We start from the raw sequence: 115,343 nt of genomic DNA, 5'->3' as shown, positions 1-115,343 counted from the left end.
GTAGAGTGTAAAAATCCCGCAAAAGCGGGATTTAGTATTTATGATTTTAAATTAAGTCTTAAGCTTAGCTCTTCAAGCTGCAAATCGTCTATGCGTGAAGGTGCATCTATCATAACATCGCGACCTGAATTATTTTTAGGGAAAGCAATAAAATCTCGAATAGTTTCTTGTCCGCCTAAAATTGCTACTAAACGGTCTAAACCAAAAGCTAATCCACCGTGTGGAGGTGCTCCGTATTCGAAAGCATTCATTAAGAATCCGAATTGTTCTTTGGCTTCTTCTTTAGTGAATCCTAAATAATCGAACATTAAAGCTTGTGTTTTCTTATCGTGAATTCTTATAGATCCACCTCCGATTTCGTTTCCGTTTAAAACTAAATCGTAAGCATTGGCTTTAACTTCGCCTGGATTAGTTGATAGTAATTCTAACTGACCAGGTTTAGGAGATGTAAATGGATGGTGCATTGCGTGGTAACGTTTAGTGTCTTCATCCCATTCTAAAAGCGGGAAGTCCATAACCCATAACGGAGCAAATACTTTAGGATCTCTTAATCCTAAACGTTCTGCAAATTCCATACGTAAAGCACTTAATTGTGCGCGAACCTTATTTTTAGGTCCAGAAAGTACGCAAATTAAATCGCCAGCTTTAGCATTTGTTGCTTCTGCCCATTTTGCTAAGTCGTCTTGATCGTAAAATTTATCTACTGAAGATTTAAAAGAACCATCGTCATTACAACGCGAATAAATCATTCCTAAAGCACCAACTTGCGGACGCTTAACCCACTCTATTAATTTGTCGATTTCTTTACGAGTGTAACTGTTTCCGCCAGGAACAGCAATACCTACAACTAATTCTGCATCGTTAAAAACTTTAAAGTCTTTGTGTTGAGTAATGGCATTTAATTCGCCAAATTCCATACCAAAACGGATGTCTGGTTTATCGTTTCCGTATAAACGCATAGCATCGTCGTAAAGCATTCTTGGAAATTCTTTAATCTCGACACCATTTACTTCTTTAAGTAAGTGACGTGTTAATGCTTCAAACACATTTAAAATATCTTCTTGTTCTACAAACGCCATTTCACAGTCAATTTGTGTGAACTCCGGCTGTCTGTCGGCACGTAAATCTTCATCTCTGAAACATTTTACAATCTGAAAGTATTTATCCATACCACCAACCATAAGCAATTGCTTAAAAGTTTGAGGCGATTGCGGTAGTGCGTAAAACTGTCCTGCGTTCATTCTTGAAGGCACAACAAAATCACGAGCACCCTCGGGAGTAGACTTAATTAAATATGGTGTTTCCACTTCAATAAAGTCTTGATTAGAAAGGAAATTTCTAACTTCTTGAGTGACTTTATGACGGAAAATTAAGTTGTTTTTTACTGGATTACGACGAATATCTAAGTAACGATATTTCATACGTAATTCTTCTCCACCATCTGTTTTGTCTTCAATAGTAAATGGAGGCGTTAAAGAAGTGTTCAAAATAGTTAATTCTGAAACTAAAATCTCGATATCTCCAGTAGGAATATTTGGGTTTTTAGAATCACGTTCTATAACCGTTCCTTTAACTTGTATTACGAACTCACGACCCAATTTCTGAGCCTGTTCTAACATGGCTTTAGGTGTGCGTTCTTCATCAAAAATAAGTTGAGTAATACCGTAACGGTCGCGTAAATCTACCCAAACCATAAATCCTTTGTCACGTACTTTTTGTACCCAGCCAGAAAGTGTTACTTCATTATTTATATGAGACGATCTTAGTTCGCCACAATTGTTACTTCTATACATATCTAAATTTTTGATGTGCAAATTTAATGAAGTTAAATGATTATAAACTAAAAAATCCGAAGCATTCTACTTCGGATTTTTTAGTTTATAACGTATTGCGTTTTAGTTATATAGAAACAGAGGTGATTCGTTTTTCTGACAACCACATTTTAAATCGTGTCACCAAGTAGAAAAATACTGGTACAACAATTAAAGTTAAGAACGTCGCGATTAATAATCCGTAGATTACAGTCCAGGCTAATGGTCCCCAGAATACAACATTGTCTCCACCCATATATATGTTAGGATTAAAATCGCTAACTAGTGTAAAGAAGTTAATGTTCAGTCCAATTGCCAAAGGTATTAAACCTAAAATTGTTGTAATAGCAGTTAGTAAAACTGGACGTAAACGTGCCTTACCTGCACGAACAATACATTCGTATAAATCATCATGTTCCAAATAGTCATCTTCACCTAAATCTAATTCATTTTTCTTTCTGTCAATAAGCAGTTGTGCATAGTCTAGAAGCACTACACCATTGTTTACAACAATACCTGCAAGAGATATAATTCCCATCATAGTCATCATAATAACAAATGGGTCTCCAGTAATTACTAATCCTCCAAAAACTCCAATAAAACTTAAGAAAATGGCTAACATAATTATTCCTGGTTTAGATACTGAGTTGAATTGGAAAATCAATATAAAAAAGATAAGTGCTAACCCCGTAAAGAAGGCTCCCATTAAGAAGGCCATTTGTTTATTTTGTTCTTCAATCTGACCAGTGTAATCGATTTTTACATCGCTAGGTACTCCTTCGAAAGTTTTCATTTCTCTCTGGACTTGATTTACAATGGCAGCGGCATCTGTAAATCCTGGAGATAAAGCAGAATACACAGTAACGACACGCTTTGTATCGTTGTGTTTAATAGCATTATAACCTGAAGTGTTGTTTTGTTTTGCAACAGCAGATACTGGGATTTCTTTAATTTTCCCCGTATTATCTCTAAATGTAATTTTTTGATTGAAAATTGCACTTGTATTATATCTGTTGGCTTCGTTAAAGCGTACATATATGTCGTAATCGTCGCCATCTTCTTTAAAAACACCTGCTTTACTTCCGAAAATAGAATTACGTAACTGCGTTCCTACTTGGCTAGCGCTTACACCTAGTTCTCCTGCTTTAGCTCGGTCAACCTCTACCAACATAGTTGGTTTTCCTTTATTAACATCAATTTTTAATTCGTCGATTCCTGCGATGTTTTTTTCATTGATAAAGTCACGCATATTTTCAGCTAAACCAATAAGTTGTTCGTAATCGTTTCCTTCTATTTCAATATTAATAGGAGAACCAGCTGGTGGTCCATTTTGATCTTTCTCCACAGAGATTAAAATTCCAGGATAAATTCCAACTAATGCTTTTTGTACTTTCTGACGAAGCAATTCACTATCTGCCCCACGTCTGTATTTGTACTCACGCATGGAAGCGGTAATTTTGGCTTTATGAGGCATTTCTGCAGCAGAACCTCCATCTGTTTGTGGGTTTCCTGCACCTTCTCCAACTTGCGATACTGCACTTTCTACTAAAAAGTTATAATCTCCATCTTTATACATGTCATCATCAATAACTGTATAAACTTTCTCCTCGATTTCTTTAGTTATCGCATTCGTTTTTTCGATATCTGTACCTTCAGGATATTCTATATAAACAATAATCTGATTGGGTTTGTTGTCTGGGAAAAATTCAACTTTAGTACGCTGTGAAGCTAAAGAAGCTCCGAAGGCCATAAATGCGACTATTAATAGCACAAAAGTAGTAATGGTAATAAATGCTGGCCATTTTTTACTTAGCGCACGACGTAATTCACGTTCGTATAGGTTTTCAAATTTTACCAATATTTTGGTTTGGAACGTGTTTGCCATTTTCCGCAAAAACAATCTGTAAATCCATAGCATCGCAGAAGTGAAAAGCATTAATCCACCTAATCCTCTATAGTCTCCTCCAAATATTAAAATAAGTATACCTATTGCTGAAACTATACCGGTTACCGTAATAATATTCTTTAAAGGCATATCTACGTCTTCAATAGTCATGAATTTTGAAACCAATACCGAGTTAAAGAAAATGGCAACAATTAAAGATGAGCCCAATACGGTTGACAATGTTATCGGGAGAAGAATCATAAATTTACCCATTACACCTGGCCAAAGTCCTAGCGGAATAAAGGCTGCAACTGTAGTCGCTGTAGAAATAATAATAGGATAAGCGATTTCGCCAATACCAACTTTTGCAGCTTTCTTTCGGCTCATGCCTTCCTCATCCATTAAACGATATACGTTTTCTACAACCACAATACCGTTATCTACTAGCATTCCTAGTCCCATAATAAGACCAAACAACACCATCGTGTTTAAAGTATAACCTAAGAAGTCTAGTATCATTAAAGACATAAACATAGACATCGGGATGGCGAAACCTACAAAGAGGGCATTTTTAAATCCTAAGAAGAACATTAAGACTGTAATTACAAGGATAACACCAAAAATAATGTTGTTTACCAAATCGTCTACCGCACCAATAGTTACAGAAGATTGGTCGTTTGTAATGCTTACAGTTAAATCTTGTGGAAATACATTTTCTTTGGTGTCTTTTACAATTTGCTGAATTTGCACTGCAGCATCAACCATGTTTTTTCCTGCACGTTTTTTAACATCTAACATCACTACACGGTGTCCAAATTCGCGCGCATAGGTTGTTCTGTCTTTTTCTTTAAATGTAACACTAGCGACATCCTTTAAATAAATAGGATTGTTATTGTCTGATTTTATTACGAAATTGTTTAATTCATTTGGATCTTCAACTTCCCCTAAAATTCTTATGGTACGTCGTTGACCGCTAGATATTAAATTTCCGGCAGACATGGTTACGTTTCCACCACGAACAGCGTTTATAACATCGTCGAAACTTACTTGAGCAGCCATCATTTTATAGATGTCTACTGCAATTTCTACTTCTTTCTCTTGTGCTCCACGAATATCTACTTGCTTAATTTCTTGAAGGTCTTCAATTTCATCTTGAAGGTATTCTCCAAAGTCTTTTAATTTATCGACAGGATAATCTCCAGATATATTAATATTCAGAATTGGCATTTCTTCCGATAAGTTCAAATCGAAAGCATTAGGTTCTACTTTTGCATCGTTAAAAGTTGGCCAGTCTTCACTTGACGTTTCCGAATCTATTTCGTCTTTAACTTTTTGTTTGGCAGCTTCTACGTCAATATTTTCATCGAATTCTACAATAATCATAGAGTAGTCTTCTTGAGATGTAGATGTAATTTCAACTACATTACTTATAGTTTTTAATTTATCCTCTAAAGGGTCTGTAATTAACTTTTCTATGTCTTCGGCTGTGTTTCCGGGGTATATAGAGCTTACATATATTTTAGTCTCTACAACCTCAGGGAAACTCTCACGTGGCATATGGTAATACGCGGTAACTCCTAAATAGAAAATTACAGCCATAATTACATATATCGTAGTTTTGTTATTAATTGCCCACGACGACATTCCGAATTCTTTGTCGGTATTCTTTTTGTGTTTTGTCATGATTGTAAATTAATATTTAATAACTTTTACTGTTTGCCCGTCTCTAACACTACGAGCGCCTTCATTTATTATTTCTGAATTAGCTTCTATACCACTTAAAACTTCTATAATATCGCCTTGCGTTTTACCTGTTTTAATGATAACACGTTCTGCAACAGCTTCGTTTTCCTCGTTTTTGTTCTTAACGATATAAATGTATTGCTCGCCATTTGCGTTTTCAGAAATGATACTTAACGGAATTAATACCGCATTTTCGCTTGTATAATCGTTAATTTTAAGTTTAGCAGTTAAGTTTGGTTTAATATTTCCGTCTTTATTGGGAACTGCAATTTCAACTTTGAACGTTCTGTTAGCTGGATTAATAAAATTACTAGCCTGACGGACTTTTGTATCTACAGAAGTACCTAAAACAGGAAATTCAACTTTTACGGCTTTACCTTCAACAACATCTGTAATGTAGTTTTCTGGAACTTCAGTTTCGATGTACATGTCTTTCAGGTTTACAATTCTAATTAATTGCGATTGTCCTGGCATTACTACACTTCCTTGATCTGTAATAATATCGTCGATTACACCTGTAAATGGAGCCACTACGGTTGTTTTTGCTAATTGCGATTTTAACTGATTTACAGATTGTTCTTGAGCTTCGTAACTAGATTTAGCTTGAAGAAATTGAATCTCACTTCCAATTTTTTGATCCCAAAGACGTTTCTGACGTTCGAAAGTTGTTTCGGCTAAAGCCAATTGTATTTCCATTTGAGCGACTTGTTGTTCTAGTCCGCCATCGTCTATTCTCGCTAAGGCCTGACCTTTTGTAACACGTTGTCCTTCCTTTACAAAAACGTCTTTTAATATTCCAGACATTTCTGGATAGATTACAATATTTTGTTTGGTTTGTACACTACCTTGTAATTCTAAATAATGTATAAAATTTTCTGAAGCTGCTTTAACAGTCGTTACTAAAGGTAATTTTTTGGTATCGTCTAGAGATTCAATTTTTTCGTCAATAATCTTAATTTGATCAGCTAATGCGATTTGTTGTGTTTCTAATTCCGTACGTTTTGCGCGAATATTTTCTAGATTACCTTCGGCTAAAATGTCTTCTACAGATTGTTCTTTTCCTCCACAGGAAATTAAAAGGAAAGCGAAAGCAGCGATTGTATATATGTGTTTCATTATTGTTATGTTTAGTAGTTTACGGTATTTAAGATAGAATCTAATTCTGCTTTTTTGTTGATGATATCTAGCATAGCTTGCAGATATTCTTGCTGTGCAGAGTATAATTGAGTTTGTGCTTGTCGTAAATCGAAACTAGTAGCTATACCTTCAAAGAATTTAGTTTCATTTTTACTTTCAATACGTTCAGCTAATTCTAAATTTAATTTTTTATTTGAATAATCTTCAATCGCATATTGATATTCGCTTTTAGCTGTAGCAATCTGAAACTTTAATTGTTGTTCTGTATCAATTAAGACTTCATTTGCTTTTTCTAAATCAATTCTAGCTTGTTGTGTTGCTGCCGAACGGCCTAAAGAACTAAAAATAGGGATATTTAAACTCACGCCAAACATGGAATTCCCATACCATTTTTGATTGTTATTAAAGAAACCGAAGTTTTCTCCAAAAGCACTATAACCACCATTAACAAAAGCATTAAGTGTTGGCATACCTTTACTCATCGCTAATTTCACAAATAAATCCTTGCTTTCTACGTCGTTTTCTGCAATTAGATAATCTATAGTGTTTTCTACATTATCGTTTGCCGCTAAAGCTTCTAGAGATGTGTATTGTAAACTTAATATTTCAAGTGTGTCTGTTAGCGTTGTATCTGTATTTAAATCTATACCCAATGTGATATTCAACATTTGGTACGATAAGATGTTCATACGTTTAACTTTATTTAAGTTACTAATTAGGCTAGAAAGGGTTATTTTAATTTGTTCTACACTTTCTTCTTCTTCTAATCCGTTTTCAAATGTTTTTTGAATTTCATTTAAATTCGATTCAAGAATGGCTTTATTGCTTTCTAAAATTTTTAAGCTTTCTTCGGTAATTAAAACGTTTCCGTAGGCGTTAATTACAGCTTTTCTAACTTCGAGATCTGTTTTGATTTTAGAGTTTTCAGAAATTTCTAAATAAACTCTTGTTGCTTGTAAACCCACTAAATAAGAACCATCGAATAATAGCTGATTTAAAGTCGCCGTTGCACCAATATTTTGTTGCGGACTAAATTCTACAGGGATAAATGTGCCAGGATCTCCGCCTACGATTTCTCCAGGGAGTAACGATACTTGTTGTTTAATCCAGTTTTGGTAATCTACAGCTGCGCTAATTTGTGGTAAACCTGTAGCGGTTGTTTCCCATTTTTTTTCTTCTGCAATTTCTATATCTCGAGCAGCATTTAGTACTGTTCTGTTATGTAATAAGGCATAATCTATAGCCTCTTGCAAGCTAAATGCAACTGGAGCTTCTTGAGCGAAGGCCGATACACTTAGACATAAACTAAATAGTATTATTAGTTTGTTTCTCATTATTTAATTTCGTTTTTTTTGTTTAAAAAATCAAGACCAAGAGGTGTGCAGATTCCTCTTAAATGGTATTCTAAGTAATTGTCCAACAATTGTTGCATTGAAAATTGATTGTCAGGAAAAACTTCTTCGTCTTTAAGAGCTCCAATCGAGCTAAAATAAATTCTTGAAATAAAATCTACATTTAAAGATTTTCTATAAAGTCCATCTGTAATTCCTCGATTTAAGTTGTCGCTAACACACTCTTGCATTGCTTCAAATTGTTTTTGTTTTAAAATGGAATAAATACGGGGGTAATATTTTTTTAATTGAAATACGGATGATTTTTTTTCATTTCTTAAGTAGTTAGTAATGAACTCTTTAATTTTAAAAAGTTCTTCTATGGGATTGGCTTCTATTGTAAATATGGCATCTATAGATTCCGAAATACAATCGTATTTATATATAGCTGTTGCTTCTACTAATTTAGTTTTCGTTTCAAAATATTGGTAAATGGTTTTTTTAGAAATACCCATCTCCTGCGCAATATCATCCATAGTCACACTTTTAAATCCTAGATTTAAAAAGAGTTCCGACGATTTTATAATAATCTTATTTTTCATGAGTGTTTAATTCGGTGCAAATATAGAGAAGGAAACTTATAAAACAAATAAAGTTTCCTAAGTTTAAAGGTTTGTTAATATTGAATAAACTCTATATGATATTTACGATTATTCTTTTATTTTTGTCTCATGCAAAACATATTATACTATCAAGAGGCTTTTGTATCCTACTTGAAGCAATTTAAAACAGATAACGAACCGCAATCTTTATACGAACCCATTTCTTATATTTTAAATTTAGGAGGTAAACGTCTAAGACCTGTTTTAACTTTAATGTCGGCCGAAATTTTTAATGCAGATTATAAAACAGCTTTAAATGCATCTTTGAGTATTGAAGTCTTTCATAACTTCTCGTTGATTCATGACGATATTATGGATGATGCACCTTTACGACGTGGAAATGAGACCGTTCACGAAAAATGGGATATTAATACAGGTATTTTATCGGGAGATGCGATGTTAATAATGGCCTATCAATTATTCGAAAATTACGAACCCGAAACCTTTAGAGATTTAGCAAAACTGTTTAGTAAAACAGCTTTAGAAGTTTGTGAAGGACAGCAATACGACGTAGATTTTGAGAATCGTGACGACGTTACCATCCCGGAGTATTTAAAAATGATTGAATATAAAACAGCTGTTTTAGTTGGAGCTGCTATGCAAATGGGAGCGATTGTTGCGCAAGCTTCGAAAGCAGAACAAGAAGGTATTTATAACTTTGGAAAGAATTTAGGTGTCGCATTTCAACTACAAGACGATTATTTAGATGCTTTTGGAGATCCGAAAACCTTTGGAAAACAAGTGGGTGGAGATATTATCGAGAATAAAAAAACCTTCTTATATTTAAAAGCCTTAGAGTTTTCTGAAGAAGAACAACAACGCGAACTTCAAGATTTATTTAGTATAAGTCCAACCGATAGTAGCGATAAGGTGCAATCTGTTAAGCAGTTGTTTTTAAGTAGTGGTGCTGCAGATGCAACAACCAAAGAAATTGAAAGTTATACGAATCAAGCTTTTTCTGTCTTAGATACTCTTGATATAAGTCAAGATAAAAAGAATTTATTAAGACAATTTGGTGAAAATCTAATGACCAGAAAGGTATAAACTATAGTAAATTTGAAGACCCCAGAAACAATACAAGACCTATTAAACACCTCTTTACAATACGAATTGTATGGTAATCTGGTGTTTCAGCTAAACAAAGATTTCCGATTTGCGAATGTTGATTTTGATGTTGAATCTTCAATATTACCGGACGAATTAAAACTTCAGCTTCATGAAACGGTATTTGGATTGATACAAAATGCATTCGCCGATTATCTGAATGTACTTTATATTATTGATGTATCTGAAAAACAGATTAGAGCATTAGACGGTAGTGATACTTTAATATTGTCTGAACAAGTCTCTTTTTTGATTTTAAAACGGGAATGGCAAAAAGTATGGTTTAAACACCAATATAAATAAGATGCTTTATAATTTAAGTCTACTAAACATGTTATCGAGAATCTTTTAAAGACTTTTCGATAACATGTTTTCTTTTTTAAATGCCGTATTAAGGAGTAATTGGTTTTAAATTAAAATATTTTAAAAACGTATCCCAATAGCCAATATAGTATTACAAACACAACGACAGTACCAATGCAACCACATTTACCACCTCCTATTTTTTTAGCTCCCCAAGCAGCTCCGAAAATTCTTAATAATTTTTCCATTTTATTTTTTTGAGAAAAGTAAAACAATTTACAATAATAAATTGTCACAATCGATTAAAAATATACCCTTATAAATGGTCCCCAAGGGGAAGCGTAAATACTTTTATCGTCGTTATAAAGTATATCGTAACGCATTCCGAATGTTACATTTTTAGAGGTGTAACCTAGACCTATATATAGTGCTGGAATCCAATATTTTTCATCTGGATATAAAACTTTATCATTTTCGTAATTTTTATTTACATGTAATTGCTGAAATTCGGCAGATACTTGTAAAAATGGAATGGGATTGTATAAAGTGGTAAAAGTTCCTCCTATAATAGTAGATTGATAAAAGTTTTTCTGAGTATTATAAGTAAAATTTAATCCTACTCCCAAAGCAAACTGTGGATTAATTTGATAGAGTGCCATAGGCTCCAAAGTTCCGCTAAAAAATTCATTACCAAAACTTAGCCCAATAGATCCTCCAAATTTAATATTTTCAGAAATACTTGAACTTTGTGCAGAAATATTCTTAAAACATAAAGAAAAAACGACAATTAAGAATGTGTTTTTAATATAATATGCACTTGTTTTTATCATAGTTCAAATAAATATTAGTTAAATTAGCTTATAAATATAAGAAAACCACACCTAAGTTTAGTAAAAGTTGTATTTTTGATGAAATTTTGTCAAAGCGAGAATATCTCAAATAATATAATGGATAAATATTCCTTTTTAAACGCAGCACACACAGCATATTTTGCTGAATTATACGATCAATACATAGAAAACCCGGACTCTGTAGAACCTAGTTGGAGAGCTTTTTTTCAAGGTTATGATTTTGGAAGCGAAAACGATTGCGTTGACGCCGAGCCTATGGAGAATTTCTCCTGCGATCATGTTTCAGAAAATCTAACAAAAGAGTTTCAAGTTGTTCAATTGATAGCGGGTTACCGTACTAGAGGGCATTTGTTTACTAAAACAAATCCTGTTCGCGATCGTAGAACCTATTCGCCAACATTGGCTTTAGAGAATTTCGGATTATCTAAAAGTGATTTAGGCACCGTATTCTCTGCAGGAGAAATGCTTGGTATAGGTTCTAACACTCTTCAAGAAATTATCAATCATTTAGAAAAAATATATTGTGACTCTATAGGTATAGAATACATGTATGTTAGAAATCCAGAACGTAAGAACTGGATTCAAAGTAAATTAAACATAAATGATAATCAGCCTAACTTCGATGCTAAACAAAAGAAGCATATTCTTAAAAAACTGAACGAAGCGGTGTCTTTTGAAAGTTTTTTACATACTAAATACGTAGGTCAGAAACGATTTTCGTTAGAAGGTGGAGAATCTTTAATTCCTGCACTAGATGCAGTAATTGAAAAAGCAGCAGATTATGGTGTAAAAGAATTTGTAATGGGAATGGCTCACCGTGGTCGTTTAAGTACACTTACAAATATCTTCGGAAAATCGGCCAAAGACATCTTTAGTGAATTTGATGGAAAAGATTACGCAGAAGAAATTTTTGATGGTGATGTAAAATACCACTTAGGTTGGACGAGTAATCGTGAAACCGATAACGGAAAAAAAATAAACTTAAACATTGCTCCAAATCCATCGCACTTAGAAACGGTTGGCGCTATTGTAGAAGGTATAGTACGTGCTAAACAAGATGATAAGTATGCCGAAGACCCATCGCAAGTTCTACCTATTATAGTTCATGGAGATGCTGCTATTGCAGGTCAAGGAATCGTATACGAAATTGTGCAAATGGCACAACTAGATGGTTATAAAACCAACGGAACGCTTCATATAGTTGTTAACAACCAAATTGGTTTTACAACTAATTATTTAGATGCACGTTCTAGTACATATTGTACAGATGTTGCTAAAGTCACTTTGTCTCCGGTATTACACGTTAATGCAGATGACGTTGAAGCTGTTGTACATGCCATGCTTTTTGCCTTAGATTTTAGGATGCATTTTAAACGCGATGTATTTATTGACTTATTAGGATATAGAAAATACGGTCATAACGAAGGTGACGAACCTCGTTTTACACAACCTAAATTATATAAAGCAATTGCTAAGCATAAAAATCCTAGAGATATTTATGCTGAAAAATTAATTAGTGAAGGCATAATCGATAAAGGTTATGTAAAGGAACTTGAAGAAGCTTATAAAGCAAGTTTAGAAGAAAAATTAGAAGATTCTCGTAAAGAAGAAAAAACAGTGATCACACCATTTATGAAAGATGAATGGGAAGATTTTGTTCGCGTTACCGAACAGGATATGATGAAACCTGTAGATACGACTTTCCCAAAAGAAAAGTTAGCTCAAATAACAGACGTGATTTCTAATTTACCTTCAGATAAAAAGTTTATTCGTAAGATTGAACGTTTAGTGCAGTCTAGAAAAACTATGTTCGACGAGAATAGGTTAGATTGGGCAATGGCAGAACATTTAGCATATGGAACACTTTTAGAAGAAGGTTTCGATATTAGAATGTCTGGACAAGATGTAGAGCGTGGTACATTCTCTCACCGTCATGCTGTTATTAAAGTAGAAGATAGTGAAGAAGAGGTTGTGTTATTAAATAATTTAAGTGATAAGCAAGGAAGATTCTTTATTTATAACTCTTTATTATCTGAATATGGTGTTGTAGGTTTCGATTATGGTTATGCTATGGCGAGTCCGAAAACATTAACTATTTGGGAAGCACAGTTTGGAGATTTTAGTAACGGAGCTCAAATAATGTTAGACCAATATATTTCTGCAGCCGAAGATAAATGGAAACTTCAAAACGGATTGGTAATGTTATTACCACACGGTTACGAAGGTCAAGGAGCAGAGCACTCATCTGCTCGTATGGAACGTTATTTACAATTATGTGCTAAAGACAATATGTTTGTGGCCGATTGTACAACGCCTGCTAACATTTATCATTTGTTACGTAAACAAATGAAATCTAATTTCAGAAAACCTTTAATTATTTTCACTCCTAAGAGTTTATTACGTCATCCAAAAGTAGTATCGTCAGTAGATGAGTTTGCAAATGGAAGTTTCCAATTGTTAATCGACGATGTAACTGCCGAAGTTGAAAAAGTAAAATCTCTCGTTTTTGTTTCAGGTAAATTTTATTACGATTTATTAGAAGTTAAAGAAGAACAAGGTAGAGATGATGTTGCTTTAGTGAGATTAGAACAACTATTTCCTTTACCAGCAACAGCGATAAGAGAAACAATTGAAAAATATAGTAATGCAACAGAGGTAGTTTGGGCACAAGAAGAGCCAAGAAACATGGGGGCTTATGCACACATGTTAATGCATTTAGAAGAATCAAAATCATTCAGATTTGCTTCTAGACGTCCTTATGGAGCACCTGCTGCGGGTAGTTCAACACGATCTAAACGCCGTCATAAAGAAGTAATCGACTATGTTTTCGATAATACAAAAAACAACCAACGATAATTTTAAATAAGATTAAACTAAAATATTGAACGATGATTTTAGAAATGAAAGTACCTTCTCCTGGTGAGTCTATCACAGAAGTTGAAATAGCAACATGGTTAGTACAAGATGGTGATTATGTAGAAAAAGATCAAGCAATTGCTGAGGTTGATAGTGATAAAGCAACACTAGAACTTCCTGCTGAAGAAAGCGGAATCATAACGCTTAAAGCAGAAGAAGGAGATGCTGTTGCTGTTGGTGAAGTTGTATGTTTAATAGATACAAGTGCAGCAAGACCAGAAGGTGATGCTCCAGCAAAAGAAGATAAAAAAGAGGAAGCTCCTGCTCCAAAAGCAGAAGCGCCAAAAGTTGCTCCGGCAGCAGAGAAAACTTATGCATCTGGTACAGCTAGCCCTGCTGCTAAAAAGATTTTAGCAGAAAAAGGTATGGATGCTGCTAGTATAGCAGGTACAGGTAAAGCTGGTCGAGTAACAAAAGATGATGCTGTTCAGGCTAAACCATCTATGGGAACTCCAACAGGAGGAAGTAGAGGGGAGTCTCGTTCTAAACTATCTATGTTACGTCGTAAAGTTGCAGAACGTTTAGTAGCTGTTAAGAATGAAACAGCCATGCTAACTACTTTTAATGAGGTAGATATGTCTCCAATATTTGCTTTAAGAAACGAACATAAAGAAGTTTTTAAAGCGAAGCATGGTGTAGGATTAGGATTTATGAGTTTCTTTACTTTAGCTGTAGTTAGAGCTTTAGAAATGTATCCTTCTGTTAATTCTATGATGGACGGTAAAGAAATGCTTTCTTACGATTTCTGCGATATTAGTATTGCGGTTTCTGGCCCTAAAGGACTAATGGTTCCTGTAATTAGAAATGCAGAAAACTTAAGTTTTAGAGGTGTTGAAGCTGAGGTAAAACGTTTAGCTTTACGTGCAAGAGATGGTCAAATTACTGTTGATGAAATGACAGGTGGTACTTTTACTATTACTAACGGAGGTGTCTTTGGAAGTATGTTATCGACTCCTATTATTAACCCACCTCAAAGTGGAATTTTAGGAATGCACAATATTGTTGAGCGCCCTGTTGCTATAAATGGTCAAGTTGTTATTAGACCAATTATGTACGTGGCTTTATCTTACGATCATAGAATTATTGATGGTAAAGAAAGTGTAGGATTCTTAGTTGCTGTAAAAGAAGCATTAGAAAACCCACAAGAATTTTTAATGAAAAATGATGTTAAGAAAGCTTTAGAATTATAAAGCGATCTAAATTATTAGTTATAAATAAAAGGACAATCGTAAGATTGTCCTTTTATTATTTAAACTATTGTGTAAATAACACAACAAGATTTAAACCAATAATAATAGAGGCTGATATTATTAAGCCTACAATAAGATGATGTTGATGGGATTGAGTTTGAATTTGATCTTCCATAATACTTGAATTGGCAGTTTTAGAGCGAGTTAAACAATCTAATTTTCATTTTATTAAATAATGTTGACAGTAGTCTGTAATAAAATGAACAGTTTAAATTAAAAACTCTGCACCATTACAATGCAGAGTTCTCTAAATAATTCTCCCTAAGAACTAATTAATAGCACTGTAAAGATATTAGAAATCAGTGTAGTATGAAATACGTGATTATACGTATATTTAGAGAATTTCCTTATTATTTGTTGCCCAAAGGAATAAAGCATTGTGTTTTCCTTGAAGTTTTAACTTATTAACAATGTTGCTTCTATGCTTGTCTATGGTACGAGAAGATACATTTAATTGATCAGCAATTTCTGGACTAGTTTGGTTTTTTGCAATGAGCTTAATAATTTTTATTTCGGTTTTAGTCAGCTTATTTAAAACCGTTAAATCTGTATTTGTATTCGATTTTTCTAAATTGGGAATAATATCTTGACTAAAATATGGCGTATTATTTATTACGCTTTCTATGCAGTTTTCAATCTCTTCTACAGCAAATTCTTTTAAGATGTAGCCATAAATATTTAACTCCTTTGCTTTTTCGTAAACATCTTCACGCTTATCAAAAGTGATTAAAATTATTTTTGTTGGTATATTATTCTTTTTGCAATCATCAGCAATTTCTAAACCTGTTCTGTATGGCATTCTAATATCTAGAATAGCAATTTCAGGTTTTAGTTTTACAATAAGATTGTATGCTGCTTGTCCGTCTGAAGCACTTCCAATGATATTATAATTTATAGATGTTAAGAAATTTGTCATCCCTTTAAGCATTAACGGATGATCGTCTGCTATTACGATAGAACTTTTCATAGTGGGAGTCTCAGGTTTAGACTTATAAAGGTACAAAAAATCTTACATTCCAAGATCCTTTTTAAGATATAGATATTTACGGTCGTAATCTATTATACCTTTTCCTTTTTTTAAAATATCTGCACCAATAATACCGTCTACAGGAGTAGAGTTGTGGCTTACTAAGGCTGTATTTACGTGTGTCATATTAAACAAGATTAAAGTCATTTTATCTTTCTTCCATTTTCCTATTTTAATAGAATTTTTTTTAGAAAGCTGAGTTGTCATATCAGTTGCTCCTGCACCTGCAGCTTTAATTTCAGAATCTTTTACTTTTAAATTAAAACTTTCAATAGCTTCAAACCCTACACAAGAACTAGAAGCACCTGTATCTAGTATAAAAAGGCCTTTTTTTCCATTTATGGTAGCAAAAATTTCGAAATGATTGGTCTTAGTGAGTTTCAACTTAATCTTAACGTAGTTTCTTTTTAATAGAAATTCTTGAAGTGTTGTCATTTTAATAATAAATTTAAACAAAGATAGTAATGTAAAACCATTAATTTCGCAGAATGATTATTACAGACACACACACACATTTATATAGTGAAGCATTCGATATAGACAGACACGATATGGTAAATCGCGCTATTGATGCAGGAATTACTCGTTTTTTTATACCTGCCATCGATTCTACTTACACCGAAAGTATGCTGCAATTGAATCGTGATTTCCCAGACCATACATTCTTAATGTCGGGCCTACATCCTACACATGTCAAAGATAATTATAAAGAGGAGCTTCTTCATGTCGAGGCATTATTAAGTGCACATAAATATTATGCCATAGGAGAGATCGGAATCGACTTATATTGGGATAAATCTACTTTAGCTATTCAGCAGGATGCCTTCAGACAGCAGATTAAACTCGCTAAAAAACATAAACTACCTATTGTTATTCATTGTAGAGAAGCTTTCGATGAAGTTTTTGAGATTTTAGAAGAAGAAAAAAGCGACGATTTATTTGGAATTTTTCATTGCTTCACGGGAAATTTTGAACAAGCAAAACTAGCTATTTCTTATAATATGAAACTGGGAATAGGAGGTGTGGTTACTTTTAAAAACGGTAAGATCGATGCGTTTTTAAATGAAATTGACCTGAAATATATCGTTTTAGAGACCGATTCGCCATATTTAGCGCCTGTACCATTTCGTGGAAAACGTAATGAAAGTTTTTATATTTTAAGAGTTTTAGAAAAGCTTTCAGAAATTTATCAGCTTTCAGAAGAAGAAATAGCCCGTATAACGACACTAAATTCCAAAACTATTTTCGGTATTTAATATGACAAAGCCTAATCCAAACATTTTACTTATTTATACAGGAGGAACCATTGGTATGGTTAAGGATTTTGAAACAGGAGCTCTGAAAGCTTTTGATTTTAAAAATCTTTTAGATCAAATTCCGGAACTGAAACAATTAGATTGTAATATTGAAACATTTTCTTTTAAAGAACCTATAGATTCAAGTAATATGAATCCGAAGTATTGGGTAGAAATTGCTGAAATAATAGAATCCAATTATGATGCTTTCGATGGATTTGTGGTGCTTCATGGTAGCGATACCATGAGTTATACAGCTTCTGCTTTAAGTTTTATGTTAGAACATTTAGCAAAGCCAGTTGTCTTTACAGGGTCTCAATTACCTATAGGAGATTTGCGAACCGATGCCAAAGAAAATTTAATTACTTCTATTCATGTCGCTTCACTACAACGATATAATAAACCCGTAATTAAAGAAGTTACGTTGTATTTTGAGTATAAATTATATCGAGCCAACAGAACAACGAAAATAAATGCAGAACATTTTGAAGCATTTGCTTCCTTAAATTATCCTGAATTGGTCACTTCTGGAGTTCATTTAAAGGTGAATTACGATTATTTATTTAAGGTAAATACTAAAAAAAGCTTCAAAGTTCATAAGTTTTTATACGAAAATATAGCATTAATAAAGATGTTTCCTGGAATTTCTGAAGTGCTTTTACGTAGTATTTTTAGTACATCTGGGCTTAAAGGGGTTATTTTAGAAACATACGGAGCAGGAAATTGCACTACAGAAACCTGGTTTATAAATATTTTAAAAGAGGCCATATCAAATGGAATTCATATTATAAATATAACACAATGTTCAGGAGGTAGTGTACTAATGGGGCAATACCAAACGAGTGAACAGTTAAAAAAAATAGGTGTAATTTCAGGAAAAGACATCACAACAGAGGCTGCCGTGTGTAAATTAATGTATTTACTTGGACAGAATGTTTCAGCTAAAGTATTCAAAACCATCTATGAAACTTCTTTGCGTGGAGAATTGACTTAAAATTAACTGATAAAATTTTTAGATATTAAAGATTTTTCGTTATTTGCCGTACCGTTATTAAAAAACAAAATTAGAGAGAGGTGGCCGAGTGGTCGAAGGCGCACGCCTGGAAAGCGTGTATACGCCAAAAGCGTATCGAGGGTTCGAATCCCTTTCTCTCTGCAGAAAATCTGAATACATTTTTTGTTTTTTAATTGCAATTTTTTTATATCTTTAACACTTTAACTAATAAAATTAAGATCAGAACAATGAAAAGATTATTTTCTATCCTAGCCATTACACTAATGGTGGCATTCGGAACTGTTAATGCAACTACAACTAGCGCTGCTGCTGTAGCAACTACCGTAGTTTCTTCAATTCAAGACGATGCAGATGCAACTGCAACTGAAGATTTAGGTTTTCATCAAGAATTAAAAAAGCGTTTTATAGAAGGAGGCGCTGGATTCATGGGAATCGTATTATTATGTTTAATTCTAGGATTAGCGATTGCTATCGAGAGAATTATCTATTTAAATTTATCTTCAACAAACACTAAAAAATTAACTCAAAAAGTAGAAGACGCATTGCAATCAGGTGGTGTTGAAGCTGCAAAGGAAGTTTGTAGAAATACAAAAGGTCCTGTTGCCTCTATTTTCTATCAAGGTTTAGATAGAACTGATGAAGGTCTTGAGGCTGCTGAAAAAGCTGTTGTAGCTTACGGTGGTGTTCAAATGGGTTTATTAGAGAAAAACGTGTCTTGGATTTCATTATTTATCGCTTTAGCTCCAATGTTAGGGTTCATGGGTACTGTAATTGGTATGATTGCTGCCTTCGATAAGATTGAAGCGGCGGGAGATATGCAACCATCACTTGTAGCTGGGGGTATTAAAGTAGCCTTATTAACAACTGTATTCGGTTTAATCGTTGCAATTATTCTTCAAATCTTTTATAATTACATTATTGCTAAAATTGATAGTATCGTTAACGATATGGAAGATGCTTCAATTACATTAATGGACTTGTTAATCAGATACAAGAAGTAATAATTTAAAACACATTAAGAACGATGAGTTTACATAAAATATTAACAATTATTGTTGGAGTACTATCAGTTATTGGAATCATTTTCGCATTGATGATCATGACAGGTAATGATGGTATGATAGACAATATGATATATGTTACTTATGCAATGCTTCTTTTAATATTAGGTTTAGTTCTAGTATTTGTAATAAAAGGATTGTTTCAAGGAGACATTAAAAAGACCTTATTATCTGTTGGAACATTCGTAGTGATATTATTTATCGCTTACGCAATGTCTTCAGGAACAGATTTAAATTTAACACCATTTTTAGATAAAGGAATGGACGTTACAGAACAAACATCTAAGTATGTTGGTGCTGGTTTAAACGCCTTCTATATTTTAGCTATTGTTGCAATAGCATCTATGGTGTATGCAAACGTGAAAAAATTAATAAACTAAGTAATTATGGCAAAAAGATCAGCACCAGAAGTTAATGCAGGCTCTATGGCTGACATCGCTTTCTTACTTTTAATTTTTTTCTTAGTAACTACGACTATTGAAACAGATTCAGGTTTGAGCAGAAAACTTCCGCCTTTGGATGATACTGAACAAGAGGATGTTGTAATTAAAGAGAAAAATATTTTTCAATTACAGGTTAACAAAAATGATGACTTGTTCTTGATCACTGGAGGTGAAGAAAAGCAAATTGAGATTATAGACTTGCGTAAAGAAGCTATTGCTTTCTTAGATAATGGTGGAGGAACTGGCGCTGATGCTTGTAAAAATTGTCAGGGAGCTAGAAGTCCAAAATCATCTGATAACTTTGATAAAGCGATTATTTCTTTACAAAATGATAGAGCAACAAAATATGATGTGTATATCGCTGTACAAAATGAAATATTAGCTGCTTATAATCAAATTAGAGACAGAGAGTTTAGAAAAGCTTATCCAAATCTTGATATGAGTTTTGTTGAGGCAGATAAGAAGTATACAGATCCTAGAACGCCTTCTTCTGATAGAGAAAGTTTAAAGGTGAAGTTAGAAACTATTAAAGTAATGGTTCCTCAAAAATTCTCTGAAGCAGAGCCTAAAAAGTCTAATTAGATAAACACAAATATTTATGTCTAAATTTAAAAAGAAATCAGGAGGGGAATTACCTGCAATATCTACCGCATCATTACCAGATATTGTTTTTATGTTATTATTCTTTTTCATGGTGGCTACAGTAATGAGACAAAATACTTTAATGATTGAGAATAAATTACCTGCTGCAGATCAAGTTGAGAAACTTGATAAAAAGGATTTGGTAATGTATATCTACGCTGGGAAACCTAGCGATAGATTCGAAAGTCAATATGGTACAGAGTCTAGAATTCAGTTAAACGATAAGTTTGCTGACGTTTCTGAAATTGCTGCTTTTATTGCAGCAGAAAGAGCTTCTAAACGAGAAGAATTAATACCTTTCTTAACAACTGCTTTAAAAGTTGATAGTAAAGCTAACATGGGTTTAGTATCAGATATTAAGCAAGAATTACGTAAAGTTAATGCGTTAAAAATTAATTACACAACTAGAAAGGGTGATGCGATTTCCGGTTTAAAGAAATAAGTTTACTCTTAATTTTATATTAAAAAAAGGTGTTTTGATGTTTCAAAACACCTTTTTTTGTTTTATATAATCTTAATTGTTTTTTACTAAGTTTAGGTAATCAGTTTTATATGAAAAATTATTGCATTTTATTTATAATTGTATTTTTGGGTTTTTCAAACATAGTCTTTTCACAAGAAGATTCTATTGCATCCCTAAAAGTGGTCGATTCCTTGTATAAGGAGGATCAATTTTATTTGGCTATTACCTATAATATACTAACCGATTTCCCTTCTGGAATTAAACAATCAGGATTTTCTTTAGGAATTAATGGTGGTTTTATTAAAGATATGCCTTTAAATAGCAAACGGACTATTGCTATTGGTGTAGGTTTGGGATATTCTTATAATTCATACAATCAAAATCTAGGTATACTTAAAAATGATGATAACGTTGCTATGTATTATGTGCTTGATGAAGATTTAGAACTTAATTACAGTAAAAATAATTTTTATCAGCATATAGTAGAATTGCCTATAGAGTTTAGATGGCGAACTTCTACACCGTCAGATTATCGTTTTTGGCGTGTCTATACTGGGTTTAAATTGGGTTATGTGTTTTCAAGTATTACCAATTTTAGAGGCGATAATGCTAAACTGAGGTATACAGATATAGATGGTTTTAATGATATCCAATACGGACTAACACTTAGTGCGGGATATAATACCTGGAATTTTTATGTTTACTATGCCTTGAATCCAATATTTAAGAATGATGTAAAGACCGCAATTAAACAAGAAAATATAGATATGAGTGCAATAAAACTAGGACTTATTTTCTATTTGCTATAGCCAGTTTGGGATAAGAATTAGTTGCGGGATAATACCTGTTGCACATCCAATTAATAATTCTGCATTATTATGAGCTTTTAAACTTAACCTTGAAGTTGCAATTGCTCCCATTAAAAAAATAACAAGTGCAATACTTCCTAATATATTTATACTAAAATGGATGCTTAAGCCAATAAAAAACATAAATATACCTGAGATAGCTAACATGTGAATACTCGCCTTAAACTTAAGTAAATTGAGTATTAAACAGCTTAAAGTAGAAGCCAACATGCCTACAAAAAAATAATATAGTTCTATAAAATCAAAAGGAGTTAATACACGTTGGATTATGATTAAAATAATACAGCAATAAATCATTAACGGAATTATTCTTTCCTTAGAATTCTCTAATTCAAAAGTGTCAATTTTGCCTATGAATTTCAGAAGTATGTTTGCCAGTATAGGTAATACTATGGTTAGTATTGCTATTGATACTAATTTGGCTTCAATAACATGAAATGGTATAAACCGTGGAGATTTTGAAAAATAAAATAGCACTCCAATTAATGGCATAAATATGGGATGAAAAATGTAGGAGATACTTTTTAGCATGTAGTAGTTTACGATATTTTACCTTGTATATGCGTACTGTGATTTGTTAAAGCGACTTAAATATTTAAAAGTTAATAATAGTAGACAGATTAATTATAATTGCTTCCTTAATCTTGCAACTGGGACATCTAGTTGTTCCCTATATTTAGCAATCGTACGTCGCGCAATCGGATATCCTTTTTCTTTTAAAATAGACGCTAAATTTTCATCTGTTAAAGGCTTTCTTTTATCTTCATCATCTATAACTGTTCCAAGAATCATTTTAATCTCACGTGTAGAAACATCTTCGCCTTGGTCATTTTTCATAGATTCTGAGAAGAATTCCTTAATTAACTTTGTGCCATAAGGTGTGTCTACATATTTACTATTTGCGACTCTAGAAACCGTCGAAACGTCCATATTAATCTCGTCTGCAATGTCTTTTAGAATCATTGGTTTAAGATTACGTTCGTCTCCAGTTAAAAAATATTCTTCTTGGTAGTGCATAATGGCACTCATGGTTACAAATAAGGTCTGCTGGCGTTGTTTAATAGCTTCAATAAACCATTTTGCTGCATCTAATTTTTGTTTGATAAACGATACGGCATCTTTCTGAGATCTTGACTTTTCCTTGGTGTCTTTATACCCTTTCATCATGTCGTTATATTCTCTCGAAACATGTAATTCAGGAGCATTTCTTCCGTTTAAAGTCAATTCTAATTCACCATCAGTAATACGAATGGCAAAATCAGGAACCACATGTTCTACGATTCTGTTATTTCCAGAATACGAACCACCTGGCTTAGGGTTTAAACGTTCTATTTCTTCAATAGCATCTTTAAGTTGTTCTTCGCTAACATCGAATTTTTGCATTAATTTTTCGTAATGCTTTTTTGTGAATTGATCGAAAGCATCATCAATAATTTCAGTTGCTAAGACAATATCTGCAAACTTTTCTTTTCGATGTAATTGAATACTTAAGCATTCTTGCAGATTGCGTGCACCAACTCCCGCGGGATCCAATTGATGTACAATATGAAAAACTTTATTAATGGTTTCTTCTGTAGTATAAACGTTTTGTGTAAAGGCTAAATCGTCCATTATATCTGGAGTAGATCGGCGAATGTATCCGCTTTCGTCTACACTTCCAACTAAAAATTCAGCGATATCACGTTCATCGTCACTTAAACGGTAAGTGTTTAATTGCGATATTAAATGTTGTGTAAACGACGTTCCTGCAGCATAAGGCATGGTTCGTTCTTCGTCGTCGCTACTATAATTGTTTGCTTGAGTTCTATAATCGGGGATTTCGTCGTCACTTAAATATTCATCAACATTAATATCGTCTGTAGCGATTGTTTCCGAATCGTCGTTATAGTCGTCTTGTGTATTGTCAAAATCATCATCAAATTCGCTAATAGTTTCTTCCTTACCGGTATCTAAAGCTGGATTTTCTTCAAGTTCTTGCTTTAAGCGTTGTTCAAAAGCCTGCGTTGGCAACTGAATCAATTTCATTAATTGAATTTGTTGCGGAGATAATTTCTGCGATAATTTGAACTGTAAGTTTTGCTTTAGCATAAATGTTGATGCGATTTAACATAAAAATAAATAAAACAATCTACATACAAGGTGTACATAGATTGTTTTATGAGTTATTTATGAGATTAGAATTCTGCGTTCTGAGGTGTTCTTGGGAACGGAATTACGTCGCGAATGTTAGACATTCCTGTTGCGAACATAACTAGACGTTCAAACCCTAAACCAAAACCAGAGTGTACTGCACTACCATATTTTCTAAGATCTAAGTACCACCAAAGTTCTTCTTCATCTAATCCCAATACAGCCATTTTTTGTTTTAATACATCTAAACGTTCTTCACGTTGTGCACCTCCAACAATTTCTCCAATACCAGGGAATAAAATATCCATAGCACGAACGGTTTTGCCATCTTCGTTTAAACGCATGTAAAATGCTTTAATATTTGCTGGATAATCGAATAAGATTACAGGACATTTAAAGTGTTTTTCTACAAGAAAACGTTCATGTTCACTTTGTAAATCTGCACCCCATTCATCTATAATGTATTTAAATTTCTTCTTTTTGTTAGGTTTACTGTTACGTAAAATATCTATCGCTTCGGTATAACTTACACGTTTAAAATTATTTTCAGATACGAAACGTAATTTTTCAATTAGTGTCATTTCGCTGCGTTCTGCTTGAGGTTTTGCTTTATCCTCGTCTTGTAAACGATTATCTAAAAACTCTAAATCTTCAGAATTGTTTTCTAGAACGTAACTGATTACAAATTTCATGAAATCTTCAGCTAAATCCATGTTTCCAGCAAGATCCATAAACGCGACTTCAGGTTCTATCATCCAGAATTCAGATAAATGTCTAGACGTATTCGAATTTTCGGCTCTAAATGTAGGTCCGAACGTATATACTTTACCCAAAGACATCGCGTAGGTTTCTGCTTCTAACTGACCAGATACTGTAAGATTAGTTTCTTTTCCGAAGAAATCTTTAGTATAATCTACTTTACCATCTTCTGTTAGTGGTGGGTTTTTAGCATCTAGATTCGTAACTCTAAACATTTCACCAGCACCTTCTGCATCACTTCCAGTAATAATTGGCGTGTGTACGTAGAAGAATCCATTATCGTTAAAATACTTATGTATTGCAAAAGATAAAGCCGAACGTAAACGCATTACAGCACTAAATGTATTGGTTCTAGTACGTAAATGGGCATTTTCTCTTAAAAATTCGAAAGAGTGTTTTTTAGGCTGAATAGGATATGTTTCCGGATCAGAATCTCCTAGAATGCATATAGATTTTACCTGAATTTCTACAGATTGACCTTTACCTTGACTCTCGGCTAATTCACCTTTTATATGAACGGCAGCACCAGTGGTGATACGTCTTAAAGTGTCTTCGTCTGTATTTTCGAAATCAACAACACATTGAATGTTTTGTAATGATGAACCATCGTTTAAGGCAATAAATCGGTTTGCTCTAAATGTTCTAACCCAACCTTTAACTTCTACTTCGTGTAGTTTAGTGTCTTGTTTTAATAATTCTGAAATTGTAATTGGTTTCATTTTAAATAATTTTAAACATGCAAATATAATTCTTTATACACAGCATATTTTAATTGTTGATAATGTTTTCGTCTTCCTCATCATCACTTGTTCCTGGTATGATGTTTATTGCTGGTTCTCTTAATACTTCTTTGTTCGCAATATTACGTTCTAACGATAATAATAATGAAGGTAAAAGTAATAGATTTGAAAGCATAGCGAATAATAGTGTTACCGAAACTAAGCCTCCTAAAGCTACTGTACCTCCAAAACTAGAGATCATAAATACCGAAAACCCGAAGAATAAAACTGTTGATGTATAAAACATACTCACTCCAGTTTCTCGCAATGCACCATATACCGAACGTTTAATTTTCCAATTATTGGCTTGTAATTCTTGTCGGTATTTTGCTAAAAAGTGAATGGTATCATCAACCGAAATTCCAAAAGCGATACTAAATACTAATATAGTCGATGGTTTTATAGGAACGCCTAGATAGCCCATTAAACCGGCTGTAACAAGTAATGGTAATAAGTTGGGTATAAGTGAGATTAAAATCATTTTTAAAGACCTAAACATATAGGCCATAAACAATGAAATTAATAAGATGGCGAGCGATAAGGAAATAGCCAAATTCTTTACTAAATACGTTGTCCCTTTTTGAAACACTAAAGCTTTACCAGTCATGGTTACTTTGTAACGATCCTTTGGGAAAAGTTTATCTATTTTAGTTTGAAGCTTATCTTCTATGAGCTGCATTTTATCTGTACCGATATCTTTCATAAAGGTTGTAATACGTGCATAACGTCCTGTACTATCTACAAAACTTTGAAGTAATTCGGTATCGTTAGAAGAATTCTTGGCGTAAGATAAAATGAAACTACTCTCTTGAGAAGTTGGTAATTGATAATATTTAGGATTTCCGTTGTAGTAAGCTTGTTTAGAGTATTTTACCAAACTCACTACAGAGATAGGTCTGGATAATTCAGGAATATCAATAATTGCTTCTTCCAATTCATCCATACGTTTTAACGTACTCAGTTTCATAACGCCTTTTTTGCGTTCAGTATCGATCATAATTTCTAATGGCATAATACCATCAAATTCTTCTTCAAAAAAATGAATATCCTCAAAGAATGGTGCATTCTGCGGCATGTCTTCCAACAAACTACCAGAAATTTTAATCTGATAAATACCAATTATACTTACTGCTAATAATAGAACTGCAGAAATATATATTGTAATTCGTCTGTTTCTCACCATGTTTTCCATCCAATCCACAAAAGCACCAATCCAACGTTTATTTAAATGTTCTAAATGGCGTTCTTTTGGAAAAGGTAAAAAGGAATATAAAATTGGAATAATAAGTAAACACAGTATAAAAATAGCAATAATACTTAATGAAGCGACTACACCAAATTCTTTAAGTAATGTGCTTTCTGTAAGTATAAAGGTTGCGAAACCTGAGGCTGTAGTAATATTTGTCATTAGCGTTGCGTTACCAACTTTGGTAATCACACGTTGCAGCGATTTTACTTTATTACCATGAGATTTGACTTCCTGCTGATATTTATTTATCAAGAAAATACAATTAGGTATTCCTATTACAATTATTAACGGAGGAATTAAAGCTGTTAAAACTGTAATTTCATATCCTAAAAGTCCCAAAAGACCTAGTGTCCACATGACACCAATCGATACCACAATAAGCGATATAAGTGTGGCTCTAAACGATCTAAAAAAGAAGAAGAAAATTAATGAGGTTACTAATAATGCAGCACCTACAAAAAGTCCAATTTCGTCTACAATATTCTGTGCATTTAATGTCCTAACATAAGGCATCCCCGAAATATGAACATTAATATTTGTTTCTTTTTCGAAAGCTTCAACTCTAGGAATTAGTACATTCACTACAAAATCTTTCCTAACCGATGTGTTAACGACATCTTGATTCATGTAGATAGCCGTTCGGATAGTTTTAGTTTTTGTGTTGAAAAGGAAGTTATCGTAAAACGGATATTTCTCAAACAATTCGACCTGTAAGGTATCTAATTGTTGTTTAGTGGATAGAGAATCTTTTATGAAAGGCTCTAAAGTGAATTTTTTAAGGCTATCGTTTTTTATTAATTTTTGTAAATCTTTTATAGAAATTACAGCATCAACTTCCTCTGAAGATTTAAAAGAATCTGCAAGATTATTCCATGCATTAAGTTTCTCTACAGTAAAGAATGTACTGTCTTTTACACCTAAAACGATTAGATTTCCTTCTTCACCAAAAATCTTTAAAAATGCGTTATAGGTTTGATTTACTTCGTGATGGTTTGGTAGTAAATTAGCTTCGGTATAGGTAAAGCGCATGTACTTCCATTGTGTACTTAAAAAAATGGTAACAAGTACAATCGCAATTAAAATCACAATTTTATTTCGTAAAATAAGGCTTGCAATACGTTCCCAAAAGCCTGTAGTAAATTGTTTAAGCATAAGTTTATTAAAGAATAGCAAATGTAGAAAAAAGCTATGTATTACTTTAGCTTAAAGTATTATAATGTAACGTTAAATGTAAACTTTAATGCAATATTATCTTCTAGTTCTGGTAAATGATAAGGACCATAGCGATATGTAAAGCTTAGCCCGAAGCCAAATATTAATTGATCTATTTCAAATCCAGATTCATAGTATCCCTTTTCTAAAGTATTGAAGGTAATTCCTTGATGTCTCTGGATGTTTTGCATATTTCCAATTGCAAAACGCGATAACACGACTAATCTAGGTCTTGAAAAAGTAGAATAATAGAAAGGCCTGAAAAAGTGTTTAAACTGAATAATTGAGAATTTATCCGAGAAGAATTCATTAAAATACATGGTTTCAAAACTATTTAAACCGGCTACAGAAAAACGCTGCATTATTGTTGCTTTGTTAATGTTGTTGGGGTAGGCGTGATATAAATGGGTAAGAGGTGTATCTCCAATTGCTATTCCTGAAGCAATATCTATCTCGGAATGAGATTCTTTATTATGAATAAAATGATAAGTCGCTCTAAAATCTAATTTATAAAAATTGAAATCCCCATCTAACGGTCCTTTAAAACTTTGACTGTATTGTAACATAAATTTAGGGTAACCATCTTCTTGTTTTTCAAACCCTTGTGGTGTAGGTTTAAAAATATCGAATGGACTCCAATTCACAGACATTATTGCCATAGTAAGTTGGTATTTCGAATACGTACCATCGTCTGTAACAAATTGATAGTCGAATTTAGGCTCTATATAACTCGTAGAAAATTGGGTTTTAGATTTTAATTTTGGCCCTAGATCCCGTTCTAGCGAAATGGCATTAGTTATATGTTGATAAAACAAACTAATATTTAGCAAACGCGGTTCCAAAAACTCAAAGGTACGTTTGTCTGTTAAAAAATCGGTACTTGCTACTTCCTGTATGTCGTTTGTATACGATGCATTTAACCAAGTGTTATGTTTTTGGTTTAGTCGGAATCCTGTACCTAGGCTATACTTATATTGTCCGTCTTTAAACCCGTAAACTAAATAGCCATTTATTTTAAATTTTTCAGATAATTTGGTGTTGGTTGTGCCACCTAAACCTGTTCGAATTCCTTCATATTGATTGAATTTTACAAGGTATCTTAAATTTAAATTAAAGTATTTTAAAGGAATATTTCCTTTGCTAATACTGTGAATTAAATCTGCTTTTTTTTTTGCTTTTATGCTGTCTTTATTTTGGCTAATATCACTTGTTATCACTTGAGCCCTAATTGTAAAAATAGAGAACAAGAATAAAAAACTTAGACAATATTTAAGCATGTACGCGATAGTCGTAAATTAAACGGTCTCAAAGTTAAGACAATAATTGTAATAACGTACAAATTGATTTATGTGTATAAAAAAAGCGACTCTTAGGTCGCTTTAATGTTTATACTGTCATGATTTCTTTTTCCTTAATGGCAAGAACATCTTCAATTTTTTTAACGTAAATGTCGGTTAATTTTTGAATTTCTACTTCAGCGTTTTTCTTTTCATCATCAGAAACATCATCCGATTTTTTAATCTCGTTATTAGCGTCTTTTCTTGCATTTCTAACGCCAATTTTTCCGTCTTCTGCTTCAGACTTCGCTTGTTTTGCTAAATCGCGTCTACGTTCTTCGGTTAATGGTGGAACGCTAATAATAATTAAATCGCCATTATTCATAGGGTTAAACCCTAGATTGGCATTCATTATTGCTTTTTCAATTTCGTGAAGCATTTTTCTCTCCCAAGGTTGTACGCTAATGGTTCTACCATCTGGAGTATTTACGTTAGCAACTTGACTTAAAGGTGTTTGAGACCCGTAATAATCTACCATAACACTACCAAGCATTGCTGGACTTGCTTTTCCTGCTCTAATATTTGCAAATTGTTTTTCAAGATGTTTAACGGCAGAATCCATGGCTTCTTTCGTGGAATCTATAATAAATTGAATATCTTCATTCATGGTTTAAAAACTTTACTGTTATATAACTTTAAAAAATCAAATTAAGATTAAACGTTTACTTCTGTACCAATGTTTTCTCCAGAAACTACTCTCAATAAATTTCCTTTAGTATTCATATCAAAAACAACAATAGGTAATTTATTTTCCTGACTAAGAGTAAAAGCAGTGGTGTCCATAACTTTAAGACCTTTGCGTAACACATCTTCGTAAGAAATGTAATCGAATTTTACAGCGCTACTGTCTTTTTCTGGGTCTGCAGTGTAAATACCATCTACACGAGTTCCTTTTAAAATAACATCGGCCTCAATTTCTATTGCTCTTAAAACGGCAGCAGAATCTGTAGTAAAATACGGATTTCCTGTACCACCACCAAAAATTACAACACGACCTTTTTCTAGGTGACGCATTGCTTTTCTGCGGATAAAAGGCTCTGCAACTTCATTAATTTTAATAGCAGATTGTAAGCGTGTTGGTATTCCAGTATCTTCTAATGCACTCTGTAATGCTAATCCGTTTATAACGGTTGCAAGCATGCCCATATGGTCGCCTTGTACACGATCCATGCCGTTACTTGCTCCTGCAACACCTCTAAAAATATTTCCACCTCCAATTACTATAGCGACTTCAACACCAGAATCTGTTATGGTTTTTATGTCTTTAGCATATTCTGATAGGCGTTCTGGGTCGATACCGTATTGGCGTTGGCCCATTAAAGCTTCACCTGATAATTTTAAAAGGATGCGTTTAAATTTCATAGTCTGTTTTATAGAAGTTGTGCAAAATTACGTAAATTTTTTAAAATGAGTGTTGAAAATTTAGTTTCCTAAAATCTAATAGTCAACTTAGATTTTATTCAAAAAAAAAGACCATTAGTTCTAAAAGAAGTAATGGTCTTAAGTATGTTCACTGAAAAATTTCAGTATGTTTTAATATTATCCTAAAGCAACACGTGTAAATCCAGTTACAGTTACACCGTTAAAAGACTCAACATATTTAGCAACGCTAATTTTTTCGTCTTTAATGAAGTTTTGGTCTAATAGACATTGTTCTTGGTCTAAAGTTGTGTTGTCTGAAATATAACGTTCTATTTTTCCAGGAAGAATTTTATCCCAGATTTTTTCTGGTTTATTCTCAGCTTTAAGTTCTGCTTTAGCAGTTTCTTCAGCTTGAGCTAAAATTTCTGGAGACAATTGTGCCATAGAAATGTATTGAGGTACATTTTTAAGTGTTTTTCCTAAACGGCCTAATTCGATATTATCTTTTTCAATAACTGCAATTCTAGCTTCAGTTTCTGAAGCAACAAAAGCAGGATCGAAATCTTTGTAAGATAACGTTGAAGCACCCATAGATGCTACTTGCATAGCTAAATCTTTAGCTAAAACCTCTGCATTGTCTACAACAGCAGAAAGACCAACTAAAGCAGCAATTTTATTAATGTGTACGTAAGAGTTTACGTAAGGTGCTTCTAATTTAGAAAAATCTTTAATTTCTAATTTTTCACCAATAACACCAGTTTGTTCAACTAATTTATCAGCAACAGTAAGACCATCAATATCTGCAGCCAAAAGTTCTTCTTTTGAGTTTACAGTCATTGCGATATCAGCAAGTTTATTTGCTAATGCAACGAAATTTTCATTTTTACCAACAAAGTCAGTTTCACAACCTAATACTATTGATACACCTGCAGTGTTAGTATCGTTTACTTTTGCTACAGCAGCACCTTCACTAGAATCTCTATCGGCTCTGTTTGCGGCAACTTTCTGACCTTTTTTACGTAATACATCGATAGCTTTATCGAAATCTCCTTCAGCTTCAACTAACGCTTTTTTACAGTCCATCATCCCTGCACCAGTAGCTTGTCTTAGTTTGTTTACCTCTGCGGCTGTTACTTTTACCATAATTTCTAAGTAATATGAGTTAAAAAAAGTCGTTCAATTATTTTTCTGCAAAGAAAAGAACTAAACGACTTATTTATGTTATGTAATGATTATTTGTTGTTTATTCCTCTTCTTCTGTAGATGTAGCTTTTGCCTTAGCAGGAGAAGTTGGTTCAGTTTTACCTGAATCTTTAGAATCTTTATCTGCTTTACGTTCAGCTAAACCATCTGCAATAGCACCAGTTACGTGAGTTAAAACTTTATCGATAGATTTAGAAGCATCATCATTTGAAGGGATAACGAAATCAACCTGACGTGGGTCAGAGTTAGTATCTACCATTGCAAATATTGGAATGTTTAATTTTTGCGCTTCTTTAATCGCGATATGCTCACGTTTAATGTCTACTACAAATAAAGCTGCTGGTAAACGAGTCATGTCGCTAATAGAACCTAAGTTTTTTTCTAACTTAGCTCTTAAACGATCAACTTGTAAACGTTCTTTTTTAGAAAGAGTCATGAATGTACCATCTTTCTTCATTCTATCAATAGTAGCCATTTTTTTAACAGCTTTTCTAATAGTAACAAAGTTAGTTAACATTCCACCAGGCCATCTTTCAGTAATGTAAGGCATATTAATAGACCCTGCTTTTTCTGATACGATGTCTTTAGCTTGTTTTTTTGTTGCAACGAAAAGGATTTTACGTCCAGATGCAGCGATTTTTGCTAAAGCTTCACCAGCTTCCTCAATTTTTGCTGCAGTTTTATATAAATTGATAATATGGATACCGTTACGTTCCATATATACGTAAGGAGCCATGTTTGGATCCCATTTACGAGTCAAGTGACCGAAGTGTACACCTGCTTCAAGTAAGTCTTTTACTTCTACTTTTGCCATTTTGTAATAGTTTACGTTCTGTTGAATTAGCAATGTTCCTTACGCTTTAAGCATTACACTTAAGGCAATAGGCTTCATTTAGATGCTAAACTAAATCCTGTTTTTCAACTCGGACAACAATAACTAATTTAAAATTATTTAATTTTCAACACGATTAAGCATCTTAAAATAAAGCTCTCAATTGTGTTAAGGGTAATATTAACGTTTAGAGAATTGGAATTTCTTACGTGCTTTCTTCTGACCGAATTTCTTACGTTCAACCATTCTAGGATCTCTAGTTAATAAACCTTCTGGCTTAAGAATTAATCTGTTTTCTGCATCGATCTCACACATAACACGTGAAATTGCTAAACGGATCGCTTCTGCTTGACCAGTAATACCACCTCCATATACATTTACTGTAATATCAAAGTTGCCATCATTGTTAGTCATGGTTAAAGGTTGGTTTACTTTATACTGCAAAGTTGCAGTAGTAAAATAATCCGCCATGTCTTTTTTGTTCACTGTTATCTTACCTTCTCCTTGGGCAACATAAACACGAGCAACAGCCGTCTTTCTACGGCCAATTTTGTGAATTACTTCCATTATTTGAATTCGTTTAAGTTGATTGTTTTTGGCTTTTGAGCTTCATGAGCATGAGCTGTACCAGAAACAACAGTTAGATTACGGAATAAAGCGGCACCTAAAATATTTTTAGGTAACATTCCTTTTACTGATTTTTCTACTAACCTTGCTGGATCTTTTCCAAACAATTCTGTAGCAGTTAAACTTCTTTGACCACCCGGATAACCTGTGTGACGAATGTACGTTTTGTCATTCCACTTGTTTCCTGTTAAGTTGACTTTTTCTGCATTGATAACAATTACGTTATCACCGCAATCAACGTGTGGTGTGAAATTAGGTTTATGTTTACCTCTAATAAGTTTTGCAACTTTAGAAGCTAAACGACCTAAACTTTGACCTTCAGCGTCAACTAAAACCCACTCTTTATTAACAGTAGCTTTGTTGGCTGAAATCGTTTTGTAGCTTAATGTATCCACACTAATTAATTTTATTTATTAAACATTCCTCTCTTAAAAAGAGTTTGCAAATTTACGATAATCTATTTGATTACCAAATAGTATGAGGTAAATTTTGTTTGCTGAGCATCAGTTATTTAATTTTTAAATTAAATAGCGTGGAATAAAATAACTGTCGGAATGAAATTTAAAAGGCTAATTGTTTGGAATTATAAATACTTTATTTTGCTTAAATCTGTACTTATTGTGGCTAGATACCTATTTAGCTATGGATTTAAATTTTTTGTCTAAAAAGGGGACTTCTATACCCACCACAAATTGCCAACGTGTATATTTACCTTGGGTCTCTACTGCCGTGCTATAGGCTACAGGTTCAGTGTCGTCAGGAATAACGGCTTCACTAGATCCTCCGGTATACGTTAATCCTAGAATTAGATTCGCCCACTTTACTCTCCAATCTATTCCGTAACTAAGATGTAAAAGATTACTTATCTCATTGTCTGCCGTATATTCTGGGTTAGATAAATCTAAAATATTCGCTTTGGTCTTGAATCCGTTATAATCGGTAGAGAATGCTGCGTAAGTTTTTAAATTCTCTTTCAAATAAAATTCTACTCCGACCCCAAAATTTATCACAGCTTTACGGCTTTCATCAAAATCAAAAACAGTTAAATCTGTTCCTCCTGTATCTATATCTGGAATAGAAATAGGTTGATATGTGCTTAAGCCACTTACATAGTCTATGTTTAGGTGTATTTTATTTTTGTTTTTATTAAATGGAATACCTGATCCAATCGAAAATGAAAAGGGTTCCTTTCTATTTGCTTCTAATTGATCGAAATAGTAGTTGTAGAATAGATCTTTATTTGGGCCCTGTCCAGAAATAGTGTTTTTATAAGAAAATACTGCTTTATCATAAACGCCAATATATGGCAAGCCAATGTTTATTCCTATTTCTGCTTTTTTAAGATTATAATTTGCTCCAATCTTAAAAATAAGTCCGTAAGACTCTTGTGAAAATCCAACTACTTTTTGATAGAATGCGACACTGTTGTCTTCTTCAACTACTGTATGACTTATTGTATTGCCTTCGGTATAATTATAAGCAGTTCCAAAAACTGTAAATCCTACACTAAATTTATCACCTATTTTTTTTGCCCAAGTTATACCCATCCATTCATCACGGATTTTAGATTTCACATTATAGGCACCTAAATAATCTTGGCTTTTAGGAAACATATTTGCTAAGCCAGAACTTATTGAATCTGTCGAGTAGTTTAAATTCGTATCGTTGTCTAATTTAGTTAAATATGAATATGCAAATCGTGTTCCAAATAGATTAAAAGATGCACCAGCCATAGAAGGTACGCCATTAAAATCGTTGTTGGCAACTTTGGAAGATTCACCAAAAACATCCGTAAGTGATACCGAAGTAAACTGATAGGCTTTGGCGTTAATAGCAAATCCTGTAGCTTTTACTTGTGTTAAACGGGCAGGATTGTAATATGCTAATCCTAAATCTGAAACACTACCCGTAACATTCCCAGAAAGCAGAATAGAACGGTTCCCAAAATTATTAAAATTATAATTGGCTTGTTGTCCGAAACAAAGGTTTATGCATAGCATACAAAAGAATCCAGTATATAAAAAATGCTTCATAACATGTCTACAGATTTGAATAGATGTCTGCAATTTACAATATTAAGTGTTTTAACCATTAAAATACAGATTCATCTTAAAACGAATTAAAATACTAATATTCCGCTAAATAGATCATTTTTTAGGTGAATAGTTTTACTAATACCTATTGTTCTGCTATTTATGTATTGTCTTTTGTTGTTGTTTAAGTGGTTTAAAATCAGCTGGGTTTATCAAACTTTTTAGGGTTATCTACTTCTAATTACAATCAATAGTTTAAACGTTTTTGTTATTCAATATGAACAGAAATTGTGGATTAGTTTTCAGTATTATAATTTATAACTCAACAATACATATAGTCTATTAACTTTAGAATCAAATTGTTGAAAGACACCGTTGCTGAATTTATATCTAAATTCTAATGCCATGTTTTTATAGGTTAATCCGGCACCTAAAATAGGTCCTGTTTCAATTGAACTTGAATTAGGTGTAGCCTCGGTTTCTGTTATGTCTACATTGGAATAATTATGAGATTCTTTTCTTACATAGGTATCTTCCTTAATTACAAAACCATTTGAAATACCTGCGTTAAAAAAAATAGACAGCTTACCTAAATTTTGACTGTAGCGTACGAGGTTGTTTAACTCTATAAACGAATTTCCTATTTCTGTTTCGTATAAGGTGTAAATGTTTTCATTGGTGTAATCTTCGTAGGTGCTGGTATTGTTGTAAGTTATGTATAACAGGTCGTTATGGATAGACCATTTTTTGTGGTGTTGAGGGAAAATAATATCAAAAGATAAACCCGCTGTAAAATTAGTTGAGGAATCAAATTCTCCAGTTAAATATTTAAATTGTTTATCATTACTAAATTCCAAATTAGTACTTGAAATTCCTGCAACAATACCGAATTCTAAATCTACCTTTTCTTTAGTTTTTTTAAAACTAATTTCAGAGCCTATGCACTTATAGTATTTTTCGAAAACAGTAGTTAAACTTTCCTGGGTGTAAGATGCTTTGTTGATTTCTGATTGTATAGTTGGGCAGTCCTTTAGATACAAACTTAGTAGTCCTTTGTATTTGTTGTTTTCGGCAAGAGTAGTCGTTTCTTTAAGGTATCTTTTATAGGGTAAAAGCATGATTTTTCCGTCTTGTAGAATATAAAAATTAATAAGATGCTGTTCGTCCTCATAAACGTATAAACTCTCAGTTCCGTTTATCAAAGTTTTTAGAAAAACTTGCTCTTCTTTCAGTTTTATGTTCGCGACGTTCTCTAGGTTTTTAGCGTCTTGTGAATTTGTTTGAGTGTTAACTGTAGCACTTAAATAGATGTCGTTTTTAACAGTAAACCCTTGAATGTTTGAAGGGGTAAATAAAACAGGGGTTTGATCTAATTGATTTTTAAAAGTAATCTCCTTAGGATTTGTTTTCCAAGTCTTATAATCGATATATCCAGAAAGCGTATCACCTTTAGGAGAAATGACAGAACCCGTTAAAAATTGTTCTTGAGCAGATGCATTAAGAAGCGTAAAAAAAGCACATAAAAAAAAGAGGAATTTGGGGATAGATTTATTCATTGTAGGTTAAGATTTGTTAGACCTTAAAAATATGATTTTTTGATCTGACTTCAAAGTGAAATGCTACTTTAATTCGTGTAATTATAAGCTTATAACTTCTTATTTGCGTTCACTTTTCAAGTATTTGTGTCAATACAAGTAAGATCTGTTTCTGAACTTTGTACTATAAAAAAACGAAGGGATTATATGGTCGAGTTAGGTTTAGAACTCCCAATAGGTAATTCATTTCGTAACGTTTAATGCACATTAAAAATTATTAAAATGAAAGATTTAAAAAATAAGACTGTTGCTATATTGGCAACCAACGGATTTGAAGAAAGTGAATTAAAATCGCCTAAAGACGCTTTATTAGAAGCAGGAGCCAAGGTACACATCGTATCCTTAGAGTCTGGAGATATTAAAGCATGGGCAGATGGAGATTGGGGAGACAGCTATAAAGTAGATAAAACTTTAGACCAAGTATCTCATTCAGATTATAACGCGCTGGTACTTCCAGGAGGTGTTATAAACCCGGATTTATTAAGACGAGAAAGTAAGGCTGTAAGCTTTGTAAAGTCGTTTTTTGAAAACCATAAACCTGTAGCAGCTATTTGTCATGCGCCTTGGTTATTGGCTGAAGCCGATGTATTAAAAGGACGAAAAGTAACGTCTTTCCATTCTATAAAAACCGATATTATTAACGCGGGTGCAGAATGGGTAGATCAGGAAGTTGTGGTAGATCACGGTTTAGTGACAAGCCGTTCTCCAGAAGACTTGCCAGCATTTAATGCGAAGGTTATAGAAGAAATTAAGGAAGGTAAGCACGATATGCAAACCGCATAGACTTAAGAAAACTGATTTTACAAAAAGGGTTAGATGTATTAAAATCTAACCCTTTTTAATATGTAAGATTTAAAACACTCCCATAAAAACATTAAATTACAATAGGTTTTAATGCATTATGACCTCATAAAAAGAATGGTATGAAAAAGCAGCTACAAATAGCTAATGGAATTAGTTTTATATGCATGGTTTTCTTGAATTATGTCTCTAATATCGGCCTATTAAATAATACTACTATTGGCGAAGTGTCTAAAACCTATAATACACTATTTACACCAGCAGGCTATGCATTCTCAATTTGGGGAATTATCTATCTGATGGTTTTAGGTTTTATTATTTATCAAGGACGAAGTCTTTTTGTAAAAGTAAGAGACGACGATTTCATTTTAAAAACAGGCTGGTGGTTTGTGGTGTCTTGTATCGCTAATTGTTTGTGGATTGTAGCATGGATTTATGAATACACCTTACTGTCTTCAATATTCATTTTTATACTACTATTTGCTTTACTACAAATTGTGATTAAAAATAAGATGGAACTGGAAGACAAGCCTATTTCAGTCATTGTCTTTTTATGGTGGCCTTTTGTGTTTTATAGTGGTTGGATTACGGTTGCTAGTATAGCAAACGTGTCTGCAGTTTTAGTAAAATATAATTGGGATGGCTTTGGTCTGTCGCCAACATTTTGGACGCTTCTACTTATAGGTATAGCTACGGCAATAAATCTAGTAGTAACCTGGAAACGGAATATGCGAGAATTTGCCTTAGTTGGTGCTTGGGCTTTGGTTGCTATTTATGTAGCGAATAGTAATGAAAATATGGCTGTAGAATATACAGCATTAGGATCTGCTATACTTTTAGTGATTAGTAGTTTGTATCATGGGTATATAAATCGAGCAACAAATCCTTTTGTAAAACTTAAGGAATATTTTGATGGGAGGTAGGGTTTGTTATTGATTAATGAAATCTTCAAGATGTTTTTTTAATTGAATAGCTTTTTCTTTTGTCAATTGAATATTTTGTTTTGATCCATTTTTTCTATCTGAATCCGCCATTGAGTATGTTCGAATTTGAAAAAACTCATGATCGTGTATTATATCGCAAAGTACTTCGCCTTCTCTAGTATTTATCTTTCCAAATTGTTCGTTGATTATTTTGCCAATGATTGCCATAATTTTATCGTAATTAAGTTTTTAATAATACATCTAAATTTAAATTAATTGATTTGCAATTGCCTAATAATGAGGTGAATTTCACGTTGTTAATCTCGGTAGGAATATCTTTATTTTGAATTTTTGGAATTTCGACTGAATGATAGTATCTCAAAGATTCTTTTGCTAATTCGTAGTCGAATTTGACTTGGCTCATTTTATCAATATCTACTCCTAATGTTGAATAAACTAAAAGGTGTAGTTTTTCTTTTTGCCTAGGGAAGTTATTAATTTTATTGTTTATTCTACCTAATAAATCATTAATACTAAACCCACCGGCATTAATATTTGTAAAAATAGAAGCAATGATAATTTCTGTATCTTTTATAGGGTTTAGTTGACCTGAACTAAAATGATGGGTTCTCTCGTTTGTAGCAGAACTTTTTACTTCTAATCGTAATTTACCAAAACTGAAATCAAACTTTTCCTCTGGAATGCTATGCCAGCCGTTGATAAGGTTTTCTGGAAAATTAGATTGTTCGATTATAAATAATTCAGCCCAAAGGCCTTGCAATGATTTGCTAGGTGTTTCTTTAATAGCTTTAAATAGCTCAATAAATTTTCCGACCGTATGCTTTATTTTTTTATTTGTTGGATTTTGACCAAGTGATTTTATCAAAACTTGGCAAGTGCTAAGAAAAATACCCTTGACATCATCATTTTGACCAATATATGAGACAACAGAAAAGTTGTTATAAGTTAATTTTTTATCAGATTCTATTTCGCATTTAAGATTGTGGGACACTTTAATACTAAACAGGTTTTGATTTGCAATAAAAAAATCTTGGTTCTGTTCCGAAATGAATATTAAAAGACTTGGGTTATCTGCATAGTTTTTTGCTATTCTGTGGTTTTTATAGCCTGTAATAGCCTCAGCCGAATAAGAGTTTGAATTCTGATTTTTAGGCAATGGCAGTTTATCATATATTTCTTTTAAATCAATCATTAATTTTCGAGATTAATGATTGTGAAAGTCGAGCGGGAACCCATACTGCGATAGTGATTATTTTTTCGTGTTCCGTATCTCTAAAGTTAAGATTATGTACTTGAACTGTTACTGCGTCTTCAGATTTTATTTTTTCATCTCCAGGATATATGATTTCTCCAGTTCTTGGGTTTTTACCTTGAAATAACTGTTGAATTTCATCTTTTTTCAAACGTCTTGTTCTTGGATTACCTTTAGCAATTAAGTAAACAAAACTATCTTCTGGGGGAAATTCATCTGTGTATAAATCGATAACAGACTTTAAGTTTGTGTAAGTTGTTGAGTCTGTTTGTCTTGTAAATTTTAGTTTATTCAATAAGTCTTGAAATAATTCTTTTAAAGGAATTTTAGCTACAAGATGCTTTTGTTCAGGAGTTCTGTCTTTGTGCCCATCATCTTCTTTAAAAGCCAAATTATATTTTTCTTTAAAAGCTTTTATTACTTTTCTATTGCTTTCAATAATAATTTCACTATCGTGTGGAGCTCTAATTCTAACCCATTTATTGCCGAAAGTTGTCCTTGTTAAATCCTCAGAAAGCACGTTGGTTCTTGTCAACCTGAACATTTCATTTAGCACAAACCTTCTTTCCATTTCGTTCAAGTGTTGTCCAGAAAGTTTATGTTCTAATAGCTTTTTACGAATATCTTCTTCGTGATTTACGTATTCACTAAACAGATGAATATTTTCTGCATCAAGATATACACGACAATGACCTAGAAAGTCTTTTTTATAACCAAAGAAACGGGCTCGTTGTTGAATGGTGTCAGCATTACCAACTCCTTTACTTCTGGGCATATAAGTTATAGTCAACCCTTCAACCGTAAACCCTCGGTCCATAGCTTGTCCACCAACTAATATAAATGAATAATTACTATTCCAAGCAACAGAACTTCCTGATTTTGAATTTAACTGCTCTACAGCAGTACTGCTGATATTATAACCTATTGTCTCAAGTAACTCATCAAATGATTGAATACCTGGAGCGGTAGATTTTAAATCTTTGTAAGAATTCTTAAATTCTGCAATAACTTGCTCTCTACTTTCATTATCGTCTTTATATTCTAAAAAAACTTTTTCCCAAAAGTTTTTAATATGAATTACCCAATTATAATATGTTTCGTGTTCATCAACCAACCTAGATGGATGTACCATCATAGAGCGGTTTTTAGGATTCCCTTTTTTATCTCCATATAATCTTCCTGAAGTTACACTTAAAAAGAATATACGCATAGCTTCTTGTAAAGTTTCAGGAGCTTCTTCGAAAGAATTCTTCTCACTATAAATTTCGGAATAAGGTATTCGTCTAATTATAAAATGATTTTCTTGACAAAATGCACGACCACCAGTGTATTTTTTCCCTGGTGTAAGAAGTTGAATAAAGTTTGGAGATAAATTATCTAAAATATTTATAAATAATGGTGCTTGAGGTGTAGCAGTATATTGAATGAAAGTGTGATGTGGTAATATAGATTTTAGACTTCTAATTCGACTATAAATAGTACTCATCTCCTGTTCGGTATGTACACCAGACTCTTTAGCTCTTTTTGCATTGGCACTGGCTTTTGTGTTCATACTTGCCTGGTCTCCTTCATCATCAATAATCAAAGTTGGAACATTTGATAAATCAAGTTTTTTCAAAACAGACATTAAATTTCTTAAATGATTAGTTTCTTTCATTACAGTAATTAGTAATGTTTTTTTGAAACCTTCTGGTATGTTTTGTTTATTCCAATTTTGTAATTCTCTTTGAATAGTGTTTTTATCTTGAGGGTTTTTTATCGGGTCTTGTGGATTCTTGAGCATAACCCATTTTCTATGAAACCCTTGATTTATATCTAAATCATTTTGTAATCTATTAAAAGACTGATTAACTAGATTTGTTGAAATGCCTGCTAATAAGATAACTATTTGATAGCTGTTGTCTCTTGCTAAAGCCGTTAATGTTGTAAATGAAAGAGTTTTTCCACTTTGGACGTAGCCAAAAACTAAACCAGTATCGGTGTTCGTTTCATCATTAGGATTACCACATAATTTCATAATGTGATAAGTTTCTTCTTTGACCTTTTCTTTGGCATCTGCATCATCCCCAAAAATTTTATTCAATAACTTTTCTGATTCTTCACCATATTCAGGTGCCCAACTTCCATCATTTGATGAACTAGACATAATATTTATGTTTTCAGTTTTAGACATGGATTATAATTTTGATAATGAACCTAGTAAAAGGTCATTCATGTTGTTTCTTAACTCTGTTACAGGAGCTCCTGATTTTTTTACGATTATTTCGGAAAGACCTAATGCAACTACTAAACGCAAAACAGGTTCAATTACTTTGTGGTCGTCTCCTGCAAATTCAACCATAAATGGATGTGTAAGTGATAACCGTAAACCTATATTTTTATAAAACAAATCCTCATTTTGGATTAAGTGATCACCAACCTGAATTAATTCTTCAATTGTTTCATCATAAGATAATTCAACGTGGACCATATAATCTATATTAGAAATAGTCAATGGGAATTTTTTATAATAGGATTTTTCAACCTCTTCTAATATAGGCTCTTCAACTATGTTTCTTGTGGGTTTTGATGTAACGGTTTGAACATCATTCTCAATTCCTCCTTGAATTTTTTCAGTTGTATTATCAACTACTTTTTGAGATACTTTTTTATAGTTTTTGGCGCTTTCACGTACCCTGTATCTATCAGCTTGTTTTAAAATTGGTATTGAATTTTCACTTTCAAGTTCGCCTTTTAATAATTCTAAAAAAGCTTCCATATTATCGTCCCACTGAAAACCATCTTTTGTATGACTTACGTTAAAGCCTTCGAGATGTAGTTCTCCAAAAAGTCTTTTATATCTATGACTACCTAATGAACCAGATAAGGTAGGAGGTCTAAAGCCTTCATCATTATCTGCACTTCCCTCAATTACTCTTCCTCTTCGAAATAAAGCAAAGCCACTATCTTTAACAGACATTGTTTCCATAATTGCTATAAAACCTTTGGCCTTCAATTTGCCTCCATTATGGTCATTTCCAAAATCAAATTCAACTTCTTGCTTCCAGTTAATTTTTTCAGCATTTGGAGTTTCAAAATAAGCTGTATTTAAAATATTGGGAGTACTATATTCTAGTTTTTCTCCATTGATGTATAAATCTAGAATGTCTTTCTTGAAAAAGTCTCTATAAATACTCGCAAGATGTCTTTTTACTTTGCCTAGTCCTCTACGAATAGGCATTTTTTCTTCAATATCAAACAATGTAATCAAAGTATAATGAGAAATACGATTGGCTGCTTTTGTTTCTATTTGTAGTTCTTGAATTTTGTCTTCTACAATTTTTGAAATATCAAAGTTTACTTTGCGTTCAACAGTTTCGTTAAGGGCGGTTGTTTTTGCTTGCCATGTATTAGAAAACCAACAAGCTGCTGATTTCATACCCATTCCAAATTCTGATAGGCGAGTATTGTCTGGAGGTAATTCTGCTGTTCTAAATGCTCTTTGGTAATCTTTAGAGTGAATACCAGCGGCATTATCTTTAATCGTTATTTTTTTGTTATTTGTGTCGAATTCAATATCTACTCTTAATTTGAAATCCTTTCCTTCAATTTTCCTTAATTCATCTTCATTCTTTAAAAAACTATCAATTGCATTGTCGATAAATTCCGCTAACGCATAATAGGGTTTATAATTAAGGTGTTTTAAAACTGAAAGAATTGTAACACCTGGACGGATGTTTACATTATTCAATTCTTTCATAATCTAGCTCACTTGTTTTGTTAGAATTTATTTTATGTCCGTTTGTTTCTTTTATATTTTTAACAATATTTATTTCTTCTGGTTTGCCATTAATTAGTTTTTGAGCAATTAATTCTACAACATGTGCATTTACAGCATTACCAAGAGCTCCAAAACAACTACCGAGATTTTTAGGCAAAGTAATACCATTTAAAGATTGTATTCTTGCACCTTCGCTAGGTGTTATATATCTATTCTCCCAACTAATAATTGGTATTTGAGTACTTACAGTAACCAATGAAGGAAAGAAATCGGTTTTTTTTACTCTAACACCAGAACCTCTAAATTGTATTATATATTTTGATAGATCTCTTTCTCCACCTTGCACATTCCATTCAAATTTTTGCCAACTAGATACACCTAATTCCTTAATCCTTTTTACAACTGGTTCTAATTCTACTTTATACTTTTCATAGAAAGCTCTATTACTTCTAATATAATGCTTTTTCCATGTAGGAAATTGAATAGGTTTTCCAGTTTCTTTATTTAATTGATTTTTCTTTGCATAATTAGGCAAATTATTGAATTTTTCTTCTCTTGTCATTCCTTTAAGAGGAATTCCAAATTTTCCCTTTAGTCTTCCTAAAGCATTAGAAGAAGTTCTAAATGGTATTTCATCTTCAAAAGGATAAGTTGCTCCAAATTCCATACTCCAGATAGGAAAACCAGGTAAACTGTCTTGTAAAGGGATTTTACTGATAAATTCTTGCCATAATTGAATAACTGAAATTTTTTCATCTTCAAGTTGAGTTGCGTCAGTTGGATTTACATCCAAAAAATTTAATATCGAATCCGTAGAATTTGATCGATTTGGCCAAGAAAAATGTTGTAGGCCGTTTTTAGAACCAATTATAAATATCCTTTCTCTATGTTGAGGAATACCATATTGGTGTGGAGATAAAATTTGATCATCAATTATATATCCTAGCTTATTTTGAAGTTTGTCTTTAATATATTTCCATGTATTAAAATTATCATGGCTTTTTAAATTTCGGACATTTTCTAAAATAAAAAAATCTGGTTCATGATAATCAATAATCTCAACTAATTTATCAAAAAGGTTACCGTTCTTTTCATCTTCAAGCCCTAATCGATCTCCAGCTTTAGAAAATGGCTGGCAAGGAAATCCCGCACACAAGATATCAAATTCTGGAATATCAGCTATTTCAACCTTTGTAATATCACGATTAACAGGGATTTTGAAGTTTTTTTCATATAATTTAGCGAGATGCTCTTTTTTCTCACTCGCAAAAACACATTCATGTCCAAGGTTTTCAAGTGCTACATGAAATCCTCCTAATCCTGCGAATAAATCTATAAATCTCATATTCCTTGTGTAATTTTATCATTGCACCATTTTGATACTTCAGTTCTTAAACCAGCATCAACATTCTTTTCATATAAAAAATTATAAATTCTGAGTCTATCCAACAACATTCCGAAAGTTGAAGAGTGTTTATCCCATTTGTCGTTTTCTACATAATCAACCGTAGATATAGATTGTATTAAATTATCAGAATACCATTTGAAGTATTTTAGCCATCTATTCATTACTATTGCTTTTTTAGCTGTCCAATGTTTTCCAGCAGCACATTGCAAAAGAACATATAGGTTTGAACTCCTTTTATCGCCAAATGATTTATAACCAACCACATCAACACCATCATCTTTATATGTATAATGAGCAGGTAAAATTCTATCTTCAAAACATAAATTACCAATATCATCTAAGTATTCATTAAAACTTTTGCCTGCGGGAAAACCTAAAATAAAAACTTCTCCATTTAAAAAGTTTTTTAATGCATGGGCTGATATTTTTTCAAATAATCCTGTCCCGCCAGAATAATCGTTCGCTCCATTGAATGAATAATATAAGCATAAAAAATATTCTGGTATTTCATCCCAAGAAAAATTAGGAATAATTTTATTATTATCAATTTTATAAATAGGCTTTTTATACAAATTAGCTCTTGACTCTAGTATACCTATCCATTCATCAACTATAGTCTCTTCTTCCCCGCTTAAGCTACAAATCAAAGACTTACTTAGAGTTCTTTTGTTTTTAAGCAAATTTAATTCTAACCATTCAATTTCTCGACCAGTTTTAAAACCTATATATTCTGACATTATTATAGTAAGTTAGATTTTAAAACAGCAATTAACTCTTCTAATTCAGAAACTTGCTTTATAAGTTCTTCATCGTTTTTGTGTTTATAAGCAAATTGTAACGATGTTTGCATTGCTCTACTTGCATCTTTTAATTTTTTCGACAGATAATCTCGTTCTCCATTAGTTCTATCAAAAGCACCATCAATATCTTTATGCTGTAATAAAAAATCGATAGCCTCTTGCTTTTTTACAATGTTGCTTAATGTACTAGTTATTTTTCTAGAATCTGTTAAAACAGGTTGTTCATTAGTATCAACATTTCCATAAATCCATGTCAAAATATTTTTAAAATTATCATGCTTATCGGATGTAATTAGTTCTGAATCTAAATCGACTTTAGAATAAGCTTCTACTCCTAAATAGTCTCTTATAGATGAGGAATTATAAGCGACTGTTAATAAAGAAAATTTATTGATAATTGGTCGAACATTAAACTCCAAACTGTCCCTTGCTTCTAGAAATAACTTATATGTTATATACTGTTTTCTTAATTTATCTGAGCGATCACCAACAACTTTTTGAACCTGTTTTATTGAATCAGCAATTGAAAGTCCTTTTTCAAGTTCTTGTTCAATAACACTAGCTGTGTATGCGGCTTGAGCAAAAGCTTCCCATTTAAGTAATCCAGCAATATGTCTTACTCCTAAATAAGAAGAAACATCTTCTCTTTTTTCATAAATGATACAAGGAATATTTGTAATGTCATTTATTTTTGATTGATCATCTGTTTTTGGGTAAAACTTATCAATTCCTAATTTTTTTCTTAAATTTGTATCAGTTATAAGTTTTATTGCAGATGTTCTTCTATTTCCTTCAACGACTGTAAAGCTAATTTCATTATTATCAACTAATACCTTTAAAGCACTAGCTAAATCATCGGGATTTTGATATGTAGAAAAAGAGAAACTAGCAGGTATTTTATTAGGAACTACAATAATAGGTTCTTCATCAAAATAGCCGTTTTCAACCAATGACATTGCTACAACTTCAGTATCGAAATTTTCGTACAAAACTGATATTAAATCGAATTGAGTAGATTCATCAGGATTTTCCAAATACGGAACCAATCTAGGATTCTTTTTATCAACTTGAATTAAATCAATCTTAATATCTAATTGTGGTCTTCTATTACCTTTACCTGCAAAAGTCATTTGTTGTCTTTTATTTAAAACAAATATAAAGATATTATCTAATTATAGGTAAATCAAGAAACATAATGAATTTTTAATTTCTTTCAATATATCTAGCGGTTTTTCAGTACTGCATTGCGTGGGAATTAAACTTTTAAGAAGTTTTAAATCGGATTTAGTTAAAATTACACATATATACTTATAAGTGTATATGTGTAATTTTTTTATCAAAAAGAATTTATGTTTGATTCTTAAATCTTGGATGATAAAAGTGTCTATTTATTAAAATTATCCTTCAAATAGTTGATTATTCTTTAATGTGCCTCCAACCAATTATCACCAGTGTCTATTTGAACATCCAATGGCACCTCCATTACAAAGGCATTTTCCATCTCCGATTTAACTAATGTTTTAATGGTTTCTAATTCTGGTTTGTACACATCGAAAACCAATTCATCATGTACTTGTAACAACATTTTTGTTTTAAAATCGCCAGCCACTAATTTCTCATGAATATTAATCATGGCCAGCTTTATAATATCGGCAGCACTTCCTTGTATGGGTGCGTTTACGGCATTTCGTTCGGCAGCTCCTCGTACGACACCATTTCTAGAGTTGATGTCTTTTAAATAGCGACGACGTCCTAAAACGGTTTGTACATAGCCATTATCGCGAGCAAAATCTATTAATTCGCTCATGTAATTTCTTAGCTTCGGATAGGTTTTGTAATAGGTATCGATAAGGTCTTTAGATTCGCTTCTCGATAAATCGGTTTGGTTGCTTAATCCGAAAGCAGACACCCCGTAAATAATTCCGAAGTTTACAGTTTTTGCGTTGCTACGTTGTTCTCTGGTTACTTCTTCTAAAGGCACATTAAACACTTTAGCAGCGGTCGAGGCATGAATGTCTTCTCCGTTTTTAAAGGCTGCAATCATGGTTTCCTCCTGACTTAAAGCCGCGATAATACGCAGTTCAATCTGTGAGTAATCGGCAGCTAATAAGATGTAATCTTCGTTTCTAGGAATAAAGGCTTTTCTAACTTGGCGTCCGCGTTCTGTACGGATTGGAATATTCTGTAAATTCGGATTGTTACTACTTAAACGCCCCGTTGCAGCAACGGTTTGCATATAATCTGTATGCACGCGACCGGTAGACGGTTCTACTTGTAACGGCAAGGCATCTACATAGGTGCTCTTAAGTTTTGCAAGTCCGCGATAGTCTAAAATATGCTGAATAATGTCATGGTCTTTTGCCAAGTAAGACAAAATATCTTCTGAGGTTGCAAACTGCCCTGACTTTGTTTTTTTAGGCTTATCGACTAACTTGAGTTTACTAAATAATATTTCACCCAACTGTTTAGGCGAGGCGATGTTGAATTCTTCACCAGCTTCAGTAAATATTTTTTCCTGAAGTGTGGTAATATCGTTGTTTAAAGCAATGGCCAAATCATTTAAAAACGGCACATCAAGATTAATGCCTTCCAATTCCATATCGGCAAGCACGCGAAGTAAAGGCACTTCGATATCATCGAATAATTTCTGAGTATTGGCTTGGCCTAATTCGTTTTCAAAATGTTCTTTTAGTTGCAGTGTAATATCGGCATCTTCAACCGCATATTCTGTTTGTTTGTCAATGGGAACTTGTCGCATTGATAACTGATTTTTTCCTTTTTTGCCAATTAGTTCTGTAATAGAAATTGGTGTATAATTTAAATAGGTTTCTGCCAAGACTTCCATATTGTGACGCATATCTGGATTAATTAAATAATGCGCTAACATGGTGTCGAATAACTTGCCTTTAACCGTGATGTTATATTTACGAAGGACTTTAATATCGTATTTTAAATTCTGACCAATTTTCTGAATGTCTTCAGATTCAAAAAACGGACGTAATTGTTCTATTAACTCCTGAGCTTCTGTTTTGTCCTCTGGAAAGGGTACGTAAAAGCCTTTACCAACTTCCCAAGAAAATGCAATACCAACTAATTCTGCAGTCAGCGGATCTAAACCTGTCGTTTCGGTGTCAAAACATACACTGGTTTGTTTCATTAGATTTTTAAGAAACAATTTAGTTGCCATGCCTGTTTCTACACTCTGATAAAAGTGAGAAGTGTTTTCGGCGGTTTTCCTTTGGTTAGGGTCTTCTGTTACGGTTTCGCTCGAAACGACTGCCGCGCCACCTCCAAATAATGAAAATTGTCCAGCTCCAGCAGATGATGCTGTAGGAGCAACAGATTCTGTTTTTACTGCTGTATTTTCTGTAGCCGCTTCAGTTTGAACTCTAAATATTTTTTCAAAACTATCTACAAGTCGTCTAAATTCTAAATCTTGAAAAATGGCTTTTACAGCATCTATATCGGGATGCGACATTTCAAAATCTTCAGCATCAAAATCCACAGGAACATCCAGCATTATGGTTGCTAATTTCTTAGATAATAATCCAAGATCTTTTGCCGCTTCAACTTTCTCTTTCATTTTTCCTTTTAGCTCGTGTGTATTGGCTAAAAGATTTTCCATACTTCCGTATTGTGCTAAGAATTTTTTTGCTGTTTTTTCTCCTACACCCGGAAGTCCAGGAATATTGTCGGAAGCATCTCCCATCATGCCAAGAAAATCTATCACTTGCTCTGGGCGTTCAATTTCAAATTTTTTCAGAACTTCAGGAATTCCCCAAGTTTCGTATCCGCCACCAAAAACGGGGCGATACATAAAAATGTTTTCGGAAACCAATTGTGCAAAATCCTTATCTGGAGTTACCATAAAGGTTTGGTAGCCTTCTTTTTCAGCTTTTTTTGCTAAGGTTCCTATAACATCGTCTGCTTCAAAACCCTCTTTTACCATAATAGGGATATGCATGGCTTTTAAGATCTCGTAAATGTATGGGATTGCTGTTTTAATAGCTTCTGGAGTGGCATCGCGATTGGCTTTGTAAGCTTCAAACATCTCGACACGATCGGCGCTTCCGCCTTTATCGAAACATACGGCTAAATGATCTGGTCGCTCGCGTTTAATAACATCGAAAAGTGAGTTTATAAATCCTAAAATAGCTGAGGTATCTAATCCTTTAGAATTGATTCTGGGGTTTTTTATAAAAGCATAATAACCGCGGAAAATAAGGGCGTAAGCATCAACTAAAAAAAGACGTTTTTGTTCTGACATGATTTTGATTTTCAAAGAATGTCAAAACTACAAAAAAAGGCTTGTTATTCAGAATTAAAATCTAGAAGCAATGCTTTTGAAACTATATTTTAATGAAGTCTTGAAAATTGAGGATAATCGGGTTTAATTTCCAAAGAATGTAGGATGCTTTAGTCTTAAATGTGTATTTTTATTAACCCCAAAACGAACAGACAGGATTATGCAAACGAGTAGAAGAGAACTAAATAAAATTGAAAAACAAGAACGGATAATAAAAGCTTCTATAAGTCTTTTTTCTGAAAAAGGACTGGAAAACACGTCTATTAGTGATATTGTTGAGCTTAGTAATATTGGTCGTGGTACGTTTTATAATTATTTTAGTACACCCAAAGATGTGTTTTGCGAAATTCTAGACCGATTAAATTGCGAAATTAATTTTGAAGTTAAACAAGCTCAAATAGGAGTTACTAATGCTTACGATTTTTTATATGCGTCTTTTAAAGCGTATTTCGATTTGGTAAGCACCGAGAATATGATGATGTTTCATAAAAATAATCAAAATCAAATTCGGAGTATTTCTTATGGCAGCGAAAGTATTTTAAGTTTGGTGCTTAATATGCAAGAAGATTTAAAGCGTTTTACAGAAGTCACTTTTGTTGATGAAAAATATTTTAAAATGTTTAGTTTGGTTGCGATTTCTTCGGCCTCGGAATTATTTGTGTGTTTACACCATCATTATTTTGAATCGACTAAAGATGAGATGGCGCATTTTTTAGCCAAACTATTTGTAAGTGGTTTAAAAGAATACAGACCAATGAATGAAAACACGACTTTAGTAGATGAATAATTTTCAAGATATTTTCGATGCTCAAAAAGCAAATCAGTTTAATGTTGGAAATACTACGTATAAACAGCGTATTTCGAAATTAAATGCTTTAAAACAAGCGATAGAAATCGATTTTAAACAGCAGATTAGAGACGCCTTATATGCCGATTTTAAGAAGCCTTTTTTAGAAACCGATTTAACCGAAATTTATCCTGTTATTGGCGAAATTAAATATATAAAATCTGAATTAAAAGGATGGATGAGTCGCCAAAAAGTGACTACTCCATTGGCTTTATTGGGGGCGTCGTCTTGGTTTACTTACGAGCCAAAAGGTTTGTGTTTAATAATTTCTCCATGGAATTTTCCTTTAAATCTTACATTCGGACCTTTGGTTTCTGCTATTGCTGCCGGTAATACGGTGATTTTAAAACCTTCGGAATTAACACCACATATTACTCAAGTGATGAGTGAAATAATTACCAAATTGTTTCCTGAAAACGAAATTGCTTTGGTACAGGGTGAAGTTGAGGTCTCTACAGCATTACTAGAATTACCTTTTAACCATATCTTTTTTACAGGGTCGCCAAATGTTGGGAAAGTGGTTATGAAAGCGGCATCAAAACATTTAACATCGGTAACTTTAGAGTTAGGAGGGAAGTCGCCAACAATTATCGATGAATCTGCAAATTTAAAAGATGCTGCCACTAGAATCGCTTGGGGAAAGTTTGTGAATAACGGACAGACATGTATTGCCCCGGATTATATTTTAATTCAGGAACATGTAAAAGAAGAATTCTTGAAGATTTTTAAAACAGTTATAGATTCCTATTTTGGTTCGGATGCATCAAAATCTAGTGCTTATGCCAGAATAGTAAATGATAGACATTTTAAACGGCTTCAAAACCACATAGAAAATGCTAAACAGCATCATGCAAAAATAGAATTTGGAGGTCAAGTTCATGAATCTGAAAATTTTATGGCACCAACCATCGTTTCGAATTTACCTGAAGATGCCACTTTATTGCAGGAAGAAATTTTCGGTCCTATTTTGCCAATAAAAACGTATTCCGATATAAAAGAAGTGATAGATTATATCAACTCTAAAGAGAAACCCTTAGCCTTATATATTTACAGTAAAAACAAAAAGCAAACCCAGTTTGTTATCGATAATACTAGAGCGGGAAGTACCTGTATCAATACAAATGTATTGCAATACAGCAATCATCACTTGCCTTTTGGAGGTAGTAATAATAGTGGTATTGGGAAGTCGCATGGTGTTTTTGGCTTTCAGGAATTCTCTAATATGAGATCGGTTTTAAAACAACATACTAAAGGAAGTATCGAATTTTTATTTCCGCCGTATACCAATTTGAAGCAAAAACTAGTCGATTTTACTTTAAAGTGGTTTTAGTTTATTTCCATACTCACGACGCTGTATTTTGCGCTGTAATTGTCCATAATTACTTAAAATCAAATCTTTAACATTTTACTAGGACCGAATAAAATCTTAATATTTAATTTTATGCTTTAAATTAAACCTATGCTTCGTTGGATCATATTTTTTGCAGTTTATGTTTTTCTGGACTGGTATTCTTTTCAGGCTTTTAAATCGATAACAAAACACCGTTTTATTTATTGGGTGTATTGGCTTTTAAGCGCTTTGGTTGTAGGGAATTTCGTGTACGAAATGCTCCTGAATCCAAGTCATTTAAAAGTGCTTACGCATGCTAAAAGTTACGCTTTCGGATATTTATTAGTAATTCTCGTACCTAAACTAATATTGCTAATTGTACTGTTGGGTGAAGATATTTTTAGACTTCCCAGTGGCGTGTATCGCTATTATAAAAAAGACAAAAAGGATACCGGATATTTTCCAGAACGTAGAGCTTTTATAAGTAAAGTTGCCATAGGTCTGGCTGCTATTCCGTTTGCTGCTTTATTGTACGGAATGTTTAAAGGGAAATACGATTTTCGAGTTTTAAAATACACACTGAATTTTGAAGATTTACCTGACGCTTTCGATGGGTATAGAATTACTCAAATTAGCGATATTCACAGTGGAAGTTTCGATAATAGAGAGAAGATTGAATATGCTATAGATTTAATAAACGAACAAGAGTCGGATACTATTTTGTTTACTGGAGATATGGTGAATAATATGTCTTCTGAAATGATTCCTTGGATGGAAACCTTTGGCAGATTAAAAGCTAAAGATGGCAAATTTTCTATTTTAGGAAATCATGATTATGGCGATTATGTAGAATGGGATTCTGAAGCAGAAAAAGAACAAAATTTGGAAGAGTTAAAAACCATACAAAAGGAAATTGGATTCGATCTCATTTTAAATGATAATAGATATCTTGAAAAAGACGGAGATCGTATTGCCTTAATAGGTGTTGAAAACTGGGGAAGAGGGCATTTTAAAAAAGCAGGCGATTTAAAGCAAGCAGTCTCTAAAATAGATGCAAACGATTTTAAAATACTAATGAGTCATGATCCATCGCATTGGGAAGATCAAGTTATAGATGATGATTATCACTATCATTTAACTTTAAGCGGACATACACATGGGATGCAATTTGGGATTGAAATTCCGGGTTGGGTAAAATGGAGCCCAATAAAATGGAGATACAAATATTGGGCAGGCATCTATAAAGAAAAAGGGCAGTTTATAAATGTAAATCGTGGTTTTGGATTTTTAGGCTTTCCTGGACGTGTTGGAATTTGGCCAGAGATTACCGTTATAGAACTTAGAAAAGGTGCCGAAAACGCATAATTTAACAGAAATGTTATTATTAATATAGAATTGCTTATTTTTATATTACATAACTTGAGCTAACACCCTATTTTATTAGTTTTTTATAATTGTAAAAAGGAAGTTAGAGTTTCTAAAACGCACTCATAAACACTAAAATATGTCAAAATTTGGGGAATTAATAGATGTTAATATTCCAGTATTATTAAACTTCTTTACGGAGTGGAATGAACAATCTACAGCCATGCATCCTATATTGCGCGATGTGGCAGCTGCTCTTGGAGACAAAGCTAAGGTGATTAAAATTGATGTTGAAAAAAACAAAGATTTAGCCGAAGCCCTTCGAGTAAAGGGATTGCCTACATTAATTGTTTATAAAAATGGCGAGATGAAATGGCGTCACAGTGGTGAACAAGATGCGAATACCCTTATTGGCATTGTGCAACAATTTCTTTAAAAATGTAACGATTTAAAATCATAACCTTTCTTACTGAAATATTCTAAAACTTTAGGAAGTACATATTGCATGTTTTTTGATGCTTTTAAACTATCATGAAACACAATTATATGTCCGTTTTGGGTATTCTTAATTACGTTTTTTAAACAGTCTGCTTCCAATAGTTCTTTCTCCCAATCGAAAGAAATAATACTCCACATAATGATGCGATATCCACGTTGCATCAAAATTTTTGCTTGCTTATTTTTTATCTTTCCGTAAGGCGGTCTAAAGAGTTTAGAAGGGATGCTTTCAGCTGCTTTTTCAACATTTTCAATATAGGCTTCACTAGTGGTTTTCCATCCTTTTAAATGATTAAAAGTGTGGTTCCCTATTGCATGACCGTCGTCTATTGTTTTCTTTAGAACTTCAGGATATTTTCTAACATTATCACCAATACAAAAAAAAGTTGCCTTTGCATTATAGGTTTTAAGGGTTTTTAAAACCCAAGGTGTGATTTCTGGATTCGGACCATCGTCGAATGTTAAGTAGATGGTTTTTTTATCTAATAAAGGCATATTCCAAACGTAGTCTGGAAACATGCCTTTTATAAATCTTGGTGTTTTTACTGGTATTAAACCCATATTTACTCTACTGGTACCAAAATGCTATCTGTATTTGGTAGCATGTCTATTTCTGTAGGTTGTAGTGTTTCAGTTTGAGGAGAACTACCTCCATAAAAATGCTCGAATAACTTTAAATTATTATTAAATGTTTCCATTTCTGTTTTAGCAAATGCATCGTCGTAACGTAATAATACATCAACTAACGATTTGTAGCGTTCAATATTAGTTACAATTTCTTCAGCGATATCGTATTGCTTTTCAATTTTTAAAGTGCTGTAATACGCTAAGTTCTCTTGGTATTTTGTTGACACTTCTTTAAATAATTTTCTAGCCTTTTCGTCGGCACCAACTTCATAATAACCACTTATGTAGGGCTCTAAAAGTGTGTAATATCCAAAGTATTCAACAGGCATATTTTGCATTGCAATATCTGCAACTTCTTCAGCTTTATCTAATTTGTTTTCGTTGATTAACTGTTCCATTAAACGCGCCAAATTACCTCTGTAAGAAATAGAATTTTTACGTGTTTCTGGATCATGATAAATATCTGGACTACCGCTATTACCCCAATCCCATGCTTTTACTTTATCGTACATTAATTCGGAATCTACACGTCCCATATCGAATGGGTTGTTTCTGTTTACGGGCGTTCTAATTGGTACTAATTTGTAACACATACCATCTAGTTGAAGGTAATCTTTCATCCATATATAGTCGTCGTCTCCAAAACTACCTCCTGTAAAGTAAATAGGGCGTTTCCAATCGTTATTAGCAATGATATCTAACATCAACAATCTGTTTTTGTATAGCGCACTAGTATTGATTTTTAAATTGATTTCATCTACAATTTCATCAGCATCTTTTGCGGCTACAATACCGTTATCAAGCACCGTTTGTTTGTCTACTGCTATAGTCAGGTTTTCTACAGGGAAATAGTTGGAATTTTGAAGTTGAGAAGGATAATAACTCGGATCTTCACCTTGCATTTCTAAAATGTATTTAAATTTTGTTTTCGGGTTATCACTACTTACAAAATTTATAAAATCTTTGATACTCATGGTGTCTTTCGAAACCAAACGCTTCATTATATAATCCCGAGTACCATAACGATATTGCTCGTGAGTAAGCTGAGAAGGAATAGGATCACTCTCGTAAGCTTTACGTTTCATCTGGTCGATATACCAATCTGTTTGGAATAAACTTGTGTTTACAATACGCACATCTGTACGGTAACCTTCAATTTCTTGAGCGTACCATAATGCAAACGTGTCGTTATCACCGATGGTAAATAATATGGCGTTTTCGGCACAAGAATCTAAATACATTTTGGCCATAGAGCGCGCTGTGTATTTATCAGATCTATCATGGTCATCCCAATTGTTAGACGCCATAATTCCAGGAACAAGGACTAAGCAGGCTAAAGTGATTCCAGGAGCTAAAAGCGGAGATTTTACGTGTTTTTTTAGTGTTTCGAAAATGGCATATACTCCAAATCCAATCCAAATCGCAAATACATAGAATGAACCTACAACCGAGTAATCACGTTCTCTAGGTTCGAATGGTCTAACGTTGGTGTACACTTGTATGGCGACTCCTGTAAAAAGGAAGAATACAAATAGCACCCAAAACATTTTTTTGTCTTTATTGAATAAAAAGAAGAGTCCTAGTAAGCCTAAAATAAATGGTAAGAAATAATACGTGTTTCTTGCTTTGTTATTTTCGATATCTGAAGGTAAGTTGGTTTGTGGCATGTCTAAATGCCATTCATCAATAAAATTAATTCCACTTAACCAATTTCCGTGGTCGTCGTATTTTCCTTGAATATCGTCTTGTTTTCCAACATAATTCCACATAAAATAACGCCAGTACATATAGCCCAATTGATATTGGAACATATAAACCACATTACTTGCTAAAGACGGTTTTTCAATGTCTAAATATTGTCCGAATTGCTTTAAAAAGCTATTGTAATCTTGAAAGTCCACATTGCCTTGTGCTACATCGTTTTTAAAATCTGAAACAGAAGTACGCAGTTGGTTTTCCATCTGGTATTCAGGTTTTAATTTAAAATCCAAATAACCGGTAAATAGCATGTAATTTTCGGCATGTTCAGAACTCCACATTCTAGGTAGAATTGAGGCATGCTCAGAATTATAATTTTGCTTAGCACGTTTAAAATCGTTTACAATTACGTATCTTCCTTGAGCTTCATCCTTTTCGTAATTAGGCTTATCGTCTACATACGGATTGTTTTCATCTAAACCAGCATACTGATCTGTAAATTGAGGACCGTAAAACAAATGTGTTTCTGGATACTGTTCTAAGTTATAATAGGCAAGTAATTCACGAGCATCAGATGGGTTGTTTTCGTTTACAACCACGTTAGCATTTGCTCGGATAGGAAGCATGATCCAAGAGGAGAATCCTATAAAAATAAATAGCAAACAAAGGGCTAAAGTGTTTAAGTGAATATAGCCTTTCTGACGTGTATATTTTAAAGCGAAATAAAAGGCTGCAATAACAATTATCGCTGCAATAATAGTTCCTGAATTAAATGGCATTCCTAAAGAATTCACAAAAAATATTTCTGAAGTACTAAAGAATTCTAGCGCATTTGGTAGTAGTAATTTAAAAATGAATAATAAAATAGCTACAGCAACCACATTTGCTACAATGAAGTTTTTAACTGTAATGGTTTTATAATTCTTGAAGTAGTATATAAGTGCAATACCAGGAATAGTTAATAATCCCATAAAGTGTACACCAAACGAAAGACCAATAACAAAAGCAATTAAAATAAGCCAACGGTTCCCGCGAGGCGAGTCCATGTCCTGTTCCCATCGTAATCCTAGCCAAAACATCGCGGCCATCATTAAGGTTGCCATTGCGTAAACTTCAGTTTCAACGGCATTAAACCAAAACGAATCAGTGAAAGTAAATGCTAAACTTCCTACTAAACCACTACCAAGAATAGCCATTGATTTAGATTTTGAAAGCGTTTCATGTTCAGAAATTATTTTTTTTAATAATAATGTAATCGTCCAAAACATGAATAAAATAGTGAATGCACTAGCTACTGCACTCATTAAATTCAGCATATAACCAACTTGTTCAGGTTCTAAAGCAAACATAGAGAAGAATGCACCAAGCATTTGAAATAAAGGGGCTCCTGGTGGGTGACCTACTTGTAATTTAGCAGATGTTAAGATGTATTCTCCAGCATCCCAGTAGCTTACGGTTGGCTCGACTGTTAGTCCGTAGGTTACTAAAGCGATAGCAAAAGCAAACCAGCCTAATATGGTATTCCACTTTTTGAAGTTGAATTGTGTCATGAAATTCTTTGTTTATTCGGTAAGGCGAATTTAATAATAAATATGTAACAGTGAAGCGTTTTATATAAACCTTAGTAAATAGATTAAAAATATTTAAAAAAAAGTTTGCGTGTATTGTGAAATGTTCTATATTTGCACTCTCAAATTAATGATGGCCCATGGTGTAATTGGCAACACGTTGGTTTTTGGTACCGAAGAGTCTAGGTTCGAGCCCTAGTGGGCCAACAACAAACCCCAATCTTGAAAAAGGTTGGGGTTTTGTTATTTTTATAAGTTTCTGAATGTCTGTAAGCCTAATGGGTTACGCTGATTTCTTTTTTTGTGCCATTGTATTTATTGATTCTTTGTGAGTGTTAATTTGGAGTTGTTTACACTGTATATGTAATAGGTTGTTACAGTAGTAAAGGCCTACTCAGTCAAATAGATTAACCTAAACTATATTTTATAACCTTTCATCCATCATAAAAAGATAGAAGTAATCGCTACTGCTGCAATTAATAACAGAATTAGAGCTAGAACAAAAAGAAACGATCGTTTTGTTATTTTATCCTTCTGAAAAATATAATCCCGAGTAGGGTTGTTTTCTTCTTTTACAAATTCCGTGTTTATATCGTTCTCTTTATCGTGTCTGCTTTTAGGTGTCATGATGTTTAGGTTTAAAATGAACTTAAATTTAGTAACTAAACTCGTGTTCAATTATCTTAAACACGTTTATTAATGACGCAATGCATTACCTTACATTTAAAGGCTCGTAACTTCCAAATGCAAAACTATTAATTGTACATATTATTAACCTTAATATATAGTCTGATGTTTTTTTTCGTGTTTAGTCTTATAATTACAACATCTAGGAGATTTAGTTTGTACTTATATATAAGTTTTGTGTGCTAAAATTATTTCTTACTATTATAAGAAACATCTCTATATTCTAATTTTGGCCAAAATAGACGTTTATATCTACGAAAATCTACGTCAATTCTATAGTGGGTTTCTTACAGAAGTTAGTGGGGCTATGCTATTGGTGAGCATTCATACTGTACTTGTGTAACGAAATACTCTTGTCACCTTAATTGTGGCTTAAGATATTATATTGTAACTATTAGAGCTTCTAATTGTTAAATTATGAGATTAAGGTCGTTTTTTTAATATTTCTATAATTTTTATGGATTTTAACATAAGAATAACATATATTAGCCGTGCCAAATTGGTTTACCAGTCTAAACTACCAGATTGGTAAACCACGTTTAATAATTTAATAACCAAAACAAATTACAAATGAATTTAAAAACTAAACTAATTTTAATGCTAGGTTTGATTTTCAATCTATCATTATTTGCACAGGATGGATACCAATTATCCGGTACTGTAACTGATGCAACTAACATGCCTGTTCCAGGGGTGAATGTGCATGTAGACAAAACTCAGAAAGGAACTGCTACGGACTTCGATGGTGTTTACCAATTAGATGTTACAAGCGGAGATATTCTTCATTTTTCGTATTTAGGTTATGTTACTCAAACAATTACTGTATCAAATCAAAAAGAACTTAATGTTGTTCTTGTAGAAGATGCAAGTGAACTTGATGAAGTAGTCGTAATTGGTTACGGTACTCAAAAAAAGAGTGACATTACAGGTGCTGTATCTTCAGTTAAAGCTGCAGAATTAACAGCGTATCCTACATCAAACGCAGAACAAGCACTTCAAGGTCGTGCTGCAGGTGTAGTTGTTCAATCTAATAATGGTGGTGAGCCTGGAGCTCCTATCGCTATTAAAATTAGAGGTAATACTTCTATTAGTGCAAGTAGTAATCCCCTTATTGTTGTCGATGGTTTTGTTGGTGCAACTATGCCTCAAGCAGGAGATATTCAATCTATGGAAGTTTTAAAAGATGCCTCAGCAACCGCTATATATGGTTCTAGAGGATCTAACGGAGTTGTTTTGGTGACAACTAAAAAAGGTAGAGCTGGTAAATTAAGTATTGAAATTAATACTAGTTATTCTCTTCAAAATGTTACAGATCACTTAGACTTATTAAACGCAGATCAGTTTGCAGATTACCAAACAATAATCAACCCTGATTATGTACAAGGTCCTGCAGATACAGATTGGCAAGATTTACTTTACCAAACAGGTAGTATTTCAAATACTCAAGCTTCTTTCTCTGGAGGAAGTGACGATATTAACTTTTATGCGTCTACAAATTACTTCAAACAAGATGGTGTTGTTATAAATTCTGATTTTGAAACTTTAACTTTCCTTTCAAATGTTGATGCACAAGTAACTGATAAATTAAAACTTGGTATGAATATGTTCGGTAGTAGATCGAATAAAGAAGGAGTTCCTACACAATCAACTGGAGATACTGCTAACGGTGGTGGTGATGATGTTGTGTCTTTAATGTTTAGATTCATGCCAGATTTACCTGTACAAAATGCAGATGGTACAAATTCAACGAATACTATTGGAGATAATATCGACAACCCATATGCAGTTGCAACTGAAGCTGTAAATGAAACAACTACAGATAGATTTAGAGCAAACTTATATGCAGATTGGGATATTGTAGAAGGACTTAACTTTAGATCTACATTTGGTTTCAGTACACTTAATCAGACTGTAGGTACTTTTAGACCATCTACATTAATTATCACAGATGGTGGTTTAGGCGGTAAAGCAACAATAGATCAGTTAACAACTACTAATGTGTTAAGTGAAAACTATATAACTTATAATACAGAGTTATGGAAAGGTAATTTAACGTTATTAGGAGGTTACTCTTATCAAAAAGAAACAACCGAAAGATTTTCTGCAGGTGCAACAGGTTTCATTAGTAATAGTTTTTCTTTCCATAATTTAGGAGGTAGTGAAGTGTCTTTAATACCTACGTCTTCTCTTGTAGTACAAGAAATTCAATCTCAATTTGGTAGATTAAATTACGACTGGGATGATAAATATTTATTTACAGCTACAGTAAGACGTGATGGTGCATCTAACTTTGCTAAAAACGAAAAATATGCAATTTTCCCTTCAGGTGCTGTAGGTTGGAAATTATCTAATGAGAACTTCTTAAAAGATAATCAAAGTATTTCTAACTTAAAATTAAGAGCGAGTTACGGTGTAACAGGAAACCAAGCTATTGATGCTTATGAGTCTTTCGCAAAACTTTCTACTCTTTTCACTGTTATTGATGATGTGGTTGTTGGTGCAGTTGTTCCAGATCAAGCAGCAAACGATAATTTAAAATGGGAATCTTCTTACCAAACAAACCTTGGTTTAGATTTAGGTATGTTTCATAACAGAGTTTCATTATCATTCGATTACTATAACATAGATACAAAAGATCTTCTTTTAGCCGATGAAAGCCAACCAGAATATTTAGGGTTCTTAACATTAGCAAGTATTAGAAACGTTGGAGAAATTAACAATAAAGGTTACGAAATTTCTTTAAATACGATAAACATTACAAACGAGAACTTTACATGGTCTACAAACTTTAACTGGTCTACAAACAAAAACACTGTTGTGTCTTTAATTAACGGTATAGATGTTTTCCAAAATGCTGCACCAGGTTACTTTAGTGTTGCACGTACTCACGTTTTAAGAGAAGGTGAAGCTGTAGGTGTTTTCTGGGGATATGACTATCAAGGTGTATACCAAGGAGGAGCTTTACCAGAAGGTACTGCTGTTTTTAAAGGCGCACAAGCTGGAGACCCATTGTTTAGCGATTTAGCAGATGAGAATGGTGTTACAGATGGTGTAATTACAACTAACGATCAACAAATAATTGGAGATCCTAATCCAAATTGGAATTTTGGTTTCACAAACACATTTACATATAAAAACTTTGATTTAAATATCTTTTTCCAAGGTACTTATGGTGGAGAAGTTTTTAACCTAACAGATGTGCAATTATTTAATGGTGATTCTAATGCAACTACAGAAGTGTTAGATGCATGGACTCCTGATAATACAGATACAGATATCCCACGTGTTGTAGGTAGTAGAGGTAGAGAAATCTCTTCTCGTTTTGTTGAAGATGGAAGTTATGTTAGATTAAAAAACTTAGCAGTAGGTTATACTTTTCCTTCAGATTTAGTTGAAAAAATGGGAATAGATAATCTTAGATTAACTGTTAGTGGACAAAACTTATTGACTTTCACTAAGTACTCTGGTTTAGATCCTGAAGTAAGCTACTTTGGTTCTGGTGGAGAAAGTGGTGGAGACAGTAACACAATGCAAGGTTTCGATTTTGGAAATTACCCAACTATTAGATCTGTGAATTTAAGCCTTAATTTAAGATTTTAATAATTAATTTAAAAAACGTATAGAATGAAAACATATAAATATTTATTTTTATTGATTGGAATATCAATAATGGGTTGTTCGGATCTAGAAGAAGAGCCAGTAGGATTATTAGCTCCTGAAAGTTTCTTTGCTACTTTAGAAGATGTGCAAACAGCAGTTAATGGTTCTTATGGTCATATGTCTCACAGATATTTTATGTCTAGAGAAATGTCAATGCCGCTTATGTTACGTAGCGACATGGTAGAACTTAATGAATTTGTAACCAATGCAGAAAGAGTTCAGTTTGACCAAATAGAAGTATTAGCAGATAACGCAAGTATTGCTCAATATTGGCCAAAAGTGTATCAAATTATTGGAGCTGCGAATCAAGCTATTGCTGGAGCAGAAATAGTAGGAGGAGATCCTTCTGAAGTTAACCCAATAGTTGCTCAAGCACGTTTTGCGAGAGCTTTCGCATATTTTCATTTAGTAAGACAATTTGGAGATATTCCTTACCTTGATGCACCTGTAACAGATATTCAAGCAGCAGCAACTATTAGTAAAACTCCAGCAGCAGATGTTTACGCAAACATTATTGCAGATTTAGAGTTTTGTCAAGAATGGTTACCAGAAACACAAAGTGCAGCATCTATTCCTGCTAAAGCAGCAGCAGAATCTTATTTGTCTTTAGTGTATTTAACTTTAGGAGATTATCAGAATGCATATAACTATTCTAAAATGGTAATTGATAATGAAGGCGCTTACGGTTTAGGTTTAGAGCCAGACTTTCAAAATTTATTTAATGATAATGAAGAAGCTTCTCCAGAACCAATTTTCGAAATTGACTTTAGTTCAGTTACAGATGGTGACCAAGGAAGAAATTATCAAGGTCCATACACAGGTATTAGAGCAAATGAGAAATACGACGACGGTGGTGGCTGGTCTGTAGAAGTACCTTCTATGGCTGTATACGATACTTGGAATGACCAAGATTATAGAAAATCAGTTAGTTTTGATCCAACTGGAGTTTTTGGAGGTGAAGTACATTCTTACGAAGATTTTACAGATTTTTATACTGCTGGTGTTAACAGACCACACATTGCTAAATTCAGCCGTTATGGAGGTTTACAAGGTGGAAATAACAGAGGTAATGAGCAGAATTATATCATGATGCGTTATGCAGAAGTATTATTAATTGCTGCAGAATCATTAAACGAATTAAGCCCTGGAAGCACAGAAGCAGAAGGTTATGTAAACCGTGTTAGAGCTAGAGCTAGAAATGGAGCAGCGGGTAGTACTCCTGGTGTTTTTCCTCCAAACGTTTCAGGATTAACACAAGTTCAATTTAGAGAAGTTGTATTAGATGATCGTAGAATAGAACTTGCTTTTGAGTTTAAAAGATGGTATGACATTGCTAGAAGAAAAATAGGACCAGAAGTGTTTAGTGCAGCTGGATTAGAAGGATACAGAGCATTCGATCCTAATAAAGATTATTTATTCCCATTACCGGTGAACGAATTAGTTAGAAATCCAAACTTATTGCCTCAGAACCCTGGGTACTAATTTATTTTTAACGAAAAAACATAACGTTTAAAACGTTACGTAATTTGATTTAGTTTTTAAAATAGAATACTGGTCTAATCTTAGACCAGTATTTTTTTTAAAAAAATTTAAAATTTAGGACAAAATAATTGATAAATCCTGAATAAAACGACGTTATTTTTGTTGAATACACATCAATTTAACAAATATTAAATATGAAATTAAGTTTTTCAATTAGCCAACCTTTCCCAAAATGAAACCGGATACAAACAAATTAAAAGACAACCCAGAAATTCAGAATATAATTATTTCCCAAATAAAGGAGTTTATCAACTTAAAAAATTTGGAATTAGGAGATAAACTACCCTCACAACGTGTTTTAGCAGAAAAGTTTAATGTAAGCAGACGCCATGTTGGAGAAGCCATAGAAAAACTCGAGTTTTATGGCGTGCTAAAATCTGTTCCACAATCAGGAACATTTGTAGAAAATATAGGTCAAACCGCTTTAAACGGTATTATTGAGGATATTATAACTTTAGAAAAACAAGATTTTTTGTCTCTAGTCGAAACGAGATTAATGTTGGAGACAAAGGCCGTTTGTTTAGCGACCAGAAGAAGAACGGAAGACGATTTAAATAATATTGAAACGACTCTTAATAATTATAAAGTTAAAGTTTTAAATAGGGAAGATGCATTAGAAGAAGATTTACTATTTCATTTAGCTATTGCCAAGGCATGCGGAAATAGTACCATTAATGCTTTAATGTTGCAAATTACCCCTAAAATTATTTCTGTTTTAGAAGATACACGCGTTTGCGATGTAGAAGTGAGACTTAAAGAAGTCCAAAATCACGAAGCTATTTTTCAAGCCATTAAAAATCAAGACACTCAGCTAGCTGTAAAAGTAATGGAAGTGCATTTTGAAATGCTTATTGCTTTTTGTAATAATTTCGAAAAATAATTAAAAGAAGTTTACCATAGAATTGTTAGTCTTTTCTATTTAAGATATCCGTTTTAGGAGCGTTTAATAGGTCGTTAAAGTCTCTTTTAAATCGTTCTATTTTATCAAAGTCTTTCTTAAAATCTATACGAGTTTTTATCTATTTAATTCCTAACTTGTGGTGTTATACATGGGTTTTTAACGAAGCCATTGTATATAAATATATTTTGAAAATGCACTGTAATTTTACTATAATGTATAGTAAATAATAATTTCGCAACTTCTTATATTATTCTTAAAAACAGTAAAGTAGTGTTTAGTTTATTGTGTTTAAATACAATTTAATTTTTAAATCATTCAATTATATATGGCAGCAGATAGTTTATCATTTAAAGACAAAATCCAAAAGGGTTTAAAAGATTTTGGACCAGCATTTTTTATAATAGGTTACGTCGTTGGTACAGGTAGTGTAACTTCTATGGTCGTTTCCGGTGCTAATTACGGTTTAAGCCTATCTTGGGCCTTATTACTATCTTGTTTTTTCACCTATTTTCTTCTTATTTCAATAAGTAAATTAACCATAGTTTCTGGAGATACACTAATGTATAATTTCAAAAAAGCATTTGGAAAACCCGTAACTATTTTCATTATAGCCGCATTAGTAGTTTCAATAGTTTCATCGGTTATAGGTGTTATGGGCGTTGTTGCAGAAGTTACTATGGAATGGATTTCTGTAAGAACATCAATCTCTTTTCTTAATACGCCTAGTATTGCCGTTTTCTTTATATGTCTTTTAATAAGTCTGTTTTGGACAGGAAAACATGAGAATTTTATAAAAGCCATGAGTATCATGGTTGGTTTTATGGCACTTTCGTTTATTGCAACAAGTATCATGGTGGTAAAAGAAACAGGGACTAATTTAGTCGATTTCTTCCCTGAATTACCAAAAGGAGATAACGCAGGTCTTGTTATTGCCGGAATAGTTGGTACAACAATGGCAGGTGTATGTTTAGCATCTAGAAGTATTTTGGTGCAAGAACAAAATTGGGGAATCGCGGATTTGAAAACAGAAAACAGAGATGCGATGTCGTCTATGGTTTTGACATTTTTAATTAGTCTTGCGATTATGATTAGTGCAACAGGAACACTCTATTTTCAAGGAATTCAAGTTGATGATGCTACCGATATGATGAATGCATTAGGACCTTGGGCAGGAGATTTTGCTTTAACATTATTTACGCTAGGGATTATTGGTGCAGGGTTATCATCTATATTTCCAAACCTTTTACTTTTCCCTTGGTTAATTGCAGATTATACCAATACTAAACGAGACATGAAAAAACCATTATTTAAATTTTTGGTGGTTTTAGTTGCTTTAAGCGGAATTATTGTGCCATTCTTTGGAGGTAAACCAGTTTGGATTTTAATAGCTTCCCAGGCATTAAGTCCGTTTATTATGCCTTTAATAACACTGTTTTTAATAATTTTGTTGAATAGAAAAGATGTCATGAAAGCATACAAAACAAGTATGTGGATGAATATCGCTTTAGGAGCAACATTAATTTTCAATATCTATATGTTGTATGTTGCCATAACCGGATTTATGAGTTATTTCTAATACGATAATCTCTTTTAAGTAAATAATTTACAATTTTAGTTTTAATATAGAATCAATAAGCATGAGTAAAGACTTACAGCAATACGCACATATCCCACTTAAACAACTTTCAAATAGAGTTTGGAGAACGTACGAGGGAGGAGTTTTAATTGATAAATGGAAAAAAACGACTCCTGAAATTGATGGCGCGATGCCAGAAGAGTGGATCATGTCTACAGTTACAGCACGTGGGAACGGCAGACCTGAAGATGAAGGATTATCTCTTATAGAAACCCAAGACGGAACACTTTCTTTAAAAGAATTAATTAATTCTAATCTAGAATTATATTTAGGTAAGGAATTGGCCGACAAATTTGGAACAACAGGAGTACTTATTAAAATGTTAGATTCTAAGGAACGCCTAACAGTTCAAGTACATCCAGATAAGGAATATGCTAAAACAGTTTTTAATTCTGAATTTGGTAAAACTGAATCTTGGTATGTGTTGAATACTCGTGAAATAGATGGCGAAAAACCTGTCGTTTATATGGGATTTAAAAAGCACGTAACCAGAGATGAATGGAAATCTCACTTTGAAAATCAGAATATTCAAGGGATGTTAGATTGTCTTCATAAAATTGAAGTTAAACCTGGAGATGCCTTTATGATTTATGGAGGTGTACCACATGCTATTGGAAGTGGTTGCTTTTTAATGGAGGTTCAGGAGCCTACAGATTATACTATGCGTGTAGAAAAAACAACTCCAAATGGCTTAACTATCGGACCGGAACTTATTCATCAAGGTGTTGGAGAAGAGAAGATGTTAGAGTGTTTTCATTACGATAATTACACTTTAGATGAAGCCTTAGAAGCTTGGAAAATCACTCCAGAAATTCTTGAAAGTTCAACTGAATTTACTCTAAAGACATTATTCAATACAAAGCATACAAATTGTTTTGGTTTAAGTGAATTACTCTTAGATGGAACCCATACGATTAAAGGAAATTCATGTTTTTATGTTGCCGTTATTTATTCAGGTGAAGGGACTATGATTTGTAATAATCAAGAATATACTTATAGTCAAGGCGATGAAATATTTATTTCGGCTGCTATTTCAGAACTTACTTTTAATTCTAAAGAGGCGTCGAAAATATTACTTTGCTATCCTCCAAGTTAGATTTTACCTTTGTTAAAACATATAGAAAGTAGTATCTTTTTTTACATAATAAAAACCGTTTGTTGTTTAGCAAACGGTTTTACTTTTTTAAGTTTAGTGTTACAATTTTATCAACATAACAATTTTATCAGAATTCAATTATAATTTCAAATAGGATGTCTTATTTTAGATGTTTCATTTTGTTTCCGCAATAACTATTCATAATATCCCAAATGTATAAATTTTACTTTTTTATTCTCTTATTTCTTTTTGTTTCAACTGTTATAAATGCTCAGAAAAATCATGAATATGAGGGTAGTCCAAAAGATACCACTACCAATGTATACTTTAATACAACTGTAAAAGATCCGTATCAATGGATGGAAAATCCTAATGATTATCGGTTACAACTCTGGATAGAATCTCAAGAAAAATTAACTAATAAGATTAAAAATAAGTATCTAAAAACCCTAGACTTAAAAGCTCAGATCTCTGCGATGTATTATGGAGTTAGAGAAAATGAAGTTGACGGGTATATCGAAAAAGATAAGGCGCTTAAAAGTAAATATGAATTTGAATATAAACTACAAAGCACGAGTCGATTTCCTGATTTAAATTACCGCGAAGGGGACAAAGGAAATTATAAGACTTTAGTCGATATAAAAAAGATTAGTAATGCTAAAGATAATAACGTAGTCATAACGGGATATAATGTTAATGAAGATTATGATTTAATTGCTGTTACTATTTCTTACAACGGTAGCGATTGGCAAGAGATACTGTTTTTTGATTTAAAAAATAGGCAACAGTTTCATAATTCACTCAAATATATTAGAGGGGATGATGTCGTTTGGGACGAGATGAATTTGTATTATGAAAGATACGACGCGCCTAAACCTGGCAGAGAACTTTTAGATCACGCCACGGGAAAGAAATTATACTATCATAAGTTAGGATCTGCTCAAGAGGAAGATGTATTATTATTTCAAAATAATGATGTTTCTGATGATGGGTTTAACTTTTTTGAATTAGACGATAAATTGTTTTTTTATAGTGCTTTTACCCATAAAGATGAGCTGTACAAATCGCTTATGGTTGCAGATAAAGACTCCACGATATTACACCCTAAGAAATTTCTTGTTTACCCAAACTCAAAGACTATTAATGTTCGAATCGAAGAAGCATTTGGCGATAAAATACTTTTAAGTACAACTTGGGGTGCTCCAAATGGGCGAGTACTATTAGTAAACCTCAATGCCCCGAATAAACCTATTGAAATTGTTCCGGAATACGATGTGGTTTTAAGGCATGTAAATAGATTAGGCAAAGATAAGTTTGTATGCGTGTATAGAAACGGAAATAGTGACCTTGCCTTGTTTTTCGATTTAGAAGGAAATTTATTGAAAAAAATTGAGTTCCCAGAAGGGAAAAAGGTAAATGATTTATATGAAAATGATGAAGATGCAACCCATACAGATTTTAAGGTGTCTTCTTTTTATCATCCAGATCTTACTTACCAATTAGATTTAAAAGATTTAAGTTTTAAGCCTAGTGCTTCTATTTCTGTCCCTTATAAACCGGAATCTTTAGAGACGAGATATGTAAAGTATAAATCTAAAGATGGTACTGAAATTCCCATGTATATAACCTGTTTAAAATCGACGAAATTGAACGGGAAAAATCCAACATTACTTTATGCATATGGAGGTTATGGAATGACGGTCGAGCCTGCTTTTGATGAATCTAAAGCCTTGTGGTTATTGCATGGTGGCGTTCTTGCAATTCCAAATGTTAGAGGAGGAGGTGCAGAAGGTTCAGACTGGGGTTTAGAAGGTAGACGTTTAAAAAAACAAAATGCGATAGATGATTTTATAGCTGCTGGCGAATATCTAATTTCAGAACACTATACAAGTAGCGAACACTTAGGAAGTAATGGCGGTTCTCATGGTGGTTTATTGGTCAGTGCGGCAGCAATACAAAGACCAGATTTATTTAAGGTGGTTGTTGCAGAGGCTGGTGCTTACGATATGTTGCGGTTTGAACAGTTTACTGTAGGTTCTGCAGCAACCAATATTAATGAGTTTGGAACGGTGTTAGATATAGACGATTTCAATAATCTAAAATCCTATTCTCCAATGCATAATATTAAAGAAGGTGTGAAATATCCTAATTTTTTATTGATGACAGGAGAAAGTGACGATAGAGTACCACCTTTACATACCTATAAATTTTTAGCAACACTACAGGAAAAGGCAAGTCCAGAATCTTTATATCTTATGTATGTGGTACCGGGAGCGGGTCACGGAGGACCATTAAATGTGAATGATTGGTTCGATAAAATGCTATATAAATTTGCCTTTTTGTACGAATTCCTCAATTAAAATACAGAGACGTACACAGCGCGCTTTAATATTTTTTTTGAGTGTCCGCTATGTGTTTAATGAAGTAATTTAATTAATCTTAGTGTCAGATCGAGCGGAGTCGATATCGTATGTATTGCTTTTCAAATCCGCTGAAATTGACACTAATAACGATTGTGATTTAATACGGATATACATCATATCTTTTGAAGTTGATTCAGGCGGACTTGTTTATAAGACTAATTCTTTAAATAATCGATGCACCGTTTTTTCAAGATCATTACACATTCCAGGATGTGGTCTCGAAGTTTGTATGGCAGAACTTCTAATAGCCGTTAACCATCTAAATCGCGAAGGAATATCCATAACTGCTATTGGGCCACCGTTTGCAGTTCCGTGGGCTGTGTTTTCAAAAGCAATCATGTATTTCTGTAATTGATCGATATCAAAATCTTCAGCAAAGCATTTTATTTTTTCAGATGGAATATCATGTAAAACGGTTATAAATTTATACTGTTTACTAAACAGTATAATCCCAATATTTATAAATTCTTCGCGCTCCAATTTAGGAACAACACGAATTACAGCATATTCATATAACTTAAGTTCTTGCATGTTCAATTTCATTTACAAAAATTTCTGAATGAGCTAATCGCGTATTTAAAAAATTGAAGTAGACATCTCGAATATCATCCGGACTTTCTTCTAAGCCTTCCCACTGTAGCCATTCATCCGGAATAGTAGCTACTATGTTTTTTAAAATTTCTGGAGTTAAAAGGGCTTTAAATTTAGTGTCTATTTCTTTCGTTTTTGAAGCTTGTGGTAATAGCACATGATCTTTTATAAGTTTAAACGGACTTTTAGCGGCTTGTTCCCAATTGTTCCAGGAATGATGAAAATATAAACATGCACCATGGTCTATAAGCCATAGTTCCTTATGCCAAATTAGCATATTAGTGTTTTTAAACGTACGATCTACATTGGTAATAAAAGCATCTAACCAAACAATTTGCGAAGCTAAAGTGTCGTCTATGGTTGTCACAGCTGGATCAAACGTTATGGCACCAGATAAAAAATGCAAGGCCAAATTTAAACCTTGACTGCCTTGTAATAAATCTTGAATTTCCTCATCGGCTTCTGTACGTCCAAATGCTTCGTCTAAATGTGCAAATACTAATTCTGGTAATTGTAAGTGTAAGGCTTTCGCAATTTGTCCGCCAATAAGTTCGGCGATTAATGCTTTTGTCCCATGTCCTGCACCTTTAAATTTTAAAACATATTTAAAATCGTCATCAGCTTCGGCTAAAGCCGGTAAAGAACCACCCTCACGTAAAGGTGTAATGTAACGCGTAACATGTACATGTCTTAACTCAAAATTATTTGTCATAGATTAAAAACTAGTTTGCAAATTTAGTAATAAGTTAGGCAGAATTCTTATTTCGATTAGACAATGTATTATTCTAAATTATTCTAAAACGGGTACCCAATAGCAAAATTGAAAGTCGTTTCTTTATACTGAAAATCTATACGTTCACCTTTATCGAAAGCCGGATCGCTAATAGGTGTTGCAAAATCGAAACGAATGACAAATCCTTGAACATCTACACGAAGTCCGACACCTACACCAATCCCTAATTGTCTCATAAATTCTGAAGTAAATTTACCGCCTGGTTGTGCTTCATTTTCTATCGAATTCCAAACATTTCCGGCATCTACAAACAAGGCGCCTTTAAAGTAAGAAAAGAGAGGGAAACGGTACTCTACGTTTGCTTCTAAGCTAATATTTCCGGTCTGATCTATGTAATTATCTTCACCTTCAGAATCTTCAGAGCCTTTGTAAGTTCCTGGGCCTAAAGAACGAATTCTAAAAGCCCGTATACTGTTAGGTCCACCAGCAGAATATTGTTTTATATAGGGCATGATTTCCGAATTTCCAAAAGGTAATCCGTAACCAGCAAATACTCGAGTTGCAATTGTTTGTTCTTTTTTAAAATTAAAATGATAACGTAAATCGATATCGGCTTTCGCGTATTGGGCATATTCTAAACCTAAAAAGGTTTGGTTGCCAGCATCATTTTTTGTTCCGAATAGGCTTATAAAGTTACCTGCAACGTCCAAGTTTACATTCGTGTAAAACTGATGGCTTTTTTTTGTGTCGACCATTTCGTTATAAGTAAATGAATAGGTTAAACCTGCTATAAATTGCTGTTCGAAACTACTTTCTAGAAATGGATTTTCTTCAAGAATTTGATCAAATTCGGGTGTTGTTTTTATTAAATTAGTGTAATTAATAGATATCGGAATAACCTCATGGGTTATAAATCTATTTTCTTTCCATATATATCCAAATTCTGCCGTCCCGGAAGCTAGCGTATACATATCTGTTCGGTTTAAATAATTAATTCCTAAACTTGTTTTCGTTTTAGGAATGGAGTATTTAAAGAAGTCGTCTCTGATTTTAAAAGGAATAATGACACGTGGGAAAATCAATTCTGAATTTAAGCCTAAAGATGTATTACTAATTCCTTTTTGGCTCCCTCCTCCAACTTGAAATTCGTATCCAACATTGGCAGAAAGACTGAAAATTTCACCTCCACGGAAAATATTTCTATTGTTATACGCTAATTCTAAGGCAGGACCAGCAAAATCATTAGACTTTGTTACGGCTTGAACTTCTGCTCTAATCGCTCTTTGGTTTAATGGCGATAGATAAATATTTGCATCTAAAATACCTAAAGTGTCTCCATTAATACTATCTCTTTCCTCGTATTGAATATTAACAAATTTGTATGTGCCAATAGTCGATAATCGTCTAGCCGTATTTCTTGATTTAATAGGACTGTAGTAATCGCCTTCTTGAATTTTGATATATGAATCTAAATATTTAGGCTTAAAAAAAATAGTGTCTTGTATGTAGTTTTTATTATTAAAACGCGTGGTTTCTTGTTTGATGCTGTCGTTTTCAATATCGTGATCAGGATAAATATTGATATTTCCAACTCTATAAGGGATTGCTGATTTCTCTGGAGTCGCATTTTTTAATCTGACATACAAGTCGAATTGCCTGTCTTTATAACGTGTCGTATCTGCTTCGAAAATTAGAAAATCGGAGTTGAAATTATAGTATCCAGCTTTTTTTAAATCGGCATCAATTCGTAAACGTTCGGTTTTTAAATAATCTAAATCGAAACGAATACCAGGTTTTAATTCCGTTTTACTCAAACTTTTTTTAAGTTCTTCAAAAATAACTCCAGACATTGAATCGACCTGATATGTAACCATCGTATATGGCTGTTTTACATCAATTGTATAGTCTACACTGGCCTCTTTTTTTTCTTCATTTTTTACAATTTCTGAAGATGCACTGCTATAAAAGAAGCCGTGGTTTTCTAATCGGTTAACGAGTATATCTTCAACATCAAATGTTTTTACCGTCGATTGATAAACGGGTTCTTCTCCAATTTTTTTATAAATCCATTTGTTGATAAAATTGGACTTTTTGTTCTGCATTTTATAGTAATAATACAAACCGAGATACATGCCTAAAACTTTAGAATTAGGAACTGGGCGTATGGTGCTTTCTAATTCATCTTTAAGTTGATCCTTGTTTTTAAGAATTGAATCTGATTGTATTTTTACATGAGCGCCTGTGTATAATAAATTATCCTCAGGAATATGTTTTGTTATACTACAAGCTTGTAATAGCGCAAGTGTTAGGATTACAACTATAAAATTGCACCACTTTTTAGAACATGTTATGTCGTTATGTGTCTTCAAAATCTTTATTTCGTTGTTTCCTTTTGTTGAACTTTAGAATCTTCTTTTGCTGCTTTTTTATCTGCCTTAGCTTGTTCTTTTCGGAGTTTTTCTTCAGCTTTTTCTTCGTCTGAATGCAATATAGCTTTCCATAATTCTCTGAACGTATTAAATTCTCTAGTAAAAATTAATGCTAATCCACTTACAATAGTTTGGCCGTCTATAACGGATTCGTATTCGTTTTCCTGAAAAGCTCTCAGTCTATATTTTCCGCTTGGAGTAATTAAATATTCTAAACTTATATCACCTAGTAAAGGTGTGTCATCACCTGAAGATCCACTACCTTCAATATCTACTTCGCTACCAACACGAACAATAATACGGTCGTTAAAGAGCTTTTTCTGAGCAGCCACATCCAATTGTGTGCGCTGTTCTGGAGAGTCGCCTTGATAATCGGTATAACTATTTAGACCAAAATCTAATTCTAAACCTGTACTTCCTAAAAGTTTATTCGAAAACATATTAAGTTGGTCGGAAATGGCATCGTTTAAATTATCTCTGGCAATAGATTCAAAACCACCTGTACTACCATCGCTACCAGCTTCAGGATAAAAACGCCCCATAACCAATAGTGAAAATACTTGTCGATTTAATTCACCTTCTACTTGATTAACCTGTTGCAGATATCCATAAACTTGTCCACTTATGGCACCACGATCTTGTTCTGGCATATCTAAATTAAACGAAATTTTAGGATGCATAAGTTCTCCGTCTATATTTAAATAGACCTCGAAGGGTAATATTTGTTTGTATTTGTTTTGAACAGAAGGGTCGGAGCCAGAAATTTGCGAAGCCATTAATGGCGATGCAGATGCTTTAATGTTATACATAGCCTGAACATCTAAATTGGCATCTAACGGATTTCCAGACCAGGTTACACGACTGCCGGGAACCAATTCGAATCTGCGTTTTACAAGTTCGTACAAACTCATTTCATAGTGTCCGCTAGCAACAGTATATACTCCAGAAAGATTTATACGTCCATTAGTGTCCATTCTAAAAACAAAATCACCTTCACCAGAAGTTTCAAAATTATCTCCTGTAGATTCGTCTAAAACCAAAGTGATTTTGGCTTCTTTAGAAACTGAAAAATTCGCCTTTATATCAAAGCCCGTAATATCTGAAGTTTCTTCCTGATTTCGTGTTAAAATAGCATCTGGATTATCGCGATTTACGAAAATAACAACCCCATCTCGTTCTTCAATATTTACTGCTGCAGATGGCATTACATAAGAGACGTTAGTTTTAGGATTTACATCTGCATTAATGGTAATTACAGGTACGTTTAGGTCGCCTTTTATAGAACCTTTAGCATTAAAAGAAAGTAAACCGTATACCATTTCGTTTTCTTCTTTAGTAGCATTTAAAACCTGAAAGTCTTCTGCGTTTACAGTTAAATCGAATGTTGGGTTTATGAAATCTTTTGTGCCTACTAGACCGTTTAAGACAAAAGTACTTTTGTTTTCGTCTTTAATAGTGAAATCAGAGAATCGAATTCCGGAGTTGTCTATGTTTAAGGTCTCATTAGTAAGCGAGAATATACTGTTTAGTTTGGTGACTTTAAGTTGAGCATCATTAAAAACTAAATCGCCATTATATTGAGGTTCTTTAAGTGAACCACTAATTTCGAAATCACCACTAAAAGCACCAGAAGTTTCCGAGATTTCGCCAAGCGAGAGTCCTTCTAGAGCTTTCATTTTAAATTCATTTATAACTAAATCTACATTTAAATTCGAGTCGGTTTCCGATGCAGAATAATCACCTTTCATATCTAAATCTACATCGCCACTTTTTGTTGCTAATTTGAAATTATATTGTTTGCTCGTTTCAGAATCACCAGACAGTGTTAATGTTCCAAAATTGGTGTCTAAAACGTTAAGTTTCTCGATTGATAAATCTGCTAAATATCCTCGATTATCAAACGGGTTTTGTACCGTGAAATTTCCATTTAAAACACCTTGTGCTAATTTTTTTTCAGGGTTTAAATAGGCAAGAAAATCTTTGATATCGAAGTTTTCGAAAGCTATTGTAATTTCATCGTTACTATTGGCTTCATTAGATGTGTTTGAAAATAGAACCGATTCGTTGTTTTTACTAAAGCTAAAATTATTAAAGTTTAACCTGTCTGTACTATAAATTATAGCATTGTCGCTTGGCATTTGCCAGGATTTTTTGTTAACTATAAGGTCTTCTGGGAAAATATGGAATGTTAATTGGTCCTTTTGGCCAGTGATTTTAGACTTAAGTTGCATTAAAACCTCATCATCGTCAAAAGCAGACATATTTAAATCCATTTCATGATTTACCAGATTTCCATTAATACGTGTCTTTTTTATAAGAACGGGTCCCGCTTTTACGTCTTTAAATCCAAGGTCGAAAACAAATTTTTCAGGATCGGTATCTATTGTAAAAGCCAAACTGTCTAGCTCGTTTCCGCCATAATTTATATGAGGTGCTAAAATTTTTGCATTTAAAAGTTTTTCAGTTTGATTAAAATTGATGTCAATATCAACAGTATCGATATTTTTTAGATTAGGAAGAAATACATCGTTTAAAACAGGAGCTTCACTAAGTTTTCCTGTTAATTTTAATTGTACCGGTTTTTGGGTTTCAGTTTGGGTAGAATCTAAAAAAAAGTAACTGCGAATATGGTCTTCTAAAGCTTTGCTAAACGTTTGCGGATTGGCGTTAGAAGCCAATTCTAAACTCAATAATTTATTGGTAATGCTAACATAAGTCGTATCTGTATTTACATGTGCATTTGCATTAATATCGCCCAATAAATAAGTGCTATTATTATATACAATAGTGCCTTGGTCTATAGTGCTTGTTAGATCAAAAGCTTCTGCATTTCCTTTAAAATCGGCATGTAGTTTTAGTCCGGCACGGATATCTTTTTGTACAAAACCTAAGGCCTGTAAGTCTATACCAATAATGTTTAAATCGGCTATGATTTGAGGAGAAATACTATCTAGAACGACGTCTGTCTGTAAGTCTATATTTACGTTTTGATCTTTGTATTTCGATACAACTTGTCCTTTTCCATTAACCAGTTCTCCAGAAATAGGAAGGTTTACGATTTCGTAATTTTTTAATTTAAAACTAGAAATCATCGCGTCTAATTTTGCATCTATGTTATTTATAGACGAGCCACTACCGCTAGCTTTAAGTGTTACATTTAGTGTTCCTAAGTTTTCGTTTTGTAAAAGTTCGTTTAGTTTAAAATCTTTGATTTCTATGTCTGAAGTGAAATCGAGATCGTTTTCGCCATTATAACTTCCTTTAAGGTTTGCAAGCCCTTGGGAAGATTTTAATTGCATTTCTGTTTTTATATTCTGTAGAGTGCCTTTAAGTGTCCCCGATAAAGAGATGCTGTCTGGTAGATTTATTCCCAGATCTTTTTCGTTCACAAACTGAAGTAAATCAGATTTTAAAGTAGTTGCTTTAAAAGGCGAAATATTTAACTTTAAATTGTCAGGGTCTGTTGCGTTTTCTATTAATCCAGTAGCAGAAATTTGTGTGTTTTTTCCCCAATTTAAAGATGTGTTTTGCAATGTAATTGAAGATAAATAACCACTACCGTTTATTTGCCCAGTAATTAGTTTATGACTTAAACTATCTACGTAAGCGTTGTTTTTTAAATCGGGTTGAAAGCGATACACATCGTTTATGTCTAATTGAATAACAGGAAGTTTTAAGTCCAATTTAGATGCTTCAGGTGTGTTTGCTAAAGCAGAAATCTCCGGATAATCCAAACGTGAATTTCCTTGAATTTTAGTGTTGTTTAAAGCAATATCTAAATCTGATATTTTTAAAAACTTATCGGTTGCTTCTAGCTTTAATTTACCTTTTTTAAGATTTAATCCAGAGCCTTCATTAAACGAAAAATCTTCTAAATTTAAACCCGCAGTTTTATCTTTTAAATATATATTCTCAGCATTAAAAATGAAATCATTCAGAAATAGTGCATCTGCTTTAAATGTGTTTTTTACAGGCTTGGTATTGTTAACAGTGTATATAAAAGTGTTATTTTCTAAATTGATTCGGTTGACTTCTACTATTAATTCTGGCCATTCAATTGTAGTTGTAGCGTTAGGTGTTTCAGCTTTTTCAGTTGTATTCTTACTAGTCGTTCTAAAGTTGATTTCAGAATTATTCAATCCAATATCTTCAATAGAAAAATTGCTTTTTGGTAAATCTATAAAGGCATCTTCAATATAAAAATCAGAAATAATAGTATTCAAATCCAAACCATCTTCTAGTGATGCATAATGCGCTTTTACATTTTTAATTTTAAAATCTTCAAAACCTAAATAAGGTAAAGTGGTAGACGTTGTATCTGTAGACGGAGGAACAGGCGACTGAATGTAGTTAATTTCAGAATTAGAAATTAAGGTGTTTGAAGTTCTGAAATCCATCGTTTCTAAATTGAATGTGTCAAAATCTAATTCAAGTTTCCCTATCTTAAAATGACTATCGATCCCCAGAACAGCATCGTTAAAAATGATATTAAAATCTTTTAAATTAATAGCGCCAATAATAATACTTAGTGGCTCACTAACAGCTTCGGTTTCGGGTTGCGGTGTTTCTTTGGTTGCAAAAGCATCGATTAAAAATTGGAAATTATAACCAGAAATGGAATCTTTTCTAGTGATATTAGCTCGTAATCCTTCCCAATCTAAAGTTTCAAGTCCTACGCCATTTCCTTTGATAATAGGCCAAAGTGGTAAATCTGCTTCAACCGACTTGGAGTAGATTAAGGTGTCTCCTTTGGTATCTTCTAAATAAAGGCCTTTTAATTTTATATCTCCGTCTAATGTGATGTAAAGATTGTCAATCTCTACAGTTGTATGTGTTTTATCTGAAACAAAAGAAGTTGCGTAATCTACAATTAAGTTCTGTCCCCAAGGACTTCTTATAAATAAAACAAGAGCTATAAAGCATAAGAATAAGACAATAAAGAGTGTTCTTAAGATTTTTAAGGCCTTAAGCTTCTTAGATGGTTTTTTAGAATGTTGTTTTTTTTCTTCCAAAGTCGTTTTTATACAGCATTCAAAAATATCACAATTAATTTACTTAAGTTGACGCAATCAAATTTTTAAGTTTAAATGATTGTCTAGTGATATCCAACTTTAAATGAATGCTGCTAATCGAAGATATCTTCATTTTTAAAACTGAAATAAACAAAGTTCTAGATGCTTTTTAATACCTTAGTTTACATTCAATAAGTATAAAGAAAAACAAACTTAAAAACCTTATTATGATTACAAATAATTTATATGATAATTTAGAATTTAAAGACGATAAACCAGCTGTTAGTGTGCTTTTTCAAACTGCGTTTAGTAAAGAAATCCGGATCTTATTAAAAAAAGGTCAGTTAATGAAGGAACATAAAGCACCTAAGCCTATAGTTGTTGAATTGTTTGAAGGCGAGGTAGAATTTGGAGTTGAAGGAAAAACATATGATTTAAAAAAAGGAGACATCCTAACCTTAGATTCTAATGTGCCGCACGACTTGTTGGCTAAAGAAGACAGTATTGTAAGATTAACGCTTTCTATTCAAGACACTGTTGAACGTGTTGAAAAAGTAATTGAATAAGATTAAAACCTCGTTACATATATAAAAAGAGCATTCATTTAGGTGTGAGAAATACTTGACATATTGTTTTTTAATTTTAATACAATTACGATAGGCTGATATTTAGGTTATTATATTTTATTTCTTTTTTATCAAATAATAAACGCAACCTTTCCCCGTTCGTAGTATCTATTAAGAAACATAACAAAATTATTATGAAAAGATTTTTACTGATTGCCATTTTATCAATTGCTGTTTTCTCTTGTGACGAAGACGATAACGACTGCGTAGATACTGTATTTGTAACAACAAGCCTTGAAGAAGTATACGGTTGTGTAGATACTGAAAACGAAATGTATGTCCCATCTGCAGCAGAAAATACATATACAGTTATTACTAATCAAGCCGATTTTGAGAGTCAGGTTGAAGGAACATGTATGCCAGAAATCGATTTTGAAATGTACGATTTAATCATTGGAAACTATGTGTTAACCTCAGGGTATTCTAATATTATTTATGAGCTATCTGAAGATTGTGATTCTCAAGAATTAGAATTAGATGTGACTTTTAACATTACTGACGTTGCTGTAACTCAAGACGTAACTTACCACGTATTAACTCCTAAACTTGAAAATGTTGCAGGTTTAACTGTAGATATTGATGAGGAAGACTAAATCTAATCTTTTTTTTTAATTAGATTCTTTTAAGTTTTAAACCTGTTTTACGATTTCCAAATATGGGAATAGTAAAACAGGTTTTTCTTTTTAAAGACGTATCGCGTAATGATTTTTAATATTTTAATTATTTCTGAAGTAAATTCATAAGATATTACATATTTTCGTTAGAAAGCAATTCTATTAAATATGAAAAAATCAATTGTGTCTTTCATTTGTTTTTCAATCACTTGTATCGTTTTCGGACAAGATCGAACGGTGGTAGATAACGCCTATGTTTCAGATTTAATTTCGCATTTTAAAAAAGATGCTCGTGGCCCGTATCGCGATATTCGCTGGTTTTGCGATAATGGGACTATAAATATGCCAAAAGAGCCTTGCGAAGATGGAGGTGTACAACACGCTCGTTACAAAGAAGATGTAATTGTTTTAGGCCAAAAGAGTCATGTGTATTTAGGTCAGATTCTGGCATCTACAGAGAAAGAAGATTTCTGGGATCCTGTTAATAACCATTCGCGTATAAAACAATACATGGTCGAAAAATACTTGAAATCTGTAGACGATGGTTGGATTAACAGACGTGCTCAATTTTATCGTGGAGCGATTCAGGTAGAAGATGAGGAGGCTTGGGGAAAAGCATTTTTTAGTTGGTTACTTGAAAATGATGATTTCATTTTAAAAAATTTTTATTTTATCCGTCAATCGGTTAAAGATATACCACATTCAGAAGACACTAATGTGGCTCAACTTATGCGCAGCCAGTCTAAAGTTTTGGCAGAAGAATTTGAACCTTTTATGAATCTTAGAATTAAAATTCATGGCCAACCAGAACGTTCGGATATTGTGAAAGTTGAGCAATTTAAAAAAGATCAAGCATCTAAACTAACACCTAAATTAAATACAGAATTAGATAATTTGGTAAAAACCATGGGTGAGTATTTCGAGCCTGTTCATATAGAAAATTTGGTAGCTTATTTGCCAGTAATTACCAATACAGATATAAAAACTAAATTACAAGAATTTATTACATTCTATAAAGCTGAAACTGTAGAAACAAAAATTGAAGGTTCGGCTGAAACCATGTGGTATATTCGCGAGCACATGTTAGAAGAAAAATCGGCTGAGGGACGTTTAGCTTTATTCGATTTATCTTTAAAATTAGAGTTGTTAATCACGAAGCAAATAAACGATTACCCCGAAGCAAACTTAAAAGATTTAATAAGTAAAGTCTGCTACTTAAGCACAGCATCGGCGGCATCTGGTTATACCGAAATGTGGGAATGGCAAGCGATTAATGGCTATTTAGCCGAAACAGAAGATTCATCATTAACGTTAGAAACATTGAATTCTGTTTTGGAAGCTGCTCGGAAGCAATTGGAGTGGGGAACAGGAATGAATAGTGCTGTTTTTGGAGGAGTGGTAACGCTTTATGAAGGTTTCGAGCCATTAGTACACGGCTTTTTAGATGATAGAATTCGCGGATCGGTTGCGCTTCCTTTAGGAAACAGCATTGGGAAATTAGGAACGTTTATTACATCGGAATCTTCATTAAATAATCGTGTTTTAAATTTAGATAATCAGAGTCATATTCATGGTTTAAATCCAGGATATGCCAAAGGAGAATTAATAGTTGTTGAAGGCTCTGGTGAAAATTTAGATGTCAATCCGAATAATATTTACATTTTCGAGAGACCACCATCAGATTTAAAACCTATTGCAGGAATATTAACCGTTTCCGAAGGGAATTTAGTGTCTCACGTACAATTGTTAGCGCGTAATTTGGGTATTCCAAATGCGGCGATTTCATCGGATAATATTCAAGAATTTAAAAAATATTCAGGAGAAGTTGTGTTTTATGCGGTATCTAATAAAGGTACTGTAATTATGAAAAAAGAAAGCGAAATGAGTGCAGACGAACTGCTACTGTTTTCTAAAGCAGAACAAAGTCATGACATGATTACGGTTCCGGTTGAAAAAATTAATTTGGACAGAACAACCATTTTAAATTTAAATGAAGTAAATGCTGAATCTTCAGGAATTTATTGCGGTCCTAAGGCTGCTAACCTAGGAGAGTTAAAAGAAAATTTCCCAGATCATGTTGTAGAAGGTTTTGTTATTCCTTTCGGAATTTTCTTAAATCATATGAAGCAAACCATTCCAAACGAAAACACAACCTATTGGGACTATTTAAATAGTATTTTTCAGGATGCACGCCAGATGAAAGTTGATGGGAAATCGGAAAAAGAGATAGAAGATTTTCAGTTGGCAGAATTAAGTAAGCTTAGGGTCTTAATTATTGAAATGCCACTTTTAGAAAGTTTCGTAGCTGATTTAGAAAATAATTTCGAATCTGTTTTAGGGACAGAATTAGGTCAAACATCTGTGTTTCTAAGAAGCGATACTAACATGGAAGATCTAAAAAGTTTTACAGGAGCGGGTTTAAATTTAACGTTGTTTAATGTGTTAGAACGCAATAAAATTATTGAAGGGATTAAAGCCGTTTGGGCATCGCCATATACAGAACGCAGTTTTAAATGGCGTCAGAAATATTTAATAAACCCCGAAAATGTATATCCTTCAATAGTGGTTATTCCTGGTGTTAATAACGATTTCTCTGGAGTTATGATAACCAAAGGTGTATCTACAGGAAATACAGACGAAATTACGGTTGCTTTTAGCCGTGGTGTTGGAGGAGCTGTAGATGGACAAGCTGCAGAAACATGGACAATTAAGAATGATGGGAATTATAATTTAATTTCACCTTCTCGCGAACCTTCATATTTATCGTTGCCAACAACAGGAGGAACAACACGAAATGGGACCACTTTCGAATCTCAGATTGTTAGTCCGAATAATATTAAAGCAATAAATGATTTCAGCAAAGAATTAGTCGAAAAAATGGCTGCAAAGGGTATTGACGGCCCATACGATGTAGAACTAGGATTTAAAGACGAGAAAATCTGGTTGTTTCAAGTGCGTCCGTTTGTTGAAAATAAAAAAGCAAAAAGTTCAACCTATTTAGAATCCATTACACCAAAAGTGAACCTTAATAAAAAGATTTCTAATTCTACCACCTTATAATTATGAAAAAAATAATCTTACTTGTAGTTGTTTTAGCCTCATTTGGGTTTTCAGCGAATCATTTTTATCCTATAGATGGCTATGCTTTAACTGGAATTAAGCGTTTGGCTTATTTAGAGCGTGTAAAGAATGGTGAAATTAAGAGTGATCGTCTTCCGCCGGGAGCTTTTTATCCTTTAGATTCTATTCGATTAAATTTAGTTGATAGAAAAAATGAATTAGGGAATGACTTAGAGGTTAATGAAGCGCTTCAGAGTCGTATTGAAGGACTGTTTAGAGGATTGGATAAAAACTATTCTATAACAGTTTTAGACATGACGAAAGGACAACCTATACGTTTTGCGCAGTATCGAGAAGCTGTAGGTTATCAGCCAGGTAGTGTTGGTAAACTTGTTGTTTTAGCTGCTTTTTTTAATCAGCTATGTCAAATTTTACCTGGCTCAAGTTTCGAGGCACGCCAACAGTTGTTAAAAGATAAAGTTGTTACAGCTGGAACTTGGGCATTGCACGACCATCATACAGTGCCAATTTATAACTTAGAAACTCAGAAATTAGTAAAACGTACTGTGCGTGCCACAGACGAATTTACGTTGTATGAGTGGTTAGATAATATGGTGTCTGTGAGTAATAATGGTGCTGCGAGTGTGGTTTGGAGAGAAGCTTTATTAATGCATGTATTTCAGGGCGCATACCCTAGTTTAACTTTCGAAGAAGGCGAGGCGTATTTTAAAAATACACCAAAAAGTGAATTGTCTAAAATGGCAATAAATGTTGTGAACGAACCTTTAAGAGAATTAGGAATAACTGAAGATGAATGGCGTTTAGGGAAATTTTTTACCGAAGGTGCAGGGCAATACATTCCTGGGCGAGATGGTAGTATAGGGACTCCAATTGGATTAATGAAGTTTATGGTCGCACTTGAAAAAGGAGAAATTGTAGACGAAAATTCGAGTCTAGAAATGAAGCGTTTGTTATACATGACCGATAGACGTATTCGTTATGCCGCTTCAAAAAAATTAGATAGTTCGGCTGTTTATTTTAAATCGGGAAGTTTGTATTCGTGTGCTAAAGATAAAGGCGATTGTGGGAAATATATGGGAAATGTATATAACTATATGAATTCGGTTGCTATTGTCGAGAAGCCTAACGGAACACGCTACGCCGTTTGTTTAATGAGTAATGTGTTACAAAAAAATTCGGCTAACGATCATTTAATGTTAGCTTCTAAGATTGATGAAATTATGGATAGTAAAGACCATAATTAAGGGGCGTTCTTTAATATGTCTAATGTTTGCTTTGCTTGATTTCTAATATTTTCACTGCGATCGTTTAAAACCATTTGAACCAACGGAATAAAAGTTTTTCTGTTGGTTTTTTCAATTAAATATAATACCGCATGCTTAATTTTTATGTCGTGTCTTTGTAGTAAAATTTTATAACATTCGGTTTCAGAATATACTTTTAAATTTAACTTACTAATAACTACATCAGAGAATTCATTATGGAATAACGCAGATTCTGCAATCGGAATTAATTCGCGTTTTAAATGATAATCTAAAATATTATCTAAAAATTCGATGGCATTTATTCGTTGCTCTTCTTCGCCGTGAATAATGATTTCTAAAATAGGATCAATTTCATTTGGTGGATATTTAATACCTAAGAATTTAAAAATACGATGTAATTGGCGGTCTAAACGTTGCTCTAAAATTTTCATCAACCCATTTCTAGCGTCATCTTCTTCCGTTGTGTTTTTATGATCACTTTTTTCTTTAAAATTGATGATTATTTGAGAATGAATAGACGATAATGTGTTTTGATAGACTTGACATTCATCTAAAATTTTATCAACGATATAGGCATCTTTCACCTTCAGTGAGCTGTGTCTCCATTTTAAGCGTTTCAAGCTTTCTATCGCTTCAATTGTTACAGAATGCTCTGTGGTGTCAATTAATTTTATCAACCCGTTTATGGCATTCTGAGTTCCAAAAGTTTCAATAACAGCAGGGATAATATGGGCATCATCTAGGTCGTAATACTCTTCAGTAGTTTTTGTTATTAATTCATCAATAATTTGGTCGTTATAATCATGAAGCGCTGCAATGGCATTGTTTCTTGTTTCTTTTTTTGAAAGCCAAGATACCAACGTATCTAAAAACATGGTGTCTTTTGTTTTTGCTGCATTTTCTATAGCAACATTTACAATTCCGAGATCGTTATTTTGCAACTGATTATTAATAATATAGTAAAAGGACTTGGCATGAATGTTACCAATGGCTTCAAGAATTATTTTAATTTTCAAGGTTTTAACTTCAGAATCTGAAGACATACTACACTCGTCAATTGCTTTTTGTAACCATTTATTAAAATTGAAACGCGCTTGAATAATAGGGTTGTTATTCAGCTCTAAAGACAGTCCGATTAAAGTGGCATTTTTTATAGATTCGTCTTCACTATTTAAATACGATTCGAATAGTTTTAAAGTATCTTTTTTACGTTTATGTATTAAATATTGAAATGCATTTGTGGTTAATTCTTGATCTGGATCGTAGATTAAAGGTTCTATTTGGTCAGAAAGATCTTCGGTTTTTAAGAAGTATAAGTTTTCGATTGCTAAAGATTTTACTTTAACAGATTTGTGATTAAGCAACTCTTTTATTGAAGAAAATAAACGTTCGTCTGGTGTTTCTAACGTTCTTTTAAGCATGTGTAGAATCTGGTTTTCAGAACCACTTTCAAACACATCTATTATGCTGCTAAGAATGGATGTAACAGGGCGTTTTTCTTTTCTAGGCTTCGCTTTATCGGTTTCTTTATGGGTAGAAGTATCTAATAGTTTTTTAAATGCATCAATATAAGCAACCCGCAATTTAAAGATAAAAACTATCCAGACTATAATTAATAAAATGGTAATTATACTTACATAAATAGAATGAATATTTAATCCGTTAATAAAAAAGATAAGAATAAGTCCGGCCATACCTGTGGCAATACTATCTACAACAACATCGATAAAGGTTTTTGTTTTTTTCTTAATATCTATTGGAATAGGAATAGACAACAATTCGGTCGCCGATTTATTAACCGATTGTTTTAAACTACCGTCAATTATTTTTATAAAAACAATAACACCTAATTCGGGAATAAAAAGCAAGATTATAGATCCTAATAGAACTCCCGTTGGAAGCCATAACAGGGATTTTCCAACTCCAAAAGTACCTACAATACGTTTGGTTAAAAATAATTGAATAAGTAGAGATACCACACTTAATGTCGAAAACCAAAAACCAAAGAAAGATGTTAAATCTTCTGGATTAACAATAACCTGAGACGCAAAGTGACTGTATTGGTAATCTACAAGTTTAGCTACCAAAACGCCTAGACCAATTACTAGAGCCATTAGCGTAAGTAATTTAGATTGTTTTATAAGTTTTAGAGGCGATTCTCCATTGTAAGCACTTTTCTGTTTTCTTGGCAATATACCTGGGTCGCTCACATTTTTTTTCCAGATAAATCGTGTGATTGGTAAACAGAAAAATAGTAGAAAAGCAGCGACAAATAGTAGGTTTTCAGAATCTATAAAACGGGTTAATAAAGACGTTAAATAACCGCCAAAAATACCCCCAGCAATAGCGCCGGCACCAATAAAACCAAATACGCGTTTGGCTTCTCTAATGTTATAAACCAAGTTGGCTAAAATCCAGAATTGGGAGGTGGTTAGCAATCCGTAAATGGCAACCCAAATATATGGAATGAATAATAAATAGCCTAAATCTATACGTAGGTTTAAAGCAATTCCGAAAATGATAAGAGAAATTAAACAGCCTAAAATGGTGAGTTCTATAACTCTGTTTAAAGGAAAACGTTCTAAGAATCTGTCGTAAAAATAAGAGCCAATTACAGCCGAAATAGCTGTTAATATATAAGCCAATGGCAATGCATTGGCTGTAAGTTTTAATAGAAAAAGTGAGTTTATTGTGGGTTTAACTACAAGCAGTGTAGTAATGAGTAAAAATATATTGAGTTGTAATAGCAACGTTTTTTGCAACTCATCCTCATTTAAGTCAAATACCTTTAGCAGGTAGGTTTTAACTGGTTTTATTAGTTGCATTAGGTTTTATATTTATAGCTCTTTCAATCGGGTCTACCAAATTACGAATAATTTGTTCTCCATTTTCATTTTCTATTAAAGCTACTAATATATATTTTCTTTCTGCATCCCAAACTAAAATTGAATCTGAATGCCAATTTTTCCAGGACCCCGATTTTCTGAATAATCTTGCGTCTGGGGCTATTTTTTCCAGGGTGTTTACAAACTTATGGTGTAATTCTGGGTTCTCCATCATATCTAACATATGTTTAGAACGTGCTGGGCTTACTAGTTTACCATTAATCATTAAATAATAAAAACGACAAACTTGTTCTGTGGTAGCAGCATGACTTAAGTTCTTTAACGGTTCTCTGTTTGTAGCTCCTGAAGCAGCATAACGCTTACCAACCCACAATCCGCCACCATGATCTTTGTCGTATAGGTGATATTTTTCTGAAGTTAAAACATCTTCAATTTTTTGAAAACCTATCAGATCAATCATTCTTGTTGTCGCTTGATTGTTCGATTTACTAATCATTAAACGCATATCGCTTTTAACATCCGGCGTGTCTATTAATTCACCTTTATCTATAGCATCTTCTGCTGCTAATAATACGGCTATTTTAGGTAAGCTGGCAGCATACATCATCTCATCTCCGTTTAGATTTGCAAATCGCGGATTTTCGGGATCATTTAAATCTATAACTCCAATGGCCATTTTTTTATCCTGAACAAGTTGTTTCCAAGTTTCATTTTTGAAAATCTCTTGCTGAAGTAAAGCTTTAAACTCGTCGTTCTTATATAAATCTAAGGGCCTAAAATCTTCTGCTGGAGCTGTAAATGGTAAGTTGGCATAATTATCGTCTGCACCTCTGTATTCTAATTTTGAAGACAAATTTTTAGGATTAACTTTATATTTCGCTAAAGTTTTAGTTCCTAGTATGGATGTAGAAATAATTAACAATCCGAAAAGGATAAATTTGTAATTAAAACGAGGACGTTTTGCGTTTTCTTTTTTCATATATGATCTAACTCATTAAACACGAGTGCAATATTAGTTGAAATTCGTTTAATAAAATAAAACTTTAACTTAAAGTTTTTGAAAAGAGTTTGTAGAGTTGGCTTTGCATAATTAGATTGTAATCTGTTTTATTTTGATTGAAACGCAGATAATTTTTTTTTGGTATTCAGAAAATAAACTTTAACTAAAAGGATTCAAAATTCACTAGCGTTTTAAATAATTTGTGGATTTATCAAAAACAGTTTGCTTGTTCATTAAAATTCAGAATTTCTACTTCAATTAAAATTTAGGGTTGAGGTTCTTGCTCAAAATTCACCATCCAATTAATGTTAAATTTATCTGTACACATTCCAAAATAATCACCCCAAAATGTATTTTCCATGGGCATGCTAACCTTACCGCCGTTAGAAAGTGCCTTAAAAAAGGAATCAGCTTCAGATTTGCTATCCACATTTAGCGATAATGTTATATTATTTCCAACCGTAGTCTTTTGTCCCCAATCTCCAGCAGCATCGCTTCCCATTAAAGTAGTAGAGTCATTAATAGGTATGCTTATATGCATGATTTTGTTTTTATCTGCTTCAGAAAGTTTTACGCCTTCTTGAGGTGGCATATCTCTAAATCTAACGATGAAAGAGAACTCGGTTTTAAAAACAGTTTTGTAAAAATTAAAGGCATCTTCGCAGTTGCCTAAGAACGTTAAATAAGGATTTAAATTTGCCATAATAATTCGTTTTATCGTTACATGTTAATATTCAGGTGTATGCATTGGATTATTGTTTTTTAGCCATTCAGCTATATGTAATATCGTTCTAGACTGATCTATTAATTCTGGATTGCGATATTCTTTTACGGCTAATAAAACATCATGTTTTGCTTGATCTACAGAGTTATAAGTTATAAAGATAATATTTAGGTTTGTTTCGTCTTTAAGGAATTTAAAATAAAGTTGCTGATTTAGTATTAAACTTTGGTGTTTCATAAAATTACTTCTTTTTCTTGAATTATCATTTTCTTTTCGTGTTAAGAGTGTTTCATATTCTACATTAAATACGATATATAAATCAGGAAACGTAATTTTTTTTTTATGAATGGCGTTTGTGTAAAACTCTAAGGTAGCATCTAATTGGAGATTATAGTTTTCAGGTTTATAAATCCAATTATACCATAATGGCTGAAATGGATCTCCATCTAAAATAGTAGATTTTTTTTCTGTTTTACACAAATAAGTGCGCTCTAATTGTTTGTCTAAATACCAATATTTAGGTTCGTTTTTGGGGCGTTTAAAAAGTAAATTGACTTCCGGAATAGAAGTAAAATTATTGTTTAAAGCTTCGCATAATGTTGTTTTACCAATGGCACTTGGGCCTTCAAAACAAATGATCATAGTTTTAAATTTAAAGGTCGAATGTATACATAATTTTAATGTTTTTTTTGATAAAATTTAGCTGTTCAAATGCTCCGGATTAATTAAAAATGAAAGAAAATTCTCTAGTTTTATTGAGCTTTATAGCCTTGCAAAAACACTTTTAAAGAATAAATATTTATTTTTTTGATATAATTAGGATAGTAAAAGTGTTTTAAATGTTAAAATTTAATGTATTACATCGATGAATAATACTTTTTAACGTACATGTATTTGGAAGTTATAAGAAATTTCATATATATTCGCAGTATAACTAATTCATTTAGTTGTAATTAATCTAATTTTTCTCACTTGCAAAATTTTTAGTTTTTAGTATGTGTTTACATACTGTATTTCTAGACAGATTTTTTGCCTCTTTGGAAAAATTAAAAATGATAATTAAATTAACAATAAACCATAATAACCTAAAAATTAATCTTATGAAAACTCTTAAACTTACTGTAATTGCAATTGTATTATTTGGATCTTTTACTGCTTGTGTAAACGAAGAAATGGATGACGACATGTTAGTAGCTCCAGACAATGTTGAAGGATCTGTATTCACTGGTGGAGGAATAGATGAGGTTTAATCATAATAATATTGATTTATTATTTATTGAAATATTTTTATTAAATGAAAGATTCAAAAATTTAAATATATTTGATGAAATGATTAAATAAATCTTGAATAATCTTTCTAAAATTTTACTATATTTTATATTGTGTTTTGGCGTATTTTACGTCAAAGCATCTGCACAAAATAAGCCTAATAATAGTATTGAAAACCTACTACAGAAATCTTCTAATTCTAAGGATTACGATTATGATAGTAGGTTTTTATTTGCAAAACAAGCAGTACAACTCTCGGAGCAACTAAAAGTAGATTCGTTAAAACTTCGGTCTGCTATTCAAATCGCAGATTTATATGAAGAACAGGGGTTTTATGATTTGTTCTTAACTGCCAACAGAGACATTATTAGTCAAGCTCAACGACAGGGGGATTCTTTGGCCATGTCTACGGTCTATCATAATTTGGCGACTTATTATTTACCTCGGTCTGCAGACAGTGCGTATAATTATTATCATAAGGCTGAAAAAATTTATAGGGCATTTAATGACAATTATAAGACTGCTTCTATGCTATTGGGTATTGCTGTCATTCAAAAAAATGAAAAAGATTTTATAGGTAGTGAAGTGACCTCTGTAGAAGGGGTTAAGCTTCTGGATTCTCTACCTATTTCAAATAAAGTTTCTTTAAAAAAAGCGTATTTATATAATAATTTAGGTCTTGTTTTCGATCAATTGGAGCAATTTGATGATGCTATTAATTACCACAATAAGTCATTAGAACTAAAACGTAGTTTAAAAGGTGATTTCATATCTTCCATTGATAATTCTATAAATAATTTAGCACTAGCTTATAAGAATTCAGGTGATTATAATGTGGCTTTAAAATATTACGAAGATATTTTAAGCAATAAAAATCTTAATAATGAACGGCCAGATATATATGCACTCGTTTTAGACAATTATGCCAATACGTTATATTTATTAGGTGATGAAGACCAGCTTCCTAATTTATATTTAAAAGCATTAAAAGTTTGTGATAGTATTGATGCTAGCTACAATTCAATTATAATTAATCAGCACTTAGCTGAGTTTTATTTCGATAAAAAACAAGTAGATTCAGCCAAATATTATGCGTACGCAGCACAAGAGATCTCTAAACAATATCATAACGATGATTTATTAAAATCACTTTTGCTGTTAACCAAAATAGAAAGTGATAGTGTATCTGTAATGTATTATAAGGATTACATCCGTTTAAATGATAGTCTTCAGAAAAGCGAACGGTCTGTTCGAAATAAATTTGCAAGAATAAGATATGAAACCAAAGAAATTGAACTTAAAAATCAAAAAATTTCAAAGGAACGCCTTTTATTTATGTTGCTCTCTTTAGGGCTTTTGTTAACTTCTTTTTTGGTAATTGTTATTGTATCTCAACGTACTAAAAATAAGTCACTTGAATTTAAACAACGTCAGCAGCAAGCCAACGAAGAAATTTATAATCTTATGCTTTCACAACAAGATAAAGTTGAGGAAGCTAGAACTATAGAGAAAAGAAGGATATCTGAAGAATTACACGACGGTATTTTAGGACGCCTTTTTGGAACACGTTTAAGTTTAGATAGTTTAAATTTTAGCAAAACAGATGATGCTATAGAAAGCCGAAGTAATTATATCGACGAGTTGAAAGCGATAGAATTGGAAATTAGAAAAGTATCCCACGATTTAAACGCAGATTTTGTGTCGCATACCGGTTATATCGATATTATAAAATCCCTTTTGGATAAGCAATCTTCGGCATATAATTTAGAGTATCAATTAAAATATGGAGACAATATTAATTGGGACGATATTTCTAATAAAACAAAAATTCATTTTTATAGAATCATTCAAGAAGCACTTCAAAACATTTATAAACATGCAAAAGCAGATCATTTTAATATTGAGTTTTATATAAAAGATGGTGATATTTGTTTAGATATTATAGATAATGGTGTCGGGTTCGACTTTTTAAAATCCAAAAAAGGTATTGGACTTAAGAATATGAAATCGCGAGTAAATGAAATTGATGGTTTTTTGTTCATACAATCTGAGAAAAACCACGGCACTAAAATTTCCATAAAAACCCCAATTTACAATTAAAAAAACCAATCAAAATGAGAGAACTTATTAGAATTTTAATGACAGACGATCACCCAATGATTATTGAAGGCTATCAAAACACATTATTATCTACTAAGAAACCAGAACAAGAATTACGTATAGATACGGCCAATAATTGTGATGAATCTATTGAGGCGATGCATCGTAGTATTCGTAAAGGAGAACATTACGATATTTTATTTATTGATATAAAAATGCCACCATCTTCAGACGGACAATTTACGAGTGGTGAAGATTTAGCAAGACACGCTCGAAAAATTTTACCAAATGCCAAGATCGTTATATTAACGATGTTTAATGAAACCTACCGCATTCACAACATAGTTGAAGAATTAAAGCCAGAAGGGTTTTTAATTAAAAGTGATTTAACATCTCGAGAATTAGCAAGTGCCTTTCAAGCCATTATAAATAATCCTCCATTTTATAGCGGAACCGTAAATAAGTATTTAAAACAAACCATTATAAGCGATATTTATTTAGACGATAAAAACCGTCGTATTTTATATTTACTATCGCAGGGTGTAAAAACTAAAAATTTAGCCGAGCACGTCGGGTTGTCTTTAAGTGGTATTGAAAAACGTAAAAAACAACTAAAAACGTTATTCGCTATTGAAGATGGTCAAGACGAATCTTTAATAGGAGAGGCTAAAAAGCTAGGTTTTATTTAAAAAAAAGATTAAAAAAAGTACGAAACGACAACAAAATGAAAAAACTACGGTTTTACCGTAAGTAAGTCTTAAATGTAGTATGTATCTTTGAATAGGTATCAACCAGAAATATAATTAATTAATCCCTCACGCAATTAATTGTTGATAATAGCAAAATTACAATCAACCTTATAACTTTTCGTTGTAAGGTTTTTTTTTAGAACAAACTGAACCCTTCTTTGTATTTCCAAAATACGCGAATAAACAATCCAAAATATACCATCGCGACTATAAATTTTAAAAGTGTGCCAGTTAGAAACCCTAAAAAAGAACCTAGTGCCGCCTTTGCAGCCGTTTTATGATTGGCTTTAAAAATCATTTCTCCAACAAAAGCACCTATAAATGGCCAAACAATAATTCCGAAAAATCCTAAAACAGGAAAAATTATAGAAACTACTAAACCTATGGTGGTGCCAATAACTCCAAATTTACTGCCTCCAAATTTTTTAGTTCCTAGAGCCGGAATGGCGTAATCTATAATTACAATCGCTATTGCAATTATTAAAGTTACTCCCAGAAACGTCCAGTCGTTAGGTATTACTTTTGTTAAATACAAAAATAAAAGACCTAGCCAGCTTATTGGAGGTCCCGGTAGGATAGGTAAAAAACTACCTAAAACACCCACTATCATGCATATAAAACCGAGAAGAATAAAAACAATATCCATAGCCTAAATTTTAGAGATTAGCTAAGTTACATATTTTATTAATCACTTTTAAGACTATAAAATTAGTTTAAACTAAAGATTTAGTTATATTTGTTTCAAGGTTAAACTAAAAAATTAGTTAAATGAAGTCGTTAACGAAAGCAGAAGAAGAAATAATGCAAGTGCTTTGGCAATTAGAACATGCCAATGTAAAAGCTATAATAGACGAATTGCCAGAACCAAAACCGGCATATAATACGGTGTCTACAATTGTCCGTATTTTAGAAAGTAAAGGTTTTGTAGATTATGAAAAGCAGGGGAAGGGGCATATTTATTTTCCGTTAGTCTCTAAACAAGATTACAGCAATCAGTCTTTACACACGTTGGTCGATAATTATTTTCAAGGATCGTTTAAAAGTTTAGTGTCATTTTTCGTAAAGAAGAACGATGTGAGTTTAAATGATCTAGAAGCAATGATGAAAGAAATCGAAAAAAACAAATAATTATGTTACACTATATTCTACAAGTCATAGCGTTTCAGTTGTTCTTTATAATGGTTTACGATCTGTTTTTAAAGCGTGAAACTTTTTTTAATTGGAACCGGTTTTACTTATTGTTTACGCCAATAGCGGCGTTTGTATTACCATTAATTCAAATTGAAGCCTTTAAAAATATATTACCACAACAGTATATTATTCAGTTGCCAGCCGTGATTTTAAATCCAGATTCAGCCGCTGTAGAGACTCGGTTATTATCAACGATTTATCTTAAAAACAGTCATTCGTTATGGTCTCTAGAATTCATATTATATTTAGGAATTGGCGTCGCAGCATTTATATTTCTGATAAAGATATTCAGGCTCCTGAGAACGATATTTAATAGTGAAAAGCAAACATTAAACGGACTTACAATAATTACGATTAAAAACAGTTCGGCAGCTTTTTCATTTTTCAATTATGTATTTCTAGGCGACTCGATACATTCAGAAAATTATAACACCATTTTAGCCCACGAATGTGTTCATAAAAGTCAGAAACATAGTGCAGATTTATTGTTTTTTGAAGCACTTCGGATTCTGTTTTGGTTTAATCCGTTAGTGTATATGTACCAGAATAGAATGGTTACACTTCACGAATATATTGCAGATGCTTTAGTGGTTAAGCAACAAGATAAAGTGACCTACTATCAGAATTTGCTGAGTCAAGTTTTCGATGTCAATCATATTTCATTCATCAATCCATTTTTTAAACAATCATTAATCAAAAAACGAATCATTATGTTAACAAAAACGAAATCAAAACAAATCAATTTATTTAAGTATGCTTTGCTCATTCCTATGGTTTTAGCCATGATATTGTACACGTCTTGTGATAAGACAACGGAAGAATCTAATTCAACTGATATTAACAAAATTATCGAGGACAACCCAGATGTGAATATACTAGTTGAGGAAGTAGATTCCATTGTGGCAGTCGATGTAGAAGTGCCTTATGCCTCCGTAGAGCAAATACCAGTATTTCCTGGGTGTGAAGACCTAAGCTCTGAAGAACAAAAAAAATGTATGGCAACAAAAATTTCAGAATTTGTAGGCAAACATTTTAATACCGATATCGGTAAAGATGAAGATATTAAAGGTATGCAGCGCATAAATACCATTTTCAAAATAAATAAAAACGGAGATGTTGTTGATGTTAGCGCAAGAGCAGAACATTAAATATTTAAAAACGAAGCTATTCGTGTGCTAAGTTTATTGCCAAAAATGCAACCTGGAACACAAAAAGGAAAGGCGGTTACAGTGCCTTATTATTTACCTATTGTATTTAAAATTCAGGAATAAGAATTCTAGGATTATATCAGAAAAAACCGAAGCTAATCCCTTCGGTTTTTTAGTTTTTAAGGGTTTTAATACTAAATACCATCTACTTTAATCAATTTCAATTAAGAATTAGACCTTAAAAAGTGTTAAATACTAAAAATATTGTATTTTCGATTTTCATCTTAAACTATGAAGCATTTCGTATTTATTCTTGCATTACTGTTAATCTGCGCTTGCGACGATTTAAAGGTGAAAAAAACATCTACTGAAGCCATTTTAAATGAAGAATTACAATCGTTTAAATGGAATGAAGTCGACGAATATCCAACCTTTTCTACCTGTGAAACCTCAGGCTCGCAGCAAGACCGCAAATTGTGTTTCGAACAGACATTATCCACTACAATTTTAAATCATTTAGAAGCCGAACGTATTATTGTAAATCAGGATGTTTTAGATACGATTCTTATCCGGTTTAAAATTTCGGATGCTGGCGATTTGAGTCTACTGAATTTTAAAGTCGATTCCCTTACTCAAGCCGAGATTCCAAACATTAAATCTTTAATAACGTCTAGTTTAGACAGTCTACCAACTATCGAACCTGCTATAAAACGCGGTCAGAAAGTGAATTCAGAATTCACACTTCCTATAATTATAAAAGTAAATTAAAATAGACTATTTCTCAAACACGCGATCTTTCCAAGTATAAGTCGTAAATAAAGAAGAAATGGCTACATACGTGCAAAACACTGGGTATAAAACAGCTACTAAGGGATACCATTTTAAGGGTTTTTTCTGATTGAAAAATGAAGCACTTTTATAAATTAGTATGAAATCAATTGTAAATTTAACCAAGCATATACTAATCAAGACGTAAGTCGGAAAATCTTCGAAAGAACTAAAAATAAACAGAATTAAAAGTAGTGCATTCATACTTAAAACCAAGAGCCCAGTAATTTGGCTAAATCTATTTGTATAGGCTTTTGTTTTCGAAGCCCAACGTTTACGCTGACTAATTAAATCGGATACTGTAGGTTGCGCATGCGTGTAAATTACAGCATCTTCAGATTTTAAATACTGAACACCTTCGGGATGTTTTTTACTGATTTTCTCTAATAGAAAAATATCGTCGCCACTCGCGATGGTATCGTTTTCTGAAAACCCATTTACATTGTAAAATGCTTCTTTTTTGTATCCCAAATTTGCACCATTACATAAAAAGGGTGATTTAATTCCAAATCCGCCCAACGTTGCACCTTGTAAACTCATCACATCAAACCACTGGAAAATATTTAGAAAATTAGAGGTTGTAAAATAGGTGATGGGAGCTACTATAAACTGACATGTTTTATTCTGTTGAATAAAGCTGTTAAAAGTTATTAACCATGTTTTAGGAAGTGCGCAATCGGCATCGGTAGTTAAAATCCATTCGAATTTAGATTGTGAAATCGCTAAGCTAATCGCATCTTTCTTTGGGGAGTTTGATACTCGATTATTTTGAAGCAGCTTTATTTGAAAATGCTCATGAGATTTTATGAAATCGGAAACCAGAGCTTCAGAATTATCTTCAGAACTATCATTTATGAAAAGAATTTCAAAATGATTTTTTGTGTAATTTAATTTCGAAATCGACTGTAATAATTCAGGTAAATGTATAGCTTCATTTCGAAATGGAATAATAATAGAAAACTCAGTTTTCTCAGAATGGTTTTTAGTTTTAAACTTCGGAAGTTTATGAAAACCCCAACATAAACTCCCGATTAAAATGGTGTAAATGACTAAAATTGAAAAACTAAAAAGCATCATGAGTTTACGATTTAGGACCTTTAAAAGTCATAACAAAATAACTTCCGAAAAGGGTTGGAAGAACCACGTTAAATAGCCACATAATTGTGATACAGCTTAATACAATGGCTCCGTTTATATTGAAAAATGAAAATAAATACACAGCGATACTGCCTTTTAAAACCACATCAAAAACAAAAATACTTGGCAGAATAGAGGCTAAAAGATACATGCTAGAAATTACCATCATGGCATTTAAGTAACTTATATCGGTATGAAATAATTGAAGTAAGATATAAAATTGAAACGAAAAAGTAAGATAGCGAATCAATGAAAATAATAATGTTTTTCCAAATAAGTTGACTGAAATAGAAGATAGAAAAAGTTTAATTTTTAAAATCCAAGTTTCAGGTTTTGCATAGTTTTTTATCAAAAAAACGAAACCAATACAAGTTAAACCAAAAATTAAATATTGATACCAATGCAACGTTTTAAAATCAATATTTAGAGGGAATTTAGAAGTCAAAAAAATCAATCCAATACTTCCAAAGAATGTTGTGATTAACATTTGAGCTGCATTCCCAACGCCGTTTAAACCCATTATTCTAGCTCTGTTATGTGGAGGAAAATACAATGCTTTTGCTCCGTAATCTCCAATTCTGTTCGGTGTGAAAACAGAGGCCGTATGAGCTCCTAATGTTTGTTCTGTTGCACGTTTTAAAGATATATTTTTAACTGTATGTACTAAATATTTCCATTTTAAAATTTCTAAAAACCAATTCAAAAACGATAAAAAAGTAATAATAATCAGAGATTTAATAGAAATTATACCGCTAGAACTTAAAATATTCCAAAATTTAGATGTCGATAAATGTGTGTTATGTGCTAGTTTCGAGTAGATAAAGTAAAAACTAAAGACAATTATACTTATCTTGACCAGATAAATTAAGTTTGGATTCGATTTATAAATAAGTGCCTTGGCGTACATAGTGCAAATTAAACCTTTTATTGTAAGATGTCTTCTAAATTAAAACAACAAAAATACATTTCTGCTGTAGTTATTTTTTTATTCCTTTTTTCTCTTAACGGGTTCGCTCAAATAGATGAAGATGTTTTAAGATTTGAAATGAGTTTTGGGGGTAATCACGCTTTAGAAAGTGGGTTTTCTGAAGGTTATTCCGGAAATAGTGTTAACATTCCAACTCTAAATATAGGTGCACAATATATGTTTACCAATAATATTGGCGCTAAACTAGACTTAGGTTTTAATCGTATAAAGGGGTCTGAAGATGATTTTAAAATTAATTATACCCGAGTAAATGCTCAAGGAGTTTACGATTATTCTAGTATTTTAGGTGTTGAAGAAAAAAAACCATTGAAACTTCAAGTTCATGCAGGGCCTGGTTTTTCATTTGTTAGGCCGTTAGGCGGGTTAAATAATGTTGATCAAAATTATTTTAACGCCATGATTGGTACCAATATACTATATGCGTTAAATAGAAATTCGAGTGTTTTTTTTGATGTCTCTTATATTCACGGCTTTACAAAGCCGGAAACCTATTCTCCTCTTTCGGAAGGATTGGGTGCTTTTAATGGCAGTATGATTACCTTTACCATTGGCATTTCGCTATCTTTGAGCGGATGTTATTATTGTAATTAATGAGTAAAGAACGTATTATTTTAGGGATAGATCCCGGAACCACAATTATGGGGTTCGGACTGATTAAAGTTGTGGGGAAAACCATGTCTTTTTTGCAGTTGAATGAATTAGATTTAAAAAAATACGACGATCATTATTTAAAATTAAAACTCATTTTTGAACGTACTATCGAGCTTATAGAAACCCATCATCCAGACGAAATAGCAATTGAAGCACCATTCTTTGGAAAAAATGTACAAAGTATGTTGAAGCTAGGTCGTGCGCAAGGTGTAGCTATGGCTGCGGGCTTATCTCGCGAAATTCCTATTACAGAATATGCTCCTAAAAAAATAAAGATGGCAATTACCGGAAATGGTAATGCGAGTAAAGAACAAGTTGCTAAAATGCTTCAGAGTTTATTGGGGTTGAAAACACTTCCAAAGAATCTAGATGCGACAGATGGTCTTGCTGCAGCTGTGTGTCATTTTTATAATGAAGGTAGAGTCGAAGTTGGTAAAAGTTATACCGGTTGGGATGCTTTTGTGAAACAAAATGAAAAGCGAGTAACGGCTCCTAAAGTTATAAAAACTGGAGTAAAAGGAATTAAAAAATGATACTAAATACAGATTCTAATCGCACAGAATTAGTAGATGGCGTTGGCATTTATATTCATATTCCGTTTTGTAAGCAAGCGTGTTTTTATTGCGATTTTCATTTTTCGACTTCTTTAAAAAAGAAAGATGAATTAATCGATGCTTTAATTTTAGAATTAGAGTTGAGAAAAACGGAGTTTGAAAACGATATTGTGGCGACCATTTATTTTGGTGGCGGCACTCCGAGTTTATTATCGTTGGCAGAAATTCAAAGGATTTTAAATGCTGTATACGCTAATTACAAGGTTATTGAAAACCCTGAAATTACGTTAGAAGCCAATCCTGATGATTTATCGGAAATGAAAATTTTAGAGTTGGCCGAAAGTAAAATTAACCGCTTAAGCATAGGTGTTCAATCTTTTTTTGAAGCCGATTTGAAACTGATGAATCGCGCACATAATTCTACAGAAGCAAAACACTGTTTAACACTCGCAACACAGCATTTCGATAATATCTCTGTCGATTTAATTTATGGTATTCCCGGAGCATCTCATGAGCAATGGCAGGAAAATATTCAAACGGTCTTAGATTTCAATATTCCGCATATATCCAGTTATGCCTTAACAGTCGAACCCAAAACAGCTTTGGATTCCCTAATTAAAAAAGGCAAAATTGCAGATGTCGATGAAGTACATGCAGAAACTCAGTTTCATATGTTAATCGATACATTAACAGCTGCCAATTTTCAGCATTATGAGTTATCTAATTTTGGTAAAACGGAATATTTTAGTATTAATAATTCAGCCTATTGGAAAGGCAAAAAATATATTGGTATTGGGCCTTCAGCACATTCGTTTAGTGGGGATTCGCGTAGTTGGAATATCGCAAATAATTCAAAATATATAAAATCAATTCAATCTAAAACATTACCCAGCGAAGTCGAAATATTATCGGTTAACGATAAATATAACGAATATGTTATGACCGGTTTGCGTACCATTTGGGGTGTGTCTTTACAGACTGTAGAAACCGTGTTTGGTTCCGAATTTAAATCTTATCTTTTAGTCCAATCAGATAAATATTTAAAAGAAGAATTGTTGTATATTGAAAGTGATAACCTTAAAGTTACCACAAAAGGAAAGTTTTTAAGTGATGGCATTGCGTCCCATCTTTTTAAGATTTAAAATAGTATTTATTATGATTGCAAGCATACAAACAAATTCTAAAAAGTATCAAATAGATCTTACCAAACCCATAGATATTTCCATTCCGTTAAGCGCTTCGAGTACAAATGTTTCTGCTTGGTATGTAGATCCGCCTAAAATAGATGCACTTAAAGATAGCGATGGATTTTCTGCACGTGTTTCGGAAGGAGCGGCATTCAACTTCAACAGTATTTCATTTAGTCCGCATGCACATGGTACACATACCGAATGTGTGGGATATGTTACTCATGATTTCAATTCGGTGAATAAAAATTTAAAACAGTTTTTCTTTTTAGCAGAAGTCATTACGGTAGCTGTCGAAAAACTTGGAGATGATTTGGTGATTTCTAAAAAGCAGCTTCAGTTTGCTTTGGGAAATAAAAAACGAAAAGCAGTTATTATTAGAACAATCCCAAATACATTAGAAAAACTAAGTAAGCAATATGCGCATACCAATCCGCCATACATACTTGAGGATGCCGCTACATATTTACGGGAGAAAGGCGTAGAGCATTTGTTGGTAGATTTGCCGAGTATAGATAAGGAAAAAGACGATGGTGAATTGCTGGCACATCATGCTTTTTGGAATACAAAAGGAGAGATTAGAAAACATGCAACGATAACAGAATTTATCTATGTGCAAAATTTTGTGCAAGACGGGACTTATTTTTTAAATCTGCAAATAGCACCTTTCGAAAATGATGCAACACCAAGTAAACCTGTTTTATATGAGCTGATTACATCTTAGCTTTTTGTGGTTTTGTTTTTTAAGATTGTATATCTTTATAGGTATAAATTTAATAAAAACAGAAAGCTTCATGAAAACGTTATTAAAACTAGAAGAAGTCGCAATGCTTGCCTTATCTATTTTACTATTCAGTCAATTGTCTTTTGCTTGGTGGTGGTTTCTAGTATTGTTTTTTCTGCCGGATGCAGGCTTTGTTGGCTATGTGTTTAGTAATAAAATTGGTGCATTACTGTATAATATTTTACACCATAAAGGCGTAGCTGTTATGTTTTATGTTGTTGGTACCTTTTATAATATCGAAGGTTTACAATTAGCAGGAATCGTAATGTTTGGGCATGCTGCTTTCGACCGTGTTTTCGATTATGGTTTAAAATATAACGACAGTTTTCATAACACACATTTAGGATATATAGGTAAATCTAAAGACTTATGATTAACATAGAACAACTTCACGACTATTGTTTAAAAAATAAAGGAGTAACCGAAACATTTCCGTTCGATAATGATACTTTGGTTTTAAAAGTGTTGGGGAAAATGTTTCTGCTTACATCTTTAAAAGGTTGGGAAGAAGGTAAGCCTTCAGTCAATTTAAAATGCGATCCTGTAGAAGCTGAAAATCTTCGAGAAAATTACGATAGTATTTTACCCGGATATCATATGAGTAAAAAACATTGGAATACTCTAAAATTAAACCAAGGTGATTTACAACTACCTTTAGTTTTAAAACTTGTAGATCATTCTTATGATTTGGTTGTCAAAGGCTTGCCTAAAAAGTTAAGAGATACCTTGTGATGATGATAAGTATTTGTTAATCAGCATGGTGTTCTTATTTTTTTTTGCTAAATTAGATTAGTTTTCTCCCACTTAGAACTAAAATTAATAGAATTAAAATCGACTTAATACAAGTAGGTTTTAGAAAATCTTGTTATTAATTTTAATTCTATCTCGTTATGAAATCTTTCCAACAGCTAATTGCTTTATTTCTTTTATTCTATTTCTGTTCATTAAACACCTATGGTCAAAAAGCGTCCAGAGATGGTGTTCCAAAATATGTTACTGTTTCATATCAATATTGGGATTTAGAGGAATCCGATTTAGATCTGAATACTTGGAAAATGGGTGAACAAGAATACTTCGATAAAGTTACTAGTAAGAATGAATACATAAGATCGTCTACTTACTATCTGCACCGTTTTTCCGACGATAGCAGCGAAATTCTTTTGGTGCAATCATTTAATTCTTGGGAAGATATAGATAAATCTGCAAATAGAAATTCGGCTTTAGAAATTGAAGCTTGGCCAAATAAAGAGGAACGACTTGTGTTTTTAAAGAAAATGTCTTCTTTTTTTCAGTTATATCATTCCGATGAAATTTATGCCTCGTTACCTCAAATTAAACCGTTAACAGAATTTGCTACCCCAGAAAAGGAGTTGTTACTATATGTAAGACGGAGTCATTTTTCTAAAAACGGTAATGGTCCAGATGCTGAATTTGAATCGCTTCAGAAATTATACCTAGACAAAATTTTCAAAAAAAACGAATATATAAAAGGGTATTATGCCAATGTGCATGCGTGGGGTTCGGACAAAACAGAATTCATTGAAGCGTTTTATGTAAGATCGTATGCGGATTTAGATCAGATGTTTATTAAAAATGATGAACTATTAGCCAAAGCATGGGAAAACCAATCGGATAAATTACGCATGGACAAACGTTATGCTAGCTATTTCACAGGTAAACACGGCGATTTTATTTATGTTGCTGTTCCAGAATTTTCTAAATAATCCAAAACAATTACGAGTGTTTTTTATAAATAGAAGGAATACATTTTTTTACGTTCTTAAACTGTCTATTAAAATTCGAGATGTTTTTAAAACCCGAACGATAGGCAATTTCGGAAATAGATAAATCGTTGTCTTTAAGAATAAGTCTGCACGCATGCTCGATACGTAATTCGTTTAAAAACTGAAAATAGGTTTTGTTAGTCCGTTTTTTAAAGTATTTACAAAATGCATTTTTGGTCATTACCGCAACTTCAGAAATGGTTTCTAAAGTGATTTCTTGACTAAAATGTGTCATAGTATATTCAAAAACATCACGCATTCGTTTTCCTTCATTATCGGTGTAAGTTTTGTCGTATATAAAAGAAGATAAACTTTCAAAAGATGCAACAGACGTTGTTTGAAGCAATCTTAATAAGATAATAAAGCATTCTAATTTTGTATTCTGTCTCAGTTTAAAAAACAAAGCAGAAATATGTTCTTTGTTCGATGTTACTTTAAAACCTTGTGCTGCACGTTTAAAGAATGTTTCTAATTCTTCAAGCTCAATTAAATCAAAAAAGTGAGTTCCAAAAGATTGTCTTGTAAAAAACAAGGTGAGCATATGCGACGGTTTATCTGTGTTTTCGTCGCTTTTAAAAACGTGAGGTAAATTACTACCAATAATTAAAATATCGCCAGTTGCATAATGGTTTATGGTGTCTCCAACTATTAAAGAGCCTTCTCCAGAGACAATTAAACTCAGCTGAATTTCTTCATGTTGATGAAGTTTATCATAAAAAATTAAATCTAAATCATCCTGAAAAACAAGTGCGTTTTGTTGTGGTTTAGGTATTTTAAAAGGTAAAACTTTCATATGCAAATTTCTTTTTCATGGTAAAATTACGCAAATAATATTCTATAATAATTTAAAAATTCATTAAATGGATAGTTTTATACTAACTGTGGATAATTACAATCAATATAAAATCCAATTTCCTAAGTAGCTTTGTTTTAACTAAAAACAGCATTATGAGTATTCAATGGAAAGGTATCATGCCAGCAGTAACGACAAAATTCACCAAAAACGATGAATTAGATTTTAAAATGTTCGAAGTAAACATTAAAGCCCAACTCGATGCGGGTGTAAATGGTATTGTACTTGGTGGAACTTTAGGAGAGGCGAGCACTTTGCTAGACGAAGAAAAACGCGCGTTAACCAGAACAACTGTAGATATTGTTAAAGGACAAGTGCCTGTTTTTATAAATATTGCAGAACAAAGTACAAGACAAGCGATTTTAGCCGCACAAAAAGCAGAAATAGATGGAGCAGAAGGACTTATGATGTTGCCTCCTATGCGTTACAAAGCCGGAGATGCAGAAACTGTAGAGTATTATAAAGCTGTAGCAAATAACACGTCTTTACCAATAATGGTGTATAATAATCCTGTAGATTATAAGATTGAAGTTACGCTAGATATGTTCGAAGAAATGCTAGTTTGCGATAACATTCAAGCCGTAAAGGAGTCTACTCGAGACACTACAAATATTACGAGAATTAAAAATCGTTTTGGAGACCGATTAAAAATCATGACGGGAGTCGATACCATTGGACTAGAAAGTCTATTATTGGGTGCAGAAGGCTGGGTTGCTGGCTTAGTTTGTGCATTTCCAAAAGAAACAGTCGCGATTTACGAACTTCAAAAAGCAGGTCGAATTCAAGAAGCTCTGGCTATTTACCGTTGGTTTATGCCCTTGTTAGAGTTGGATATTAGTCCTAAATTAGTGCAAAACATAAAATTGGCAGAAGTCGCTACGGGTATCGGTACAGAATATGTGCGTTTACCTCGTATTCCTTTACAGGGCGCAGAACGTAAGCATGTTTTAAACGTGTTGGAAACCGCGTTACAAACCAGGCCAACGTTGCCAGACTATAAAAATTTAGACGTTTTAGTGTAATATTTGGGTGTTACCCTATCGGGTCAGGCTTTCGGCACTCGCTTTTTTTATGGCTGATAAGGCCATAAAAAAGAGCTCAAACAAAGCCTCTATCCTTAACACAACAAGCATCTCGATTAAAAAAGTATTACCGATTAGATATAAATTAAGGATGTAATATTTATGCTAGATATACGCTCAACATGCGAAAATTATAACAAATCATTGCTTTTCGATTCTCGAGAGGCAATGATTTGTGCGTTTGAGTGTGTACCTATTGTACGACTTGTGTAACCAATATTATTCAAGATATTTGTCAAAATCACGAATGTAGATTAGATAAACATCCTATCCGTTCTAAGTATCTACTAGAAAAACATCAAAAACTTTTAAATCAAAAACGTTCAGATTAATAGCCATTGAATACCTATGCTTAACGTTTCAAAACATAATAAAATGATTACAGGAAAAAATTACATTGGCAATACGCCATCCGCTAGCGGAAAAAAAACATACACAACCTTTAATCCGCAAACGAATACTGAAAATGAAGAGGTCTTTACAGAAGCGACTTCAGAAGAAATAGATAAAGCTGTCGCTTTAGCTACCGAAGCCTTTAAAAGTTTATCAAAAACATCGGGAAAAGCAAAAGCTGAATTTCTAAATGCTATAGCCGATGAAATTTTAGCACTAGACACTTTAGTCGAAACCTATTGTAAAGAATCTGGATTGCCGGAAGGACGTGCTAAGGGAGAACGTGGTAGAACGGTTGGACAACTTAGAGCCTTTGCCAATTTGGTAGTAGAAGGATCTTGGGTAGATGCCACTATAGATACTGCACAGCCAGATCGTGAGCCTATGGCAAAACCAGATATTCGTAAAATGTATATTGGTTTAGGACCAGTTGTAGTATTTGGTGCGAGTAATTTCCCTTTAGCCTATTCTACAGCTGGTGGAGATACAGCAGCAGCACTTGCAGCCGGATGTCCTGTGATTGTAAAATCACATCCAATGCATGCCGGAACAGGAGAACTTGTAGCTTCTGCGATTATAAAAGCAGCAAAGAAAACCAATATGCCAGACGGTGTGTTTTCAAACATAAATAGTAGTGGTATTGAAGTTGGTCAGCAATTGGTTAAACATGCAGGAGTTAAAGCTGTTGGGTTTACCGGGAGTATCCGTGGTGGCCGTGCTTTATACGACTTAGCAGCAGAACGTGACGAACCAATTCCTGTGTTTGCAGAAATGGGAAGTGTAAATCCTGTTGTGATTCTTCCGAAAGCATTATCAGAAAAAGGTACAGATTGGGCGAAAACTTATGCAGGTTCAATAACACTAGGAACGGGACAATTCTGTACAAATCCCGGATTATTATTAGCTGTAAAAGGAAAAGATTTAGATGGGTTTATAAATGTCTTATCTCAAGAGATTGTAAAAATAGAACCGTCTTGTATGTTACATCCTAACATTAAAAGTGCCTATTCTAAAAATAAAGAACGTGCTTTAGAGCAATCTGGGGTTACAGTTTCTGCAAATTATAAAGATGTTGTAAAACCAAATTATGCACAACAAGCAGTAGTTACTGTAGATGGACAAACATTTTTAGAGAACACCACCTTACATCAAGAAGTGTTTGGACCATTTTCTATGGTTGTACAATGCGAGAGTATGGAGCAATTAGAAATCATTTTATATAAACTAGAAGGACAATTAACAGGGACATTAATCGCTACAGATACTGAAACCGATGCTAACCCAGGAGTCGTAAGCGCTTTACAAAACCGTGTAGGACGTATTATTTTTAATGGTGTACCAACAGGTGTAGAGGTTTGTCCGTCTATGGTTCATGGAGGACCTTATCCGTCGTCTACAGATAGTCGTTTTACAGCCGTAGGGACACAATCTATAAAACGTTGGGTTAGACCATTTAGTTATCAAGATTGGCCAAATCATTTATTGCCTACTGCGTTACAGAACGCTAATCCAGAAGGCCTTTTAAGGTTAGTAAATAACAAACACACTAGAGATAGTATTTAGCGTATGCCAAGAAAAACCTTTTTTTGTGTAGATGCACATACTTGCGGAAATCCTGTGAGAGTTGTTGCTGGTGGTGGCCCTAATTTAGTAGGGAATACCATGAGCGAAAAACGGCAGCATTTTTTAAAAGAATTCGATTGGATTCGTAAGGGGTTAATGTTTGAACCTCGCGGACACGATATGATGAGTGGAAGTATATTGTTCCCGCCACATCATCTCGATCATGATTTTTCTGTTTTATTTATAGAAACATCTGGATGTTTGCCTATGTGTGGTCATGGAACTATAGGTACCATTACAATTGCAATAGAAGAAGGTTTAATTATACCTAAAATACCAGGTAAAGTCCTTATGGAAGCACCTGCAGGATTGGTGAAAATTGAATATAAACAAACCGATAAAAAAGTAGAATGGGTAAAGTTAACCAATGTAAAAAGTTATTTAGCAGCCCAAGATTTAACGGTAGATTGTCCCGAGTTAGGTGAAATTACATTTGATGTCGCTTACGGTGGAAATTACTATGCAATCGTAGATCCTCAAGAAAATTTTGCAGGAGTTCATGAGTTTTCTGCGAGTAAAATTATCCAATATTCACAAGGTTTAAGGCAGCGCATTAACGAAAAATATCCAGATTTGTTTATTCATCCAGAGAACAATACTATTCGAGATGTGTCTCATGTATTATGGACAGGACATCCAATAGATCCGACATCGTCAGGACGGAATGCCGTGTTTTATGGTGATAAAGCCATCGATCGATCTCCATGCGGAACAGGAACTTCTGCACGGATGGCACAATTGTATGCTAAAGGAAAATTGAAAATGGGTAAAGACTTTATTCATGAAAGTTTTATAGGTAGTAAATTTATTGGTCGTGTGGAAGAAGAAACTACGCTCGATGGGAAATTGGCTATCGTACCAAGTATTCAAGGTTGGGCTAAAGTGTATGGCTATAATACGATTATAATTGATGATGACGATCCGTATGCACACGGATTTCAAGTTATTTAGATCAAAAAAACAGGAAGTTTAAATTAATATAAAAGTGGAAAAATCTTGAAAAATTGCATCATTATCGGTGGAGGAATTATCGGTTTAAGCACGGCTTATTACTTATTAAAAGAAGGACATCAAGTTACAGTTATCGATAAATCCGATATTACGACAGGTGCATCGTTTGTTAATGCAGGATATATTACGCCAAGTCATTTTATTCCGTTAGCTGCTCCTGGTATGCTCTCAAAAGGCATAAAATGGATGCTAAATTCGTCAAGTCCGTTTTATGTAAAACCACGATTAGATAAGGATTTTTTACAATGGAGTTGGGCGTTTCATAAATCAGCTACAGCTTCAAAAGTAGAGAAAGCAATTCCAGTGCTTAAAGATATTAATGTATTCGGAAGAGATTTATATGAATCTTTAAAGACTTCAAACGAATTTAACTTTCATTACGATCGTAAAGGGCTTTTAATGTATTACAAAACGGAAGTTGCTGGAGAAGAAGAACGGGAAGTAGGCGAGCGCGGAATTAAAGAAGGATTAAACGTAAAATACTTATCGAAAACTGAAGTTAAACACTACGAACCTCATGTAGATTTAGATATTGCAGGCGCTGTATATTATGAAAGTGATGCCCATATGACACCAAGTGAGTTTATGACAAATATGTATGGTTATTTAAAGTCGCAAGGAGTTACATTTTATACCAATGAAACGGTTGAAGACATCTCTGTTGATAATAAAAATATTTCAGAAATTATAACAGATAAACGTCGTCTGAAAGCAGATGAGTTTGTTTTAGCAGCGGGATCTTGGAGCCCGTTGTTGACTAAAAAACTAGGACTTAAGATTCCGGTTCAAGGCGGAAAAGGGTATCGTATTAATGTAGAACGCTCAACAGGAATTCAAATGCCTGCAATATTGGTAGAGGCAAAAGTGGCGGTAACACCTATGCATGGATTTACACGCTTTGCTGGAACGATGGAGTTGGGTGGTCTCAATCTTAATATTAATACCAAGAGAGTGCAAGCCATTGCAAATGCAGCAGCAACATATTATAAAGACTTTAATATTAATGCTGAAGAAATAGCAGCAGCCGATTGTGGTCTACGACCATGTACACCCGATGGTTTGCCATATATAGGGAAATCTAAAAAGTGTAACAACTTAACAATTGCTACTGGTCATGCCATGATGGGGTGGAGCTTAGGCCCGGCGACAGGAAAGTTAGTCTCAGAACTGATTTCAGATAAAAAAATAACATTAAATTTGGATGCTTTTCATCCAGATAGAACATTTTAAATATGAGATATAAACAGATTTCAAATTCACTTTTTATAAATAATAGAACACGTTTTACAACTAAAATGGAGCAAAATACCATTGCCATTTTAACGTCTAACGATGTAAAACATAACAATGCAGACGATATGATGGGGTTCACCCAAAATAACGATCTGTTTTATCTTTCAGGAATAGATCAGGCGGAGACTATTTTAGTCTTGTTTCCAGAAGCTGTTAAGCCAGAAAATAGAGCTATTCTTTTTGTTACAGAAACATCTGAACAAATTAAAATTTGGGATGGTGATAAATTAACTAAGGAACAAGCGTCACAAATTTCGGGAATAGAGCGCGTAGAATGGGTTCATGATTTTGAGAAATTACTTCAGCTTATGGCGTTTGAAGCCGATGGGTTTTACTTAGGTCATAACGAACATGTTAAACGTATAACTCTTAATCAGCAAACACAACAAGATCGCATGATTTTGTGGATAAAAGAAAAATATCCATTACACGATTTACATCGTGTAGCAAAACTAACTCGCGATTTACGACCTGTAAAATCTGAAGAAGAAATAAATCTAATGCAACAAGCTGCAGATATTAGTGTAGAGAGTTTTAAACGCGCATTACGAGCTACCAAACCGGGGATCATGGAATATGAAATCGAGGCAGAACATATATATCACTTAACGAAGTCAGGAGGTTTGCGCCATGCGTTTAAACCTATTATCGCTTCGGGAAAAAATGCATGTGCTTTGCATTACAATACCAATGACGATGTATGCAAAGATGGCGATATGATTCTTATGGATTTTGGCGTGTGTTATGCTAATTATAATAGCGATACCACAAGGTGTTTTCCTGTAAATGGTGAATTTTCAGAACGTCAGAGAGCCGTGTATTCTGCTGTTTTGCATTGCTTAAAAGAAGGCGCTAAATTATTGAAAGCTGGTACTGTGTCTGCCGTTTATGAAAAACAAATGGGTAAATTGGTAGAAGGGCAATTGATAAAGATAGGTTTATTAGATGCTGAAGCCGTTGCTAATCAAGATCCTGAAAAACCGTTGTTTAAGAAATATTACATGCACAATTCTGCGCACCATATAGGTTTAGATGTGCATGATGTAGGTTTGTACTCTCGACCGTTTGAAGTTGGGATGGTACTGACTTGTGAACCTGGAATTTATATTCCAGAAGAAGGTATTGGTTGTCGTTTAGAGAACGATTATTTAATTACTGAAGATGGTAATCGTAACTTAACAGAAGCGATGCCAATAGAAATAGAAGACATTGAATTAATAATGAAAAACAACTAATTAGATGATAACATTAGGATTAGGCGGTTCAACAATTGAAGCCGAATTAGCAGCAATACAGCCCAAAGCACATGTAGTACAACCCATAAAAAACGATGCTTTTCCAGAGCGCATAAAGCGTGCTTTAGAAATAATGGCTACCGAAAACGTGGCGGCTGTATATTTACATGCTGGTACAAATTTGTTTTATTTTACGGGTACAAAATGGCATGCTAGCGAACGTATGGTTGGTGCTTTATTATTAGCCGATGGAACAATTCATTATATCGCACCGCATTTTGAAGAAGGTACAATTTTAGACTTTATGGAATTTGAAGGCCCTATTCATGGTTGGGAAGAGCATGAAAGTCCGTTTGAGTTATTGGTTTCTGTTTTAAAGGAAAATGGAATTACTGAAGGTAATATTGCTATGGACGAAGTGACTCCGTTTTTTATTATAGACGGGGTTTTAAATTGTCAATCAGATTATAAATTAGTCAATGCAAAACCGGTTACTGCAGGTTGTCGTATGATAAAATCTGATGATGAAATTGCAATCATGCAAACCGCAATGGATATCACCATGGAAATTCATAAAGCTGTAGCACGTATTCTAAAGCCAGGAATTGCTGCCCAAACGGTAGTCGATTTTATTCATGAAGCGCATAAACGTTACGGCGCTCCAGATGGGTCTTACTTTTGTATCGTGTTATTTGGTCTAGACACGTCATTTCCGCATGGTGTTAAAAATCCGAAGGATTTAGAAGATAACGATGTGGTGTTAATAGATACAGGTTGTATGCTTCATGATTATATTTCAGATATTACAAGAACATATATTTACGGAGATATCACAGACGAACAGCGTACGATTTGGAACTTAGAACGCGAAGCACAATTTTCAGCTTTTAAAGCGGCTCAATTAGGGCAAACATGCGGATCTATAGATGTTGCTGTTAGAAAAACATTAGAAGTAAACGGTTTAGGTCCAGATTATAAATTACCGGGATTACCACATAGAACGGGTCACGGGATTGGTTTAGATATTCACGAATGGCCGTTCTTAGTAAAAACGGATGAGACTGTTTTAGAGAAAGGTATTTGTGTTAGTATTGAGCCTATGTTAGTAGTTCCAAATAAATTTGGTATTCGTTTAGAAGATCATATTTATATGACGGCATCTGGGCCAAAATGGTTTACAGAGCCTGCTCATACAATTGAAGATCCATTTGGTTTATCAAAATAAAGTTGTTGGTTAGAAAGTGTGATTAAAAAACGGTATTAAAGGTGTGACTTTAATGCCGTTTTTTTTCGTAATAAATAAAATATTGATTCAAATCAAGAAAATTCACTTGTTGCAGTTTGTTTTTAACCGTATTTTCGCAATTCTAAAAAAATAAAATCATGAGTGTATTACAAACTTTGGAAGATCGTAGTAATAAAAGTTGCGAGCTTTGTACTTCAAAAGAACAATTAAAACAGTATACTATTCCGCCATCATTAAACGAAAGTGTCGACAATAGTGTGTTGGTTTGTAATACGTGTTTTGAGCAAATAGAAGGTAATGAAGACATGGATGTTAACCATTGGCGTTGTTTAAACGATAGCATGTGGAACGAAAATGTTGCCGTACAAATTATGTCTTGGAGACTATTGCAACGTTTACGTGGCGAAGGTTGGCCAAAAGATTTAATAGATCTGATGTATCTGGATGATGAGGCTATGGCTTTAGCGCGTGCAACAGGAGAGCATGAAGACGAAAGTGCTAAAATTATTCATCGCGATGTGAATGGCGTTGTTCTTGAAACAGGAGATTCTGTAGTGTTAGTGAAAGATTTAAAAGTAAAAGGATCTAGTATGGTTGCTAAGCAAGGAACTGCTGTTAGAAACATCCGTTTAGATCATGAAAATGCTGAGTATATTGAAGGTAAGGTTGGGAGCCAACAAATTGTGATTATTACAAAATATGTGAAGAAATTGTAAGTTATACAATTCTTTAAATACGATATAAAAACGGGCTGTAATTCTAAACTATAGTCCGTTTTTTATTATAAGTTGTTGTTTCGATAGAGCGAAGAACGCGTTTAGGGAAATTTTAGAATAATGAAATTCCTCTTCGTACCTCATCTGGAATACCGATATTATGCCTGAGTGCTAGTGTATTTATCGAAATAATAGGTTGCGGCTATTAAGTCTTCCAGTGCATGACCAACCGATTTAAAAAGTGTGATTTCGGAATCTGTTTTACGTCCAGTTTTTAGTTGGCCACATAACTCGAATAAATCGGCTTGAATGTCGTCTTCTTTAAGAATTCCGGTAGTAAGCGGAATAAGTATGTCACCACTTTCTTTTAAGCCGCCTTGATAGGTGTCTATATATACAGACGCTTTTAAAATTGCTTCATCGTCCGCTTCACGCATATCTTTTTTATAGGCCCCAACCAAATCAATATGTTGTCCAGCTTTTAAATACTTTCCGAAAACAAGCGGTATTTTAGATAAGGTTGCTGAAGAAATAATATCGACTTTACTAATTTTTTCCTCAATGGTTTTTACAGGCTCAATAGTAAATTGTGTATTTGTAAACTGTTCGCAAATGGCCTTTGCCTTATTATAATCACGTCCGTAAACATATACTTTTTTAATAGGTCGAATACTAGCATGAGCTTCAATTAAATTGGTTGATAATGCTCCCGTTCCGATCATTAATAAAGATTCTGAATCTTCTCGAGATAAAAATGAAGACGCTAATGCAGACGCCGCAGCTGTCCGTTTTACCGTTAAACTTTTAGCTTCTAAGATGGCTTTTAATTGTCCCGTTACCGCATCAAGATATACATAAGTACCTTGAATTGCAGGTAAGTTGTATTTGCTATTTTCAGGACTAACGGTTGCAATTTTTACTCCTGCACATTGCCCAGGATGCCAAGCCGGCATTAATAATAATGTCGAGTCAGATTCTGATTTCGGATTAGGGAAATCATGATGATGACGCATAGGAACTAAAAAGTCGTTGGAAGAGAATCCTACTTTTAGAGCTGTAACTAGAGTTTTAAAATTGGTTGATTCTTCAATAAAATCGGAATCGATTAAAGCTGTGTTTTTCATAACTTAAAACTAATGAATATCTCGAAACGAAAATAATTTATACCCAAAATGGTTAATATTATACGACACACGGATAATTATCAACAAAAAAACGATCTATAAAAAAGTCTTCTGTTTTTTATAGAATGCATCGGCTTGGAATTGCATGAGTTCGCGAGCCTTTTTCTTTTTATAGTGATAGAATTCATCTTCCTCTCCAATATCTGTATAGATTTTATCATTTATAGAAGCATCTGTGTTTACCATGAGTTGTCGTTCATAAATGCGTTGTTCTACTAAAGATTTTATAGCCGTTTCTTCATCTTCTAATTTATAATCGTATTCGCCTTTCTGAGACAGTAATTTTGAAAAAATAGGAGCTGTTTCTATCGCTAAAAACAATAGGAATATAAAAAAAGAAGGCAACCATGATAATGTGCCTAAGGCGGTAACACGTGCCATAAGGCCTCCAAAATTATCAATTATGGGTTGTGTATTGCTCACTTGTGTATCGTAATCGGTTTTTAATTGGGCAATTTGAGATTCTATTGCAGCTATTTTTTCGGTATTAACAGTCCTTAAATTTTGTAATTCAGATAATGCAGTATCGTGTTTGTCTCGTTTTTCCTTGTAAACAGGTCCTTTTCCTAATTTGTTAGTTCCGGATGTGCCTTCGGCTTCTGTAATATAGGTGTTATATAGTGCATCGACTTCTGTGGTTTTGGTGTCTGTTTCCGATTTTAATGCTTCTATTTTCGAATTTAAGACTTCAATATTTGGGTTGAATTGGTTCGCTATTTGACTTTGATTTGCAAGCGTTAAGTCGTTTTTTTGTTCTAATAACACCTGATTAATTTCCTTTTCGAATATTTTTAATTCTAAGGGTTTAGAAATGACAACGGCTATTATTAAGGCTAATATTAACCGCGGAATAACTTGTAGAAATTCATCTAGAAAGGATGCTCTCTTTTTTAATGTGGAGACAATAAATCGATCTAAATTAAAAATAAGGAGTCCCCAAATAACACCAAATACAATGGCTGAAATAAGATTGTCGAATACCATTTGAAGTGCAAAACCAGCTGCAATACTAGCCATAAGAGCTGTGAAAAATACAGTTGCTCCTATACCAGCATATTTGTTTTGTTCGCCGTTGGAACAGGTTTTTAAAATCGTCTGGTCTGCTCCAGAGCAAAGAATGAAGAATTGTTTTAACATGATGATTGATTTGATTGATGATTACTATTAGAACGCTACTTTATATTAAATGTTACACTTTCTTGTGTAAAATATTTAAGATTATAGAGGTCAGTAGTTAGTTACTTATTAATTTAGTTTGATATATTTTATCTCTATCGACCATTTTTGTTATTAAGTTATTGAATATTGTGTTCTTACTTTGCGAACGATTTATTCTAAAAC

At 33.1% G+C, this 115,343-nt stretch carries 96 protein-coding genes, 2 tRNA genes and 1 pseudogene; 51 read left to right on the top strand and 48 right to left on the bottom strand.

Annotated elements, in window-relative coordinates:
• Nucleotides 1-38: 38 nt before the first annotated feature.
• The 5 genes from aspS to R6X41_RS10825 all read right to left on the bottom strand — a co-directional run bounded on the left by aspS (nucleotide 39) and on the right by R6X41_RS10825 (nucleotide 8,509).
• Nucleotides 39-1,793, bottom strand: coding sequence for an aspartate--tRNA ligase (gene aspS / locus R6X41_RS10845; protein ID WP_318500157.1), 1,755 nt, complete (start codon nucleotides 1,791-1,793; stop codon nucleotides 39-41).
• 106 nt (nucleotides 1,794-1,899) lie between these two features.
• Nucleotides 1,900-5,379: an efflux RND transporter permease subunit gene (locus R6X41_RS10840; protein WP_318500156.1), complete on the bottom strand. Its 3,480-nt coding sequence runs from the start codon at nucleotides 5,377-5,379 to the stop codon at nucleotides 1,900-1,902.
• A 9-nt stretch (nucleotides 5,380-5,388) separates the two neighbouring features.
• Nucleotides 5,389-6,555: an efflux RND transporter periplasmic adaptor subunit gene (locus tag R6X41_RS10835; RefSeq protein ID WP_318500154.1), complete on the bottom strand. Its 1,167-nt coding sequence runs from the start codon at nucleotides 6,553-6,555 to the stop codon at nucleotides 5,389-5,391.
• An 11-nt stretch (nucleotides 6,556-6,566) separates the two neighbouring features.
• Nucleotides 6,567-7,910 (bottom strand): TolC family protein, encoded by a 1,344-nt coding sequence (locus tag R6X41_RS10830; RefSeq protein WP_318500152.1) that lies wholly within the window; start codon nucleotides 7,908-7,910, stop codon nucleotides 6,567-6,569.
• Complete coding sequence (locus R6X41_RS10825) at nucleotides 7,910-8,509, bottom strand: TetR/AcrR family transcriptional regulator (protein ID WP_318500150.1); 600 nt, start codon at nucleotides 8,507-8,509, stop codon at nucleotides 7,910-7,912. Before R6X41_RS10825 ends, R6X41_RS10830 begins: the two co-directional genes overlap by 1 nt.
• Before the next feature lie 129 nt (nucleotides 8,510-8,638).
• On the opposite strand from R6X41_RS10825, the gene R6X41_RS10820 reads away from it, so the two are divergent.
• Nucleotides 8,639-9,613: a polyprenyl synthetase family protein gene (locus R6X41_RS10820; protein ID WP_318500148.1), complete on the top strand. Its 975-nt coding sequence runs from the start codon at nucleotides 8,639-8,641 to the stop codon at nucleotides 9,611-9,613.
• Between the two features lie 12 nt (nucleotides 9,614-9,625).
• Nucleotides 9,626-9,976 carry a hypothetical protein gene (locus R6X41_RS10815; RefSeq protein ID WP_318500146.1) on the top strand — a complete coding sequence of 117 codons (351 nt, stop codon included), beginning with the start codon at nucleotides 9,626-9,628 and terminating at the stop codon, nucleotides 9,974-9,976.
• A gap of 110 nt (nucleotides 9,977-10,086) precedes the next feature.
• On the opposite strand, the gene R6X41_RS10810 is transcribed toward R6X41_RS10815, so the two are convergent.
• Together R6X41_RS10810 and R6X41_RS10805 are read right to left on the bottom strand one after the other, a co-directional pair.
• Nucleotides 10,087-10,224, bottom strand: coding sequence for a hypothetical protein (locus R6X41_RS10810; protein ID WP_318500144.1), 138 nt, complete (start codon nucleotides 10,222-10,224; stop codon nucleotides 10,087-10,089).
• Between the two features lie 54 nt (nucleotides 10,225-10,278).
• Nucleotides 10,279-10,806 (bottom strand): alpha-ketoglutarate decarboxylase, encoded by a 528-nt coding sequence (locus tag R6X41_RS10805; RefSeq protein ID WP_318500143.1) that lies wholly within the window; start codon nucleotides 10,804-10,806, stop codon nucleotides 10,279-10,281.
• Between the two features lie 117 nt (nucleotides 10,807-10,923).
• Here R6X41_RS10805 and R6X41_RS10800 point away from each other — a divergent pair, with 117 nt between their 5' ends.
• Entirely contained in the window at nucleotides 10,924-13,683 is a 2,760-nt protein-coding gene (locus R6X41_RS10800; RefSeq protein WP_318500195.1) for a 2-oxoglutarate dehydrogenase E1 component, read from the top strand.
• A 32-nt stretch (nucleotides 13,684-13,715) separates the two neighbouring features.
• Complete coding sequence (gene odhB, locus R6X41_RS10795; RefSeq protein WP_318500141.1) at nucleotides 13,716-14,933, top strand: 2-oxoglutarate dehydrogenase complex dihydrolipoyllysine-residue succinyltransferase; 1,218 nt, start codon at nucleotides 13,716-13,718, stop codon at nucleotides 14,931-14,933.
• Between the two features lie 394 nt (nucleotides 14,934-15,327).
• On the opposite strand, the gene R6X41_RS10790 is transcribed toward odhB, so the two are convergent.
• Both R6X41_RS10790 and R6X41_RS10785 read right to left on the bottom strand, forming a co-directional pair.
• Nucleotides 15,328-15,960: a response regulator transcription factor gene (locus tag R6X41_RS10790; RefSeq protein ID WP_318500139.1), complete on the bottom strand. Its 633-nt coding sequence runs from the start codon at nucleotides 15,958-15,960 to the stop codon at nucleotides 15,328-15,330.
• A 42-nt stretch (nucleotides 15,961-16,002) separates the two neighbouring features.
• Nucleotides 16,003-16,455, bottom strand: a complete 453-nt coding sequence (locus tag R6X41_RS10785) for a retropepsin-like aspartic protease family protein (protein ID WP_318500138.1) — start codon at nucleotides 16,453-16,455, stop codon at nucleotides 16,003-16,005.
• A 53-nt stretch (nucleotides 16,456-16,508) separates the two neighbouring features.
• On the opposite strand from R6X41_RS10785, the gene R6X41_RS10780 reads away from it, so the two are divergent.
• The 8 genes from R6X41_RS10780 to R6X41_RS10745 all read left to right on the top strand — a co-directional run bounded on the left by R6X41_RS10780 (nucleotide 16,509) and on the right by R6X41_RS10745 (nucleotide 21,748).
• Entirely contained in the window at nucleotides 16,509-17,276 is a 768-nt protein-coding gene (locus R6X41_RS10780) for a TatD family hydrolase (RefSeq protein WP_318500136.1), read from the top strand.
• A gap of 1 nt (nucleotide 17,277) precedes the next feature.
• Nucleotides 17,278-18,309, top strand: a complete 1,032-nt coding sequence (locus R6X41_RS10775) for an asparaginase (RefSeq protein ID WP_318500134.1) — start codon at nucleotides 17,278-17,280, stop codon at nucleotides 18,307-18,309.
• Between the two features lie 74 nt (nucleotides 18,310-18,383).
• Nucleotides 18,384-18,471, top strand: a tRNA-Ser gene (locus R6X41_RS10770).
• Nucleotides 18,472-18,557: 86 nt separating this feature from the next.
• Entirely contained in the window at nucleotides 18,558-19,331 is a 774-nt protein-coding gene (locus tag R6X41_RS10765; protein WP_318500132.1) for a MotA/TolQ/ExbB proton channel family protein, read from the top strand.
• A 23-nt stretch (nucleotides 19,332-19,354) separates the two neighbouring features.
• Nucleotides 19,355-19,771, top strand: coding sequence for a hypothetical protein (locus R6X41_RS10760; RefSeq protein WP_318500130.1), 417 nt, complete (start codon nucleotides 19,355-19,357; stop codon nucleotides 19,769-19,771).
• A 6-nt stretch (nucleotides 19,772-19,777) separates the two neighbouring features.
• A complete protein-coding gene (locus R6X41_RS10755; RefSeq protein WP_318500127.1) occupies nucleotides 19,778-20,416 on the top strand; it encodes an ExbD/TolR family protein in 639 nt (212 codons plus the stop codon).
• Between the two features lie 16 nt (nucleotides 20,417-20,432).
• Nucleotides 20,433-20,918, top strand: coding sequence for an ExbD/TolR family protein (locus R6X41_RS10750; RefSeq protein ID WP_318500125.1), 486 nt, complete (start codon nucleotides 20,433-20,435; stop codon nucleotides 20,916-20,918).
• 110 nt (nucleotides 20,919-21,028) lie between these two features.
• Nucleotides 21,029-21,748: a porin family protein gene (locus R6X41_RS10745; RefSeq protein ID WP_318500123.1), complete on the top strand. Its 720-nt coding sequence runs from the start codon at nucleotides 21,029-21,031 to the stop codon at nucleotides 21,746-21,748.
• Here R6X41_RS10745 and R6X41_RS10740 read toward each other — a convergent pair.
• The 13 genes from R6X41_RS10740 to R6X41_RS10680 all read right to left on the bottom strand — a co-directional run bounded on the left by R6X41_RS10740 (nucleotide 21,743) and on the right by R6X41_RS10680 (nucleotide 36,887).
• On the bottom strand, nucleotides 21,743-22,300 hold the full coding sequence (locus tag R6X41_RS10740) for a hypothetical protein (protein WP_318500121.1): 558 nt from the start codon (nucleotides 22,298-22,300) through the stop codon (nucleotides 21,743-21,745). The two genes, R6X41_RS10745 and R6X41_RS10740, sit on opposite strands and share 6 nt — an antisense overlap.
• 132 nt (nucleotides 22,301-22,432) lie before the next feature.
• Nucleotides 22,433-23,896 carry an RNA polymerase factor sigma-54 gene (gene rpoN / locus R6X41_RS10735; protein ID WP_318500119.1) on the bottom strand — a complete coding sequence of 488 codons (1,464 nt, stop codon included), beginning with the start codon at nucleotides 23,894-23,896 and terminating at the stop codon, nucleotides 22,433-22,435.
• An 86-nt stretch (nucleotides 23,897-23,982) separates the two neighbouring features.
• On the bottom strand, nucleotides 23,983-25,416 hold the full coding sequence (gene asnS, locus R6X41_RS10730; RefSeq protein WP_318500117.1) for an asparagine--tRNA ligase: 1,434 nt from the start codon (nucleotides 25,414-25,416) through the stop codon (nucleotides 23,983-23,985).
• A 49-nt stretch (nucleotides 25,417-25,465) separates the two neighbouring features.
• Complete coding sequence (locus R6X41_RS10725; RefSeq protein WP_318500116.1) at nucleotides 25,466-27,877, bottom strand: efflux RND transporter permease subunit; 2,412 nt, start codon at nucleotides 27,875-27,877, stop codon at nucleotides 25,466-25,468.
• Nucleotides 27,878-27,936: 59 nt separating this feature from the next.
• Nucleotides 27,937-29,154 (bottom strand): hypothetical protein, encoded by a 1,218-nt coding sequence (locus R6X41_RS10720; RefSeq protein ID WP_318500114.1) that lies wholly within the window; start codon nucleotides 29,152-29,154, stop codon nucleotides 27,937-27,939.
• 169 nt (nucleotides 29,155-29,323) lie between these two features.
• The gene (frr, locus tag R6X41_RS10715; protein ID WP_318500112.1) at nucleotides 29,324-29,881 is read right to left on the bottom strand and encodes a ribosome recycling factor; all 558 of its coding nucleotides are present in this window, start codon (nucleotides 29,879-29,881) and stop codon (nucleotides 29,324-29,326) included.
• 47 nt (nucleotides 29,882-29,928) lie between these two features.
• Entirely contained in the window at nucleotides 29,929-30,636 is a 708-nt protein-coding gene (gene pyrH, locus R6X41_RS10710) for a UMP kinase (RefSeq protein ID WP_318500111.1), read from the bottom strand.
• 177 nt (nucleotides 30,637-30,813) lie between these two features.
• On the bottom strand, nucleotides 30,814-31,779 hold the full coding sequence (gene tsf / locus R6X41_RS10705) for a translation elongation factor Ts (RefSeq protein WP_318500109.1): 966 nt from the start codon (nucleotides 31,777-31,779) through the stop codon (nucleotides 30,814-30,816).
• A gap of 100 nt (nucleotides 31,780-31,879) precedes the next feature.
• A complete protein-coding gene (rpsB, locus tag R6X41_RS10700; RefSeq protein ID WP_318500107.1) occupies nucleotides 31,880-32,653 on the bottom strand; it encodes a 30S ribosomal protein S2 in 774 nt (257 codons plus the stop codon).
• 198 nt (nucleotides 32,654-32,851) lie between these two features.
• Complete coding sequence (gene rpsI, locus R6X41_RS10695) at nucleotides 32,852-33,238, bottom strand: 30S ribosomal protein S9 (RefSeq protein WP_318500106.1); 387 nt, start codon at nucleotides 33,236-33,238, stop codon at nucleotides 32,852-32,854.
• Nucleotides 33,238-33,693, bottom strand: a complete 456-nt coding sequence (gene rplM / locus R6X41_RS10690) for a 50S ribosomal protein L13 (RefSeq protein ID WP_038526377.1) — start codon at nucleotides 33,691-33,693, stop codon at nucleotides 33,238-33,240. Before rplM ends, rpsI begins: the two co-directional genes overlap by 1 nt.
• A gap of 237 nt (nucleotides 33,694-33,930) precedes the next feature.
• Entirely contained in the window at nucleotides 33,931-35,331 is a 1,401-nt protein-coding gene (locus tag R6X41_RS10685; protein ID WP_318500102.1) for a hypothetical protein, read from the bottom strand.
• Between the two features lie 308 nt (nucleotides 35,332-35,639).
• The gene (locus R6X41_RS10680) at nucleotides 35,640-36,887 is read right to left on the bottom strand and encodes a porin family protein (RefSeq protein WP_318500100.1); all 1,248 of its coding nucleotides are present in this window, start codon (nucleotides 36,885-36,887) and stop codon (nucleotides 35,640-35,642) included.
• Nucleotides 36,888-37,148: 261 nt separating this feature from the next.
• Here R6X41_RS10680 and R6X41_RS10675 point away from each other — a divergent pair, with 261 nt between their 5' ends.
• On the top strand, nucleotides 37,149-37,709 hold the full coding sequence (locus R6X41_RS10675) for a type 1 glutamine amidotransferase domain-containing protein (RefSeq protein ID WP_318500099.1): 561 nt from the start codon (nucleotides 37,149-37,151) through the stop codon (nucleotides 37,707-37,709).
• Nucleotides 37,710-37,849: 140 nt separating this feature from the next.
• Nucleotides 37,850-38,650 carry a tryptophan-rich sensory protein gene (locus R6X41_RS10670; protein ID WP_318500098.1) on the top strand — a complete coding sequence of 267 codons (801 nt, stop codon included), beginning with the start codon at nucleotides 37,850-37,852 and terminating at the stop codon, nucleotides 38,648-38,650.
• Nucleotides 38,651-38,656: 6 nt separating this feature from the next.
• Here R6X41_RS10670 and R6X41_RS10665 read toward each other — a convergent pair whose 3' ends face one another.
• The 8 genes from R6X41_RS10665 to polA form a co-directional block, all read right to left on the bottom strand.
• The gene (locus R6X41_RS10665; RefSeq protein WP_318500096.1) at nucleotides 38,657-38,878 is read right to left on the bottom strand and encodes a hypothetical protein; all 222 of its coding nucleotides are present in this window, start codon (nucleotides 38,876-38,878) and stop codon (nucleotides 38,657-38,659) included.
• A gap of 13 nt (nucleotides 38,879-38,891) precedes the next feature.
• Nucleotides 38,892-39,863, bottom strand: coding sequence for a PD-(D/E)XK motif protein (locus R6X41_RS10660; RefSeq protein ID WP_318500094.1), 972 nt, complete (start codon nucleotides 39,861-39,863; stop codon nucleotides 38,892-38,894).
• Nucleotides 39,856-42,096, bottom strand: coding sequence for a Z1 domain-containing protein (locus tag R6X41_RS10655; RefSeq protein ID WP_318500092.1), 2,241 nt, complete (start codon nucleotides 42,094-42,096; stop codon nucleotides 39,856-39,858). Before R6X41_RS10655 ends, R6X41_RS10660 begins: the two co-directional genes overlap by 8 nt.
• 3 nt (nucleotides 42,097-42,099) lie before the next feature.
• Complete coding sequence (locus R6X41_RS10650; protein WP_318500090.1) at nucleotides 42,100-43,662, bottom strand: ATP-binding protein; 1,563 nt, start codon at nucleotides 43,660-43,662, stop codon at nucleotides 42,100-42,102.
• Nucleotides 43,646-45,028: a DNA cytosine methyltransferase gene (locus R6X41_RS10645; protein ID WP_318500088.1), complete on the bottom strand. Its 1,383-nt coding sequence runs from the start codon at nucleotides 45,026-45,028 to the stop codon at nucleotides 43,646-43,648. Before R6X41_RS10645 ends, R6X41_RS10650 begins: the two co-directional genes overlap by 17 nt.
• Nucleotides 45,025-45,828: a hypothetical protein gene (locus R6X41_RS10640; RefSeq protein ID WP_318500086.1), complete on the bottom strand. Its 804-nt coding sequence runs from the start codon at nucleotides 45,826-45,828 to the stop codon at nucleotides 45,025-45,027. The genes R6X41_RS10645 and R6X41_RS10640 overlap by 4 nt, the downstream gene beginning before the upstream one ends.
• Nucleotides 45,829-45,830: 2 nt before the next feature.
• A complete protein-coding gene (locus tag R6X41_RS10635; protein WP_318500084.1) occupies nucleotides 45,831-47,021 on the bottom strand; it encodes a hypothetical protein in 1,191 nt (396 codons plus the stop codon).
• 293 nt (nucleotides 47,022-47,314) lie between these two features.
• The gene (gene polA / locus R6X41_RS10630) at nucleotides 47,315-50,158 is read right to left on the bottom strand and encodes a DNA polymerase I (protein WP_318500082.1); all 2,844 of its coding nucleotides are present in this window, start codon (nucleotides 50,156-50,158) and stop codon (nucleotides 47,315-47,317) included.
• Nucleotides 50,159-50,357: 199 nt separating this feature from the next.
• Here polA and R6X41_RS10625 point away from each other — a divergent pair, with 199 nt between their 5' ends.
• The 4 genes from R6X41_RS10625 to R6X41_RS10610 all read left to right on the top strand — a co-directional run bounded on the left by R6X41_RS10625 (nucleotide 50,358) and on the right by R6X41_RS10610 (nucleotide 54,175).
• On the top strand, nucleotides 50,358-50,984 hold the full coding sequence (locus R6X41_RS10625) for a TetR/AcrR family transcriptional regulator (protein WP_318500080.1): 627 nt from the start codon (nucleotides 50,358-50,360) through the stop codon (nucleotides 50,982-50,984).
• Nucleotides 50,977-52,374 (top strand): aldehyde dehydrogenase family protein, encoded by a 1,398-nt coding sequence (locus tag R6X41_RS10620; RefSeq protein WP_318500078.1) that lies wholly within the window; start codon nucleotides 50,977-50,979, stop codon nucleotides 52,372-52,374. Before R6X41_RS10625 ends, R6X41_RS10620 begins: the two co-directional genes overlap by 8 nt.
• 129 nt (nucleotides 52,375-52,503) lie before the next feature.
• The gene (locus R6X41_RS10615; RefSeq protein ID WP_318500076.1) at nucleotides 52,504-53,739 is read left to right on the top strand and encodes a metallophosphoesterase; all 1,236 of its coding nucleotides are present in this window, start codon (nucleotides 52,504-52,506) and stop codon (nucleotides 53,737-53,739) included.
• A 139-nt stretch (nucleotides 53,740-53,878) separates the two neighbouring features.
• A complete protein-coding gene (locus R6X41_RS10610; RefSeq protein WP_318500074.1) occupies nucleotides 53,879-54,175 on the top strand; it encodes a thioredoxin family protein in 297 nt (98 codons plus the stop codon).
• Here the strand turns inward: R6X41_RS10610 and R6X41_RS10605 are convergent.
• Complete coding sequence (locus tag R6X41_RS10605) at nucleotides 54,172-54,798, bottom strand: polysaccharide deacetylase family protein (RefSeq protein ID WP_318500072.1); 627 nt, start codon at nucleotides 54,796-54,798, stop codon at nucleotides 54,172-54,174. The genes R6X41_RS10610 and R6X41_RS10605 overlap by 4 nt on opposite strands.
• 2 nt (nucleotides 54,799-54,800) lie before the next feature.
• Entirely contained in the window at nucleotides 54,801-58,112 is a 3,312-nt protein-coding gene (locus tag R6X41_RS10600; protein WP_318500071.1) for a glycosyltransferase family 117 protein, read from the bottom strand.
• A gap of 152 nt (nucleotides 58,113-58,264) precedes the next feature.
• Between R6X41_RS10600 and R6X41_RS10595 the strand changes: the two genes are divergently transcribed.
• Nucleotides 58,265-58,337 (top strand) — tRNA-Gln (locus tag R6X41_RS10595).
• A gap of 234 nt (nucleotides 58,338-58,571) precedes the next feature.
• On the opposite strand, the gene R6X41_RS10590 is transcribed toward R6X41_RS10595, so the two are convergent.
• Nucleotides 58,572-58,757, bottom strand: coding sequence for a hypothetical protein (locus R6X41_RS10590; protein WP_318500069.1), 186 nt, complete (start codon nucleotides 58,755-58,757; stop codon nucleotides 58,572-58,574).
• A gap of 630 nt (nucleotides 58,758-59,387) precedes the next feature.
• On the opposite strand from R6X41_RS10590, the gene R6X41_RS10585 reads away from it, so the two are divergent.
• From R6X41_RS10585 to R6X41_RS10560, 6 genes are all read left to right on the top strand, one after another.
• On the top strand, nucleotides 59,388-62,417 hold the full coding sequence (locus R6X41_RS10585; protein WP_318500067.1) for a SusC/RagA family TonB-linked outer membrane protein: 3,030 nt from the start codon (nucleotides 59,388-59,390) through the stop codon (nucleotides 62,415-62,417).
• Between the two features lie 24 nt (nucleotides 62,418-62,441).
• Complete coding sequence (locus tag R6X41_RS10580; RefSeq protein WP_318500066.1) at nucleotides 62,442-63,959, top strand: RagB/SusD family nutrient uptake outer membrane protein; 1,518 nt, start codon at nucleotides 62,442-62,444, stop codon at nucleotides 63,957-63,959.
• Between the two features lie 232 nt (nucleotides 63,960-64,191).
• Entirely contained in the window at nucleotides 64,192-64,899 is a 708-nt protein-coding gene (locus R6X41_RS10575) for a FadR/GntR family transcriptional regulator (RefSeq protein WP_318500065.1), read from the top strand.
• Between the two features lie 346 nt (nucleotides 64,900-65,245).
• Nucleotides 65,246-66,496: an NRAMP family divalent metal transporter gene (locus tag R6X41_RS10570; RefSeq protein ID WP_318500063.1), complete on the top strand. Its 1,251-nt coding sequence runs from the start codon at nucleotides 65,246-65,248 to the stop codon at nucleotides 66,494-66,496.
• Between the two features lie 61 nt (nucleotides 66,497-66,557).
• Complete coding sequence (locus R6X41_RS10565) at nucleotides 66,558-67,652, top strand: type I phosphomannose isomerase catalytic subunit (protein ID WP_318500062.1); 1,095 nt, start codon at nucleotides 66,558-66,560, stop codon at nucleotides 67,650-67,652.
• Nucleotides 67,653-67,864: 212 nt separating this feature from the next.
• Nucleotides 67,865-70,012: a prolyl oligopeptidase family serine peptidase gene (locus tag R6X41_RS10560; protein WP_318500061.1), complete on the top strand. Its 2,148-nt coding sequence runs from the start codon at nucleotides 67,865-67,867 to the stop codon at nucleotides 70,010-70,012.
• Nucleotides 70,013-70,222: 210 nt separating this feature from the next.
• On the opposite strand, the gene R6X41_RS10555 is transcribed toward R6X41_RS10560, so the two are convergent.
• From R6X41_RS10555 to R6X41_RS10540, 4 genes are all read right to left on the bottom strand, one after another.
• Nucleotides 70,223-70,606: a DUF3037 domain-containing protein gene (locus tag R6X41_RS10555; RefSeq protein ID WP_318500059.1), complete on the bottom strand. Its 384-nt coding sequence runs from the start codon at nucleotides 70,604-70,606 to the stop codon at nucleotides 70,223-70,225.
• Nucleotides 70,593-71,378, bottom strand: coding sequence for a HipA family kinase (locus R6X41_RS10550; protein ID WP_318500056.1), 786 nt, complete (start codon nucleotides 71,376-71,378; stop codon nucleotides 70,593-70,595). Before R6X41_RS10550 ends, R6X41_RS10555 begins: the two co-directional genes overlap by 14 nt.
• 83 nt (nucleotides 71,379-71,461) lie before the next feature.
• A complete protein-coding gene (gene tamL, locus R6X41_RS10545; protein WP_318500054.1) occupies nucleotides 71,462-73,768 on the bottom strand; it encodes a translocation and assembly module lipoprotein TamL in 2,307 nt (768 codons plus the stop codon).
• A gap of 5 nt (nucleotides 73,769-73,773) precedes the next feature.
• Nucleotides 73,774-78,840, bottom strand: a complete 5,067-nt coding sequence (locus R6X41_RS10540; RefSeq protein WP_318500052.1) for a translocation/assembly module TamB domain-containing protein — start codon at nucleotides 78,838-78,840, stop codon at nucleotides 73,774-73,776.
• A gap of 227 nt (nucleotides 78,841-79,067) precedes the next feature.
• Here R6X41_RS10540 and R6X41_RS10535 point away from each other — a divergent pair, with 227 nt between their 5' ends.
• The 4 genes from R6X41_RS10535 (at nucleotide 79,068) to R6X41_RS10520 (ending at nucleotide 84,405) form a co-directional block, all read left to right on the top strand.
• Complete coding sequence (locus R6X41_RS10535; protein WP_318500050.1) at nucleotides 79,068-79,406, top strand: cupin domain-containing protein; 339 nt, start codon at nucleotides 79,068-79,070, stop codon at nucleotides 79,404-79,406.
• A 194-nt stretch (nucleotides 79,407-79,600) separates the two neighbouring features.
• The gene (locus R6X41_RS10530) at nucleotides 79,601-80,059 is read left to right on the top strand and encodes a hypothetical protein (protein ID WP_318500048.1); all 459 of its coding nucleotides are present in this window, start codon (nucleotides 79,601-79,603) and stop codon (nucleotides 80,057-80,059) included.
• 189 nt (nucleotides 80,060-80,248) lie between these two features.
• A complete protein-coding gene (locus tag R6X41_RS10525) occupies nucleotides 80,249-83,140 on the top strand; it encodes a PEP/pyruvate-binding domain-containing protein (RefSeq protein WP_318500046.1) in 2,892 nt (963 codons plus the stop codon).
• 2 nt (nucleotides 83,141-83,142) lie between these two features.
• Nucleotides 83,143-84,405: a serine hydrolase gene (locus R6X41_RS10520; RefSeq protein WP_318500044.1), complete on the top strand. Its 1,263-nt coding sequence runs from the start codon at nucleotides 83,143-83,145 to the stop codon at nucleotides 84,403-84,405.
• Here the strand turns inward: R6X41_RS10520 and R6X41_RS10515 are convergent.
• From R6X41_RS10515 to R6X41_RS10500, 4 genes are all read right to left on the bottom strand, one after another.
• Entirely contained in the window at nucleotides 84,402-87,251 is a 2,850-nt protein-coding gene (locus R6X41_RS10515) for an NTP/NDP exchange transporter (RefSeq protein WP_318500042.1), read from the bottom strand. The two genes, R6X41_RS10520 and R6X41_RS10515, sit on opposite strands and share 4 nt — an antisense overlap.
• Nucleotides 87,229-88,251 (bottom strand): serine hydrolase, encoded by a 1,023-nt coding sequence (locus tag R6X41_RS10510; RefSeq protein ID WP_318500040.1) that lies wholly within the window; start codon nucleotides 88,249-88,251, stop codon nucleotides 87,229-87,231. Before R6X41_RS10510 ends, R6X41_RS10515 begins: the two co-directional genes overlap by 23 nt.
• A gap of 286 nt (nucleotides 88,252-88,537) precedes the next feature.
• Nucleotides 88,538-88,975: a VOC family protein gene (locus R6X41_RS10505; RefSeq protein ID WP_318500038.1), complete on the bottom strand. Its 438-nt coding sequence runs from the start codon at nucleotides 88,973-88,975 to the stop codon at nucleotides 88,538-88,540.
• 24 nt (nucleotides 88,976-88,999) lie between these two features.
• The gene (locus R6X41_RS10500; protein WP_318500036.1) at nucleotides 89,000-89,638 is read right to left on the bottom strand and encodes a hypothetical protein; all 639 of its coding nucleotides are present in this window, start codon (nucleotides 89,636-89,638) and stop codon (nucleotides 89,000-89,002) included.
• A 458-nt stretch (nucleotides 89,639-90,096) separates the two neighbouring features.
• Here R6X41_RS10500 and R6X41_RS10495 point away from each other — a divergent pair, with 458 nt between their 5' ends.
• From R6X41_RS10495 to R6X41_RS10485, 3 genes are all read left to right on the top strand, one after another.
• Nucleotides 90,097-90,246: a hypothetical protein gene (locus R6X41_RS10495; RefSeq protein WP_318500034.1), complete on the top strand. Its 150-nt coding sequence runs from the start codon at nucleotides 90,097-90,099 to the stop codon at nucleotides 90,244-90,246.
• A 94-nt stretch (nucleotides 90,247-90,340) separates the two neighbouring features.
• Nucleotides 90,341-92,365 (top strand): ATP-binding protein, encoded by a 2,025-nt coding sequence (locus tag R6X41_RS10490; RefSeq protein WP_318500032.1) that lies wholly within the window; start codon nucleotides 90,341-90,343, stop codon nucleotides 92,363-92,365.
• A gap of 14 nt (nucleotides 92,366-92,379) precedes the next feature.
• Nucleotides 92,380-93,054, top strand: a complete 675-nt coding sequence (locus R6X41_RS10485) for a response regulator (protein ID WP_318500030.1) — start codon at nucleotides 92,380-92,382, stop codon at nucleotides 93,052-93,054.
• A gap of 196 nt (nucleotides 93,055-93,250) precedes the next feature.
• On the opposite strand, the gene R6X41_RS10480 is transcribed toward R6X41_RS10485, so the two are convergent.
• A complete protein-coding gene (locus R6X41_RS10480; RefSeq protein WP_318500028.1) occupies nucleotides 93,251-93,760 on the bottom strand; it encodes a DUF456 domain-containing protein in 510 nt (169 codons plus the stop codon).
• A gap of 122 nt (nucleotides 93,761-93,882) precedes the next feature.
• Between R6X41_RS10480 and R6X41_RS10475 the strand changes: the two genes are divergently transcribed.
• The 4 genes from R6X41_RS10475 to R6X41_RS10465 all read left to right on the top strand — a co-directional run bounded on the left by R6X41_RS10475 (nucleotide 93,883) and on the right by R6X41_RS10465 (nucleotide 96,221).
• Nucleotides 93,883-94,242: a BlaI/MecI/CopY family transcriptional regulator gene (locus tag R6X41_RS10475; protein ID WP_318500026.1), complete on the top strand. Its 360-nt coding sequence runs from the start codon at nucleotides 93,883-93,885 to the stop codon at nucleotides 94,240-94,242.
• Between the two features lie 2 nt (nucleotides 94,243-94,244).
• Nucleotides 94,245-95,453: a M56 family metallopeptidase gene (locus tag R6X41_RS10470; protein WP_318500025.1), complete on the top strand. Its 1,209-nt coding sequence runs from the start codon at nucleotides 94,245-94,247 to the stop codon at nucleotides 95,451-95,453.
• Nucleotides 95,454-95,576: an energy transducer TonB gene (locus R6X41_RS19795; RefSeq protein ID WP_412176266.1), complete on the top strand. Its 123-nt coding sequence runs from the start codon at nucleotides 95,454-95,456 to the stop codon at nucleotides 95,574-95,576.
• Between the two features lie 168 nt (nucleotides 95,577-95,744).
• Nucleotides 95,745-96,221, top strand: a complete 477-nt coding sequence (locus R6X41_RS10465) for a hypothetical protein (protein ID WP_318500023.1) — start codon at nucleotides 95,745-95,747, stop codon at nucleotides 96,219-96,221.
• 6 nt (nucleotides 96,222-96,227) lie between these two features.
• Here the strand turns inward: R6X41_RS10465 and R6X41_RS10460 are convergent, their stop codons facing one another.
• Both R6X41_RS10460 and R6X41_RS10455 read right to left on the bottom strand, forming a co-directional pair.
• The gene (locus R6X41_RS10460; RefSeq protein WP_318500021.1) at nucleotides 96,228-97,358 is read right to left on the bottom strand and encodes a glycosyltransferase family 2 protein; all 1,131 of its coding nucleotides are present in this window, start codon (nucleotides 97,356-97,358) and stop codon (nucleotides 96,228-96,230) included.
• Nucleotides 97,359-97,362: 4 nt separating this feature from the next.
• Entirely contained in the window at nucleotides 97,363-98,121 is a 759-nt protein-coding gene (locus R6X41_RS10455; RefSeq protein WP_412176265.1) for a hypothetical protein, read from the bottom strand.
• A gap of 231 nt (nucleotides 98,122-98,352) precedes the next feature.
• Between R6X41_RS10455 and R6X41_RS10450 the strand changes: the two genes are divergently transcribed.
• The 7 genes from R6X41_RS10450 (at nucleotide 98,353) to R6X41_RS10420 (ending at nucleotide 103,306) form a co-directional block, all read left to right on the top strand.
• A complete protein-coding gene (locus R6X41_RS10450) occupies nucleotides 98,353-98,997 on the top strand; it encodes a cell envelope biogenesis protein OmpA (protein WP_318500017.1) in 645 nt (214 codons plus the stop codon).
• Complete coding sequence (gene ruvC, locus R6X41_RS10445) at nucleotides 98,997-99,590, top strand: crossover junction endodeoxyribonuclease RuvC (protein ID WP_318500015.1); 594 nt, start codon at nucleotides 98,997-98,999, stop codon at nucleotides 99,588-99,590. Before R6X41_RS10450 ends, ruvC begins: the two co-directional genes overlap by 1 nt.
• The gene (gene hemW, locus R6X41_RS10440) at nucleotides 99,587-100,753 is read left to right on the top strand and encodes a radical SAM family heme chaperone HemW (RefSeq protein WP_318500013.1); all 1,167 of its coding nucleotides are present in this window, start codon (nucleotides 99,587-99,589) and stop codon (nucleotides 100,751-100,753) included. The genes ruvC and hemW overlap by 4 nt, the downstream gene beginning before the upstream one ends.
• A 13-nt stretch (nucleotides 100,754-100,766) precedes the next feature.
• A complete protein-coding gene (locus R6X41_RS10435; RefSeq protein ID WP_318500011.1) occupies nucleotides 100,767-101,522 on the top strand; it encodes a cyclase family protein in 756 nt (251 codons plus the stop codon).
• A gap of 70 nt (nucleotides 101,523-101,592) precedes the next feature.
• Nucleotides 101,593-101,955: a DUF4260 domain-containing protein gene (locus R6X41_RS10430; RefSeq protein WP_318500009.1), complete on the top strand. Its 363-nt coding sequence runs from the start codon at nucleotides 101,593-101,595 to the stop codon at nucleotides 101,953-101,955.
• Nucleotides 101,955-102,314 (top strand): MmcQ/YjbR family DNA-binding protein, encoded by a 360-nt coding sequence (locus tag R6X41_RS10425; RefSeq protein ID WP_318500193.1) that lies wholly within the window; start codon nucleotides 101,955-101,957, stop codon nucleotides 102,312-102,314. Before R6X41_RS10430 ends, R6X41_RS10425 begins: the two co-directional genes overlap by 1 nt.
• Nucleotides 102,315-102,472: 158 nt before the next feature.
• On the top strand, nucleotides 102,473-103,306 hold the full coding sequence (locus R6X41_RS10420; protein ID WP_318500007.1) for a hypothetical protein: 834 nt from the start codon (nucleotides 102,473-102,475) through the stop codon (nucleotides 103,304-103,306).
• A 10-nt stretch (nucleotides 103,307-103,316) separates the two neighbouring features.
• On the opposite strand, the gene R6X41_RS10415 is transcribed toward R6X41_RS10420, so the two are convergent.
• Nucleotides 103,317-104,159 (bottom strand): AraC family transcriptional regulator, encoded by an 843-nt coding sequence (locus R6X41_RS10415; RefSeq protein WP_318500005.1) that lies wholly within the window; start codon nucleotides 104,157-104,159, stop codon nucleotides 103,317-103,319.
• 155 nt (nucleotides 104,160-104,314) lie between these two features.
• Here R6X41_RS10415 and R6X41_RS10410 point away from each other — a divergent pair, with 155 nt between their 5' ends.
• The 8 genes from R6X41_RS10410 (at nucleotide 104,315) to R6X41_RS10380 (ending at nucleotide 112,818) form a co-directional block, all read left to right on the top strand.
• Complete coding sequence (locus R6X41_RS10410; protein ID WP_318500003.1) at nucleotides 104,315-105,241, top strand: dihydrodipicolinate synthase family protein; 927 nt, start codon at nucleotides 104,315-104,317, stop codon at nucleotides 105,239-105,241.
• Between the two features lie 162 nt (nucleotides 105,242-105,403).
• Nucleotides 105,404-105,514 (top strand): DUF1272 domain-containing protein, encoded by a 111-nt coding sequence (locus R6X41_RS19790; protein ID WP_412176264.1) that lies wholly within the window; start codon nucleotides 105,404-105,406, stop codon nucleotides 105,512-105,514.
• Between the two features lie 162 nt (nucleotides 105,515-105,676).
• The gene (locus R6X41_RS10405) at nucleotides 105,677-107,257 is read left to right on the top strand and encodes an aldehyde dehydrogenase (NADP(+)) (RefSeq protein ID WP_318500001.1); all 1,581 of its coding nucleotides are present in this window, start codon (nucleotides 105,677-105,679) and stop codon (nucleotides 107,255-107,257) included.
• A 3-nt stretch (nucleotides 107,258-107,260) separates the two neighbouring features.
• Nucleotides 107,261-108,268 carry a 4-hydroxyproline epimerase gene (locus R6X41_RS10400; protein WP_318500000.1) on the top strand — a complete coding sequence of 336 codons (1,008 nt, stop codon included), beginning with the start codon at nucleotides 107,261-107,263 and terminating at the stop codon, nucleotides 108,266-108,268.
• 42 nt (nucleotides 108,269-108,310) lie between these two features.
• Nucleotides 108,311-109,558: an NAD(P)/FAD-dependent oxidoreductase gene (locus R6X41_RS10395; RefSeq protein ID WP_318500191.1), complete on the top strand. Its 1,248-nt coding sequence runs from the start codon at nucleotides 108,311-108,313 to the stop codon at nucleotides 109,556-109,558.
• 2 nt (nucleotides 109,559-109,560) lie between these two features.
• Nucleotides 109,561-110,856: a Xaa-Pro aminopeptidase gene (locus R6X41_RS10390; protein ID WP_318499998.1), complete on the top strand. Its 1,296-nt coding sequence runs from the start codon at nucleotides 109,561-109,563 to the stop codon at nucleotides 110,854-110,856.
• 4 nt (nucleotides 110,857-110,860) lie between these two features.
• Entirely contained in the window at nucleotides 110,861-112,081 is a 1,221-nt protein-coding gene (locus R6X41_RS10385; protein ID WP_318499996.1) for a M24 family metallopeptidase, read from the top strand.
• A gap of 158 nt (nucleotides 112,082-112,239) precedes the next feature.
• On the top strand, nucleotides 112,240-112,818 hold the full coding sequence (locus R6X41_RS10380) for a PhnA domain-containing protein (protein ID WP_318499994.1): 579 nt from the start codon (nucleotides 112,240-112,242) through the stop codon (nucleotides 112,816-112,818).
• Between the two features lie 158 nt (nucleotides 112,819-112,976).
• Here R6X41_RS10380 and lhpI read toward each other — a convergent pair whose 3' ends face one another.
• The 3 genes and pseudogenes from lhpI to R6X41_RS10365 form a co-directional block, all read right to left on the bottom strand.
• Nucleotides 112,977-113,942: a bifunctional Delta(1)-pyrroline-2-carboxylate/Delta(1)-piperideine-2-carboxylate reductase gene (gene lhpI / locus R6X41_RS10375; protein WP_318499992.1), complete on the bottom strand. Its 966-nt coding sequence runs from the start codon at nucleotides 113,940-113,942 to the stop codon at nucleotides 112,977-112,979.
• A gap of 96 nt (nucleotides 113,943-114,038) precedes the next feature.
• Nucleotides 114,039-115,139: a DUF4407 domain-containing protein gene (locus tag R6X41_RS10370; protein WP_318499990.1), complete on the bottom strand. Its 1,101-nt coding sequence runs from the start codon at nucleotides 115,137-115,139 to the stop codon at nucleotides 114,039-114,041.
• 97 nt (nucleotides 115,140-115,236) lie between these two features.
• Nucleotides 115,237-115,343 (bottom strand): annotated as a pseudogene (locus R6X41_RS10365) (IS1595 family transposase); the annotation flags it as partial.

The sequence above is a fragment of the Formosa sejongensis genome (assembly GCF_033447105.1).
Taxonomy (GTDB): Bacteria; Bacteroidota; Bacteroidia; order Flavobacteriales; family Flavobacteriaceae; genus Formosa.
The sequence above is the reverse complement of the archived record's forward strand: the minus strand, read 5'-3'. Positions and strand labels throughout refer to the sequence as shown.

Coding starts and splice junctions, on each gene's coding strand:
- rpsI (WP_318500106.1), bottom strand. CDS start 33,238: ATGGAAGTAATTCACAAAATTGGCCGTAGAAAGACGGCTGTTGCTCGT.
- R6X41_RS10465 (WP_318500023.1), top strand. CDS start 95,745: ATGAAGCATTTCGTATTTATTCTTGCATTACTGTTAATCTGCGCTTGC.
- R6X41_RS10625 (WP_318500080.1), top strand. CDS start 50,358: ATGCAAACGAGTAGAAGAGAACTAAATAAAATTGAAAAACAAGAACGG.
- R6X41_RS10765 (WP_318500132.1), top strand. CDS start 18,558: ATGAAAAGATTATTTTCTATCCTAGCCATTACACTAATGGTGGCATTC.
- R6X41_RS10760 (WP_318500130.1), top strand. CDS start 19,355: ATGAGTTTACATAAAATATTAACAATTATTGTTGGAGTACTATCAGTT.
- R6X41_RS10385 (WP_318499996.1), top strand. CDS start 110,861: ATGATAACATTAGGATTAGGCGGTTCAACAATTGAAGCCGAATTAGCA.
- R6X41_RS10405 (WP_318500001.1), top strand. CDS start 105,677: ATGATTACAGGAAAAAATTACATTGGCAATACGCCATCCGCTAGCGGA.
- R6X41_RS10665 (WP_318500096.1), bottom strand. CDS start 38,878: ATGGCAATCATTGGCAAAATAATCAACGAACAATTTGGAAAGATAAAT.
- R6X41_RS10615 (WP_318500076.1), top strand. CDS start 52,504: ATGCTTCGTTGGATCATATTTTTTGCAGTTTATGTTTTTCTGGACTGG.
- R6X41_RS10605 (WP_318500072.1), bottom strand. CDS start 54,798: ATGGGTTTAATACCAGTAAAAACACCAAGATTTATAAAAGGCATGTTT.
- R6X41_RS10380 (WP_318499994.1), top strand. CDS start 112,240: ATGAGTGTATTACAAACTTTGGAAGATCGTAGTAATAAAAGTTGCGAG.
- R6X41_RS10775 (WP_318500134.1), top strand. CDS start 17,278: ATGACAAAGCCTAATCCAAACATTTTACTTATTTATACAGGAGGAACC.
- R6X41_RS10620 (WP_318500078.1), top strand. CDS start 50,977: ATGAATAATTTTCAAGATATTTTCGATGCTCAAAAAGCAAATCAGTTT.
- R6X41_RS10675 (WP_318500099.1), top strand. CDS start 37,149: ATGAAAGATTTAAAAAATAAGACTGTTGCTATATTGGCAACCAACGGA.
- R6X41_RS10600 (WP_318500071.1), bottom strand. CDS start 58,112: ATGACACAATTCAACTTCAAAAAGTGGAATACCATATTAGGCTGGTTT.
- R6X41_RS10640 (WP_318500086.1), bottom strand. CDS start 45,828: ATGTCAGAATATATAGGTTTTAAAACTGGTCGAGAAATTGAATGGTTA.
- R6X41_RS10410 (WP_318500003.1), top strand. CDS start 104,315: ATGAGTATTCAATGGAAAGGTATCATGCCAGCAGTAACGACAAAATTC.
- R6X41_RS10435 (WP_318500011.1), top strand. CDS start 100,767: ATGATTGCAAGCATACAAACAAATTCTAAAAAGTATCAAATAGATCTT.
- R6X41_RS10830 (WP_318500152.1), bottom strand. CDS start 7,910: ATGAGAAACAAACTAATAATACTATTTAGTTTATGTCTAAGTGTATCG.
- R6X41_RS10370 (WP_318499990.1), bottom strand. CDS start 115,139: ATGTTAAAACAATTCTTCATTCTTTGCTCTGGAGCAGACCAGACGATT.
- R6X41_RS10510 (WP_318500040.1), bottom strand. CDS start 88,251: ATGAAAAAAGAAAACGCAAAACGTCCTCGTTTTAATTACAAATTTATC.
- R6X41_RS10740 (WP_318500121.1), bottom strand. CDS start 22,300: ATGCCATTAATTGGAGTGCTATTTTATTTTTCAAAATCTCCACGGTTT.
- R6X41_RS10550 (WP_318500056.1), bottom strand. CDS start 71,378: ATGACAAATAATTTTGAGTTAAGACATGTACATGTTACGCGTTACATT.
- lhpI (WP_318499992.1), bottom strand. CDS start 113,942: ATGAAAAACACAGCTTTAATCGATTCCGATTTTATTGAAGAATCAACC.
- R6X41_RS10570 (WP_318500063.1), top strand. CDS start 65,246: ATGGCAGCAGATAGTTTATCATTTAAAGACAAAATCCAAAAGGGTTTA.
- R6X41_RS10485 (WP_318500030.1), top strand. CDS start 92,380: ATGAGAGAACTTATTAGAATTTTAATGACAGACGATCACCCAATGATT.
- R6X41_RS10495 (WP_318500034.1), top strand. CDS start 90,097: ATGAAAACTCTTAAACTTACTGTAATTGCAATTGTATTATTTGGATCT.
- R6X41_RS10505 (WP_318500038.1), bottom strand. CDS start 88,975: ATGGCAAATTTAAATCCTTATTTAACGTTCTTAGGCAACTGCGAAGAT.
- R6X41_RS10790 (WP_318500139.1), bottom strand. CDS start 15,960: ATGAAAAGTTCTATCGTAATAGCAGACGATCATCCGTTAATGCTTAAA.
- R6X41_RS10645 (WP_318500088.1), bottom strand. CDS start 45,028: ATGAGATTTATAGATTTATTCGCAGGATTAGGAGGATTTCATGTAGCA.
- R6X41_RS10480 (WP_318500028.1), bottom strand. CDS start 93,760: ATGGATATTGTTTTTATTCTTCTCGGTTTTATATGCATGATAGTGGGT.
- R6X41_RS10515 (WP_318500042.1), bottom strand. CDS start 87,251: ATGCAACTAATAAAACCAGTTAAAACCTACCTGCTAAAGGTATTTGAC.
- R6X41_RS10535 (WP_318500050.1), top strand. CDS start 79,068: ATGATTACAAATAATTTATATGATAATTTAGAATTTAAAGACGATAAA.
- R6X41_RS10430 (WP_318500009.1), top strand. CDS start 101,593: ATGAAAACGTTATTAAAACTAGAAGAAGTCGCAATGCTTGCCTTATCT.
- R6X41_RS10610 (WP_318500074.1), top strand. CDS start 53,879: ATGTCAAAATTTGGGGAATTAATAGATGTTAATATTCCAGTATTATTA.
- polA (WP_318500082.1), bottom strand. CDS start 50,158: ATGTCAGAACAAAAACGTCTTTTTTTAGTTGATGCTTACGCCCTTATT.
- R6X41_RS10585 (WP_318500067.1), top strand. CDS start 59,388: ATGAATTTAAAAACTAAACTAATTTTAATGCTAGGTTTGATTTTCAAT.
- asnS (WP_318500117.1), bottom strand. CDS start 25,416: ATGAAACCAATTACAATTTCAGAATTATTAAAACAAGACACTAAACTA.
- R6X41_RS10820 (WP_318500148.1), top strand. CDS start 8,639: ATGCAAAACATATTATACTATCAAGAGGCTTTTGTATCCTACTTGAAG.
- ruvC (WP_318500015.1), top strand. CDS start 98,997: ATGAGTAAAGAACGTATTATTTTAGGGATAGATCCCGGAACCACAATT.
- R6X41_RS10565 (WP_318500062.1), top strand. CDS start 66,558: ATGAGTAAAGACTTACAGCAATACGCACATATCCCACTTAAACAACTT.
- R6X41_RS10840 (WP_318500156.1), bottom strand. CDS start 5,379: ATGACAAAACACAAAAAGAATACCGACAAAGAATTCGGAATGTCGTCG.
- rpsB (WP_318500107.1), bottom strand. CDS start 32,653: ATGGCAAAAGTAGAAGTAAAAGACTTACTTGAAGCAGGTGTACACTTC.
- R6X41_RS10460 (WP_318500021.1), bottom strand. CDS start 97,358: ATGATGCTTTTTAGTTTTTCAATTTTAGTCATTTACACCATTTTAATC.
- R6X41_RS10680 (WP_318500100.1), bottom strand. CDS start 36,887: ATGAATAAATCTATCCCCAAATTCCTCTTTTTTTTATGTGCTTTTTTT.
- R6X41_RS19790 (WP_412176264.1), top strand. CDS start 105,404: ATGCTAGATATACGCTCAACATGCGAAAATTATAACAAATCATTGCTT.
- R6X41_RS10835 (WP_318500154.1), bottom strand. CDS start 6,555: ATGAAACACATATATACAATCGCTGCTTTCGCTTTCCTTTTAATTTCC.
- R6X41_RS10575 (WP_318500065.1), top strand. CDS start 64,192: ATGAAACCGGATACAAACAAATTAAAAGACAACCCAGAAATTCAGAAT.
- R6X41_RS10590 (WP_318500069.1), bottom strand. CDS start 58,757: ATGACACCTAAAAGCAGACACGATAAAGAGAACGATATAAACACGGAA.
- R6X41_RS10650 (WP_318500090.1), bottom strand. CDS start 43,662: ATGAAAGAATTGAATAATGTAAACATCCGTCCAGGTGTTACAATTCTT.
- pyrH (WP_318500111.1), bottom strand. CDS start 30,636: ATGAAATTTAAACGCATCCTTTTAAAATTATCAGGTGAAGCTTTAATG.
- R6X41_RS10785 (WP_318500138.1), bottom strand. CDS start 16,455: ATGACAACACTTCAAGAATTTCTATTAAAAAGAAACTACGTTAAGATT.
- R6X41_RS10725 (WP_318500116.1), bottom strand. CDS start 27,877: ATGCTTAAACAATTTACTACAGGCTTTTGGGAACGTATTGCAAGCCTT.
- R6X41_RS10555 (WP_318500059.1), bottom strand. CDS start 70,606: ATGCAAGAACTTAAGTTATATGAATATGCTGTAATTCGTGTTGTTCCT.
- R6X41_RS10525 (WP_318500046.1), top strand. CDS start 80,249: ATGAAAAAATCAATTGTGTCTTTCATTTGTTTTTCAATCACTTGTATC.
- aspS (WP_318500157.1), bottom strand. CDS start 1,793: ATGTATAGAAGTAACAATTGTGGCGAACTAAGATCGTCTCATATAAAT.
- R6X41_RS10655 (WP_318500092.1), bottom strand. CDS start 42,096: ATGTCTAAAACTGAAAACATAAATATTATGTCTAGTTCATCAAATGAT.
- R6X41_RS10450 (WP_318500017.1), top strand. CDS start 98,353: ATGTCTTCTAAATTAAAACAACAAAAATACATTTCTGCTGTAGTTATT.
- tsf (WP_318500109.1), bottom strand. CDS start 31,779: ATGGTAAAAGTAACAGCCGCAGAGGTAAACAAACTAAGACAAGCTACT.
- R6X41_RS10750 (WP_318500125.1), top strand. CDS start 20,433: ATGTCTAAATTTAAAAAGAAATCAGGAGGGGAATTACCTGCAATATCT.
- R6X41_RS10415 (WP_318500005.1), bottom strand. CDS start 104,159: ATGAAAGTTTTACCTTTTAAAATACCTAAACCACAACAAAACGCACTT.
- rpoN (WP_318500119.1), bottom strand. CDS start 23,896: ATGCTAAAGCAAAACTTACAGTTCAAATTATCGCAGAAATTATCTCCG.
- R6X41_RS10560 (WP_318500061.1), top strand. CDS start 67,865: ATGTATAAATTTTACTTTTTTATTCTCTTATTTCTTTTTGTTTCAACT.
- R6X41_RS10685 (WP_318500102.1), bottom strand. CDS start 35,331: ATGAAGCATTTTTTATATACTGGATTCTTTTGTATGCTATGCATAAAC.
- hemW (WP_318500013.1), top strand. CDS start 99,587: ATGATACTAAATACAGATTCTAATCGCACAGAATTAGTAGATGGCGTT.
- R6X41_RS10400 (WP_318500000.1), top strand. CDS start 107,261: ATGCCAAGAAAAACCTTTTTTTGTGTAGATGCACATACTTGCGGAAAT.
- frr (WP_318500112.1), bottom strand. CDS start 29,881: ATGAATGAAGATATTCAATTTATTATAGATTCCACGAAAGAAGCCATG.
- R6X41_RS10780 (WP_318500136.1), top strand. CDS start 16,509: ATGATTATTACAGACACACACACACATTTATATAGTGAAGCATTCGAT.
- R6X41_RS10420 (WP_318500007.1), top strand. CDS start 102,473: ATGAAATCTTTCCAACAGCTAATTGCTTTATTTCTTTTATTCTATTTC.
- odhB (WP_318500141.1), top strand. CDS start 13,716: ATGATTTTAGAAATGAAAGTACCTTCTCCTGGTGAGTCTATCACAGAA.
- R6X41_RS10810 (WP_318500144.1), bottom strand. CDS start 10,224: ATGGAAAAATTATTAAGAATTTTCGGAGCTGCTTGGGGAGCTAAAAAA.
- R6X41_RS10660 (WP_318500094.1), bottom strand. CDS start 39,863: ATGATTGATTTAAAAGAAATATATGATAAACTGCCATTGCCTAAAAAT.
- R6X41_RS10390 (WP_318499998.1), top strand. CDS start 109,561: ATGAGATATAAACAGATTTCAAATTCACTTTTTATAAATAATAGAACA.
- R6X41_RS10805 (WP_318500143.1), bottom strand. CDS start 10,806: ATGATAAAAACAAGTGCATATTATATTAAAAACACATTCTTAATTGTC.
- R6X41_RS10520 (WP_318500044.1), top strand. CDS start 83,143: ATGAAAAAAATAATCTTACTTGTAGTTGTTTTAGCCTCATTTGGGTTT.
- R6X41_RS10470 (WP_318500025.1), top strand. CDS start 94,245: ATGTTACACTATATTCTACAAGTCATAGCGTTTCAGTTGTTCTTTATA.
- R6X41_RS10670 (WP_318500098.1), top strand. CDS start 37,850: ATGAAAAAGCAGCTACAAATAGCTAATGGAATTAGTTTTATATGCATG.
- R6X41_RS10755 (WP_318500127.1), top strand. CDS start 19,778: ATGGCAAAAAGATCAGCACCAGAAGTTAATGCAGGCTCTATGGCTGAC.
- R6X41_RS10635 (WP_318500084.1), bottom strand. CDS start 47,021: ATGACTTTTGCAGGTAAAGGTAATAGAAGACCACAATTAGATATTAAG.
- R6X41_RS10825 (WP_318500150.1), bottom strand. CDS start 8,509: ATGAAAAATAAGATTATTATAAAATCGTCGGAACTCTTTTTAAATCTA.
- R6X41_RS10745 (WP_318500123.1), top strand. CDS start 21,029: ATGAAAAATTATTGCATTTTATTTATAATTGTATTTTTGGGTTTTTCA.
- R6X41_RS10530 (WP_318500048.1), top strand. CDS start 79,601: ATGAAAAGATTTTTACTGATTGCCATTTTATCAATTGCTGTTTTCTCT.
- R6X41_RS10580 (WP_318500066.1), top strand. CDS start 62,442: ATGAAAACATATAAATATTTATTTTTATTGATTGGAATATCAATAATG.
- R6X41_RS10500 (WP_318500036.1), bottom strand. CDS start 89,638: ATGATCATTTGTTTTGAAGGCCCAAGTGCCATTGGTAAAACAACATTA.
- R6X41_RS10475 (WP_318500026.1), top strand. CDS start 93,883: ATGAAGTCGTTAACGAAAGCAGAAGAAGAAATAATGCAAGTGCTTTGG.
- R6X41_RS10800 (WP_318500195.1), top strand. CDS start 10,924: ATGGATAAATATTCCTTTTTAAACGCAGCACACACAGCATATTTTGCT.